Source organism: Coleofasciculus sp. E2-BRE-01, from assembly GCF_040221695.1.
GTDB lineage: Bacteria > Cyanobacteriota > Cyanobacteriia > Cyanobacteriales > Coleofasciculaceae > Coleofasciculus.
The window spans coordinates 57,672-158,182 of the sequence record NZ_JAVKEA010000190.1 but is presented as its reverse complement, the minus strand read 5'-3'; the positions used below and the strand labels follow the sequence as shown (position 1 = coordinate 158,182).

Annotated in this window: 75 protein-coding genes, 1 tRNA gene and 2 pseudogenes (1 of these 78 only partly in view); 31 read left to right on the top strand and 47 right to left on the bottom strand. The window is 46.0% G+C overall.

Translation table 11 applies throughout. The features are described from left to right. The 10 genes and pseudogenes from RIG66_RS24125 to RIG66_RS24080 all read right to left on the bottom strand — a co-directional run. A partial coding sequence (locus RIG66_RS24125) for a tetratricopeptide repeat protein (protein WP_446381237.1) occupies nucleotides 1–937 on the bottom strand: 937 nt, incomplete at its 3' end. A 20-nt stretch (nucleotides 938–957) separates the two neighbouring features. Continuing rightward, nucleotides 958–1,272 (bottom strand): annotated as a pseudogene (locus RIG66_RS24120) (four helix bundle protein). 232 nt (nucleotides 1,273–1,504) lie between these two features. Next, entirely contained in the window at nucleotides 1,505–2,398 is an 894-nt protein-coding gene (locus RIG66_RS24115; protein ID WP_446341206.1) for an AlbA family DNA-binding domain-containing protein, read from the bottom strand. 127 nt (nucleotides 2,399–2,525) lie between these two features. Beyond that, nucleotides 2,526–2,951, bottom strand: coding sequence for a type II toxin-antitoxin system VapC family toxin (locus RIG66_RS24110; RefSeq protein WP_446381236.1), 426 nt, complete (start codon nucleotides 2,949–2,951; stop codon nucleotides 2,526–2,528). Beyond that, nucleotides 2,948–3,196, bottom strand: a complete 249-nt coding sequence (locus tag RIG66_RS24105) for a hypothetical protein (protein ID WP_446381235.1) — start codon at nucleotides 3,194–3,196, stop codon at nucleotides 2,948–2,950. Before RIG66_RS24105 ends, RIG66_RS24110 begins: the two co-directional genes overlap by 4 nt. A 209-nt stretch (nucleotides 3,197–3,405) precedes the next feature. After that, nucleotides 3,406–3,921: a ribbon-helix-helix domain-containing protein gene (locus RIG66_RS24100; RefSeq protein WP_446381234.1), complete on the bottom strand. Its 516-nt coding sequence runs from the start codon at nucleotides 3,919–3,921 to the stop codon at nucleotides 3,406–3,408. Between the two features lie 158 nt (nucleotides 3,922–4,079). Next, nucleotides 4,080–4,655 carry a Uma2 family endonuclease gene (locus tag RIG66_RS24095; protein WP_446381233.1) on the bottom strand — a complete coding sequence of 192 codons (576 nt, stop codon included), beginning with the start codon at nucleotides 4,653–4,655 and terminating at the stop codon, nucleotides 4,080–4,082. Between the two features lie 319 nt (nucleotides 4,656–4,974). Further along, complete coding sequence (locus tag RIG66_RS24090; protein WP_446381232.1) at nucleotides 4,975–5,451, bottom strand: hypothetical protein; 477 nt, start codon at nucleotides 5,449–5,451, stop codon at nucleotides 4,975–4,977. A gap of 35 nt (nucleotides 5,452–5,486) precedes the next feature. After that, a complete protein-coding gene (locus tag RIG66_RS24085; RefSeq protein WP_446381231.1) occupies nucleotides 5,487–6,221 on the bottom strand; it encodes a nickel/cobalt transporter in 735 nt (244 codons plus the stop codon). A gap of 353 nt (nucleotides 6,222–6,574) precedes the next feature. Then, nucleotides 6,575–6,646 (bottom strand) — tRNA-Val (locus RIG66_RS24080). Nucleotides 6,647–6,692: 46 nt separating this feature from the next. On the opposite strand from RIG66_RS24080, the gene RIG66_RS24075 reads away from it, so the two are divergent. After that, complete coding sequence (locus RIG66_RS24075) at nucleotides 6,693–7,256, top strand: metal-binding protein (protein WP_446381230.1); 564 nt, start codon at nucleotides 6,693–6,695, stop codon at nucleotides 7,254–7,256. A gap of 144 nt (nucleotides 7,257–7,400) precedes the next feature. Beyond that, nucleotides 7,401–7,916: a DUF6653 family protein gene (locus RIG66_RS24070; protein ID WP_446381229.1), complete on the top strand. Its 516-nt coding sequence runs from the start codon at nucleotides 7,401–7,403 to the stop codon at nucleotides 7,914–7,916. A gap of 49 nt (nucleotides 7,917–7,965) precedes the next feature. Here RIG66_RS24070 and RIG66_RS24065 read toward each other — a convergent pair whose 3' ends face one another. Then, on the bottom strand, nucleotides 7,966–8,325 hold the full coding sequence (locus RIG66_RS24065) for a hypothetical protein (protein ID WP_446381228.1): 360 nt from the start codon (nucleotides 8,323–8,325) through the stop codon (nucleotides 7,966–7,968). A gap of 89 nt (nucleotides 8,326–8,414) precedes the next feature. Here RIG66_RS24065 and mazG point away from each other — a divergent pair, with 89 nt between their 5' ends. The 3 genes from mazG (at nucleotide 8,415) to RIG66_RS24050 (ending at nucleotide 12,339) form a co-directional block, all read left to right on the top strand. After that, on the top strand, nucleotides 8,415–9,275 hold the full coding sequence (gene mazG / locus RIG66_RS24060) for a nucleoside triphosphate pyrophosphohydrolase (protein WP_446381227.1): 861 nt from the start codon (nucleotides 8,415–8,417) through the stop codon (nucleotides 9,273–9,275). Nucleotides 9,276–9,413: 138 nt separating this feature from the next. Then, nucleotides 9,414–11,063 carry a bifunctional 3,4-dihydroxy-2-butanone-4-phosphate synthase/GTP cyclohydrolase II gene (gene ribBA / locus RIG66_RS24055; protein ID WP_446381226.1) on the top strand — a complete coding sequence of 550 codons (1,650 nt, stop codon included), beginning with the start codon at nucleotides 9,414–9,416 and terminating at the stop codon, nucleotides 11,061–11,063. Nucleotides 11,064–11,691: 628 nt separating this feature from the next. Beyond that, on the top strand, nucleotides 11,692–12,339 hold the full coding sequence (locus tag RIG66_RS24050; protein ID WP_446381225.1) for a Uma2 family endonuclease: 648 nt from the start codon (nucleotides 11,692–11,694) through the stop codon (nucleotides 12,337–12,339). A gap of 153 nt (nucleotides 12,340–12,492) precedes the next feature. On the opposite strand, the gene RIG66_RS24045 is transcribed toward RIG66_RS24050, so the two are convergent. After that, complete coding sequence (locus RIG66_RS24045) at nucleotides 12,493–13,218, bottom strand: hypothetical protein (RefSeq protein ID WP_446381224.1); 726 nt, start codon at nucleotides 13,216–13,218, stop codon at nucleotides 12,493–12,495. A 213-nt stretch (nucleotides 13,219–13,431) separates the two neighbouring features. On the opposite strand from RIG66_RS24045, the gene RIG66_RS24040 reads away from it, so the two are divergent. After that, a complete protein-coding gene (locus tag RIG66_RS24040) occupies nucleotides 13,432–15,051 on the top strand; it encodes a DUF2079 domain-containing protein (protein ID WP_446381238.1) in 1,620 nt (539 codons plus the stop codon). 360 nt (nucleotides 15,052–15,411) lie between these two features. On the opposite strand, the gene RIG66_RS24035 is transcribed toward RIG66_RS24040, so the two are convergent. Then, complete coding sequence (locus tag RIG66_RS24035; RefSeq protein WP_446381223.1) at nucleotides 15,412–15,537, bottom strand: hypothetical protein; 126 nt, start codon at nucleotides 15,535–15,537, stop codon at nucleotides 15,412–15,414. 687 nt (nucleotides 15,538–16,224) lie between these two features. Between RIG66_RS24035 and RIG66_RS24030 the strand changes: the two genes are divergently transcribed. Then, the gene (locus tag RIG66_RS24030; RefSeq protein ID WP_446381222.1) at nucleotides 16,225–16,809 is read left to right on the top strand and encodes a Uma2 family endonuclease; all 585 of its coding nucleotides are present in this window, start codon (nucleotides 16,225–16,227) and stop codon (nucleotides 16,807–16,809) included. A 155-nt stretch (nucleotides 16,810–16,964) separates the two neighbouring features. Here the strand turns inward: RIG66_RS24030 and mtnC are convergent, their stop codons facing one another. The 3 genes from mtnC to RIG66_RS24015 form a co-directional block, all read right to left on the bottom strand. Further along, complete coding sequence (gene mtnC, locus RIG66_RS24025; RefSeq protein WP_446381221.1) at nucleotides 16,965–17,699, bottom strand: acireductone synthase; 735 nt, start codon at nucleotides 17,697–17,699, stop codon at nucleotides 16,965–16,967. Continuing rightward, entirely contained in the window at nucleotides 17,669–18,331 is a 663-nt protein-coding gene (gene mtnB, locus RIG66_RS24020) for a methylthioribulose 1-phosphate dehydratase (RefSeq protein WP_446381220.1), read from the bottom strand. Before mtnB ends, mtnC begins: the two co-directional genes overlap by 31 nt. A gap of 105 nt (nucleotides 18,332–18,436) precedes the next feature. After that, entirely contained in the window at nucleotides 18,437–19,393 is a 957-nt protein-coding gene (locus RIG66_RS24015; protein ID WP_446381219.1) for an MDR/zinc-dependent alcohol dehydrogenase-like family protein, read from the bottom strand. 58 nt (nucleotides 19,394–19,451) lie between these two features. On the opposite strand from RIG66_RS24015, the gene RIG66_RS24010 reads away from it, so the two are divergent. Both RIG66_RS24010 and gatB read left to right on the top strand, forming a co-directional pair. After that, complete coding sequence (locus tag RIG66_RS24010; protein WP_446381218.1) at nucleotides 19,452–19,979, top strand: hypothetical protein; 528 nt, start codon at nucleotides 19,452–19,454, stop codon at nucleotides 19,977–19,979. 93 nt (nucleotides 19,980–20,072) lie between these two features. Beyond that, nucleotides 20,073–21,557, top strand: coding sequence for an Asp-tRNA(Asn)/Glu-tRNA(Gln) amidotransferase subunit GatB (gene gatB, locus RIG66_RS24005; protein WP_446381217.1), 1,485 nt, complete (start codon nucleotides 20,073–20,075; stop codon nucleotides 21,555–21,557). A gap of 548 nt (nucleotides 21,558–22,105) precedes the next feature. On the opposite strand, the gene RIG66_RS24000 is transcribed toward gatB, so the two are convergent. Beyond that, nucleotides 22,106–24,439, bottom strand: coding sequence for an ATP-dependent helicase (locus RIG66_RS24000; protein ID WP_446381216.1), 2,334 nt, complete (start codon nucleotides 24,437–24,439; stop codon nucleotides 22,106–22,108). 181 nt (nucleotides 24,440–24,620) lie between these two features. After that, nucleotides 24,621–25,244, bottom strand: a complete 624-nt coding sequence (locus RIG66_RS23995; protein WP_446381215.1) for a hypothetical protein — start codon at nucleotides 25,242–25,244, stop codon at nucleotides 24,621–24,623. A gap of 162 nt (nucleotides 25,245–25,406) precedes the next feature. Here RIG66_RS23995 and RIG66_RS23990 point away from each other — a divergent pair, with 162 nt between their 5' ends. The 3 genes from RIG66_RS23990 (at nucleotide 25,407) to RIG66_RS23980 (ending at nucleotide 30,269) form a co-directional block, all read left to right on the top strand. After that, nucleotides 25,407–27,833 carry an ankyrin repeat domain-containing protein gene (locus RIG66_RS23990; protein ID WP_446381214.1) on the top strand — a complete coding sequence of 809 codons (2,427 nt, stop codon included), beginning with the start codon at nucleotides 25,407–25,409 and terminating at the stop codon, nucleotides 27,831–27,833. Nucleotides 27,834–28,067: 234 nt separating this feature from the next. Continuing rightward, nucleotides 28,068–29,546 (top strand): serine/threonine protein kinase, encoded by a 1,479-nt coding sequence (locus RIG66_RS23985; RefSeq protein ID WP_446381213.1) that lies wholly within the window; start codon nucleotides 28,068–28,070, stop codon nucleotides 29,544–29,546. Nucleotides 29,547–30,047: 501 nt separating this feature from the next. Continuing rightward, on the top strand, nucleotides 30,048–30,269 hold the full coding sequence (locus tag RIG66_RS23980) for a hypothetical protein (RefSeq protein ID WP_446381212.1): 222 nt from the start codon (nucleotides 30,048–30,050) through the stop codon (nucleotides 30,267–30,269). 53 nt (nucleotides 30,270–30,322) lie between these two features. On the opposite strand, the gene RIG66_RS23975 is transcribed toward RIG66_RS23980, so the two are convergent. Together RIG66_RS23975 and RIG66_RS23970 are read right to left on the bottom strand one after the other, a co-directional pair. Next, the gene (locus RIG66_RS23975) at nucleotides 30,323–31,105 is read right to left on the bottom strand and encodes a hypothetical protein (protein ID WP_446381211.1); all 783 of its coding nucleotides are present in this window, start codon (nucleotides 31,103–31,105) and stop codon (nucleotides 30,323–30,325) included. A gap of 4 nt (nucleotides 31,106–31,109) precedes the next feature. Then, nucleotides 31,110–32,399: a DUF389 domain-containing protein gene (locus RIG66_RS23970; RefSeq protein ID WP_446381210.1), complete on the bottom strand. Its 1,290-nt coding sequence runs from the start codon at nucleotides 32,397–32,399 to the stop codon at nucleotides 31,110–31,112. 609 nt (nucleotides 32,400–33,008) lie between these two features. Here RIG66_RS23970 and RIG66_RS23965 point away from each other — a divergent pair. Both RIG66_RS23965 and RIG66_RS23960 read left to right on the top strand, forming a co-directional pair. Next, a complete protein-coding gene (locus tag RIG66_RS23965; RefSeq protein ID WP_446381209.1) occupies nucleotides 33,009–34,436 on the top strand; it encodes an adenylate/guanylate cyclase domain-containing protein in 1,428 nt (475 codons plus the stop codon). 5 nt (nucleotides 34,437–34,441) lie between these two features. Continuing rightward, complete coding sequence (locus RIG66_RS23960) at nucleotides 34,442–40,213, top strand: AAA family ATPase (protein ID WP_446381208.1); 5,772 nt, start codon at nucleotides 34,442–34,444, stop codon at nucleotides 40,211–40,213. A gap of 59 nt (nucleotides 40,214–40,272) precedes the next feature. Here RIG66_RS23960 and RIG66_RS23955 read toward each other — a convergent pair whose 3' ends face one another. From RIG66_RS23955 to cutA, 5 genes are all read right to left on the bottom strand, one after another. Next, entirely contained in the window at nucleotides 40,273–40,644 is a 372-nt protein-coding gene (locus RIG66_RS23955; RefSeq protein WP_446381207.1) for a hypothetical protein, read from the bottom strand. A gap of 74 nt (nucleotides 40,645–40,718) precedes the next feature. After that, nucleotides 40,719–41,123 (bottom strand): ribosomal maturation YjgA family protein, encoded by a 405-nt coding sequence (locus tag RIG66_RS23950; protein WP_446381206.1) that lies wholly within the window; start codon nucleotides 41,121–41,123, stop codon nucleotides 40,719–40,721. Nucleotides 41,124–41,145: 22 nt separating this feature from the next. Further along, nucleotides 41,146–41,667, bottom strand: a complete 522-nt coding sequence (locus tag RIG66_RS23945) for a TM2 domain-containing protein (RefSeq protein ID WP_446381205.1) — start codon at nucleotides 41,665–41,667, stop codon at nucleotides 41,146–41,148. Between the two features lie 280 nt (nucleotides 41,668–41,947). Next, a complete protein-coding gene (locus RIG66_RS23940; RefSeq protein WP_446381204.1) occupies nucleotides 41,948–42,676 on the bottom strand; it encodes a phosphatase PAP2 family protein in 729 nt (242 codons plus the stop codon). A gap of 253 nt (nucleotides 42,677–42,929) precedes the next feature. Next, nucleotides 42,930–43,271, bottom strand: coding sequence for a divalent-cation tolerance protein CutA (gene cutA, locus RIG66_RS23935; protein WP_446381203.1), 342 nt, complete (start codon nucleotides 43,269–43,271; stop codon nucleotides 42,930–42,932). 72 nt (nucleotides 43,272–43,343) lie between these two features. Between cutA and RIG66_RS23930 the strand changes: the two genes are divergently transcribed. From RIG66_RS23930 to RIG66_RS23905, 6 genes are all read left to right on the top strand, one after another. Continuing rightward, on the top strand, nucleotides 43,344–43,562 hold the full coding sequence (locus RIG66_RS23930) for a hypothetical protein (protein ID WP_446381202.1): 219 nt from the start codon (nucleotides 43,344–43,346) through the stop codon (nucleotides 43,560–43,562). Nucleotides 43,563–43,765: 203 nt separating this feature from the next. After that, entirely contained in the window at nucleotides 43,766–44,311 is a 546-nt protein-coding gene (locus tag RIG66_RS23925; protein ID WP_446381201.1) for an RNA 2'-phosphotransferase, read from the top strand. 37 nt (nucleotides 44,312–44,348) lie between these two features. After that, the gene (locus RIG66_RS23920; protein WP_446381200.1) at nucleotides 44,349–45,554 is read left to right on the top strand and encodes an AAA family ATPase; all 1,206 of its coding nucleotides are present in this window, start codon (nucleotides 44,349–44,351) and stop codon (nucleotides 45,552–45,554) included. Nucleotides 45,555–45,921: 367 nt separating this feature from the next. Further along, nucleotides 45,922–46,215 (top strand): hypothetical protein, encoded by a 294-nt coding sequence (locus RIG66_RS23915; protein ID WP_446381199.1) that lies wholly within the window; start codon nucleotides 45,922–45,924, stop codon nucleotides 46,213–46,215. A gap of 366 nt (nucleotides 46,216–46,581) precedes the next feature. Further along, nucleotides 46,582–47,523 (top strand): lysophospholipid acyltransferase family protein, encoded by a 942-nt coding sequence (locus tag RIG66_RS23910; RefSeq protein WP_446381198.1) that lies wholly within the window; start codon nucleotides 46,582–46,584, stop codon nucleotides 47,521–47,523. Nucleotides 47,524–47,657: 134 nt separating this feature from the next. After that, the gene (locus RIG66_RS23905) at nucleotides 47,658–49,064 is read left to right on the top strand and encodes an amidase (RefSeq protein ID WP_446381197.1); all 1,407 of its coding nucleotides are present in this window, start codon (nucleotides 47,658–47,660) and stop codon (nucleotides 49,062–49,064) included. A gap of 663 nt (nucleotides 49,065–49,727) precedes the next feature. On the opposite strand, the gene RIG66_RS23900 is transcribed toward RIG66_RS23905, so the two are convergent. The 3 genes from RIG66_RS23900 to gorA all read right to left on the bottom strand — a co-directional run bounded on the left by RIG66_RS23900 (nucleotide 49,728) and on the right by gorA (nucleotide 53,685). Next, nucleotides 49,728–49,955, bottom strand: a complete 228-nt coding sequence (locus RIG66_RS23900) for a LapA family protein (RefSeq protein ID WP_446381196.1) — start codon at nucleotides 49,953–49,955, stop codon at nucleotides 49,728–49,730. An 820-nt stretch (nucleotides 49,956–50,775) separates the two neighbouring features. After that, nucleotides 50,776–52,215, bottom strand: a complete 1,440-nt coding sequence (locus RIG66_RS23895) for a phosphoglucomutase/phosphomannomutase family protein (RefSeq protein WP_446381195.1) — start codon at nucleotides 52,213–52,215, stop codon at nucleotides 50,776–50,778. A gap of 123 nt (nucleotides 52,216–52,338) precedes the next feature. Then, nucleotides 52,339–53,685, bottom strand: a complete 1,347-nt coding sequence (gene gorA / locus RIG66_RS23890) for a glutathione-disulfide reductase (RefSeq protein WP_446381194.1) — start codon at nucleotides 53,683–53,685, stop codon at nucleotides 52,339–52,341. A 360-nt stretch (nucleotides 53,686–54,045) separates the two neighbouring features. On the opposite strand from gorA, the gene RIG66_RS23885 reads away from it, so the two are divergent. Next, complete coding sequence (locus RIG66_RS23885) at nucleotides 54,046–54,753, top strand: lysophospholipid acyltransferase family protein (RefSeq protein ID WP_446381193.1); 708 nt, start codon at nucleotides 54,046–54,048, stop codon at nucleotides 54,751–54,753. A gap of 507 nt (nucleotides 54,754–55,260) precedes the next feature. Here RIG66_RS23885 and RIG66_RS23880 read toward each other — a convergent pair. The 8 genes and pseudogenes from RIG66_RS23880 to RIG66_RS23845 all read right to left on the bottom strand — a co-directional run. Next, nucleotides 55,261–55,554 (bottom strand): annotated as a pseudogene (locus RIG66_RS23880) (Hsp20/alpha crystallin family protein); the annotation flags it as partial. 124 nt (nucleotides 55,555–55,678) lie between these two features. Beyond that, the gene (locus tag RIG66_RS23875; protein WP_446381192.1) at nucleotides 55,679–58,162 is read right to left on the bottom strand and encodes an ATP-dependent Clp protease ATP-binding subunit; all 2,484 of its coding nucleotides are present in this window, start codon (nucleotides 58,160–58,162) and stop codon (nucleotides 55,679–55,681) included. 301 nt (nucleotides 58,163–58,463) lie between these two features. After that, nucleotides 58,464–59,348, bottom strand: a complete 885-nt coding sequence (locus tag RIG66_RS23870) for an isocitrate lyase/PEP mutase family protein (RefSeq protein ID WP_446381191.1) — start codon at nucleotides 59,346–59,348, stop codon at nucleotides 58,464–58,466. Between the two features lie 133 nt (nucleotides 59,349–59,481). Continuing rightward, nucleotides 59,482–60,003, bottom strand: coding sequence for a hypothetical protein (locus tag RIG66_RS23865; protein ID WP_446381190.1), 522 nt, complete (start codon nucleotides 60,001–60,003; stop codon nucleotides 59,482–59,484). Between the two features lie 350 nt (nucleotides 60,004–60,353). Further along, on the bottom strand, nucleotides 60,354–61,631 hold the full coding sequence (gene cbiE, locus RIG66_RS23860) for a precorrin-6y C5,15-methyltransferase (decarboxylating) subunit CbiE (RefSeq protein WP_446381189.1): 1,278 nt from the start codon (nucleotides 61,629–61,631) through the stop codon (nucleotides 60,354–60,356). Between the two features lie 188 nt (nucleotides 61,632–61,819). Beyond that, nucleotides 61,820–62,431, bottom strand: coding sequence for a cobalt-precorrin-8X methylmutase (locus RIG66_RS23855; protein WP_446381188.1), 612 nt, complete (start codon nucleotides 62,429–62,431; stop codon nucleotides 61,820–61,822). Between the two features lie 129 nt (nucleotides 62,432–62,560). Continuing rightward, on the bottom strand, nucleotides 62,561–64,525 hold the full coding sequence (locus RIG66_RS23850; protein ID WP_446381187.1) for an AAA family ATPase: 1,965 nt from the start codon (nucleotides 64,523–64,525) through the stop codon (nucleotides 62,561–62,563). Nucleotides 64,526–64,730: 205 nt separating this feature from the next. Continuing rightward, nucleotides 64,731–65,516 carry a DUF1868 domain-containing protein gene (locus tag RIG66_RS23845; protein ID WP_446381186.1) on the bottom strand — a complete coding sequence of 262 codons (786 nt, stop codon included), beginning with the start codon at nucleotides 65,514–65,516 and terminating at the stop codon, nucleotides 64,731–64,733. 33 nt (nucleotides 65,517–65,549) lie between these two features. Between RIG66_RS23845 and holA the strand changes: the two genes are divergently transcribed. The 4 genes from holA to ureE all read left to right on the top strand — a co-directional run bounded on the left by holA (nucleotide 65,550) and on the right by ureE (nucleotide 68,426). Next, nucleotides 65,550–66,530, top strand: a complete 981-nt coding sequence (holA, locus tag RIG66_RS23840; RefSeq protein ID WP_446381185.1) for a DNA polymerase III subunit delta — start codon at nucleotides 65,550–65,552, stop codon at nucleotides 66,528–66,530. A gap of 358 nt (nucleotides 66,531–66,888) precedes the next feature. Beyond that, nucleotides 66,889–67,347 carry a DUF4168 domain-containing protein gene (locus tag RIG66_RS23835; RefSeq protein WP_446381184.1) on the top strand — a complete coding sequence of 153 codons (459 nt, stop codon included), beginning with the start codon at nucleotides 66,889–66,891 and terminating at the stop codon, nucleotides 67,345–67,347. Nucleotides 67,348–67,464: 117 nt separating this feature from the next. Further along, nucleotides 67,465–67,956, top strand: coding sequence for a DUF4168 domain-containing protein (locus RIG66_RS23830; protein ID WP_446381183.1), 492 nt, complete (start codon nucleotides 67,465–67,467; stop codon nucleotides 67,954–67,956). A 32-nt stretch (nucleotides 67,957–67,988) separates the two neighbouring features. Beyond that, nucleotides 67,989–68,426 (top strand): urease accessory protein UreE, encoded by a 438-nt coding sequence (ureE, locus tag RIG66_RS23825; protein ID WP_446381182.1) that lies wholly within the window; start codon nucleotides 67,989–67,991, stop codon nucleotides 68,424–68,426. 77 nt (nucleotides 68,427–68,503) lie between these two features. On the opposite strand, the gene RIG66_RS23820 is transcribed toward ureE, so the two are convergent. From RIG66_RS23820 to RIG66_RS23795, 6 genes are all read right to left on the bottom strand, one after another. Then, on the bottom strand, nucleotides 68,504–69,400 hold the full coding sequence (locus RIG66_RS23820; protein WP_446381181.1) for a methyltransferase domain-containing protein: 897 nt from the start codon (nucleotides 69,398–69,400) through the stop codon (nucleotides 68,504–68,506). A gap of 922 nt (nucleotides 69,401–70,322) precedes the next feature. After that, on the bottom strand, nucleotides 70,323–71,108 hold the full coding sequence (locus RIG66_RS23815; RefSeq protein WP_446381180.1) for an ABC transporter ATP-binding protein: 786 nt from the start codon (nucleotides 71,106–71,108) through the stop codon (nucleotides 70,323–70,325). A gap of 333 nt (nucleotides 71,109–71,441) precedes the next feature. Then, nucleotides 71,442–72,488, bottom strand: coding sequence for a FecCD family ABC transporter permease (locus RIG66_RS23810; RefSeq protein WP_446381179.1), 1,047 nt, complete (start codon nucleotides 72,486–72,488; stop codon nucleotides 71,442–71,444). Next, nucleotides 72,485–73,519 (bottom strand): FecCD family ABC transporter permease, encoded by a 1,035-nt coding sequence (locus tag RIG66_RS23805; protein WP_446381178.1) that lies wholly within the window; start codon nucleotides 73,517–73,519, stop codon nucleotides 72,485–72,487. Before RIG66_RS23805 ends, RIG66_RS23810 begins: the two co-directional genes overlap by 4 nt. Nucleotides 73,520–73,600: 81 nt before the next feature. Next, nucleotides 73,601–74,662 (bottom strand): MORN repeat-containing protein, encoded by a 1,062-nt coding sequence (locus RIG66_RS23800; RefSeq protein WP_446381177.1) that lies wholly within the window; start codon nucleotides 74,660–74,662, stop codon nucleotides 73,601–73,603. 90 nt (nucleotides 74,663–74,752) lie between these two features. After that, entirely contained in the window at nucleotides 74,753–76,513 is a 1,761-nt protein-coding gene (locus RIG66_RS23795) for a TonB family protein (RefSeq protein WP_446381176.1), read from the bottom strand. A 448-nt stretch (nucleotides 76,514–76,961) separates the two neighbouring features. On the opposite strand from RIG66_RS23795, the gene RIG66_RS23790 reads away from it, so the two are divergent. Next, complete coding sequence (locus RIG66_RS23790) at nucleotides 76,962–77,612, top strand: MotA/TolQ/ExbB proton channel family protein (RefSeq protein ID WP_446381175.1); 651 nt, start codon at nucleotides 76,962–76,964, stop codon at nucleotides 77,610–77,612. Continuing rightward, complete coding sequence (locus RIG66_RS23785) at nucleotides 77,596–77,997, top strand: ExbD/TolR family protein (protein WP_446381174.1); 402 nt, start codon at nucleotides 77,596–77,598, stop codon at nucleotides 77,995–77,997. Before RIG66_RS23790 ends, RIG66_RS23785 begins: the two co-directional genes overlap by 17 nt. 18 nt (nucleotides 77,998–78,015) lie before the next feature. Here the strand turns inward: RIG66_RS23785 and RIG66_RS23780 are convergent, their stop codons facing one another. The 5 genes from RIG66_RS23780 to RIG66_RS23760 all read right to left on the bottom strand — a co-directional run bounded on the left by RIG66_RS23780 (nucleotide 78,016) and on the right by RIG66_RS23760 (nucleotide 84,687). Further along, complete coding sequence (locus tag RIG66_RS23780) at nucleotides 78,016–78,294, bottom strand: thioesterase II family protein (RefSeq protein ID WP_446381173.1); 279 nt, start codon at nucleotides 78,292–78,294, stop codon at nucleotides 78,016–78,018. Then, on the bottom strand, nucleotides 78,227–78,418 hold the full coding sequence (locus RIG66_RS23775; RefSeq protein ID WP_446381172.1) for a thioesterase domain-containing protein: 192 nt from the start codon (nucleotides 78,416–78,418) through the stop codon (nucleotides 78,227–78,229). The genes RIG66_RS23780 and RIG66_RS23775 overlap by 68 nt, the downstream gene beginning before the upstream one ends. A 55-nt stretch (nucleotides 78,419–78,473) precedes the next feature. Beyond that, nucleotides 78,474–80,579, bottom strand: a complete 2,106-nt coding sequence (locus RIG66_RS23770) for an acylase (protein WP_446381171.1) — start codon at nucleotides 80,577–80,579, stop codon at nucleotides 78,474–78,476. A 20-nt stretch (nucleotides 80,580–80,599) separates the two neighbouring features. Beyond that, a complete protein-coding gene (locus RIG66_RS23765) occupies nucleotides 80,600–81,925 on the bottom strand; it encodes an MFS transporter (protein ID WP_446381170.1) in 1,326 nt (441 codons plus the stop codon). 203 nt (nucleotides 81,926–82,128) lie between these two features. After that, entirely contained in the window at nucleotides 82,129–84,687 is a 2,559-nt protein-coding gene (locus tag RIG66_RS23760; RefSeq protein ID WP_446381169.1) for a TonB-dependent siderophore receptor, read from the bottom strand. 637 nt (nucleotides 84,688–85,324) lie between these two features. On the opposite strand from RIG66_RS23760, the gene RIG66_RS23755 reads away from it, so the two are divergent. The 4 genes in view from RIG66_RS23755 to RIG66_RS23740 are tightly spaced (at most 59 nt apart) and all read left to right on the top strand, a layout consistent with a single transcriptional unit that may run on beyond the window. Beyond that, on the top strand, nucleotides 85,325–90,664 hold the full coding sequence (locus RIG66_RS23755) for an amino acid adenylation domain-containing protein (RefSeq protein ID WP_446381168.1): 5,340 nt from the start codon (nucleotides 85,325–85,327) through the stop codon (nucleotides 90,662–90,664). A gap of 39 nt (nucleotides 90,665–90,703) precedes the next feature. After that, the gene (locus tag RIG66_RS23750) at nucleotides 90,704–91,570 is read left to right on the top strand and encodes a TauD/TfdA family dioxygenase (protein WP_446381167.1); all 867 of its coding nucleotides are present in this window, start codon (nucleotides 90,704–90,706) and stop codon (nucleotides 91,568–91,570) included. A gap of 59 nt (nucleotides 91,571–91,629) precedes the next feature. Then, the gene (locus tag RIG66_RS23745) at nucleotides 91,630–97,659 is read left to right on the top strand and encodes an SDR family NAD(P)-dependent oxidoreductase (RefSeq protein WP_446381166.1); all 6,030 of its coding nucleotides are present in this window, start codon (nucleotides 91,630–91,632) and stop codon (nucleotides 97,657–97,659) included. Then, a protein-coding gene (locus tag RIG66_RS23740; protein ID WP_446381165.1) for an amino acid adenylation domain-containing protein crosses the window boundary here: on the top strand, nucleotides 97,656–100,511 show its beginning. Its footprint extends 2,862 nt past the window's final position; only the first 2,856 of its 5,718 coding nucleotides appear in the window; its start codon is at nucleotides 97,656–97,658; its stop codon lies off the right edge, out of view. Before RIG66_RS23745 ends, RIG66_RS23740 begins: the two co-directional genes overlap by 4 nt.

Below are 100,511 nucleotides of genomic sequence, written 5' to 3'. Positions count from 1 at the left end.
AATTGTTTTGTGTCCCTGCCCAATCTTGAGGTAATGCCTCGCGGGTTCTTACTTGTAAAGCTAATTCATAGGCAGTGATCGCCTGCTCTAAATTCTCGGCACGTTCTCCCCGAATGCGGTAAAGATAGGCACTTGCCAAATTGTTTTGCGTCATCGCCCAATCTTGAGGGAATGCCTTGCGGGTTCTTACTTGTAAAGCTAATTCATCGGCAGTGATCGCCTGCTCTAAATTCTCGGCACGTTCTCCCCGAATGCGGTAAAGATAGGCACTTGCCAAATTGTTTTGTGTCCCTGCCCAATCTTGAGGTAATGCCTCGCGGGTTCTTACTTGTAAAGCTAATTCATAGGCAGTGATCGCCTGCTCTAAATTCTCGGCACGTTCTCCCCGAATGCGGTAAAGATAGGCACTTGCTAAATTGTTTTGCGTCATCGCCCAATCTTGAGGGAATGCCTTGCGGGTATAAACCTGCAAAGCTAACTCGTAGGCGGTGATCGCCTGTTCCAGATTCTCCGCACGCTCTCCCCGGATGCGATTGCTGTAAGCATTGCCCAAGTTGTTTTGCGTCATCGCCCAATCTTGGGGGAATGCCTCACGGGTAAAAACTTTCAGGGCAAGTTGATAAGCCGAGATGCTCAACTCCAGGTTCAGCTTCTTATCACCCAAAGGAAACTGCTGAATCGAATTACCAAAATATCCAAACAATCGTGCAATGTTTTTCCGCTCGTCCGGCAACTGATCTGCCGTCAACCTTGCAAACACTAGCGGTAATGCTGCCAATAGTGATTCATCCAGCTTGGCTAGTTTAGACTTTAAAAAATCGTCAACCTGGGCTTTATCGCCCTGGGTTTCCGTCACACGCTTCCTGAATGCCAGCATAAACGTCTTGGCATCCCGCGTTGGCACAGTCGATGATTTACTAAATCCTTTATCAGTCATCAGTCATCAGTTATCAGTTATCAGTTGTCAGAGAGTCGGGTTATTTTGAGGATTGAGAAGAGGATTTTGCCTATCTCGTCAGCGTCGGCGTGTATGCTATTGAAGGTTTTTTCCGCAATGTATCCTGTATCTTTCAACAGAGATAGCCAATATTTGGTTTCTAGGCACTCTTTATAGGCTATTGATACTTTAGCAGAAAAATCTGCTGTAGATATAGCACCGTTTGCTTCAGCGAGGTTCGCACCAATCGGAGTTCCACTTCTAATTAACTGTTTTGATAAAATAAACTATTTCTTATTTTCAGTGAGATATTGGTAAGCTTTAACAACCCGAATAGCAAATGTTTACGAGTGAGCAAACACTTGAAGAAATTGCCAGTTAATCAATGGGTGTGTATGGAGTGCGATCGCTTCTCATACATACCGAGTTCCTCTATTATTGAGATGGCAGTGAAGGTTTAACTTAACTAAGAGTGTAAGCAGAATCTGCAACTCAGCGACAGACTAACTTGGCTCCGATGTCGCAAGGTTGTTATACCGCGTAAGTTACTGAAATTTATTATCCTCTCTATTTTTTGGACAACTTTTCAAGTTGCTTGTTGATTAATTTGAGTATATTCTCAATATTGGAATAATCATTATTTTTCAGAGAAATTGGAAGAGCAGAATTAGAACTTTGAATTGTTTGCTCATATACATAAGGCTTGCCAGCCAGATCATGATATTGCACCTCAATAATTATGTCTTCTTTCAAACGAGGTTGATCCTGAGACAAACCTTCAATATCAAGAAAAAATGGATTACTGCGATCAATTAAAGACAAATTAAGGGGAAAAAGCCCGGATTGCTGTCTGAGCAATTGAGGCAAGGGTTCAATGTTAATTGCCACATCAAGTGCTGGTGCGTCCGTCAGCGCCAAAATTCCAAGCTGTATAGCTTTTCCTTTATCCGGTTTTAAACGAAGTAAATGTGTGAGGCGTGGTTTTGAAAAGTGTCGTTTAGCCCAAATAGCATCAACAATAAAATGTTTAGCTTTAACTGTATGTGCACCTGCTCGGATGTAGTAGCAATTATCCGGAGCCATGTGGGGAGCCATGTAACTTTCATGAATAGCGACTAAGAAAACTGCTTTATCTGGCTCAATACTACCGCGCCCCATTGGGTCTTGTATTAGTTTAATTTCGTATTGGGGAGATGGTTCTACTTGATGAATAACTTGATCGATCCAGTCTCGTAAATCTTGTTTTCCAATTTTCAAGGGAAAACCACCATCTGCCTTTCCTTCATTGTTAACACCAGCAACAAAGCATCCCCCACCAGAATTGGCAAAGCCTGATACAGCACAGCTTAATTTCTTCTTTAGATCTGGGAGTTTAGTGCCACTCGATTTAAATTCAAAATGATCGTCTTCTTTAGTTATAAGTTGTGTTAATTCAAAGGTATCGAGATTGATTTTGGACATAATTCTGAAAGCTACATTGATAATTTTAAAGTGGCAAAACAAAAATACTCTCTGCCGAATATTCTCAATGTTTATAGGTGTATAAAATAAAACTTAAGCTACACAAAATCCCACCTCTTTATCTATCTTACTTTAGATCATCAGCAATAATCAAATCAATCATCTGATTCCGATTCTTCCGATAAACCCGGAAATCGCTATCCAGGGTTAACACACAACTCCCCTTGATCAACTCACTCATCCTCACTAAACACCCATCAGCTAATGACATTGGAACATTCTGATACTGATTCATCAACTCTTTAACTCTTCCTATTTCATCACTGAGGCGAAAAGGAATCTGAATCGTCCCCCCACTGACTAACCCCATTACCGCCTCCTCACCCCCATAGACATGGTGCAGCAAAAAACACGCCTCTGTTATCACAGCCTCACAAGTTAGCAACGGAGGATTAATCATTCTCCATTGATTTAAAGCCCACGGGTGAAAATTTTCCCGCTGGTTAACAAATGCTACTAGAACTCCCGTATCTAGTAGTACGTTTTGTTTCATTTGCCACCCATTCCTTCCAAATACTTTTTATTCGTTGCCAGATCACCGGGACCTCCATCGACACAACCTGCAAACTCTTTGGCTGCTTCATAAGCGGAAATAGGTTCTTGTTCCACCTCTCTCTCCCGCATTCGCGCCTTAAACTGCAAGAATTCAATAAAATCTAATACGTCCTGCTGTTGTTGGGGAGTTAAACGTTTGAGTCTGTCTAATATAACTTGTTTCTTATCAATAGCTTGAGTCATTGTTCTCTCCTCTTTATAATTAATCCAACAATCAGGCGGCGTTCAATGAGGGTTTCTCAGGCTCATTCGCACATATCATTAGGTAGGGTTAGACTTCTCTGGCTACGGTATCGCGATCGCTCCTCATATCCAGTCGCCCTGTCATTCTATTGTAAAGGTTCCATGTTGTCACTCCCAGACGCAATTCAATTTCGTATCTAACAGATAAATCACAAAAGTTCCCAAAGCCGCTGCTCATATTCTCCTTGTTCCCCTCGTGTCAATGGTTCTCCTTGCCACTTGCCTGCTGTCTTCTCAAAAAAACCCGGAGACCAGCCCAACTCTTCGGGTGTTTTAGGAATTGATTTTGTGTCAGTTTGGTTAAGTCTTTGGGATTGAATAGCTGCTTCTATAATGTGCGTTAACTCGGCTTGCAGTGAGCGCTGGTGTTTCTGAGCTAGCCCCTTCAGTTTCTTAATGACTAGGGGATCTAAAGCTTCACTCATAACTTGCTCCCGCAGTCTAGCAATCACAACGTCCCTATCCCTCTCTTGGTCAAGGGCAAGGTGTTTAAGACTAACTTCTACTTGGCGAGTAATTTCTTCTAACCACACTTTATAGTGTTGATCTCGCTGCTCTAATAATTGTAACCCTTCAAGAATTACTTCATCAGCCGTTTGATATTGACCGCTTTTAAGCTTTTCTTTAATTAATCGTTCCGCTTCTGGTGTTAGGGTTATATTCATCGCCTCAATATCTCCACGTTGATTCCATAAAAACTTAAAACCTTTATCGGTTACTACTGCCTTTATTTGATTTATTTTACTAACAACCCTGCTCTTTAATGATGATTTTTTTAACAGTCTCATGCTAGAAGAATTTGGCTGGTATATAAAAATAACTGTTAACCATCCAAAACCACCTGTAAATCCAGTACAAATCCAGGTAAAACATCTTCCCCTGATAAGCTATTCGGTGACTCTAAAACCTCAACCTCCCGATTCGGTCTATAAATCTCAACCCGTTTATTCTTCGCATCAATCAACCACCCCAAACGCAACCCATTGTCTAAATATTCCTGCATCTTTTTGCGTAAAGGTTCCATATTGTCACTCTTAGAACGCAATTCAATCGCAAAATCCGGACACAGTGGCGGAAATGCTTCCTGTTGTTTGGGTGTCAAAGCATCCCATCGTTCTTGACTCACCCACGATGCATCAGGAGAACGATCTGCTCCATTAGGAAGCCGAAATGCAGTAGAAGAGTTGAAAGCAACCCCTAGTTTTGTCTGGCGATTCCAAAACCACAGTTGTCCTTCTATATCAATATTCCGTTTTCCGGTAATTCCCCCAGTGGGTGGCATAATAATTAATTCTCCTATAGCTGTTCGTTCGAGTCGCACGTCGCGATTAGCCGCAGCGAGTTCCTCAAACTGTTCCTGAGTAACTTTTAGGGTTTGTGGGATAATAATTGGAATCATTGTTCGTTACAAGTCAAAAATGCGATCGCCTGTTTTTCTGCCTGTGGGCGCACGTCAGTCATCCGTGTCAACTTAAGAGTTTGTATGACTAGCGCTCAAAGTTTAGATCCCCCTAAATCCCCCTTAAAAAGGGGGACTTTGATTAATTTCTGGTTCCCCCCGTGCAACAAAAAGCGAAGCATCCGCTGGCTTCCCCCTGGAACAAAAAGCGAAGCAACATCTGGTCTCCCCCTTTTTAAGGGGGGTAGGGGGGATCTCTGATTAAGTAAGGGTTTCAGCATTAAGTTGATACTAATGACGTCAGTGCGCCCCTACGAGGCTAATTCTTGAATTTATAGCTGATAAATTGACTACCAATGCCACAACCAATGGCAAGCACCACGACAATAATTTGACTGGCAAGATAGTGATGATGGTGAGGATGATCCTCCTGAATCTGGCTGATCGCCTCGACATCAATTCCGCGATCGCTCACCGGAATCGTTAGCATATCCCAATGACTATCTTCACCAATCTCCACTTCCCACTCTCCACTGACGGAGTAGTCGGGTTCAAAGACAAACATCCCTTGTTCGTTTGTTCTTCCTTCAATCGGTGCATAGTCTGAACCCGCAGGAGGATGGACAATCACAGGCGCATCTTTAAACGCTTCCCCTGTGCTGAACAGCGATTGAAGTTCCAGGGACTTAATGTTTAAGTTATAGTTTGTTTCTACACCATGGGCGAAGGCTTGGCTGGGAAAGCCCAAAAGACTGACAAGTACCAGTAGGACAACAAAGAACTGTTTTACTTTCATTTGATATCTCTGAAAAGGTTGTGATTGATTTTGCCTCATAACGAGGTAGTGACTGAAACAACGGTAATACCAAAACCAATGACCATGATCACGATCGCACTCAAAATGGATAACTTCTGCAACACTTGATCCGTTTGTGGCAATCGCTCCAGCCACTGGCGAGCATAAATGGCGACGACACCCAAAATAACTAACACTGATGCTAACCCCAGACTAAACCCGCTCACCAGAAACAGCCCATAGCTGATCTGGTGCAGAGCCACAGCACTCAATAACATCACCAATGCAGAAGGACAAGGCATTAATCCCCCCGCAATCCCTAATTTAACCAGGGATGAAAGGCTAGTGGGTGAGTGTGCATGAGCGTGTGAATGGCAATGGGAATCGGAATGCAACCGCTTCCTCAGCAGGCTCAATCCGACGATACCAATGGTTAACCCGCTCACGAAACTCAGCACCGGATAGGATTGTTCAGGTAAGAAGTATTGAGATGCAAACAGCGCGATCGCACCCAAGAGAAAAATACTCAGCGTATGGGTAAAGGTTATCGTTAATCCGAGTAAAACCGCCTGCTGCGCGGTTCCTTGAGAGCCAATAAAATAGGCACTGACGAGGGTTTTACCATGTCCAGGGGACAGTGCATGAACCGCACCGAATCCAAACGCGATCGCAATCCCGATTAAAACCGTGCTTAACGTGGGTTCAGAGGTGATCAGGTTCGGCACAGAGGATGTGTGACTCAAGTGAGCTAAAATACACGCTTGTGACATGGGAAAACTGGGTGGGTAAGTTAGGCGATTATATCAAAACAGTACACCGGGTTCCCATCAAGTAGGGGCTTGGTAACCCATTGGTGTCAACTTAAGATGAAAAGTAGGAGGAGCAGGGGGAGCAGGGGAAGCAGGGGAAGCAGGGGGTGTAGGGGCGGGTTTGACGGATAACTTATGGCGCCCAACCGATAACTTAAATAAACCCGCCCTTTCGTTACCCAGTTCGATAAGGAAATGTCTCGGTTGAGGTTATGCTTGCCTTGAATAGCTGTAAATCAGAATTGGTAAGGGTTTTGGCTTAAGTTGACACGGATTCTTGGTAACCAAGCCCCTACAAGTGCTGTACAAAAAAATGGGCAGTACTGGATTCGAACCAGTGACATCCTGCTTGTAAGGCAGGCGCTCTACCGCTGAGCTAACCGCCCGTGTATGTAACATACTTACTTAGGTTAACACGAAATTACCCAAAAAATGCCCTCTGGTCAAATACACGATCGCATTACCTTATGGAGCCTCCCTCTTATAACCGCTGTAACCCGCATCATGACTAGGAATGGGGACTTAACCCTGATCGTATCTGGAGGCTTTTTTTTTAGTGGACTCATGTTCAGTCCCGACTTAGATCTCTACTCACGCCCCTTTAAACGCTGGGGGTGGCTGCGCTGGATTTGGCTACCCTACCAAAAGGTGATGCGCCACCGCTCTATTTTTTCCCACGGCTTTATCCTCGGGACTACGATTCGTATCCTTTATCTGGGGAGTTGGATCATCGCCTTGGCGGGATTAGGATTAGTGATTATGTACCTATTCCAAGCTGTACCCTGGACTGGGGAAGAGTTGAAACAACAAATCACGCGATCGCTCCTCGATTATCAAGCCCACTGGATTGCCTTATTTATCGGCTTAGAACTCGGCGCTATCATCCACTCCATCAGTGATTGGACGAGTTCCACCTACAAGCGCTACCAGCGTCAAAAGCAAAAGCCGCGCCGTAAATCAACTAAACGCAAACGAACCTCAAATCGACGAACTTGACGCTTCTGAGATAAGTAGTCGGACAACAGAAAACGGTACTGTACTAAGTGCAAGTAAATCGCCCTCAAACCCTTACTGTTCCCTGTTCCCTGTTCCCTAATCTCGACCGTTAACTTTAATTGTGTCCACCTACTTATAACAATCATGACTCTAGAAAACAAAATTTCTCAACTGTTTCAGATGGATGAAGCTACATGGACACGTCATGCTAATCCTTGGAGTGTCTGGACACGCAACACAGTTTTACCTTTGCTCATTCTAGGCATTTGGAGTCGAATTTGGCTAGGTTGGTGGTCTTTGCTTTTGGTTGCAGTGGCGTTACTTTGGAATTGGGTAAATCCACGCCTCTTTGCTGAACCGGAAACAACTGATAATTGGGCATCTAAAGCCGTGTTTGGCGAACGGGTTTGGATGAATCGAGATACAATCCCCGTCCCCGCCCGACATCAAACTATGCCCAATATCCTCACGACAGTAGCAGCAATTGGTACAGGTTTTGTGGCTTGGGGCGTCATTGAACTTGACATTTGGATCACGCTGTTTGGTGTCGCGCTAATCTATGCCGGAAAGCTGTGGTTTCTGGATCGCATGGTCTGGCTTTATGAAGATATGAAAGACACTAATCCTGAATATCAAAGCTGGCTTTATTCGCCAAAATAAATTTAAGTTTGGGGAACAGGGAAAAGAGAACAGGGAACAGAAGTTATCCTCAAATCGATGAGGCTTGGGCTTGCTGAATACGTTCTGCCCAAAAGTCATTTTGGTCTAACGTTAGGACAATTTTCTGGTAGGGTTCAGCTTGTAGTGCTAGTACGAGATAATTGCGATCGCTAGTCACATACCAAAATTCTTTTCCCCTAGAACTGTAGTAGGTTCCCGCCTTAATCACTCCCGGTAACGCTGTACCGGGGGCGCGAATTTCTGTCCAACTGCTTGGAGGTTCATCAGTAGAGACACTGATAATATGGTTGAGAGGGATTTCCCACACTTTATCTAAGGTGAACGCCCACAGTTGCTCGTACCATTCCAGTTCAATGCGGAGTTTCTGATCAAAAATAGTTAGATTCATAGTTACCCGATAGAACTGCTTGAGGGATTGTCCCTATAGCTTAACCAAAATGCCTGCATCCTCGACCTCTTACATAAGGCATAAGACAAATGACGAATGACCGTTCGACTGACGCTCACGACGTGAGCAAAGGACAAATGACCAATGCCCTACAACAGCTTATCGATGTGGTTGCCCAGTTGCGATCGCCTGATGGAGGCTGTCCTTGGGATCTTGCCCAAACTCCGGAGACGTTGACCCCTTATGTGATCGAAGAAGCCTATGAAGTTGTAGATGCCATTCGCAGCGGCAATCCCCAAGCCATTGCCGAAGAATTGGGCGATTTACTGCTTCAGGTCGTCTTACAAGCCCAAATAGCCGCCGAAGTCGGTGACTTTACCCTAAAAGAGGTGGCAGATGGCATTACCGAAAAACTCATCCGTCGTCATCCCCACGTCTTCGGTGATGTCAATGTGCAAGACGCCGAAGAAGTCCATTACAATTGGGAGCAAATCAAAGCTGCCGAAAAAGGAGAAACCCCAGCCGAGGCACAACGGTTGAGTCGTAAACTCCAGGGATACGCCCGGAAACTCCCTCCCTTAATGGCAGGGATGAAAATGTCTCAAAAAGCCGCCGCCGCCGGGTTTGAATGGAATGATGTGGATGGGGTTTGGGCAAAATTTGATGAAGAATTAGCGGAGTTCCATCAGGCAATTGATCAGGAAGGGAAAGAGGATCAGCAGGCAGAACTAGGGGACTTATTGTTTACACTAATTAATGTCGCCCGTTGGTATGATCTTGACCCAGCCACAGCGCTGCAAGACACCAATCAACGGTTTATCCAGCGCCTGTCGGGGATGGAAGCGATCGCAACTCGTTCCTTGTCTGAGTATACCCTGGATGAATTAGAGCAGCTTTGGCAACAAGCGAAAGCCGCATTGAAACAGTCACAGATGAGGGAGAGGGGGTAGTAGAGACGTTCCGGTGGAACGTCTGGAAGCTGGGGAAGCTTTGCCCAGATAAACGGGATACAATCAAAAAGTAACTCACGCTATAAATCTTAAGGATCTAGCACTCGCGCTTTTGACGTGGAATCGCCTGAAACTGTTTTGTTTGAATTCAACTCGATAGATGAAGCCCTAGCCGACCTCAAAGCCGGTCGCGCTTTGGTTGTGGTTGACGATGAAAACCGGGAGAACGAAGGGGACGTAATTTGCGCTGCCCAATTTGCCACACCGGATATGATTAATTTCATGGCGGTGGAAGCCAGGGGCTTGATTTGTCTGGCGCTGATGGGAGAACGCCTCGATGCCCTGGATTTGCCGTTAATGGTAACTAAAAATACCGATAGCAATCAAACGGCGTTCACGATTAGCATTGATGCAGCATCCCATTTGGGGGTGACAACGGGTATCTCGGCAGAAGACCGGGCGCGAACGATCCAAATTGCGATTAATCCCCACACTAAACCCTGTGATTTACGACGTCCAGGTCATATTTTCCCGATCCGCGCTAGAGAAGGAGGTGTCCTCAAACGGGCAGGTCATACGGAAGCGGCGGTGGATTTACCGCGATTGGCAGGTTTATACCCAGCCGGGGTGATCTGTGAAATCCAAAATCCCGATGGGTCTATGGCGCGTTTGCCGCAGTTGATTCAGTATGCCAAACAGCATAATCTTAAACTGATTAGCATTGCTGACTTAATTAGTTACCGCCTAGAACACGATCGCTTTGTCTACCGGGAAACGGTGGCTAAATTGCCGACAGAGTTCGGCACGTTTAAAATTTATGGCTATCGCAATACCTTAGACAAAACAGAACATGTGGCAATTGTCAAGGGAGATCCGGACACGTTCCAAGACCAACCCGTGATGGTACGGATGCACTCAGAATGTCTCACGGGAGATGCTTTGGGTTCCCTGCGCTGTGATTGTCGTCAGCAACTGGAAGCCGCATTAAAAATGATTGAGGCGGCGGGTCAAGGGGTACTGGTGTATTTGCGCCAAGAGGGACGCGGGATTGGTTTGGTGAATAAGCTGAAAGCCTATTCCCTCCAGGATATGGGATTGGATACGGTGGAAGCGAATGAACGCTTGGGATTTCCGGCGGATCTGCGTAACTATGGGATGGGGGCGCAGATGCTTAATGATATTGGCGTCAAAAAAATTCGCCTGATTACCAATAATCCGCGTAAGATTGCTGGATTAAGGGGATATGGGATTGAGGTGGTCGATCGCGTCCCCCTGTTGATTGAATCCAATGACTATAATTCGATCTATTTAGCAACCAAGGCACAGAAATTGGGACATCTGTTGCTACAAACCTATTTAGTCACTGTGGGAATTCAGTGGTTAGATGCGCCGCAACCGGTGACAGAACGGTATGAACGACTGGAAAAGCTGCGACATTTAACAGCAAGCCATAACCTATTGTTACAGGAAGAAGCGCGTCCTGTGGCGATCGCACTATTTGGGAAACCATCTTTAATCGTTCACTTGGGCTTTGATCAAGCTAATCTGGCAGAACCCGACTGGTACAAGGATAGCCATCATCCTTACTGCGTTGCGATCGCGAAAATCTTAGATACACTCAGCACTTGGTCGCAACTGGGACGCCTAGAGTTTCTAGTGTCTACTGGTGTCGATCCCCTGCTTAGTTTACAAGTTCAGCTTGATCGGCAAATGTTTTCACTGAGTCAGTGTCCCTCCCGTGTATTTGAGCATTTAACCACGCAAAAAATCTACAGTTTTGAGCGGTAAGGGTTATTTGTCATTTGTCTTATGTCATTTGTCTTATGTCATTTGTCATTTGTCTTATGTCATTTGTCATTTGTCTTATGTCATTTGTCATTTGTCATTTGTCATTCGTCATTTGTCATTCGTCATTCGTCATTCGTCATTCGTCATTTGTTATTTCTCCCCCTGCTTCCCCTGCTTCCCCTGCTTCCCCTGCTTCCCCTGCTCTCTAACTCCACCACAAGACTTATTCAGCCGACCCTATTTAGCATTGCTATAACCCGTTGTCAACCCGTATTTTTGATGATTTATGGAAACTAGAGACCGGAAATTCCTGAATTTTACGGATTTTTGATCGGTGTCCTTGAACCTAAAATAGAAATCAAACAGAAAATGCTGAGTCTCTCCCGGTAAGCTATTGGTAGCTACCGGGAGATTTTGTCTAAAACAATATAGCGGTTTGCGACTTGGTTGAATACTGTGCGGGTTTTATACCAAGTTGCCGTCTAATGTAGAACTTTTTTTTCCCCCATCTTCCCATCACCCCCTCACCCCATCTACTCTATCTGCTATCTTTGAACACAACTTGGTATTAGTACAGGTGAAGTGATTGCCCTAACATAGAAGCAGGTTAACCCCAAGGTAACTATAAATGGTAACATTACAACTCAAACAGTTAAGTGTTCCTCTAGGACAGCGAATTATTTTGACTGATGTAAACTGGTCAAAATTCGAGGATATTTTGCAAGAACTCGGTGAAAAACGAGCGACTAGAGTAGCTTACTATCACAGTCAATTAGAAATTAGGATGCCATTACCAGAACATGAGTTTGATAAAGAAATTATTGGTGACATGGTAAAAATTTTGCTAGAAGAATTGGAGGTTGACCGCGAATGTTACGGTTCAACGACGTTCAAGCGCCAGGATATGGCAGCAGGAATCGAGCCAGATAATTGTTTTTATATTCAAAATCATCGTTTAATGATTGGCAAAAGACGATTAGATTTAACCGTAGATCCACCCCCTGATTTAGCCATTGAGGTTGATGTTACTTCCAAAACGCAACTGAGTGCTTATGCCGCTTTGGGAGTGCCGGAGTTATGGCAGTTTTCTCAGGGAACTTTAAAAATTAATGTACTGCAAGTGGGTGATTATGTTGAATCTTCTTTGAGTCCTACTTTTCCGAATTTCCCGATAATTGAGGGGGTTTCACAATTTGTCCAAATGAGTTTGATGCAAGGTTCAAGTGTGGCTTTAAGGGCTTTTCGGAAGTGGATTCGGGAGAGAATTGAACGATGATATAGCGCTAGGGAATAGGCAATAGGCAATAGTAGTGCTATACCTAATGCGGGCGGGTTTAGTCACATCTTGTGTGCAACCAGAAAGATAGTCGTTAAACCCGCCCCTACATATACGCCAGGTGGGTATATATCTACGTTGTCGGTTGGGGATTTAAAACTGATGGTTGGCTAAACCAGCAGGATAAGATTGCGCCGAACGTTGGACAATACGGCTATCAAGCTTTTGGGCAACATCGCCAACTTGAATTAATGGCATTTGTCCATTTACATACATCACCCCAGTGAACGCAATCATCCCACCTCGGCGAAAGGTTGCCATGTCTAATTGTAGGGGGGTTCCTTCCATATCGATGCCTAAAGTAAAGCCTGTTGATGTATCTGCAAAGTTATTCAATTGTGGGAGGGGTTTGTATTCCAAAACGTTAATTTCTCCCATCCCTTGCAATCGTTGCTTCAGTTGGCTAACCAGTAACTGTTGAATTTCGGGTTGTTGTAACTGCTGTACATTGGTATCAAAGTTTACCCAATCTTGTTCGTTAAGGGGACTGGTAAATCCCAGCACAATTTGAAAGCTTTCGGGATTGACAAAGGCAAATAAATTTTCTGGGTTCAGGTTGGCTTCCTTGAATTGCTGGGTTAACAGTCTAAATTGAGAGGCAAGTGAGGTGGTTAATTCGGGGGGAAGTTCCTGGAACCCCTCAGGTAAGTCTTCGAGTAACAGCTTGATATTGCTAGAGGTGGAGGCTTGGGAAATGGTTTGGGGAACTGTTGAGGATGCAGGGGAGACTGGAGTTAGGGGTATATCAGCATTAACTGGATTGCCTGTGAATAGGATGCCACTCAACAAGCCTAAGCTTAAGGAAATTCTCTTGATCATCTTACAATCAGCAAGGGGACTCCCGCTATGGTAGCAAAATTAAGTAGTCCTTCGTCCTTTGTCCTTTGTCCTTTGTCCTTTGTCCTTTGTCCTTTGTCCTTTGTCCTTTGTCCTTTGTCCTTTGTCCTTTGTCCTTTGTCCTTCGTTAGGGTAATGTTCTCTGGAAAATAACTACGGGTATGATAGACGAATTATACAGCCAGACATACTATGATGCGATTTAAATTCTCTCAGGTATCTCTATCAAAGTTAGCGATTACGGCGGCACTCGCTTTTTTTTGTATTGCTTTAACTTTAGGCTTACATCGACACTATACGTTTTATTCCTCCTACGACCAAGGTATTTTTAATCAAGTCTTCTGGAATAACCTGCACGGACGTTTTTTTGAGAGTTCCTTATCCTCCCAACTTTCGACGAATGTCGTTCATCAGGGGGAGGTTCCCAGGGTGGATTATCATCGTTTGGGACAACATTTTACGCCAGCGTTGTTACTTTGGTTACCCCTGTATGCTTTATTTCCTACACCCGCCACGTTAACCGTATTGCAGGTAACATTGGTCACGGCGGCGGGTTTGGTGTTATATTTTCTCGCACGAGAGTATCTGGAACCAACCTTAGCTGGGATGATTACAGTTAGCTTTTACTGTGCGAATGCAGTTATTGGTCCAACGTTATCGAACTTTCACGATATTTCCCAGATTCCCCTATTTGTTTTCGGACTGTTGCTAGCGATGGAAAAACGTTGCTGGTGGCTGTTTTGGATATTAGCTGTGTTACTTTTAACTGTGCGCGAAGATGCAGGAATCGGCTTGTTTGGTGTGGGAGTGTACCTAATTCTGAGTCGGCGCTATCCCCGGATTGGGTTAGCGGTTTGTAGCCTAAGTTTTGGCTATATGATTGTGCTGACAAATCTAGTTATGCCGTTATTTTCCGAGGATATTTCGCAGCGGTTTATGATGGAACGATTCGGTCAATATGCTTCAGGGGATGAGGCGTCTACGTTAGAGATTATCTGGGGAATGGTGAGTAATCCGGGGCGAGTGTTGGTGGAATTGGTGACACCTGTTGGTCGCACGTTGAATTATTTATTGGGCCAATGGTTACCGTTGGCATTTGTGCCAGCGATTTCACCCGCCTCTTGGATGATAGCTGGATTTCCCTTACTTAAGTTATTTTTAGGTCAGGGAGAATCGGTACTGGCGATTAATATTCGCTATGCGCTTACGGTGGTGCCAGGGTTGTTTTATGGGGCGATTCTTTGGTGGTCAAAGCATCAAGATTTATATAAGCGATCGCTGTTTCGATATTTTTGGATTTTTTGTATTACTTTAACGCTTATTTTTTCCTATACCTCCAGTGCTTCAGCGTTAAATCGGGCGTTTTATTTTATGCTACCGGATTCCTTTGATCCGTGGGTACATATCTCATTACCCCAACAGTGGCGACATGTGCAACAAATGCGTCCTTTAGTGACTCAAATTCCACCGGATGCCAGTGTTTCGGCGACAACGTATATTATTCCTCATCTCTCTAGTCGCCGTGAAATTATCCGCTTACCGGATTTAAAGTTACGCAATGATCAGCAAGAGGTTATTAATGTAGACTATATGATTGCTGACCTTTGGCGATTGCAGCAATATCAGGTGGCTTTTGATCAGGAACGAGGACTCTTGAAGTCGCTAGTATCGCTCATTGATCAGGTAACGGCAAAGCAGGAGTATGGCATTATTGGGTTTGAAGATGGGGTAATTTTATTACAGGAAGGGGTAGACTCTAATTCTGATGCTATGGAAAAATGGTTGGTATTTCAAAAACAGTTGGTTAACCGTTGATCGAGAGAAAACGTCTGATGCAGGACATCGTTGACATTCTCACCGACCGAAAAGGATCGGTGATGCCCTACCAGTCAAACAGGGATAACTGAATGTACTTTTGTCAAATTCTTTCTTGTAGGGGCGACCCGCTTGGTTTAATTAACAACACCACTCTATTCAATGCGATCGGGTCGCCCTGTCCTCAATTTAAAGCGAAGACCGCGCAACTGTATAAAGAGAATGATTTGGGTTGAGTCGCGGTGCGATCGCGCCCTATTTCTTCTGTTCTACAACACCTGGACAAAATATCCAACAATGTCCAAAAGTGTCCAGCTTTTTAGTTACAGTTACTTCCCCTCCCATCCAGTCACTGGTTCCTCAATTTGTTGGCTTAAGCAGAGATTCGGTGATCTGTGTCTTATGCGATCGCACTTCCTCTAACTCCTGCTGAGTTGCATTCCTATTCCCCCCAGTTGTTCCTTTTTGATTAAACCTCAGATGCATAAAAAGGTTCCTTTGTCAAATTTACCTAGATCTGAGTTGAGGAAATTGGGTAATGTAAGATGCTTGTCGTGTTTCACGTTTGCCGCAGCGTTACGGGATAAAATAACGTATTTATAAGGGTTTGAAGCGTTTAAAGTTGAAAAATTGCTATAAAATTAGCACAATACAGGATTAAGTTAACATTGTACTACAACCTCAAACCCTGATCAAATCAGGATTGACCCGTGACGTTTTCTGCCCTGTTAAGTTTGATGAAGTTTAAATGATTAAAACGTAAGCGTAAAGTCTAAAAGTTTTCCTTATCTCAATCAGGTGGTAGAAATAAACAGGGGCTGACTTGGGAGTGATGCTTCCCCGTCTTCCTAGGAGTGGGAAGAAGTTAGGGGATAAGGAGGAAACGTGCGATCGCGTTGCTTGGATCAGGATAGATACGATTGGGCGATCGGATACTAGAACCAAAACCCCGATCATCTTCCTGTAGGGGCGACCCGCTTGGTTTAATCAACAACACCATTCCATTCAATTAGGTCGGGTCGCCCTGTCTTGGCGATCGCAGACCTTCATTATTAACCGATTCAACCTAAAAGAATAGTTCGGGTTGTCCGTGCGATCGCGAGTCTAACTCCTATTTGCTAATATGAGAGGATATGCAAGGTTTAACGGGTCAGTATTCTATGGGTTTATGGCATGGCAACGATTACTTCAACTCCAGTAATTCTAAACTTAGACAACGTTGGTTTAAGCGATGAACAATTTTATCAACTCTGCCAAGCCAATCACAATTGGCAACTCGAACGAACGGCTAAAGGAAAATTAATTATTATGCCTCCTGTCGGTGGCATGAGTGGAAATCGAGAAGCTGATTTAAACGGTCAAGTGTGGTTTTGGAATCGCCAAACTCAACGGGGACGAGTCTTTAGTTCATCTACCATATTTCGCTTACCCAATGGCGGAGATCGTTCTCCCGATGTCGCTTGGGTTACCAATGAACGCTGGGAATCGTTAAGCCTAGAAGCCCAAGAAAAATTTCCGCCCATTTGTCCTGATTTTGTCATCGAATTGCGTTTTCGCACCGATTCCCTGGAAGACTTACAAACCAAAATGCAGGAATACCTGAACAGTGGTTTGCGTTTAGGGTGGTTGATTAATCCGCAAGCCCAACAGGTGGAAATTTATCGTCCAAATCAGACTGTTGAAATTGTGCAGTTACCTGCAAGTTTATCAGGAGAAGCTGTTTTACCCGGATTTGTTTTAGATTTACCTGTTTTCTAATGTGTGAATTGATTTGATCAGATCGAACAACAATGCCATACAGTCAATTCACAAATCTTGCTAAAGCCAAAGAAGCCTTCAAAGTGTTTAATGGAGTAAGCTTTAGCTTACTTAAGCTTTCAGCCGGAAATTTATTTCCTGGCATCTAACTTCGCTTATGTGTTCAACGATACGTCTTGAAACGATTCTACTTCTGGTACGTCAGACCAAGATGCGGTTCCCTCGCGCTTGACATGAACCACTCGTAACCCTTTCTCTCGCGCCGCGACTAATTCAGCGGGAACGTCGGAAAAGAAGACGATTTTATTGGGGGCTAGTCCTAAACTATCGATAATCTTCTCGTAACTCATCGCTTCTTTTTTACTCCCCGTGGTTAAATCGAAATGGTTAGCAATGAGTGGGGTTAAATCTCCTTCTACTGTGTGGCTGAAGAACATTTTTTGAGTGTCAATTGACCCAGAGGAATAAATCCCTAATTTTAACCCCGATCGCGCCCATTCTTCTAACTTTGGCTTGACATCTGGGTAAAGATGTGATTTAAATGCCTCCATCTCGAATCCCTCTTTCCAAATCAGTCCTTGAATCGATTTCAGGGCGGGATGTTTGCGATCACAATCAATCCATTCGAGTAAAGTGGCGATCGCGCCCTCTAAATCAATATCTTGTCCTTGTTCAGCTTTAACCGTCTGCTGCGTCAGGTTAATCGCCTCAACCACCTCATCTAAATTCTGATGGCTTAAAACAAACTGTTCTAACCGTTCTCTAGAGTAAGGAAACATCACCTTATGCACAAATTGAATATCAGAGGTTGTGCCTTCAATATCCAACAAAATATACTTGACATCGGTTAGGGTAACACTCATCCCATCCTTAACTCCAATAAACGACACTCGAACAGAAATTCCCAGGCTTCAACATGACGTTTCGCCGCCTGAATCGTGTTTCCCCAAGTATATAACCCATGACCCGCGATCGCGAAGCCAAATAACTCATCACTCCCGGCTAAATATCGATCCAAATTCGCAGTAAATTCTACCATGTTTTGGGAATTGGGAAAAATGGGCAGCGTTACGGTTGCGTCGTGGGTGTCAATTCCATCAAAGGCTTTTTTAATTTCGTAGCCAGTAAAGGTTATTTCACCAGGATGGGCAAAATCCGTTCCTAATCCAGCATATTTCATCGATAACACGGTAGACGCCGGGGAGTGGGTATGCAGCACACATTCAATGGGTTGCCAGTTATAAAGACTTAGGTGAATTAAGGTTTCGGCTGAGGGTTTTGCCTCTTTCGGTTCAATCGCTTGACCTTGTTCGTCGATTAGCATTAAATGATTGGGTTTAAACTGGCTTTTATCCTGTCCAGAACGAGAAATAACAAAGGCTTTTTGTTCCTGATCCTTAACGAAGGAAAAATTTGAACTGGTGGCGGGTGTCCAACCGCGATTGGCAAAAAAACGAATAACATTGGTCAGTTCGATCGCCTTTGCCTTTGTCTGTTTATCTTCTAACCATCCGATTTGCACCCGACTTGACCCTCCCTGTTTTTATCCTGAACACTCATCTGGTTGGCTTCTTTTCGGCAAGCGAGTATAACCAATGACCAATGACCAATGACCAATGACAAACTACTAATCACTCATATCCAACAAAACCTTCAACACGCCCTTACTTTTTGCCTGTTCAACAGCTTTAAGTCCCTCTCGTAACGGATAATGACCCTGAATCAGTGGTTTCACATCCACCCGTCCTGACGCCAGTAACTCAAGGGCGGGGGCAAACGGACCACAACGCGACCCAATTAGGGTAATTTCGTCTACAACCAGAGATGATGCATCAAAGGTTAATTGACCCGCGTAGGTACTTTTCAGGACTAAAATACCCCGTGGACGTAAAGCGCGGCGGGCGAGTTCAAATCCAGCCGGATTCCCGGTACACTCAACCGCAATATCAAACGATCGGTGTGCGATCGCATCGGCGAATCCCACATTAATCCCCCGTGCCGATAAATTTGCCAACTTATGCCGATGACGCCCCACCACAAACAAGTCACATCCGGTTAGGGCAAGGGTTTGGGCGACTAATTGTCCCAGTTTCCCATCGCCCACCACCACCACTCGTTCCGTCGAACTCACCGTGACTTGCTGCTGAATTTCCAAGGCGGCGGCGACGGGTTCGGTAAAGGTAGCTAAATCTGTGGGTAAAGTATCGGGGACTCGATGCAAATTCGCGATCGGTAAACTAAGATAGTCGGCAAACGCCCCATGGCGGTTGGCAATTCCCAATACCGTGCGGTTTTCGCAGTGGGTTGATTGTCCACGTTGACAATAGTGACATTGCCCACAGACGGCGTTAATCTCGCCAACAACTCGTTGTCCCTGTAACTCAATCGGTCCTTGTTCGACAACACCGACGAATTCATGACCTAAAATACCCTTATAAGGATAATAGCCTCGAATTAATTCCAAATCCGTGTTGCAGATACCCGCCCGAACAACTCGTACCAAGGCTTCCCCCGGTGGTGGCTGCGGAATGGAGATATCGTGGCGGAGTTGCAGTTGATTGTTTTCCAGCCAAAGTGCTTGCATTAGGATGAATTTTGGATCAAGATAACTTGACTAGCATTTTATTACGAGATGGAATCAGGTGGATATTCCAGACGATGTGACCTTTGACGACGCGATCGCACTCACTCAGTCGCTGATGACCCAACTGTCATCCGGTGAACTCTCCCAAGTAGACGCGGCGAGTGCGATCGCCCAATTGGTGAAAACCACAAATGGTGCTAGAGGGTTCTTTGTCACGTACCTCACCGCTGACGACAGTTTAGCGGATACTCCCTCGCCAGAGGTAATTCAAGCCCTGCAATCCTCACCGGATACCGTCGCTGAACTGTTGGTGAAAAACTTAGCCATGTCCGCTGCGATGGCGATTACCCACCGTCGGAATCAGAATGAAGCCATGGCGCAAGGATCAGATCGAGTACGAAGACGAACGATCCATTTAATTGAACAAATTAATCTCCCTCAAGTGCAGGAAAAAGTAGTGGCGTTACGGGAAAGTGCCATCACCGGAGAGGGAAGTTATAAGGCGTTTCTGGAACGTTGGCAATATGATGCCCAACAACGGGAGATTATTCGCCACACTCTCGATCGAGTGATTGGGGAGAGTTGATCATACGACAAATGACAAATGACAAATGACAAATGACAAATGACGATCCCAACCCCCACGCTAAAATAGACCAAAACTCTGACAAAGAAACAGATGACCACCGCAGCACCCGCCAAAACCAAGTACGAAGCCATAATCGGTCTAGAAACCCACTGCCAACTCAACACCGCCACCAAAATATTCTCCTACTCCTCCACAGAATTCGGCACTCGCCCCAACACCAACATTGACCCGATATGCATGGGACTCCCCGGCGTGCTACCGGTTCTCAACCAAAAAGTCCTGGAATCCGCCGTCAAAGCCGGATTAGCCCTCAATTGCCAAATCGCCCCCTATAGTAAATTTGACCGCAAACAATACTTTTATCCCGACTTACCCAAAAATTATCAAATCTCTCAATATGACCTTCCCATCGCCGAACATGGCTGGTTAGAAATCGAACTCATTGATGACGACGGAAACCCCCTCGACAAAAAAATCGGCATCACCCGTCTGCACATGGAAGAAGACGCCGGAAAACTCGTCCATGCCGGAAGTGACCGACTCTCTGGTTCCACCTACTCCCTCGTCGATTTCAACCGTGCAGGTATCCCCCTCCTAGAAATTGTCTCAGAACCCGACTTGCGTTCTGGCAAAGAAGCCGCCGAATATGCCCAAGAATTACGCCGGATTATGCGTTACTTGGGTATCAGCGATGGCAATATGCAGGAAGGTTCCCTACGCTGTGACGTGAATATCTCCGTGCGTCCCGTCGGTCAAAAAGAATTTGGCGTGAAAGTTGAGATCAAAAACATGAACTCCTTTAGCGCCATTCAAAAAGCCATTGACTACGAAATCGAACGGCAAATCGAGGCAATTGAAACCGGGGAACCGATAGTCCAAGAAACCCGCCTCTGGGAAGAAGGAAGTCAACGCACGATTAGTATGCGGATTAAAGAAGGGTCTAGCGATTACCGCTACTTCCCCGAACCCGACTTACCCCCGATTGAAGTTTCTAAAGAACAACTCGAACAATGGCGTAGTGAACTCCCCGAACTTCCCGCCGAGAAACGGCATCATTATGAAGAGAAATTCGGGCTTTCGGCGTATGATGCCCGCGTCTTAACTGAAGATAAACTGGTTGCCGAATATTTTGAAGCCGCTGTAACCGCTAATGCCAATCCCAAACAAGTGGCAAACTGGGTGATGGGAGATATTGCTGCTTATCTGAATACGGAGAAACTGGCGATTACCGAAATTGCGCTCAAACCGTTAGTGTTGGCAGAACTGATTCAGTTGATTGAAGAGGATACGATTAGCGGCAAAATTGCCAAAGAAATTCTCCCAGAACTCCTAGCAACAGGCGGTTCAGCTAAGGAAATAGCTGAAAGTCGGGGACTGATTCAAATCTCTGATGTCAGCCAACTGGAAGCCATCATTGATCAAGTAATTGCCGCGAATCCCAAGAAATTGGAACAGTATCGGAATGGTAAAACCAAGCTGCAAGGGTTTTTTGTGGGACAGGTGATGAAGGAAACCAATGGACGGGCAAATCCCAAATTAACCAACCAGCTTTTAGGTAAAAAGTTGAAAGGATAAATCGTAAATCGTAGGGTGCGTTAGCGGAGCGTAACGCACCATTGCTCAAGAAAAATGTATCCTTGCTCCCCCAGCTCCCAGACGTGCCATGGCACGTCTCTACATTGGCTTCCCCAGCTTCAAGAGCTCCCCCTCACCACAACACTTATTCAGCAGCCCCTAGCTATAGTGGGCAAGCATTCGTTTAAAGAGTAAGGTACGATTCAGGTTAAAGGTAAAGATGAAATGGTAATTTTTAGCGGTTGTATTAGATGAATGAGTGGGGGGATAACGGTGAAACGAGAGGATGTGTTAGCGATTGTTAAAGCTCATCAATTGAAATAACTTGCCGCTGTTGATAGAACCCCTGCAACGGTTATTGGCAAGTGAAGCGGGGAATGGGTTATAGTCGTCAGTGAGATGGTTAAATCGGATAGGGTTGGTTGTGCGATCGCATTCAGGGCTAAGGTGGTTTTATTTCTCTGATTTAATAGGTAGTCGCTTATTTTAGGGTTTATGGTGGTGCAGCGGGACGATGAACTGGCGCTAAAGCGCAACTACAAGCGCAACTACGAACATACTGAATCGGGGAAGCGACGGGTTAAGACAGGTAATACGGGACAGGGCTTTTTTATCTGTAAGTTGTCTGAGGCTTGTCCACTGAATGTATTCCAGCGAAAGGGTCCTTTTTGTGCCGCTGATATCCATAAGAGTCGCTTGGCGCGGGTCATGGCAACGTATAATAAACGATATTCTTCGGCGGTTTTTAGTTGTCCGGCTTTCTCCCAGGCTTCTAAGGCGGTGGGTAGGGGGTGTTCGTGTAAGCTGGCGCGAATTTGCGCCCGGGCGACTTCAGCGAGGGTGAAATCGCCTAAGAATTGGGCGGCGGTGGGTACCCAAGGATTACCGGGAATGGTGTCTTCGTGGAGAAAGGGGAGAAATACGTAGTCCCAATCTAATCCCTTGGCTTTGTGCATGGTGATGATGGTGAGTTGATGGCGACGTAGATAGCGAGAGTCGGCGTCTTCGGTTTCGACAGGTTCAAATCGTTCCGAGGAGACAATTTCACTCAAGGCGGCTAAGGTAGCAGGCATGGCGCTGCTACTATAGGTTTGTTTAACCACTCGTTCGGCTAGTTTATCGGCTGTGGCGAGTTCCGATTGGTCGTACTGTAAGGTGAGGGCTAAGAAGGAAATAAGCTGGTAATGGGGTAATTCTAGACGCGCCCGTAATAGACTACGACAGTATCTGGCGGCTTGACTGACTGCGGGCGTGGGATGGGGGTCAAGGGGTCCGGGATAGAGGAATTGTTCGGGATAGGTGGCGAGGGCGTTTAAGTCTTGGGTGGGAATCAGTTGGCGTTTAACCAGAACGTCTAATGCGGCTTTTAGGTAATCGGGAGAATGGGGACGGTCAATAAATTGCAATAATGCCAGAATTTCAACGGGAATGTGTGAATGGCGATCGCTCCCCTGTACATCATACACGTCAATCCCATGCTGGCGTTTGAGATAGTCGAGTTTCTGGGCGATAAAGTTTCCTTGGCGATTTTCTCGGACTAATACCGCCGCGTTATGGTCTGGGTTGCGGGTAAATAGGTCTATTACCCGTTGTCCCAACAATTCTACCGTTTGATAAATATCACTGGGTTGATAGATTTCTAACCCTCTCCCCTCTGGCTGGGGATTGGCGTCGGTTTGCGGGTCATTCGGGGGTACGGGATGGATGGTTTGGGGGCGGAAAGGACGAGTGGATTCATCCTGGTTTTGCGTATAGGTTTGATTCACCCAATTTAGGATAAAGTTAGCCGCATTAATAATAATCGGTGTACTACGACCCGCTTGATCCATGGTAGCAAGGCGCTGTTGTTCCTGGCATTCGGTACAAAAGCGATTAAAATAAATTGGGTCAGCGGGGGTAAAGGTGGAGTTAATCGCTTGATTTGGGTCACCCACCCGGATTAAATTGAGGGGACTGTAAGGATTACTTGGATCAGTGGCTAGGGTTTGTAATAAGCGATATTGTAAGGGACTGGAATCCTGTGCTTCGTCTTCAAATACAGCAAAGAATTGCCTCTGCCAGAGTTGACGCACGGTGTTATCTTCTAGCACTCGCAACGCTGCCAGAATCATATCATCATAATCAATAAAGTCTCGCGATCGCGTCACTCGTTGATATTGTTCGTATAATCCCGCCGCGATCGCTAATATGTCATAAGGGTCATTGGTTTGTTGACTGATTACCCATAAGTCTTCGGGCAATAGTCCCGAACTTTTGGCTTCGTGAATCACTGTATACGCCAAAGACGGTAACACTTCGGTTCGCAATACCGATTGTCGCCGCAATCGTTCCGTTTCTTCCCCATCAAAACTGACGCCTTCCAGCAAACTAGAATAACGGCGCGGATTCGAGGCTATCCACTGTTCTACACAAGCGCGAATTAAGCGGTGACTTTGATTCGGGGTGACAACCGTCAGCGCATCTAAATTAATCCCGGATAAATCCGGATGGCGGTTGGCAATATTGAGGGCTAACCCATGCAGCGTATACACCACAAAACTATTTTGGGGTAAGCGCAGGGGCTTGAGATAATCGCGAATTTTCGCCTTAATTGAAGCCGCTGCCGATCGCGTAAACGTGACCACCACTAATTGTCGTTTACCATGAAGTTGATAGCGTGCGATCGCAATAGCCGCCGCGACAGCCATTCCCGTAGACTTTCCCGCACCCGGTACCGCCGACACCGCCAGAGAACCCCCCTGCCAATCTGCCATCGGTTGTTGTCCCTGACGTAAACTATTCCGCAGGCGCTGCAATTCCTGTTCCCGTAAAGCAGTTAGGGACAATTGTAAGGTGTTTTGAGTCACGTTGGAGATCGTCCTTTTTCCTTCGTCATTCGTCATTTGTAAGGGTTTGAGGGTTATTTCCAGAACTTAATACAGGTAGGTTTATTGCCACTGACCTACTTATTCGTATCGAAAAAACTCGCATCACTATAGCACAGAGTCTTGGCGTACCCAGGCGACTGCATCGGTAATATCCTCCTCCGTAATCTCTAAAGCCTCTCACTTATCCCCTATTCGATTAGCTGTCACCATTTTTGGCAAAGGTGGTATGGACAATCTGAGTAAGAATGCCCAGAATAAGTTCTATATTACCAATAAAATGTTCTCCGGATTCAATGGATACGGTATTATCTACTAATTTCATAAACTTCCAGTTACTTCCTGTCGTCACGCCGCCATAGATACAGGAAATTTGCTGATTTCTCTGCTGGTTAAAGAGTTGAGCGGCTATCATTTCAGCAATACATTGAGCTATGCCTGATTTGATGTTATCGTTTTTGGCTTCAACTAGGGTGGCGACAGGAGCATTGATATATAATTGTTCGGGTGACTGGCTAATCAGAAAATCGCATTTACCGTTGAGTCCTTTCTGTTTGTCAACGGTAAACTCTGTACCCGAAAAGATACTAATTTTTCGATTGAAGGATTTTCGCAATTCAACCAGGATAGGGGCAATAATTAATTCTGAACGAGCTTTTTCGGTATCGATTTCTAAGGCGAGAGGAATATTTTCGGCGAGAATTTCTTGCAAAATGGGGCTGGGGATGACTGATTCTATCGGGTTAAATAATTCTACTCGTTCCTGAATAATTAGGTTAAATTGGCTTTTGATTTCATAGAGGGTAAAGTCACTGTACGACATGGCTAATAAAGTTCGGTTTAACGATAAGAATAGTAATTCACTTCACTTAAAATCCTCTGAGGGTGACAGAATTGGCAACAAATTTGGGCATACTCTAGATAGAGTGAGTCATATAGCAACATAGGCGACAACTCCATCAATCAGGTTACAGGTTACGCGGCTATGGAAAAACTACAAGCACCAGAGGAGACGATCGCTCAACGTTATCGTATTTTAACACCCTTGACAAAGGGGGGAAGCGGTATCACCTATCTTGGCGAAGATTTAGACACAGGGGAACGAGTTGTCCTGAAAGCCTTGTCACTGCGCCAGATTCATGACTGGAAAGCACTTGAACGGTTTGAACGAGAAGCGCAGGTGTTGGCTCAACTGAATCATCCGGGGATTCCTCGGTATCTGGATTATTTCTATCAAGATACACCGCGCGATCGCACGTTCTATATTATCCAACAATTTGCCCCCGGACACTCACTAGCGGAATTAATCCGAAACGGTTGGCGGGGGAATGAAACAGAAATTCGCCAGATTGCCATTCAAGTCTTAGACATCCTGGTTTATTTGCATCAGCAAACACCGCCTGTAATTCACCGGGATATTAAACCAGAAAATATCATCCGAGGCGATGATGGGCAGATAATGCTTGTGGATTTTGGTGCGGTGCAAACTACCTATTACAGTACCTTAGCCAGAAGTCATACTGTGGTGGGAACGTTTGGCTATATGGCACCTGAACAATTTCTGGGACAAGCGGTTCCAGCTACCGATTTGTATGGGTTAGGCGCAACGTTGTTATTTTTACTCACCCATCGTTCTCCCGCCGATTTACCTGTCAATCATCTGACAACGGATTCCCGGTGTTTTCGGATGCAGATATCGGAAGCTTTTGCTGATTGGTTGGAGACAATGCTGGAACCGGATTTAAAGCACCGCTTCGCTTGTGCTGAAACCGCCCTGGCTGAGTTACAAAATCAGCGAGTTTCCGTTAAACTTAACCCCGTTTCCTCTAAGTCAGCCTTCTGGAAACCCCTTGTATCCGTGGGACTTTTAGCCAGTATTATTGTAGGAATTAATACGTTTAAATATCCCATCCTCAGCACCCTCAGACTGACACCGCCCCAGGTTTATGAAGCCGCCGAACAGGGAGATAGTACCACAATTCAACAGTATCTCAAAAACGGGTTAGGTGTGAATGCCAGAAATGGAGACTATACAACCCCTTTGCACTGGGTAGGTTCAGCGGAAGTGGCACAGTTACTGATTAATGCTGGTGCTGATGTAAATGCCACAGATCAGTATGGTTGGACTCCTCTCCATTATGCGCGATCGCGTGACATTGCGGCGGTACTTATTGCCAACGGTGCTGATATTCATGCCCAAAGTCAACCCAACTGGGAGCAATTACATGGATATCACTGGAATTGGGGTAAATTGCTACCCGGAATCACCCCTTTACACGTTGCCCGTTCTGCTGAAATTGCCAAATTGCTTATTGATAAAGGGGCGGATGTTAATATAAAAGACGCCAAAACAAATCGCACGCCATTACATCTAGCACATTCTCCTGAAATTGCCGCTGTTTTAATTGAAAACGGTGCCAAAATTGAGGCAGATGAGATTAATACAGACTACCATCCCCATGGTACTCTTCTGCATCAGGCAAGCAAAATAGAGTCTAAGAAGATGATAGAGTTCCTGCTGCAAAGCGGGGCAAATATTGTAGCTAAAGATTACCACGATAATACGCCTTTGCATTTTGCCCCTTCTCCTGAAATCGCGGCACTGCTTATTGCTGATGTTAATGCCAGAAATAGTTATGGGGAGACGCCACTCCATAAAGCGGTAGAGAATGACAAAACCGAGGTAGTTGAGTTTCTGCTGGCTAAAGGTGCGAATAGTAATGCCCAGGATAACCAAGGAGAAACGCCATTACATAAAGCGGACAATACTACAATTATAGAGCTATTACTCGATCAAAATGCGAATAGTAATGCCCAAGATAATTGGGGGAATACACCCCTTCATAACGCCGCTTCTCTGCTCAAGCCAGATCGAGTGGCGTTACTAATCGCTAATGGCGCAAATGTTAATGTCAGAAATAATCAAGGAAACACCCCGCTACATGTCGCGATCGCAAATCAAACTCGTGACGACTTTAAAGAAAATAATGATCTGGATCTGATCAAACTATTAATTGCTAACGGTGCTTATGTGAATATGCCAAACAATCAATTCTATAGTCCCCTTCATATAGCCGCTTGGAATAACTTAGACGCTGTTAAACTTCTGATTGAAAAAGGAGCAGAAATTAATCTTCCTAATAGAGAGGGCAAAACACCATTGCATTGTACAGGATTACAGGATATTGCCTTATTTTTAGTTAATTCAGGTGCTGATATCAATGCTATAGATCTTAATGGTGACACTCCGCTGCATAAAGCTGTCAGAAATAACTGGTCGAAATTAGTCGTGCAGTTGCTTGCTAGAGGCGCAGAGGTTAATGTGATAAATTTTTCCGGTGAAACTCCTCTACAACTGACTAAAAAAAAGTATATCAAACAATTGCTCGAAGATTACGGTGCGATGCCCTAGAGTGTGGCTTTGTGTAATCACAGTTAGGGATAAAAAGTAATAAGTAAATTGTAGGGTCGGGTTTAGCCACTAAAACTATTTGTCACCAATAAATAAACAACAAAACCCGCCCTCTCCACCGATAATTGATAAAGAAAATCCGCCCTTGTTCATATTTTATATATTATTAAAATATATTTAATTTTAGCAACCTTTCCTGAGAAAATAAATTGACTTTCTAGCCTATTAATTAAAATGCCACAACTCTATTCTCGTCAAAACATCATGGCTCAACGATATCGCATCCTCAATGTTTTAGGACAAGGCGGTATGGGAACAACCTATAAGGCTAAAGACTTACAAACAGGTCAACTCGTGGCAATAAAATCCCTATCCCTACGCCAGATGAGCGACTGGAAAACCTTAGACTTGTTTAAACGCGAAGCCGGGATTTTAGCACAACTCAATCATCCCGCAATTCCCAAGTATTTAGCCTATTTTCAGGTAGATACACCGGAAACCCGTGATTTTTATCTAGTTCAGCAACTCGCTCCGGGAAAGTCGTTAGCTGAATTAGTGGAACTGGGGTGGAAACCCAAGGAAGCTACCGTTAAACGTTTAGCTATTGAATTATTAACTATACTGGTTTACTTACAACAATTTACACCAGCGATTATCCATCGCGATATTAAGCCACAAAATATTATTCTCAGTAAAAATGGAGAAGTATTTCTTGTGGATTTTGGCGCAGTTTCCGATACCTATCGTCACACCGTAACCGGAGGTAGTACGATAGTGGGAACATTCGGCTATATGGCTCCCGAACAATATCGAGGTCAAGCAGTATTATCCACGGATTTGTATGGATTAGGTGCAACATTGCTATTTTTATTAACCGGAAAATCTCCGGCTGATTTCCCTCAGCATCAGCTCAAAATTAAGTTTCGTCCCCACGTCCAAATTTCACCGGATTTTGCCGATTGGTTAGAGCGAATCCTAGACCCTGCGATCGCCCATCGTTTTGCTAATGCGAAAGATGCCTTATCTGTCTTGCAGGGGCAACAGAAACTGAGGCAAAATATAGGACAACTTTTTTACCAATCGCCCCAAAAGCGGATAGCATTACTCAAGACGCCGCACAAATTAATTCTAGAAATTAAACCGATAGGGCGACAGCGCGATCGCTTCCGTTTATTAAGGGGACTGACTCGTATAATCAAACCCATTTTACCGTTACTGTTGTGGGATCTGATCGGTTTGCTTCTGATTCAAGTTATCGCTATGCCATCATTTTCTGGTAACATTGCTGAAACGATTCGATTAAATCATCATCCAGATATTATATTTGCAACAACCATCTACAACTGGGTATTAAATGGATGTATTGGGTTCCTCGTTATTGGTCTTTTATTTCTGAGTATTTATGTTGTGACAGGACTGTTTAGTATCGGGAGTTTCCTAATTCGTGCCACGTCTCGCACTTGGATCGAAATTAGTCCAAAGGGCTTCCAGATAAAACTGTGGGTTTTGGGTTTATGTTACTGGAATGTTCGGGGGCAATTGGCGGATAGAAATCCGATAAACCTGGACAAAATAAAGTTACCGTTACTTAGAAAAACGATAACCGTGTGTTTGCTGCTGTCGCATCGGCGTAAGCATTGGTTAGGTATAGCTTTAAGCCGAGCAGATCAAAAGTGGCTGGTGAGAGAAATAACTGATTTCCTGGGGATTTAATCTTAATTAAGCCGAGAACTAAAGTTCTGGCTAAAAGCTAAAACCCGTTAAAACGGGTTCAAAGTCTTAGCCAATCAGAAGGTAAGGTAGTTGGTGGGAGCATTCTCCTATTTGAAGACGCGATCGCACTCTTCTCTTATCCATACCTTAACCTTGATTGAATGGGTCAGTATGGGGATGTTCTTCAGGTCACTTAAAGGATAAGGATTGCTGAGTTTCGTTTTCCTTGACATTAAACTTAATATTAAATATCAGAACATGCTTTATGATAAGGAGGAGTCGTAATGAACCATTTATTAGATATGCAGTAGTAAATACCTAGACATCAATTATGTCCGCTGTACTAGAAAATGTTAACAAGCGTCAAATTATTACTGTTCTCTGTGACACACCGAGCGTGTTACCGAGCGAAGTCGAGGTAAGTCGAGGTGTTTCTTTGCCCTCACACTCAAGTTTAATTGTGTCCGACTACTGAGAATGAGATTTTAGATGAACAAAAAAATGAGCAACAAAACCAAAATTGTCAAAGAAAGCTTTGGTAATCCTGACCAAGAGGGTTACTACAGTGGGGCTTATGTCTTCAGTGACGGCACAGCCGAGTTTGTCTGTGGATACCAAGCTCCGATTGGCAAGAGCAACGGTAGCGAAGAATACTATAACGTAATGCCAGCAACCCCTCAACAGGTCTACGCTAAATATGGAAAATCCGAAGACAGTGCTTGATTCGCCATCGATACGTTAAGATGGGGCTCTCTTGTCCTGAATCGCCCAAAAATCTAACCCAAAACGAGTAAACCAGCGTAGACAGTTGCACCCAAAGCAAATGCCCAAAATCGACTTTGCCGTTCTTCGGGTAGTTCTTCTTTAATCACATTCAGGATAATTCCTCCACCCAGAAAGGCAAACAGCATGGCTAAGGCGGCTTCAGATATTTCCGTAGCTTGTCCAATCGCCCAACCACATAAAATTGCACCCGCTAAAACCCAGCGCCCTACCCGATGATAGGCGTCTTTGTGATGATCCCGCAATCCATAGTCATTGACAAAAAAGTGCAACGCCATGGCGATAAAAAAGAATAAGAGACTCTCTACTCCCGGTTCCTCGCGATGAATCAGTAGATAACCAATTAACAGGTTATAAAGGGAAAACGAGCCAATATGTAACCAAAAGAGTCCTTGAGAGAGGATACCGCTAAGTTTATGCTGATTTTGTCGGTATACTTTAACCAGATGTTCTAAGCCATAGAATACCGTTAAACCCAGAAGTGCGACTAAATAAACGTGGTTTTCCAAAAACGCGATCGCCAATCCTTCTGTCTGTTCAATGGTTCGTTGTCCCTGATTGAGTTCTGGCAATAAATGCACAAAAACATACGCCACCGACGCGCCCCCGGCGAATGATAACCACTGACTGCGAGGAATCACATCGAGAAAGCGCATTTGTCCACCAAATAGATGGACAATCGCCAGGAGTATGGCGCAGATTAATGCTAGCAGCGTGGTTAATGATACGTTCAACACTGAAGATGTTGCGATCGCGAATAATTGTTGTACACCCATTCTCCTATTTTTCTGAAACATCTGGCAATTCCAACACAGTCACCTGCACTAAGGGGGTAACATTGAAATCCTGTTCTAATAAATGGCTTTGAATCGCTTGGGTTAACTGCGTCTGAATGGTTTCCGGAGAAGCCGTTACGTCCGGGTTACGCTGCACATAAACTATCGTTAGTAGTGTATTTTGCCCCTCGATTTTAGTCGGCGTAAACTGCACATTCGACTGCACCAGTTTTGCCAAATCACTCTCCTGCACTACCTGCTGAATCTCCGTTGAGGTACGCTGTTCGAGTGAGGTTCGCTGTAAAGTGGGTTCCTGCAAAAGTTGCGCGGTTAACAACCCTGCCATGATCACCGCCCCAATCCCTAATACGACTGGAAACAACCACCGCTTTCCCCGGTTATAGCGAGCGCCCCTAGCGGAAAGCCCCACCAGACGGAAAACAATCGCGCCAGAAAAATTAATCCCGGCTAACTGAAGCACGAGGAGGAACAGACTATTCACCACCATATCCCATCGTGCGATCGCGGCTGCCATGCCGATTAATCCGGCGGCTGGGGCTAAGGAGGCGGCGACTAACACACCTACGGCGGCTCCGGAAACCAGACTACTGCGTTCAGATTGGATCAGATTCAAAGCGCCTGCTGTTCCGGCAATGAGGGGGAGGAGAATCGTAACTGATGATACCTTAAAACTCGCCATCATCAGACTGGTGGGGGCTTGCTGTTGCATAATCACACTCAAAACCCCTGCCACAACCACCGTCACGCCAATCCCTGCACCATAGCGGATGACACTACGCTTAAGTAAGTATAAATCGCCTCGTGCCGTTGCGATCGCGGTATTCATAGCCGGTCCAGCAAAGGGCGCAATTAACATCGCGGCGGTGAGTAGATAAATGGTATTGGTAAATAGCCCAATCCAAACCACCACACCAGCACAAGCCGCATACCCCAGAAATCCCTTCCAAGAACCAACACTCTGCAACCCCGCTAAAAATATCTCCAAGGGGCTGCGTAACTGCACCTCTTTCACTTGTTGCGGGGCTTCTGACGGGGGCGGTTTAAGGGGCATCATCCCCCGAGGCACTAATGTCAGATGTAAATCAGGAAGTGTATCTAAAGCTTCTAAAAAGCTCTCAACCTGACGATTGGGAACATAAGTAATCACAAAATCTAGCTCTCCTTCGGTATCAGACGCCTCAAACCGCGCCAGATTCGTTCCCTGATGAGCTTTCGCCATATCGAGAACCTTATCCCCTTGTCCTCGCGGCACTTGAATTAAAAGTTGGCGCACCTCATCCTCCCATAGTTACCTGTCATTTAAGAGGAATGGCACGCTTAAGAGGAATATTGCTGACTTGTATAGCCAAAGACATGAATTTTCCTGTCGAAGCTCAAGTGAGCTAAAGCCTACTGGGTAAGTATTTAACTGACTTGTATAGCCAAGACATGAATTTCCCTGTCGAAGCTCAAGTGAGCTAAAGCCTACTGGGTAAGTATTTAACCCGTTTTAACGGGTTTGAGCTTTTAGCCCGAACTTTAGTTCAGGGCTGAATTTTAAGTCAGTGCCATTCCATTTAAGCGTGATACGCCGGATGCATTTTGACTTCCCTCATCGGAAAGATGTTAGGGCAGAGGAGCAGAGGGAGCAGAGGGAGCTGGGGGAGCTGGGGAAGCAGGGGGAGCAGAGGAAGCAGGGGAAGCAGAGGGAGCAGGGGAAGCAGAGGAAGCAGGGGAAGCAGAGGGAGTTAACTCAAAGTTCTACCTTACCGATTCTCTGACAAATGACAAATGACAAATGACGAATGACAAATGACAAATGACGAATGACATTTTTTCCGAAATAAGGCTGAACAGATTGATATGAAAACTATAGCTCGTCCGGAAAAAGCCGATCGCACCTATGCAACCTAACCACCCCTCCCTAAAGCAGCTCATTTTGGAGAATGCCTGTCTGCGTCAGGAAATCGCCGCCTTGAAGCAGGAAAATGCGGATTTAGAAATTCTGCTGGAGACGACAACGGAACATTCGGATACCGTTACCGCCCAGTTGCATAATCAGGCAATTCAAGCCGTACTCGATAGTGAAAAACGACTGTTGCAATTTCTGGAAGCGATGCCCGTGGGTGTAGCGGTATTGGATCATCAAGGATGTCTGTACTATATTAATCGTAAGGGAAAACAGTTAACCCGACATCGCATCCCTCTGGGAGTCAATGCGGAAAAATTAGCTAAAGCTTATCACATTTATCGCAGCGGAACCAACCAACTTTATCCCTTTGAGCAGTTACCGATTGTGCGAGCGCTTCAGGGTGAAACTTCCACGGCTGATGACCTAGAAATTCGCCACGGGGATCAGGTGATTCCCCTAGAGGTTTGGGGAACACCGATATTTGATCAAGACGGGACTATTATTTTTGCGATCGCGGCGTTTCAAGACATCACCGAACGCAAAAAAGCCGAAGCCGAACGCCTTCAGTTTACCACGGATCTGTTTGCCCTCAATCAAGCCCTATCCCGCTTTGTCCCCCGCCAATTCCTTCAATTGTTGGAGAAAGATAGTATTGTCGATGTGCAACTGGGTGATCAAGTCCAGAAAGAAATGTCAGTGCTATTTTCTGATATTCGCGACTTTACCAGCCTTTCAGAAAAAATGAATCCGGACGATAATTTCAAATTTATTAATTCCTATCTGAGTCGCATGGAATCAGCAATCATTGATAACCAAGGGTTTATTGATAAATATATTGGCGATGCGATTATGGCACTCTTTAGCGGTAGTGCCGATGATGCACTTAAGGCGGGAATTACCATGTTGCATCGGCTGGCTGAGTATAATAGTCATCGTACCAAAACTGGCTATGTGCCGATTCACATTGGCATTGGGATTAATACAGGCTCGTTGATGTTGGGTACAGTAGGCGGTGCATCGCGTATGGATAGTACGGTGATTAGTGATGCTGTTAATTTAGCGTATCGGATGGAAGGATTAACTAAAGCTTATGGTGTACCGTTGTTGATTTCTCACCACACGTTTTGCCAGCTCAATAATGCCAATGACTACAGTTTTCGTGTGATTGATAAAGTTAAGGTTAAGGGAAAATCTGAGGCGGTGAGTGTTTATGAAGTCTTTGATGCAGATGAATCGGAAATGCAACAGGCTAAGTTAGTCACAAAAACAACCTTTGAACAAGCCCTGTTATTTTACAATCTGGGTAAGCTTGACGTAGCCGCCAGTCTGTTTGAACAGTGTTTGCGCCAAAACCCTGAAGATAGCGTGGCTCGAATTTATCAGTTACGCTGTTTTTCCGGAACCTACACCCCTCCCTAAAATCTATGTTTAACATTCCCGGTTATCAGATTTTATGCCAAATTTATGAAAGCACTCAATCGATTGTCTATCGAGGAATTCGCCAAGCGGATCAGCAAGCGGTTATCCTTAAACGCCTGAAGACTAATTATCCTACACCGGAAGAGATTCGCAAATATAAGCAGGAATATCAACTCACTCGCCGTCTCAATTTGGCAGGCGTCGTCGAAGCCTATCGCTTAGAACAGTATCAAAACAACGTAGTCATTATATTCGAGGATTTCGGCGGCGATTCTTTACAGCTATTGCTTAATCACCATCCACTGACTCTGGCTGAGTTTCTAGATATCGCGATTAAAATAACCGATAGTCTAAATCAAATCCACGCCGCTACTATTATCCATAAAGATATTAACCCCAGTAATATTGTTTACAATCCCCAAACCGGACAAATTAAACTGATTGATTTTGGCATTGCCAGTGTTTTGAGTCGGGAAAATCCGACTCTACAAAACCCCAATGTTATCGAAGGAACTTTAGCCTATATCTCCCCGGAACAAACGGGCAGAATGAACCGATATGTGGATTATCGCACAGATTTTTACTCGCTGGGTGTCACCTTTTATGAATTGTTGACCGGAAACCTCCCCTTTGAGGCTCAAGATTCGATGGAGTTAGTGCATTGCCATCTGGCAAAATATCCCACACCTCCCCATCTTTTAGACGGGAGTAAAGGTAAGGGAGTGGGGGAGATACCCCAGGCGGTTTCAGATATTGTGCTTAAACTCCTCGCGAAAACAGCAGACGAACGCTATAAAAGTGCCTTGGGACTTCAAGCGGATTTAGTGATTTGTCTGATGCAATTAGAGGCAAATGGTTTTATCGAACCCTTTCCCGTTGGCGAAAATGATGTCAGTGAAAAATTCCAAGTTCCTCAAAGAAATTATGGTAGAGATGCTGAATTAGTCACCTTACTCGCCGCCTTTAACCGTGTGGCTAATGGCAGCAAAGAATTAATGCTCGTATCTGGTTCCGCTGGGATTGGTAAATCGGCATTAATCCATGAACTTCATCAACCAATTGTGCAAGAACGGGGCTATTTTATAGTTGGTAAATTTGACCAATTTAAACAGAATCGCCCCTTCGCGTCTTTAGTGCAAGCCTTCTCTGACTTAATCGGACAAATTTTAACCGAAAGTGAAGCAAAAATTGCTGATTGGCGTTCTCAACTGTTAGAGGCGTTTGGTATTAATGGTCAAGTTATTATTGACGTTATTCCTAAACTTGAACTGATTATCAGTCAACAGCCTCCTGTACCCGAACTTCCGGCGACAGAAGCGCAAAATCGCTTTAATCGATTGTTTGCTCAGTTTATTCAGGTGTTTGCTCAAGCAGAACATCCTCTGGTTATTTTTCTAGATGATTTGCAATGGGCAGATTCTGCGTCTCTGGATTTGCTGGAACGGTTACTGACTGATATCGATAGTCGTTATCTTTTAATTATTGCCGCGTATCGGGATAACGAAATTAATCCGGTTCATCCTTTAAATAGGTTGCTGGAGAAGAGTCCTAATCTGGGTGTAGCAGTTAATCAAATTAATCTTAGTCCTTTAGAGTTAATCCACCTCAATCAGCTAATTGCCGATGCGCTGGATTGTTCTTTAGAGGAGGTAAAATCCCTAGCAGAACTGGTTTGGGACAAAACTCAAGGAAATCCTTTTTTTGCTAACCAGTTCTTAACCTCTATTTATAACCAAGGGTTACTTCAATTTGATTTTGATTCAGGTTCATGGCAGTGGGATATTCAAGAGATTGCAGCGCAAACGGTATCCGATAACGTTGTTGAATTTATCGCCCAAAAACTGCAAACGTTATCGGAAAATACTCAGTCGGCTTTACAGCTTGCGGCTGGGATTGGTAATGTCTTTGATTTAACCACGTTAGCCACTATTTATGATAAATCACGATTAGAAACTGCCATTGACTTATGGGAGGGGGTTCAAGCAGGACTAATTATTCCTCTCGGTGAAGATTACAAATTTATTCAATCTGCTGTACTCACCACGTCTAGTTATTTCACTGACAATGATCAGAATGAAAATTCCTCTTCTTTAACGTCACCAATCAGTGTCACGGTTAATCCTTCATATCGATTTATTCATGACCGAATTCAACAAGCTGCCTATTCGTTAATTCCTGAAACGGAGCAACCTGCCATTCACCTGCGAATTGGTCAGTTTATGCTGAAAACAACTCCACCAGAAAAGCAGGACGAGAAACTCTTTGATATTGTCAATCAGTTAAATGTGGGTATCTCGTTAATCACGCATCAGTCTGAGAGAAATGAACTGGCTGAATTGAATCTCTTAGCTGGACAAAAAGCCAAAGCTGCCACGGCTTATGAATCGGCGGCTAATTATTTAAATACAGGACTGAATTTGTTAGCCACGGATAGCTGGCAGCTTCAGTATGATTTAACAGTAAAACTCTATTATGAAGCTGCCGAAGCCGCCTATTTACGAGGAAATTTTGCCGCCGCAAAACAGTTAGGAACGGTTATTTTAGACCAAGCTAATGCATTGAGCGATCGCGTCAAAGTCTATGAACTGATGATGCAGATTAGTATCGCCCAAAACCAGCTACTTCAGGCGATTGATATTGGTTTAGAAACCCTGGAAATGCTGGATGTTTTTTTAGTCGAGTCTAACGGAGGAAATAGACAAGTTGAGTTACCCTCGCTCACCGATTTAGACGACTTTCCCCAAATGACTGATCCGCAGAAAAAAGCGGCAATGAGACTACTGGTTACCGTGGCATCAGCTACCTATTTAGCCAAGCCGGAACTCTTGTTTCAGGTAATCTTAACCATGGTCAATCTTTGTCAAACCTATGGACTTCTGCCAGAGTCTACTTACGCCTATTCAGTGTATGGATTGCTTCTCTGTGGAATGTTGGGAAAAATAGAGGAAGGCTATTACGCCGGGGAATTAGCGCTGAGACTTTTAGATCAATTAGAAGCAAAGGCGCTTAAGTGTAAAGTGCTGCACCTGTTTAACGTCTATATCCACCACTGGAAAGCCCATGCTAAGGATACCTTAATTCCCTTGCGATCGGCAATTCAATCGGGATTGGAAACCGGGGATTTAGAATATGCGGGGTATTGCATGACCAATGATTGTACCTATTCATTTTTTATTGGTACTCCCCTGGATGTTGTCGAGAAAAAGCATAAACACTATATTAAATCCCTCTCTAAAATAAACCATACATTTTCCCTTTATTTAACCCAACTCTGGCGACAAGTCTGCTTGAACTTAATTGGAGAAGTCGAGTCAGTAGTGCAATTGCGGGGGGATAGCTTTGATGAACAGAAAACTCTGCCCTACTTACACCAAACCAATAATCATACCTTACTCTTTTTTGCCTATTTAGCCAAAGAAATCCTCAGTTATTTATTTAAAGAGTTTAATTTAGCGATTTCCGTAACCCATCAGACTGAGGCATTTGCCGGATCAGCACAGGGATTAATTGTTTATGCGATTCATCTGTTCTACAATTCACTCATCCTCTTGGCGCAGTATCCAACTGTAGAACCCTCTGAACAAGAACAGTATTTAAAGCAAGTCATTGCTAATCAAGAAAAAATGCAACATTGGGCGAATTATGCCCCGATGAACTATCAGCATAAGTATGATTTAGTGGCAGCAGAGAAAGCGCGAATTTTAGGAGACTTCCTCAAGGCAATGGACGATTACGACCACGCGATTCAGGGGGCAAGAGAACATGGGTATATCCAAGAAGAAGCCTTAGCCTATGAACGCGCCGCCGAATTTTATCTCAGTCTCAATCGAGTAGAAATTGCTCAAACGTATATGACTAAAGCGCATTATTGCTATAGTCGCTGGGGAGCAAATGCTAAAGTTAGGGACTTAGAGGAACGCCATTCTCAGTTAATTGAACGGCGGGCAAATTTCCGTTCAGCCGACAGGAACACCTCCGATGTCAATCCCTTTATTCAAACCTCTGATAGCAGTGATTCGTCTCGCTTAGATTTAACCAGTGTTCTGAAAGCCTCCCAAGCCTTGTCAGGAGAAATACTTTTGGATCAATTGCTGGCAAAGTTCATGCAAATTCTGATTGAAAATGCAGGTGCAACTCAAGGCTATTTGATTCTGTCTACTCAAGGAGAACTGCTGATTGAAGCGGAGGCGGCGGTGAATCAGGAGACGGTTAAGGTGTTACAGTCGATTCCAGTAGAAAGTAGTACCGCTGTGGCAACAAGTATTATTAATTATGTAGCACGTACCCACGAAACAGTGGTTTTACATGATGCCATGAATCAGGGTAAATTTACCCAAGATATCTATGTGATCCAAAATCAGTCTAAGTCGATTTTGTGTAGTCCATTGCTGAATCAAGGCAAACTATCCGGATTGATTTATTTAGAAAATAATTTAACGACGGGTGCTTTTACCTCAGACCGACTAGAACTACTGAAACTCTTATCCTCTCAAGCCACAATCTCGATTGATAATGCTAAACTCTACGCCGAACTTCGCAGCAATGAAAGTCGATTAAGTCAACTTTTAGAAGCCGTCCCTGTGGGAGTCGCGGTTATCGATAAGCGGGGCAAAAGTCACTACTTGAATCAACGGGCGCAGGAGTTACTCGGCAAAGGAATTTTACCCGATCTAAACTATGATAAAATTGCTGAAATTTATCAAAACTATATCGCTGGAACCAATCAGCTTTATCCTAATGATAAATTACCCATGGTAAAAGCCTTACGCGGTGAATATGCGACGGCGGATGATATTGAAATCCATCATGGCGATAGAATTATTCCCATCGAAGCGTGGGGAACACCTATTTTTGATGAACAGGGGAATGTTATTTATGCGATTGTCGCCTTTCAAGATATTACAGAACGTCGCTACGCTGAGGCTGAACACGAACGATTTACGCAAAAACTCTCTCAACTGAATCTGGCATTTTCCCGGTTTGTGCCGCGTCAATTTCTCCAGTTTTTGGATAAGGACAGTATTGTGGAGGTACAAGTCGGGGATCAGGTGCAGAAGGAAATGTCGGTGTTATTTTCTGATATTCGGGATTTTACCCAACTCTCGGAAACAATCACACCGGATGATACTTTCAAATTGATTAATTCTTATTTACAATGTATGGAACCGACGATTGTGGATAATCAAGGGTTTATCGATAAGTATATTGGCGATGGGATTATGGCACTCTTTGGCGGTGAGGTTAATGATGCGGTGAACGCCGGAATTGCCATGTTGCATCGACTGAGAGAGTATAATCAAGAACGCCGGAATCAAGGTGATAATCCCCTGAGAATTGGCATAGGAATTAATACGGGTTCTTTGATGTTGGGGACAGTGGGGGGATGCAATCGCATGGATACGACGGTAATCAGTGATGCGGTGAATTTGGCGTCTCGTGTGGAAGGATTGACGAAAGAGTATGGTGTGTCGTTGTTAATTTCCCATCATACGTTCTTAGGGTTACAGCAACCGACTGACTATGCGATTCGTTTAATTGGTCAAGTACAGGTTAAGGGAAAAGCGGAATTAGTCACAGTTTATGAAGTCTTTGATGCGGATTCTCCGGAGATAAAAGCTGGGAAGTTGGCGACATTGCAACTGTTTACTGAGGCGTTATCGTTCTATCATCTCCAGGCTGTTGAGCAAGCCGCACAAGGGTTTGAAGAGGTTTTACGGTTGAGTCCTAGGGATAGAGTGGCTCAACTGTATCTTAAACGCATCAAGGGGAATGGGTGAGGCGGAATGGGGGGTTGGGGTTTCAACAATCAAGACGCGCCATGGCGCGTCTCTACATTCTATTCCCAGGCATCGAGGTCTATGGCTTTTGAGCCGCCTCGTTCTAGCTGTCCTAAAAGTTTACCCAACTGATACCACACTAACCAACCAATGAATAGAGTTAGGGGTAGGGAAATGGTGTAAGCCAGGAATGTGGGAAAGCTAAAAATTTCTAGCCCAGCCGCCAAAAATACGCAAATTCCGGCGGAAATTCCTAGGAATGGGATGAATAATGGCAATCCTTGCATTTGAGCCAGACTGCGAGAGGAACGGTTTTTTGACCATTCCTGTACCTTTTGTTTCAGTGTGGCTTCAAACGCCGCACCACAGGTAATCCCAGCCAATAAACCCATCACTAACAATAAATAAGGCGGTTCATGAAAATAATACACAAAGCACTCCCAGCGTATAAGTCCGATACAGCCAGATTGTACACTGTCCAGCCTTTAAGCGGTGACGTATTGAGTTATGATTTACTTTGGCGATGTGACTGGCGCGAGTAGACCAAAGCCGATCGCATCCAGACCCAACCCAGAAAACTCCCGATAAAATAAGCGGGGAAATCTGACCAAGTAAAGGTATTCCCCAAGATAACCCGACCCAGTAACGTGGCTCGGATTGCTTGCAAAAATGGAGGTTGCCATAGTTGCAGAAACTCCAGGAGACAAGTAACTATACAGACGCCTACCGCCGTCCACAGGGGTGACGCTTGGGGAAAGAAAAGTCCAACCAAGAGAATCCAGAAAATCTCATAAGCAAAGCTACCCAGTCGGTCATTCAGCCATTCCGGTGCAGGTGCGTAAAACCGTACTGCATACCCCAAAGGAGCAATCAGGATAATGCTGATGAGCAGAATAATGCGATATTTCAAAATAGGATAGTGGTCAACCTCCCTACACCCATCGCTTTAACTCAGGATTAGCACTCAACTCTAATTCTGGAAACGCATAAACGACAACGCCTGTATCGGGGTCATTGTCAATATTCACATACCCGGACTTGACCAAATCGTTCAACGTCGCTTCTACTTCCGCAAACCCTCGTCCCGTATTGACAACCCCCTGAGTCACGGACAATTTACCGCCTCTCGCTTCAGCCGCTTTTACTAATTGGACAACAAAGGAGTCATGGTTTAAAGTAGCAGGAGCATGATAAGGCTGGACTAATGTGGGTGAACCAGAAACCGTTGCTTCTCCAGTGATGCGATCGCGCTTCCCATATTTGAGATAATGTTCTTCTACCATGCCGGGAATCAGAAACAAGTCAACGAATTGACCAACCCCAAATAATCCCCCCGTACAAAACCACAACAAACCTGTGGCAATTTTACCATTATAGAGGCGGTGCAATCCTCCAAATCCAAACAGAAAGCCGCACCACAACAAATAACTCCCTTCACGTCTATTTATATCCATTGCCAATCCTCCTCTTGGTTTGGTTTAGCCAAAGCGCTCTCTTCCAGTCACAGGCTGCATCGGCTTAAACTCCAGCGTGATTAACTGAAAGCCAGCCACTGTAAGTTGTCCTGTGGTTCTTTACACGCTTTCTTTCATTATCGCCAAACTTTGAGCGAAACGTTTTAAGAATTGAGAAATGTAGGGACGGGTTTCACTATATCGGGGTTGCTGTAGTAGAGACGTTCCGGTGGAACGTCTTGTGGTGAGGATAGGGAACACTTATTCAGCAGCCCCTATGTTAGGACGTTTCTGTAGCCGCTTTCTCTTCTTTCTCCAGTCGTCGCTGACTTCTGTGGGGTCTAATCACCAAACAGACGCCAACTGTCCAAGCAATGGATGCCATCCAACCTGCAATAATATCACTGGGGTAATGAACCCCTAAATACATCCGCGTCCAGCTAATCGCGATCGCAAACACGATACCTCCAATCACCGTCACCCAACGCCAACGGGTATTCCAGGTCAAAATAATTAATACAATCGCAAACGTTACGCTTCCCATCGCGTGTCCACTGGGAAACGCATAATCCGATTCTGGCGCAGGGGATTCCCACAAACTCGGACGTACTCGCTGGAGAGTTGACTTAGCGGTACGAACAATAATAACACTGCCTAAATAGGTTATCAGCGCATAGGTAAGGAATCGCCACTGGCGTCGGAATGCCAAGAGCAGTACTATCGCCACAGCTAAGGGAAACACCCCCCAATATGCACCCAACTTTGTCAGGTTTATCGCAAACGCATCGAGTTGAGGGGAAGTTGTTGAGTGAATCGCTAATAAAATTGGCACATCCCAGGGAAAACCCCCTTCGTTTTTCCAAATCTCCTCGGCTAATTCTCCGAAGATTTGCACGGGGATATAGATACCCAGAAATAATATGACCAGAGAACGCCAATTGCTGGTTAATAATTTGACGAGAAATTTCCAGAAGGATTGGATACGCTTTGAGAGTTCATAAGTAGACATTAAACAGAACGAAATGTGACGGTGTACAACTTTAGAAAAAGGGCGACTTCCTCAAAAGTCTGATTATCCCACAGTCGAGGACAAAGGGCATCAAGAAACTAATTATTCCTCATCCCTATCTAGGTCAGGGCGGGTTTTGATTCAATGTTATCATCAATGGCGAAACAAAAGCCCCTAAACCCGCCCCTACAACTGGACTGGTTTTGATTCAACCTTATCATCAATGGCGAAACGAAAGTCCCTAAACCCGCCCCTACAATTTTTTCACAGATACATTCTCGGAAATCCACTGTAAATAAGCCTCAGATCCAGCAATAATCGGCAAACCAATAATTTCAGGAACGTCGTAACTATGCAACTCCTGAATTTTGGCAGCTAACTGGTCAAACTGAGATAAATCGGTTTTAATCACCAATTGCCACTCTTGGTCATGATTCACCTTTCCGTCCCAAGAATAAATCGATCGCACGGGCGTAATACTGACACAAGCTGCCATTCGCGCTTCCACTAAGGATGAAGCGATCGCGTCTGCTTCTTCTTTTGACGTTGCCGTTACCAAGACTACACCATAGCTAGAGGTTGATGTCTTTTCCATAGAACCATTCCTCTGTTCCTACGCCTGGTTCATTGTATCAACTCACCCGAAAAAAACATATAGTTACACGAGATGATCGTGCGATCGCGGAGTATCTATATCAGAAGTAGGAATAGTACCTCCTGGAGAACTCATCCTTTAGCAGGTGGCGTTAACTCCACGTTTTCTGCTAATGAAACAGGCATTCTTCATTTCCTCTTCTCTCTGACTGAGGGAATTCTCAAAAGCATTGTGCTGTTGGCAAAAGCCTGTAACCTCAGAAAAGCCCAACCTGTTACCGCTACGGTTTAAGCGGCGCGAGAATGGATTCAATGGCTACAGAAGAGTTAACAGGTAGACAATTTTTAGTAATTGTAGTATTGTATAATACAAGCTGGCATAGTCCTCACCCCTGAGTGTGAACCCATTGATCTGACTCAGACTCAAGGCAACGTTATCCAACCATTGTTTAGGGTTAGCGAAACCATTTTTAAAAGCTATTGATTCAATCAACCATGAACTCTACTCGCCTGGTTAAAATTAGTAAATATCTGAGTAAACATCTACGGCATCAACCCGAACGGATTGGGTTAACCTTAGAACCAGGGGGCTGGGTCAACGTTGATCAACTGCTATCTGCTTGTAAACAATATTCCTTTCCCCTTACTCTCCATGAACTTAAAGAAGTCGTCGCCAAAAATGATAAACAACGCTTTTCCTTTGATGCGACAGAAACACGGATTCGCGCCAATCAAGGGCATAGTGTCGCGGTTGATTTACAGTTAGAACCAACCCTTCCACCAGAGGTACTTTACCACGGTACAGGTCACAAAACTGTTGAATCGATTCGGCGTCAAGGCTTATGCAAAATGTCACGGCATCACGTCCACTTATCCCAGGATATCGCCACCGCCAAAAAAGTAGGACAGCGTCATGGTTCTCCAGTGGTTTTGGCTGTCGATGCTAAAGCCATGTCCGAAAAGGGTCATACATTCTACTGTTCCGATAATGGCGTGTGGTTAGTGGATTTTGTTCCCCCTAAATATCTACAGCAACTCTAATCCGCCAGGAGTCTCCAACTCAGCAGGAAAAATAGTGATGAATTCAGAACAGCTTTGGTCTCAAGAAAAATCTCATCAGAATAATCGGCAATCGAAAGGGTTATTGGGGTTAGGCTGGCGTCCTTTATCCCGGCAGTTTGATTTGGATTTTATTTTACATTTGCTGCAAAATGACACATCAGAGTTATTGCAAAAGAGCCTAGATTTTACCAGTGATGTGGCTGATGCATTAGGGCGAAATCACTATAATATTTTTGCCAATGTTTTGAGCTTATTTTCCGAAAATATGTGTTATGAGTGGGATGAGTTCTGGGAGTACATTACCCCTGATCCGCCAACTCCTAATCATTGTCAGCGGGAGACAATATTTGTCAATACGCCCGTCACCCAAACGGTTACCCGCGAGAGTATTCCGATTGAGTATGTCCTGAATCGACTACAAGAAGTCACTTTATTTAAAGTTTTGGATATTCTGGGCAGTCCTGATTTAATTACTCAAGATTACATGGATCGCCGCTTTTATTATCCTCTGGAAAAGTTTGTCAATTGGCAACGCTTAGAAGTGTTTGGCACAGTCTATGCCTACTGGTCTAATCCAGAGATTTGGTTACAAATTAATAACCAGGGTCAAGGACGGCGCTGCTACAATTTAATGGCGGATGAAATTCGCCCGTTAGTGAATAAAGCGACCTATAATGTAGCGGTGATGTTGAGTGGTTATCAAAGTCGGGTGGGGAAGGTTCACAGTCAGTTTCAGATTAGAGACTTTCCCAGCGATATTCAACGGTTTACGGATACCGTTCAGCAGGCAATTCTGGATCAAAACCAGTTAGCGATTGTCGTGCATGGTGAACCGGGAACCGGGAAAACGGTATGGACACAAGCGCTGGCAAAAGAAGTTCTTGTACCGTTGGGGTATACGATTTTTATTCTGGATCATGATGCGGTAGAAAATTTTGTACCGCCGAGTTATTTGGAACGAGTTGCCCTAATTATTAACGAGGCGGATAACTTAGCCAAAAATCGAGCCAGTGAAGTGGCACAATGGAATAATAAAACCGAGCATATTCTCAGTTTATTGGATGGAACGTTGTATCAGAGTGTGATTGATGATACCGGGATTAAAGCGCAGCAAAAATTAGTGGTATTAATGACCTGTAATACCACAGAACGATTCGACCCGGCGATGTTACGTAAAGGACGAGTGGATTTGACCTACGAGTTTATGCATCGATTTGTGTAAGGCTGAGTAGATTTGACGATTAAATTGGGCGCACGTCGGTTATTGGTGTCAACTTAAAACTTTGTATGACTAGCGCTCAAAGTTTAGATCCCCCTAAATCCCCCTTAAAAAGGGGGACTTTGATTAATTTCTGGTTCCCCCCGTGCAACAAAAAGCGAAGCAACATCTAGTTGACACGGATGCAAGCCTTGCGCCCCTAAGAGGCTGATGTAACAATTGAGACATGGTACGCTACTTCAAATAATTTCATCCTAAAGGCATAAGCTAAAATTGACCTTATTTCCTAAAATGAGAGAGTCTCCGTTGTAAGAGTTATTACATTATGTAAATACCCTAGTAACGAGATAATGAATTCTATAAAAAAGTTATGTCTTTTCTAAAACGACCCCTTCTATTACTTCCTCTGGCTTTACTGCTTGTTGTTTCAACAGGTTGTCGCGTGGAAAAAGAGCAAGCCGGGGAAGAACCGGATGTAGATGTAAACGTAGATCCTGGGAATTTGCCAGAATATGAAGTTGAAGGACCAGAAGTTGATGTAGGAACTGAGGAAAAAGAGATTACCGTTCCTGATGTGGAGGTAACCCAAGAAGAAAAGACGATTACCGCGCCTGATGTTGATATTCAACCTCCAACTGACAATGATTCCCAAGGAAATCAATAATAGTAACCGTTAGGGAGCTTCTTTTGGCAACTGAGAAGCTCCCTGAATAATTTAGCCTTGTTGTGTCCCAGGATAACCATTAGCACCATAAGCGGCTAACTCAAATTTAGTATTTAAACTTCTTATAACGACCTGGAAAACTGGTATATAATAGTATGCCAGTTTTTGAACTGTCTATACTACCGTTGTAACTTGAACCGTTGCGACTCCAAGCTATTCAGGATGGTGTAATCAAAGCAACGAAGTGGAGATGGTGACAAAGGAAAAACTGGGCTATTGCATTTCCTATCGAGGAAAGACGTTATCAAAGATAAATGATGAAGTCTATTCCGGCTACCTCGGTGTTCCCTGTTTCCCTAATTGCCTATGAGTTCCTCCGTAGAGAATCAGCAAACCCAACAAACCCAATCGTCACCCCTAACCCCTGCAATGATTCAACGGGTGAAAGAAGGATTGAGTGCAGCCCGCGATCGCAGAGTGCGTGATGCTGTCGAAAATGCTAGGAATAATCTGAATGCGATCGCGAATGGGGATTGTGATCAGCGAGTCAGGGGAAGGGTAAGGCGTTTCATCCTGCGATCGTTTATTCATCTGCTGTTCCCGGTGCGAATCGAAAACCCGGAACATATCCCCACTCAACCCGCATTACTCGCCGCCAACCATCTCAATCACATTGATCCATTACTGATTCTCGCCGAAGTCCCCGAACATCCCTACTACTACACCCCGGCTGACGCCCGTACTCTCTATAACCATTGGTGGAAACGCCGGATTTTGGGTTGGGCGGGGGGTGTCATTCCCCTAGAACGGCGCTGGAAAGAAGAAAAAGCGGTTATTGAAGCCGCCCAAGCAGGGCGCGAGGATTTAGCCGACTTAGCCGCCGCCATTGAAGAGGATGTACCCAGCAACGCCGGATTAGGTACTATGCGACAGATAGAACGGGTGGTGCAGGCAATTTTTGCCCGTGGGGATGGCGTTTTAATCTTTCCAGAGGGGAGACTGGGTGAGGTTGAAGGTGAATTACAATTACCCTTAGCGCGAGGTGGGATTATGTATGCGTTGCGGGCGGGCGTCCCCATTGTACCCGTAGCCTTGATTGGCACTCATGACCTTTATTTTCGCAAGCTATTAACCCTGCGATTTGGCGAACCCTTGCACTTTCCTCAATCCAAACGCCCCAAACCAAAGGAAGTCCAAAAGGCGATGGAAACGTTAGAAGAGGCGCTGATTAAACTATTACCCAATAATTATCAAGAACCCAACCAACCTAAACCTCTGCGTCATTGGCTCAATTGCCTATTGTTATAGGGTTTCACTACTATCGTTTGAAATGGTGCGTTACGCTTTGCTCTCCTCACCCTACACCCGCTAAACCTACCTCGACAGACAGCAAGCCGTCTTCAACAAAAGACAAATAACAAATGACTAAGGACAAATGACAAATGACTAACACTGATTTAGCCTTCACACCCGCTTTAGAACAAGCGCAATTAATTCGCCAAGGTCAAGTATCTCCCTTAGAATTAGTCGAACTGTATTTAGCCCGCATTCAACAGTTTAATCCTCAATTAGGCAGTTATTTTAGTGTCGCCACTGATATGGCGCTAGCGGATGCCAAAGCCAAGACTGAACAGTTGACGCAGATAAGAGATAGTGCTGAACTGCCCCCTTTTTTTGGCGTACCCATTGCTATAAAAGACCTCACCGCTGTCCAGGGATTACCCTGTACCTACGGCACGCCGATTCTCAAAGATAAAATAGCGCCCTACGATGATGGCGTCGTCGCCCGGATTAAACAAGCCGGATTCATTATTTTAGGCAAAACCGCCACCTCAGAAGTGGGTTCGCTTCCTTATACCGAACCTCCAGGATTTCCCCCAGCCCGTAATCCCTGGAATTTAGAGTACACCCCAGGCGGATCAAGTGGGGGGTCTGCTGCGGCTGTTGCTGCTGGATTATGCCCGATCGCCCAGGGGTCTGATGGGGGCGGTTCAGTGCGTGGACCTGCCTCCTGCTGTGGCGTGGTGGGGATTAAACCTGCACGGGGACGAGTCTCTTTTGCCCCTGTGGGCGATCGCCAAAATGGAATTGCCGCTAATGGTTCTTTAGCCCGCACGGTTGCGGATGCGGCGGCGTTGCTGGATGTGATGTCTGGCTATATTCCTGGTGATCCCTATTGGTTACCTGATCCGGAGGTATCGTTTCTGGAAGCCACTCGTCAACCGCTGGGTCAATTGCGAATTGCCTTTTCTACAGCGATACCCCCCCTAGGGGATGCCGCAGAGGTTTGTCAGCAGGCGGTGCATGAAACGGCGCGGCGCTTGGAAGAGATGGGACATCAGGTGGAACCGGGTTGTCCTGATTTTAGTGCTTTAATTGAACCCTTTCAAAAGGTGTGGCAAGCCGGGGTAACGGCGACAGGGATTCCCGTGGCGGCGTTAAGTCCGATGAATCAATGGATTGCCGCCCAATCCGGTTCGGCGGGGGAGTATTTGCAAGCTGTTGCCCAGATGCAGATTATATCGCGACAGATTGTCGGCTTTTTTGAGAATTTTCAGGTGCTGGTGCTTCCGGTGTATATGCACCCAACGATTCGGGTGGGGGAATGGGCGTCTTTAAGTCCAGAGGAAACGTTGCAAAATATTATTCGTTGGATTGCACCTTGTCCTCCATTTAATGCCAGTGGATTACCCGCGATCGCAATTCCCACGGGATTTGACTCAAAGGGTTTACCTGTAGGGGTTCAGCTAGTGGGACGCCCTGCGGCTGAAGCCACGCTGATTGCGTTGGCTACTCGGTTAGAAGCGATAAATCCGGGGATTCACCAGCGTCCAGCGTTAGTGGTGTAATGAATTATAAACCTTGAAATGCGTATAGTATTGTTGGTTATTCCAAGTTCCCCTGTAGGGGCGGGTTTAGGGACAAAATGAATGAAGCAACCAATCACCTTTCGACAAAACCCGCCCTGCCCCACCCTATCACGCCGACATTTTGATATGCGATCGCGGTTGAAAATCTGCTGATTTTTGTTGTTCGGTTTGGGATTAATTGATTGTCTGACGGTGGAGGAATGGGCGGGTGCAAGTTGTTGATTTATCGGTGAGGAGGACGGGTGCAAGTTGTTGATTTATCGGTGAGGAGGGCGGGTGCAAGTTGTTGATTTATCGGTGGGGAGGGCGGGTTTTGTTGTTCCATTATCGGTGAGGAGGGCGGGTTTTGTTGTTCCATTATCGGTGACTAGCTGAATTTAGTCCCTAAACCCGCCCCTACAATTGTCCCTAAACCCGCCCCTACAATTGTCCCTAAACCCGCCCCTACAATTGTCCCTAAACCCGCCCCTACAATTGTCCCTAAACCCGCCCCTACAGATTACCTAAAAAGAAAACAGCATACCCACTAAGTTTTGTAAACAAACCTCAAACCCTTACAAATGACAAATGACAAATAACAAATGAAAAATGACAAATGACGAATGACTATCTTCACCCTTCACGTTAATTATGTCCACCTACTTATAATCGCTTTCTGCCTTCTATCTGCCATACCCAGGGAATAATTGCCCCAGCAATCAAGCCTATTCCCACACTAAACGCTAAAACAACTCCCACAGGGAGTTTAATGGATTCAACATTGAGAAATCTAAGAGATACAAGTGTGGCATTTTGTACCGATAGGATGGCAATTGCCGCAATCCAAGCGGCGACAATCACAGATGTGAGTAGATTAGTTAAGGCTTTCATCTCACGCTCAAGTCTTCAGGGCAGTGGATGCAGTATAGTTTATATGAGTACAGTTTGACTGCCTCTGGGGTATTGTCAATGCAAGGTTAAGCGCATCGGCGGCGAATCTCTTCGGGATGATTCGATTTTCTTTGCCTAATGCGACAACCAGTAGGTGTTTTTTTTGAGGAGTCAAAATTTGAGGCTGTAATCCTTATTGGATCAGGGATACAGGCTTTTTCCCAGTTTAGGAGGTTGTCGCAATGTCTGAAAAACTTATCCAGCAAGGATTTGAGAGTTTTTGTTGGAGAGGGCTTGTCAAAGGCGAGGGCTGAAATGCTATAGTTAGAAGAGGTTGTCGCAATCGAACCTTGAAAACCAAATACAGCAAGCGTTTCAGAGGTTGTTGGTCGAAATCCTCTATAATCCCTATCAGGGATTGAAACCTGAAGTGCCAAGACCTTTGTCCAAAGTGACCTCGTCGAAATCCTCTATAATCCCTATCAGGGATTGAAACAGCGCCTTTTTGCTGTACTTTCCGTTGATCAGAGGTCGAAATCCTCTATAATCCCTATCAGGGATTGAAACTTCTGAGTCCTCCCCATTTGCCGAGTCTACAGAGGTCGAAATCCTCTATAATCCCTATCAGGGATTGAAACTATTTTGCGATTCATTTTGGTGGGGGGATGGAAGTCGAAATCCTCTATAATCGCAGTCCGCGTAGGCGGACTACCCTTCGGGAAGGCTTCGCCTATGTTTGTGTAGCAGCGATTTCAATCGCCTCCTCTTGCTGTGTAGAGACGTTGCATGCAACGTCTCTACAACCCTAATTCAGCTTTAGTTATACCGTTGCTGGTTCCATCTGCTGAATCATCTGCTTCATCGCCTCAGCAATTTGATTTTGCTTTTCAGGAGAATCCGCTTCCATATACACCCGCATCAGAGGTTCGGTACCGGAGGGACGCAATAACACCCAACTTCCTTCTGATAAATAGAGTTTAATCCCGTCTTTGCGTCCGACTTCTTTAACCTTAATTCCAGCCACTTCTTGGGGGGGATTTTTGGTGCAAGTGTCTAAAACGGCGGCTTTGTGATCCTCATTCAAATGCAAGTCCAAGCGCTGGTTGTAAACCGGACCATCAGCTTCTTTAATCGCTTCTTCGACTAACTGACTTAGGGGTTTACCTTCGTAGGCAATGGCTTCAGCCACCAGCATATTGGCTAAAATACCATCTTTTTCAGGAATATGCCCAATAATGCTCAATCCCCCAGATTCTTCACCGCCAATCAGCACCTCGGTTTCCCGCATTTTCTGACCGATGTATTTAAACCCGACAGCTGTCTCGTAAGTTTCTAGACCATGTTTTACGGCAAAGTTATCCAATAGGTGAGTTGTGGCAACGGTACGGACGATCGCACCTTTTTTACCTTTGTTTTTAATCAGGTGGCGTGCCAGTAACAATAGCACAGTATTGGGGGTTAGTACATTACCCTGTTCATCTACGATACCAAAGCGATCGCTATCTCCATCAGTGGCTAGACCTAAATCCGCCTGATCTCGCGTCACGGCTTCTCTCAACCCCACCAGATACTCGCCTTTGGGTTCGGGCATTCCGCCACCAAATAAGACATCACGGGTGGTGTTAAAGCTTTCCGTCTGACAGCCACAGTATTCCAGGACATCATCCAGATAACCGCGAGAGGTGGAATAAAGGGCATCGTATTTTACTTTGAGTTGCGCCCGCCGAATCCGTTCTACATCTAGTAGTGTGTAAATAAAGTCCAAGTAATCCGGTTTCGGATCAAAGGTAGAAATTTTATCACCCGACTTACCACTCGGTAGTGCATCATCTGCCCCAGCAATATTGGAAACAATCGTATCCGTAATTTCCGGGGTAGCAGGACCTGCATAATCCGGAATATATTTAATCCCGCAATAGGCAGCGGGATTGTGGGAAGCTGTAAACATCAGCGCTCCGGCTGAGTTGAGTTGACGCGCTTGATAGGCAATCACTGGCGTCGGACAATCCCGGTTGACAATTTTCACCGTCCAGCCCAAGTCTGCCAAAACCTCAGCAGCGGTGCGGGCAAACTCATCAGCCAGAAAGCGGGTATCGTAGGCTACCAAGACGGGGCGGTCTTTGCCGTAGGCTGTATCCAGATAATTCGCGATCGCACGAGTTACCTTACAGACATTGGCGAAGGTAAAATCATCAGCGATGATTCCCCGCCAGCCATCGGTACCGAATTTTATTTTTTTAGCGCTATTTGTTGCACTCATTTGGGCTACTTTGCTCTTGATTTTACTCAATTATAGGGGGACGAGTATTATCATTTGTAATTTGTCTGAGTGTACCAATGTGTGCCTGAATACAATTTGCCGAAAATAGAATTGGCTTCCCCATTACTCCAGCGTAAGAACCTCTTCTCCGATGGTGGGATGGATACAAATCGTCGCATCTAGCTCTTGCTTGTTGACACCCTGACGAATCGCCACGGCAAGAGTTTGCATAATATCCGCCGCATGTTCACCCACCATCTGAGCGCCCACGATGCGTTGGTTTTCTCCCTCAGCGATTAATTTGATCATCGCTTTTTCGTCTTGTTCACTCAGGCTGTAAAGCATGGGTTTAAATTCAGTGCGGTAGCAGCGCACAGAGTCACCAAATTTTTTCTGCGCCTTGCTTTGTGTCATTCCCACAGTCGCCGCTTCTGGGCGGGTAAACACCGCAGAGGGAACATCGTCGTAATTAACCGACTGGGGCTGGTTGCCAATTGCCGTATCTACAACAGCTTGACCTTCAGCGATGGCGACGGGGGTTAAGGGGATACGATTGGTGCAATCGCCAATGGCAAAAATAGTATCCTGTGTCGTGCGGCTGTACTCATCCACCTCAATGACACCTTTTTCACTGACGTTCACCTCCGTGTTTTCCAAACCCATATCTTTCGTATTGGGGGCGCGACTGGTGGCAATTAAGACAGTATCGGCGTTCAGGGTTTCCTGATAGTCCCCAGATAAGCTGAGTTGGATTCCATCGCTTCCTTGGCTAATTTCTTTGGCTGTCGTTTGAGTCAGAATCCGAATTCCCCGTTGACTTAAAGCCCTTTGGACAGACATGCGGATATCGTGATCAAACCCAGGTAAGATTGACTCCTCGACATCCATCAGCGTGACCTCAGATCCCAAAGCATCCATCATACTGGCAAATTCTACACCAATATAGCCGCCGCCAATAATTGCCAGTCGTTTGGGCAATTCTTGCAGGTGAAACATTTCGCGGGAGGTAATCCCATGCTCTTTGCCAGGGATATTGGGTACGATGGGATGCCCACCCACAGCAATAATAATTTTATTGGCAGTAATTTGGCGATCGCTTACAGTTATCGTATGAGCATCCACAAATTTGGCTTGACCGCGAATCAGGTCGATTCCCGCCTCCTCCAGTGTTTGCAGATAGGATTGATTCAGTTTATCGATATGGTGGTGGATTTTGCTGAGAAATTGTGACCAATTGATTTGCCGTTGACATTCACTCCAGCCATAGCTGGTGGCGAGTTGATCTTGTAATGCAAAATCAGCCGCATAAACCATTAATTTTTTGGGAATGCAGCCGCGATTGACACAAGTGCCACCTAGAGATTCTTTTTCCACCACAGCAACGTTGATATCATAAGCAGCGGCTCGTTTCGCTGCTGCTAGTCCGCCAGACCCTGCACCAATGATGAGGAGTTCGTAATGATAAGACATATTGTTGTTTGAGTATCTGTACCTAATTTGAAGGTTGCATAGGTGAAGGAAGTCTTGCACCATTCAACAGGCAGATTTTTGTGCAATTACATTCGATTGTAGGGGCGGGTTTAGAAACTAATGTAGGGGCGGGTTTAGGAACTAACGTCAGCTATTGCTGAAATAACGGAACAACAAAACCCGCCCTAGTCCAGTCTCGTTCTCTGGCGCTGCCTCCCTTGATAAGGGCTAAAGCCCTTACTACGAACTACGAACTACGAACTAACGTCATCAACCTTTAGGCAGAGGATAGTCTAGGTCATAACACTTAAGGTAAAGCTGTAATGAAAATTTTTGGCTTGCACATCACCAATTGCCACAATGAGCCAGACTAAATCCCCTGACAAAACTCAAGACCATTCCACCAATACCAAGGAAGAGGCAACTACCTCTCATATTTCCCCTTGGTTAGTGCGCCTAGTCTATCCCCTAGGGCGTCACCTAGTTTTGCCCTTTTACTTTGACAAGATTCAGGTCAAGGGACGGGAGAATTTACCCAAAGATAATCCAGTTATCTTTGCACCCACCCATCGGTCTCGCTGGGATGCGCTGATGTTAGCTTATGCCGCTGGTCGAGATATTACCGGACGAGATTTACAGTTTATGGTGTCGATTGATGAAATGAAAGGCGTGCAAGGGTGGTTTATTCGTCGTTTAGGCGGATTCCCCGTTGATCCTAAACATCCGGGAATTTCCAGTCTGCGTCACGGAATTGAGTTATTGGAGAAGGGAAAAGTTCTGGTTATTTTCCCTGAAGGCGATATTTTTCGGACAGAAGAAATCCAACCCTTAGAACCAGGATTGGCTCGGATTGCGCTCCATGCAGAAACGGATCAACCGGGTTTAGGGATTAAAATTGTGCCAATTCGGATTCATTACAGTCAACCTGTACCGCACAAGGGATGCGATGTTGATATTCGTATTGGTTCACCTTTATCGGTGGCAGATTACTGTCATAAACCTGTCAAAGGATGTGCTGAAAAGATTAGGGATGATGTGCGACAGGCGCTTCAGGAGATTGGGAATTAATAATGATTAGCATCAATTGTAGGGGCGAGAAACTAATGTAAGGGCGGGTTTAGGAACTGTAGGGGCGGGTTTAGGAATTAACGTTAGCTATTTGAAATAACGGAACAACAAAACCCGCCCTCCTCACCAACAAATGTACAACAAAACCAGTCCGACCTCACCGATAACGGCTCACCAAAACTCGCCCTAATTAGGGGCTGCTGAATAAGTGTTGTGGTGAGGGGAAGCTGGGGAAGCTGGGGGAGCTGGGGGAGCAAGGGTACATTTTTCCTGAGCAAGGTGATGCCATACATTTAAAGAATACTACCCGATTTCCTTGAATCAAACCCTCTGTCAATAAAGCTCAAAGTATTGATGGGTAAGGGTTTCGGTTTTGTTCATCAGCCCCTAATTAATCTTTGTCTCTATTACTATCAGTTGATGGCTCCCCTCTCCCAAGCTTGGGAGAGGGGTTGGGGGTGAGGGCTGTCTACAAGCCTAGTTAATCTGAATTCTCACCGATTCTGATTAGCCAAGGTTCACTTTAAATACTTTATTCTTTTCTGCTTCCGCCTTGGGAATATTGAGATTTAGAATGCCGTCTTTATAGTCAGCTTGGACTTGCGTATTCTCAACTTGTCCGGGTAAGGGAATCACACGGCGGAACTTACCATAACGGAATTCACTGCGCGTCATTCCTCCTTCTTCAGTCTTGGCTTCAGATTTGCGTTCGCCGCTAATCATCACCGCATCTTTGGTGACTTGCACATCTAAATCCTTGGGTTCCATTCCCGGAACTTCTAGCTTGAGGTGGATGTTATCGTCTTTATTGCGGCTTTGGTGACGTGGCTAATTCGGTGGTTTTGGTGGTAAAAAAGTTGTAAAAAAAAAGACGTAGCATGTTACGTCTAGAACAAGTTACATGCTACGTCTAGGTTGCTAAATTTTAACCAACAGGTTGCAGCAATCGCGCTGGCGATTCACCAGGTAAAACCTTCACCTCACCATTCTCATCTACATCAACCACAGCGGTTTCTCCCTCAAGGATCTCACTCGCTAACATGGCTTCCGCTAAACTATCTTCCAATAGCCGCATAATCGTCCGACGTAAAGGTCGCGCCCCATAACTGGGATCATACCCTTCTTCAACTAAACGCTCTTTGAACCGTTCCGTCACTTCCAGGGTAATTCCTTGTTCAACTAAGCGAGTGGAAACTTCCACCAGGAGGAGATCAGCAATTTGCTTAATCTCATCGCGGTTTAACTGACGGAAGACGATAATATCGTCAAGGCGATTGAGGAATTCTGGACGGAAATAGTCCTTGAGTTCATCATTCACACGGCTACGAATCCGGTTGTATTGAGATTCAGCCAGGTTGTCTGAATCTTCAAATCCGAAACCACCGCCACCTTTTTCAATCACCCGCGAACCGATGTTCGAGGTCATGATAATCAGGGTGTTCTTGAAGTCTACGGTACGACCCTTGGCATCTGTCAACCGACCATCATCCAACAGTTGTAAGAGGCTATTGAAGACATCGGGGTGTGCTTTCTCGATTTCGTCAAACAGGAGTACCGTGTAGGGTTGACGCCGGACGGCTTCTGTAAGTTGACCGCCTTCGTCATAGCCGACAAATCCGGGAGGCGAACCGATTAGCTTAGAGACAGTGTGCGGGTCCATGTACTCGGACATATCCAAGCGAATCATCGCCTCTTCTGACCCGAAGAAGTAAGCCGCCAATGCTTTCGCCAATTCCGTCTTACCCACTCCTGTCGGTCCAGAGAAGATAAAGCTAGCGATGGGTCGATTCGGGTCTTTTAACCCCACCCGTGCCCGCCGAATCGCTTTGGAGACGGCGGTAACGGCTTCTTCTTGACCAATTAAGCGTTGGTGCAAGGTATCTTCCATGTGCAGCAGCAGGGCTGATTCGGATCGGGTCAGCTTGTTGACGGGTACACCTGTCCAGGAGGAGACAATGTGGGCAATATCTTCTTCATTTACCAGAGGTGTCTGCACAGGGGTATCTTCGTCGGTTTCCTCTTGCAGAATCGCCTGAAGCTGAGTTTCCAGTTCCTGTTCGCGATCGCGCAATTGGGCGGCTTTCTCAAAGTCCTGGAGACGAACGGCTTCTTCTTTTTCTTTGGTTACCTGACGCATTTGACGTTTGATGTCTCGCGTGGCTGGAGACGGCTGACAATGAATCAAATGCACACGGCTTCCAGCTTCATCAATCAAGTCAATGGCTTTGTCCGGTAAGAAGCGATCGCTAATATAACGATCGGACAGTTTCGCCGCTGCATCTAACGCATGATCAGAGATTTCTACTCGGTGATGCTGCTCATAAGCATCCCGTAATCCCTGCAAAATTTCAATGGTTTCCTCAACCGAGGGTTCACCCACCATAATCGGTTGGAAACGGCGTTCTAAGGCGGCGTCTCGCTCAATATGTTTGCGGTATTCATCCAATGTCGTCGCCCCAACACACTGGAGTTCGCCTCGTGCTAATGCGGGTTTGAGGATATTTGCTGCATCTAATCCGCCTTCTAACGCCCCAGCACCGACTAAGGTATGGATTTCGTCAATCACCAGGATAATATTTCCGGCTTCACGCACTTCCGCCATTATATTCTTGATGCGTTCCTCGAAATCACCCCGGAAACGAGTCCCGGAAATCAGTGATCCGATATCCAGGCTGATCACCTGCTTATTTTCCAACAGTTCTGGCACATGATTATCGGAAATCCGTTGCGCCAACCCTTCTGCGATCGCGGTTTTACCAACGCCCGGTTCTCCCAATAATACGGGATTATTCTTGGTGCGGCGTCCTAAAATCTGGATAATCCGTTCAATTTCCTTGACACGACCCACCACAGGGTCTAACTTACCTTCTGAGGCTAACTGGGTGAGATTCCTGCCAAACTCTTCCAGGGTGGCGGACTTTGAGGTGCGACCCATCATTGAAGTACCGGGTCCTCTAGCGGTTGCAGCCGCTGCTACTTCGCCAATGGCTTGAATCAGCTTAGTGCGGGCGGTGGAGGGATTAACGCCTAAACTTTGCAACACTTTACCCGCAACGCTGTCGCTGTCTTGCAGAATAGCGAGTAACAAATGCTCTGGACCGATATAATTATGTCCCAGTTGTCGAGCTTCTTTGAAGGATTGCTCAAACAGGCGTTTGGCTTTGGGAGTGAAGGGAATTTCTGCTGGAACAAAGCCTGATCCGCGACCAATGATTTTTTCGACCACCTTCCGGGTTGATTCTAGGGTGACATCCATCTCTTTCAGGACAATCGCCGCGACACTGGTTCCTTCTCGCAACAATCCCAGGAGGATTTGCTCCGTTCCCACGAGGTTATGTCCCAGGCGACGGGCTTCCTCTTGGGCGAGCATAATCGATTTGATAGCTCTGTCTGTAAAATGTTCAAACATGGTTGGTTTCCTTTGCCGAGCGGTATATGATTGGCTGAAGGGGTAAACGATTTACCCTTATTTGTAAATTTTTATGTACTTTCTACTAACACTTTACCTCTGTATGATGGACTCTATCAGTGGGCAGAACCGTAATGGTTGGGTGTAGTTGCCGTCTACAGGGGATTTCAGGGTATTCCGGTTAAGTTTTGAAGATGGCGTCTCTTTCTACCCATGTATACCGACATTCTTCTATTGGTCAACCGGATCAGCATGTAGAGACGTAGCATGCTACGTCTCTACACTATCTCCCCCATCATCCTCACGCTTCCCCCTGCGGTGGTTCTTCTGATACAGTGAACTGCTGTTCGAGTTGGCGATAGTGCGGTACGTCAATAAGCTGCTCAAATTCTGGGAAGGAGACGAGATTGGAAAAGCCTGCGGTAGTCCCTTGTTGGCGCAAATGAGTCAAACAGTCCATCATGGCTTTAGTCGCTGCAAATAAGCCAGAGAGGGGATAGACGACGATTTTGAAGCCTAACGCTTGCAATTGTTGACCCGACAGCACCGGAGTTTTGCCCCCTTCTATCATATTGGCAAACAGAGGCACATTAGGAAGTGCTGATGCGATCGCCTGTAAATCTTCAATAGATTGGGGGGCTTCTATAAAGATAATATCCGCTCCAGCTTCATAATAGGCACGTCCGCGATTAATCGCTTCGTCGAGTCCCAAGGGCGCACGGGCATCAGTACGGGCAATGATCACTAATTCACTTTTACCACGAGCGTGAACGGCGGCGCGGATTTTCTGAATATGATCTGCGGCGGGGATCACCCGTTTTCCGGCAAAATGACCACATTTCTTAGGCAACTCTTGGTCTTCGAGGATAATTCCGGCTATACCAAGTCTAACGATATCGGTTACGGTACGGATGACATTGAGGGGGTTTCCGTACCCGGTATCAATATCGGCGATAAGGGGAATGGTGACGGATTCAGCAATTCGTCCAACACTATTCAGCATTTCGGTAGCGGTGAGAAAACCGTAATCGGGTTTACCGAGGGTGGAACCGGAAATGCCAAACCCACTGGTAAAGATAGCTTCAAAGCCGATTTTTTCGGCGAGTTTGGCGCTGATGCAATCGTATACGCCCGGAAGGATGAGGGTTTCGGGTTGTTGGAGGAGTTGGCGAAATGTTTTGGTCATTTGTCATTCGTCATTTGTCATTCGTCATTTGGTCGGGGCGGGTTTTGCAGCTAAGCTAGGGATAGCCATCAATATTATTCCCTAAACCCGCCCCTACACACAGACGTGCCATAGCATATCTCCCTCATCTCCCTCAATCCGACTGTTTAACCACTTGCTTTAATCCTTTCTTCCAATCGGCGGCTCTCTGGGCGTTGGGATAGGTGCCAATTAGCTCTCTTAATTCGGTTTGGTGTTTCTGTTTCAGTTCGGATTTAGTGCGATTTCCCAAAAGGCAGATGGCACGTTGTAGACTGTCTTTATCGCCGGGAACTTTTGGCGGTAAGTCTACCGAAAAAGTGGGATGGGGTTTTTGGGACGATGATTTAATGCTGGTTATGGCGGGAAGATTGGCGGGGAGAGGGGAGAGATCAACGGGATTGATGTAACCATAACCCCCTTTTTTGTCGGTGAAACAAAGTCGGGGAATTCCTTTTCGTTGAGTGCCATCCAGTCTGCCAATTCTACCTCTGTATTTGTGTTTTTTGGAATTGGCGGGATCAACAATACACATATCACCGGGATACAAGATATGGTTCTCGATGGTGGTTCTGCCGTTATCGGAGCTTCCGGTACAGTGTTTTCCATGGTTGAGATAAACTGTAACTTGCTTCATGTCACTGATGACAGACGTAGCATGGCACGTCTCTTAATCTACGACGTATGAATCAGGGTGGGTTTGGTGGTTTAAACAGCCCTCACCCCCAGCCCCTCTCCCAAGCTTGGGAGAGGGGAGCAAGAGGGATTATTGTTATGCTTCTCCAGCTTCCAGACGCGCCATGGCACGTCTCTACATGGCTCCCCCAGCTCCCTCTGCTCCCCTGCTCTCTAATACCAAATCCGGGGAACGCTACCCCCGTTATAACCTAGTCCGCGCAGGCGGACTTTGTTTGTGTAGCAGCGATTTCAATCGCCGTGGAAAAAGGGGGTGATAAAGGCGGATTTGGTATAACCCCACCCCAATACCTATTCAGCACCCTCTATTTTATCCGATCGCATAGCTCGAATAATCGTCACCGGATTCAGGGGGGTAAAACGGGTGAGTTGGGCGACGGGAATGGAACGGGAAAGCTGAACTTGTAACAATCGATACGTCCAACCGTGATCGCTAAACCAGTTGACTGCCTGATTCAGGTGTTCTAAGGTGGCTAAGGCTAACACGATTATGCCATTATCTCCTAATTGTGCCTGGGTTCGTTCTAAAATCGCTAACAAATTCCCGCCACTTCCGCCAATAAACACCCGCTGGGGGGTGGGCAGTTGAGATAATATATCCGGTGCTGTACCATAGATAGAGGTAACATTCGTAACCTGTAAACGGCGGCAATTTTGTTCAATTAAAGCCGTTCCCATCGCCGTTTTTTCGATCGCATAGACGTGAGACGTCGGCGATAATCGGGCAATTTCAACCGAGACGGAACCTGTTCCTGCACCAATATCCCAGATAATTTGTTCCGGTTGTAGGGATAGTTCCGCTAAAATCAGAGTACGGATTTCTCGCTTAGTCATTAAACCCGGGCGATCGCGAAAACTGGCAAAACTTTGATCGGATAGCCCTAATATAGGTAAAGTGGCGACATCTATAGGTGTATCACTAGATTCAGACTGACGCAGGAGAATCACCACATTCAGCGGCGCGATCGCTTCTAAGTGTACCGCATCCACAGGCAAACACCGCACCCGTTCATCGGTTCCACCAAGATTTTCACACAGCCAAAACTGGTACTCACACGGTAAATCCAGATCAAGTAATAGATTTGCGATCGCACTCGGCGTATTTATTTTATCCGTCAGTACGGCAATTTTATCGGTTCCCTGTTGTAGCGCTTGGGTTAACCGTTCTAAAGAACGCCCGTGACTACTAATTGTCACCGCATCTTGCCAAGGGACTTTCACCCGACTAAATGCTAATTGTACCGCACTGACATGGGGATGAAACGTGAGATGTTCAGGTGGCAATTCAGCTAATAATAAACGTCCCAAGCCAAAAAACAAGGGATCGCCACTGGTTAACACAATGATACAGCAATTTGGCTCATTCTTAGCCAACTGGCGACGAATCTCGCGGATCACCTGCGTCAAATCGCCCAAAACCAGGCGGCGTGAGGGATGATCAGGGAAGTAACTCAGGACGCGATCGCTCCCCACTAACAGCGTCGCCCGTTCTACTAATTGTCTCACGGATTCTGTGAGTCCCGCCACGCCATCTAAACCGATTCCGACTACATGAATATCATTTGTCATTTGTTATTCGTTATTTGTTATTAATATTTCATGTAGGGTGGGCAAGAGTTAGAATCCTTAAATTTTTTATCATATCGTTTATTGCTCTTGCCCACCACAAGGTAACTGGGTTCGTAGTAGGCACTTCAGTGCCAGAAGCGCTAAAGCACTTACTACAAGCGCTTACTACAAACGCTTATAAGTTAAGTTCACGAATTTTCCCACGCTAAGACAATTAAAGCATTAAGAATCGCCGCCGCAACAGGGGAACCCCCTTTGCGCCCATTAATCCGAATTTGCGGAACTGGGGTTTTTACTAAAGTCTCTTTTGCTTCCACAACCGAAATAAATCCTACAGGTGCGCCAATAACCAAAGCTGGTTTTACTGAAGCTTGTTGTAACTCAGCACATAATGCTAAGAGTGCAGTCGGTGCATTACCAAACACATAAATGGCTTCAGGAAACTGACAATAACAACTTAATAAACCCGTTTCCGTGCGAGTTTTCCCAGGAAGCGCCACCGATGCTTGTTCAACCGCCGCCATTACCGGATTTTCAAACGTCTTACTTACCATTCCCATAATTCCCTGTTTAACCATACCCACATCAGTAATAATCGGGACTTTATTCTGGATGGCGGTAATTCCTAATGTAATTGCCTCTGGACTAAAATAAATCAGTTTAGCCAATTCAAAATCAGCGGTACTGTGAATCACCCGCCGAACAATTGCATATTCATCAGGTGTGAATTTATGTTCGCCAATTTCTTGGTCAATGATAGCAAAACTTTGCTCTAGAATTGGATGATTTAGCGGGTTCATAGAAATTATCTATCGTTATTTTCCCTAAATGAGTCGCGAACTAAATATTCTAATTAAAAGCCTTAATCTGTAGGGTGTGTTAGCGTAGCGTAACGCACCATTACATTGATCTACAAACTCAACCGAAATTTAATCTTGAACACTATTCCCTTCAATTACCCCCTGTAAAAACTCAGCAAGTTCAGTCATTTTTTCAGGTTCATGTTCTAGTAACCACTCAGTAAGCTTGAAAGAATGCCAAGTTTTCCGAAATTCTATTCGTTTTTCAGATAACTCCGAAAACAAATCCTTGAGCAGCTTTGCTGCATGAATATTCTGGTTAACCCAGTCTAAATCCTTTAGCTTGTCTTCCTGAAACTCTTTCGAGTCAAAGTAACGCTTCTGACGTTTCTTATCAGCAATTTTTTGCTCAACATCCGCCTCAGAGACTTTGACTGTATCAACTTCTTCCGGTGGAAGATATTCTTTATACTCATCATTGATAATAGTAGTGATTGCTTGTGGATGCAGCAGATAATTTTCATACATACAGCGAGGGAGAAAGAACAAATTAGGACGTTCCCTTTCTAGCTTGTCAATTTCCGCATTTGACTTATTCTCTCGATCAAATACAAACCGCATCTGATCCGGAAATAAACTGATCCGACTACTCAGGCGATCATAGATGTAAAATATATTTTCAGCCGCTTTAGTGGATTTCTGCTGAAAATCTCCAACTTTTCTAACTCTGAGAATTTGCAGTCCTCTTACAGAAGATGTTTTCGCTAATTTCTCTAGAATCAGAGGAAAACAGTCTTCCTCCGTTTCTCCTTCCACCCAGAGAATATTATCCATCCCGAAAATATCGGATAATCTAACGCCTAAGTCAGTTAATAGAGAACGCTGTTCCTTAATATCGTTCAGATTCATCACCTCGGCTTTGCTTTCCCCATCCTCATATCGCAGCTTCACAATAGCAGAAGGATTCGCCGCCGCTATAATCCTGGGTGAGTGAGTGGCGATAAAATATTGATGCTGCGGAAACTCTTTGAGAATTTCGATTAGTTTCTTTGCTGCACCCGGATGTAGGAAGGATTGGGGTTCATCAATAATAATAGTTCGCGGTTCTTGGGAAGTAAGAACAACGTAGAGAATTGCCAATACCTGACCAATTCCAGTACCACAAGCTGAAAGTGGAATCGCTAAATCCTCTCTATCATTTTCAGCAGCATCTTTCGACCACACTAAAATCTCTATTGAAGAAGAGAACAGCGAGGGTTTTGCTTTGGACTTTATATTACGAACAGAAAATTCTTGTATTTCTGGAAAAATCCTTGATGCATACTCATTAAACTTATCAAATATTTTTCGATTTCCTCGCTCCTCTAGTTTATTGATAACTTCAGGAAGATTAGATGCATCAGATTTTAGATGACGGCTACTTCCAGAAGCACATATTGACCGAGCGGTACGTTCAGCCTGAAAACGATATATACGGTATTTAAATTTATTAAATATCGTAATCCAAATATATTTTCTATCTCCCTCAACAGTTATTTCATTGCCAACCTTTAATTTATTATCCCCTAGCACCTCAAAATAAATTATTCTTGTTTGATGATTTGTTATCAATAGGCTCTTCCGATTGTTCTTTGTGACATGGTAAAGCTTCATAGTAGTCTTGAGATCATTGACTTGTATCTCATTATCTTCAATATATGAATTTCCGGCTTGAGAAGCTTGAATGTTAATGTCCTTAGGACTGTATAACCATTCTTGTAAAAGGTCAACAAATTCTTTTAATTTTTGATGATTGTGCGGCAATATCCCAAAGGAATGCTCAGGTAATTTGTTTATGAAATCAATAAATTCTGCCTTGGATAAACTTACTATAATTGCCGCCCTCGATTCATCATCTAATCGTGAATCTGAATTGGGTAAGGTTCTCAAACTCCGATGCGGCACATTCTCAAAATTCAGCGTCAGCGCCTCCAACAGCGCCGTCTTACCTGAATTATTCTGTCCCACAATAATATTGATACCGGGCGAAAACTCCAACCAACCCGAATCCCGAAACGATTTATAGTTATACAATCGAAACTTAGCCAAATACATCCTACCATCTCCTACTCACAACTAACGCCAAACCCTCTGCGTCCCTCTGCGCTTACCTCTGCGAACCTCTGCGTTAAAAACGATTCAATCTTGAGACAAAACCATTCACACCGCAAATACACAAATCCCATCTTTAACAACCTAAAAGAGGGCGGGTTTTAAACTTATCAACGTAAACATTGCCCCCACCCCACACTAACTCAGATCAAAACTCAACAACCGGAAAATCCGATTTGCGATAGAAATGAGTCATATTATCAAACTTCCGCAACTCAGCCCGCTTCACCCAGAATAAATTATCCTCCTTCGCTAACCATTGCTGATTCAAATCCGATAACATACTACTAATGCGATCGCGCTCAAGCTGTGCTGGAATTTTTCCAAAGTATCCTAACGTAATATGCGCCGTAAAATGGTACTGCTGCTCAACCCCCAAACCAATTAATCCCGGATTTTGATAAAGACAACGCCGGAACTCAACCACTCGTTGATAAGACTCCTCATCTTTTGGCACCAAACAAACCCCAATCGCACGGGGCATAACAATCACGCCAAAAAACTGCCAATATATAGGATAAGAACTCCTATACAACTCCTGATATTGCCCAAAACTCTCTCGAATGCGTCCCTGAAGTTGTGGATCAAACTCTGGATTATTCTGCACCGCATCCCGATAATTATTTTCCCAAATTAAATCCGCCAGCGTGAAATGAAAACTCTCAGGCGGAAGCGATATCATGAAACTGGGCAATTCCTGCTCTAATATCCCTTGTAACTCCTGTAAACTCCCATAAAACGCCCCATTCTCCGACTCATCCTCCCAGGGTGGAGTCATCACCGTGTATCCTGGAAAATTAACCGCCTTAGTTGTGCCATCAGCCAGATGCTCAAACTTCGGTGACTCCTGGATATTGGGTAACTGGGAGTGATAACTATCGGGTACAGTCATCCTCGCCACCCGATTGACATAGGTTGGATAAGTATCATCCACGTTGAATTTCCTCCGAATACGCTAAACGTCCTTATGCCAATTTATCTTTATTGGGGAGACAATGACTTCGCCCTTACCCAAGCCGTCAAAGAATTGCGCCAGTCCGTCCTCGACCCCAACTGGCTGAGTTTTAACTATGATAGAATTCCCCCAGACCAACCCGATGCCGTAATTCAGGGACTCAATCAAGCGATGACTCCCCCATTTGGGATGGGAGGACGATTAGTCTGGCTAGTCGATACCACCGTTTGCCAAAACTGTTCCGAAAATGTTCTCGCTGAACTTGGACGCACTCTCCCCGCCATTCCACCAGAATCTATATTACTGCTCACCAGTCATAATCGCCCCGATGGACGGCTCAAATCCACCAAACTGCTGCAAAAACACGCCAAAATCCGAGAATTTCCGCTAATTCCCCCCTGGAAAACCGAGGAATTAGTCCAACAGGTTAAATCCTACGCCCAAACCACTGGTGTTAAACTCACTCCCCTAGCGGCTGAACTCCTGGCTGATACAGTGGGTAACAATACCCGTCAACTTACCAACGAACTCGACAAATTACGCCTTTACGCTGGCGATGAGACGACTAGCTTAGATGAACGCGCTGTTTCTACGTTAGTCACCACCACAACTCACAATAGCCTACAATTAGCCGGGAGTATCCTCAAAGGCGATACAACTAAAGCATTAGGATTGATTGCTGACTTAATCAACAACAACGAACACCCATTACGAATTATCGCCACCCTTGTGGGACAATTTCGCACATGGTTATGGGTGAAGCTAATGATGAGTGAGGGAGAAAAGGATATAAAAGTTATTGCTAACGCCGCCGAAGTTGGTAACCCTAAGCGTATTTACTTTCTGAAGAAAGATGTGCAACACCTCAGCCTGGATCAATTAATGGCAACGCTACGAGTTTTATTAGAGTTAGAGGTTAGCCTAAAACGAGGTGCTGAGGGACTCTCCACTCTGCAAACTCAAGTGATAAAATTGTGTCAAATTTGTCATTAATTCGTCATTTGTCATTTGTCATTTGTCATTTGTCATTTGTCATTTGTCATTGGTCATTGGTCATTGGTCATTTGTCATTGGTCATTTGTCAGGGAATAGGGAATAGTTAAGGTAGAGTTTTAAGTTAACTTCCCCAGCTTCCCCAGCTTCCCCAACTTCCCCACACCCGACACCCCATACCCCACACCCTCACACCCTCACACCCGACACCACACCCAACACCCAACACCCGACACCCGACAGCGGAACTTCTATCCCCTAAAATAGTTCAGGAAAAACAAGCCCACTCTGGGTTTTGTTGTGTACTGTTTAATTATTTGCGATCGTCATGATCACGTCCTACTGTAATCACCCTCATGTGCCTCGTTTCTCTCGTCCACTTATTGTAGCTGCACTAACCAGCTTAGGTTTACTGTCTGGGTTCATTCCCGAACTTTCGCGACAGTCTCTAAGTTTGGACTTCAGCCGTGCTGTCTATGCTCAACAAGCGGTTACCGAGGCGGAAGTTACCAACTATGCTAGAGCAGTTTTAGCCATGGAACCCTTGCGCCAAGTTGCCTATAACGAAATTAAAAAAATCGTAAATGGCAACATTCCTGATATCCAGTGTCATCGCTCAGAAACCATCAATCAACTGCCGTCTCAGGAGGCGCGAAAAATTGCCAATACTTATTGTAACCAAGCTTTAGCGCTGGTGAATAATTATTTAACCCCCTCCCGATTCAATCAAATTACACGTCTGGCGGAAAAAGATGGTAATTTACGACAGCGGATTCAAGATGCATTACAAAGACAGCAAGAATCCAGCCAACGATAAGCCCCTATTGTGGTATCATAACGCTCGGTAAGGAACTCTAGATATAAGCAAGAACCCTGAGTTTTACTAAGTTCCTGAGATCCAAACGGTCAAAACCTGTCAAAATAGAGCTACACTTTGCCGTTGCTACTTGAATCGGATTCCATGCCCATACAGGCGCGATCGCGAACCTATAGGATTTCCTGGACGAGTTGTGTAACCGCACTCGCCCTCATTCTCTCTGGATGTTCCTCTAACTCCACTCCAGAGGCAAGTCCGTCTATCTCCCCATTATCAGCCGAAACTATCACCGAAGAGGAAATCAGGAATTACGCCAAGGCACTTCTGGCGATCGAAAATAGCCGTCAAACTGCCTTCAGCGAAATTCAGCAACAGATAAACCAAGATCAGATTCCTAATATTACCTGTACCCAACCCGATTCTCTCAAAGAACTCCCCTCTGATGTCCAAGGAATTGCCGTCAACTACTGCAATAAAGCCAAAGAAATTGGCGAAAGCCAGGGGTTCAACATGGCTCAATTTAACGCTATTACGAATACAGCTCAATTCGACCCCGATTTACAACGGCAAATTCAGAATCAACTGATTCGCCTGAAACGGTCACTTTAGCTTGCACTTTAGCTTGACAGATTGGGCAATTTATGCTGACGTTGACGCAACGCTTGAACTCAGCGACAAAACTCTCCGCTAATTTTACACTTTCCCTCACCGCCGAGGAACGCACCCGGACACGCTACCGCTTTGAAACCCCAGAGGGTCAGGGTTTGTATCTGCGTTTACCGAGAGGGACGATTCTCAATGATGGGGATTTACTCCAATCTGAGACAGGTGAGATAGTGGTGCAGATTGCGGCGAAACCCGAACCTGTTTTAACCGTTACGTCTCCCCATCCCCTGAGTTTACTGCGAGCCGCCTATCACCTTGGTAATCGCCACGTCCCCTTGGAAGTCACTCCCCACTATTTACGCTTGTCACCTGACTCCGTTTTACAGGCGATGTTGAATCAGTTAGGCGTGGATGTGAAGCCAGAAATCGCTCCCTTTCAACCCGAAATTGGGGCGTATCACCATCACAGTTAGTTTCTCTAATATTTTCCCCACACCCCATACCCCACACCCCATACCCTACCTACCTTTTACGCGAGTTTGTCACCCCTTCAGGGGATTGACCCTTCGACTTCGCTCAGGGTCAAGCGATTTAAAGATGGTTTCTGAGCAGAGAGTACACCAAACCGAATCAAACCCCGCCGATACCCCCGACTCATTAATCCCAACGATAGCGCCGCTTGCACTGTACCCCAACCACTTTTGAGTAAACCGATTAATGCTTGGGGTTCAAAGGCTGAATCAATGACAATATCCCAAAACGGTGCGACTGCATCTGACCAATCATCAGTGCGAATATCCGCAAAAGATAACTCACGGGCAATTGCGGCGTACTCTGGCAATGAAATCACATAAGGTAAACAGTAAACCTGGTAAATTTGCTCTAAATGCTGCTTTTCATCTGCCGTTAACTCTCCCGTGGCTGGCGTAATCGGACGATGACACCACGTCGCCATCAGAAATGTCCCACCTGGTTTCAGAACCCGGTAGCATTCTGCCAGAAATTTATGCTTATCGGGTAAATGTTCCCCACTTTCTAACGACCAGATAAAATCAAAACAGTTATCCGCAAACGACATATCCAAGGCATCAGCCACCTGAAACTCCACCTCAGCCTCTAACCCCGCCTCTTTTGCCCGTTCGGTTGCTCTGGCGGCTTGGACGGGACTCAGCGTAATCCCTTGTACCTTTGCCCCAAACCGTTGGGCTAAGTCCAGAGAACTTCCGCCAATCCCACACCCTACATCTAAGATGTTCTCGGCGTGCTGCACATCACCCCAATTCAGCAGTTCCTCAATTAAATCAATCTGCGCCTGACGCCGACCTTTTTTCTCACGACCCAGCGGACCATAATAACCATGGTGCATGTGTTCGCCCCAAACCTGTTCCCACAGTCCGGAGGAGGCGTCGTAAAACTGCTGAATTTGACGCTGAAGTGTTGAACTCATTAATTATCCTTGGTCATTGCGTTTTCCCTGTAAAGAGTGTAAATCAAGATATGAAGCTGATGATCGGCGCACCGACCAACATTGACAAAAAAAAATAGACAAAAAAAGACCCCCGCCATTTTAGCAGGGGGTGGGTAATCACTTCCACATCAGGGTAACAACTATGATTAAACCTATCGAACAATTGTGAAAAAAAGGTGAAAAGTCAAAAAAAACCCTCAGATATTGCCTGAGGGGGTTATGTAGGAAGGAGCATAACCCTTTATATCTCTGACGTTTTGGAACCTATGCAGTTATAGCGCTACGCGAAGCGGGAATAGGCAATAGGCAACACCTCGACTTCGCTCGGTGTGTCATAGGCAATAGTGAAGACAAAAGCTTAGCTGACAAGGGATTGACCCTTCGACCCTTCGGCACACTCAGGGCGTCGCTTCGCGGCAATTGAGCGTTCGACTGAGACGTTCGGCGAGCGCTCAGTCGAGTCGCGCTCACGCCGAAGTCCTGTCGAAATTCAGGGTCAAGCGATTTAAATTTTTCTTTTTTTGTCCTAACCTTAGAGCGTAGTGCTATATTAGCAGCGAGCAAGATGCTCGCACTACAAGGATTTTGCCATTCTTGACATTAAGGTTTAAATGCCGAACAGCTTATGACGAATGACGAATGACGAATGACAAATGACGATCTCCACCGTTAGCTTTGATTGTGTCCACCTACTTAGGGTTTGCGGCGCAAGTCCAAAACCCTTAGCTATCAAGGCTTTGAGTAGCATGGACATTAGCTTATCTTCAAGGACATAAGGTAAAACCCCTTTCATACCCTTGCACCGCTATCAGGGAAAATGTATCACTGCTTCCCTTGCTCCCCCAGCTTCCCCAGCTTCCCCAGCTCCCCATCTCCCCAATACTTATTCAGCAGCCCCTACTTACACCCAACGACCCATTGGTACACACATTGGCGTCCCCGCTACCGGGTCAGGCACAATCCGACACTCCAAACCAAACACTTCACGCACCATCGCCTCCGTCACAACTTGCATTGGCTCTCCTTTTGTATAAACTTGACCCTGGCGCACGGCAACCAGATGATTGGCGTAGCGACACGCCTGATTCAGGTCGTGCAGTACCATAACAATCGTCCGCCCTTCGCTCTGGTTCAACTCATACAACAAATCCAATACCTCGACTTGATGCGCCAAGTCTAAAAACGTTGTCGGTTCATCCAATAGCAGAATCTCTGTATCCTGAGCTAGTGCCATAGCAATCCAAGCTCGTTGTCGTTGTCCACCCGAAAGCGTGTCCAATACTCGGTCTGCCAGTTGGGTTATCCCTGTAATGAAAAGCGCCTTCTCCACCAGGATTTCATCATCTTTTGACCATTGCTGCAACCAGTTATGGTAAGGGTAACGACCCTGAGCGACCAAATCTCGAACCGTCAACCCCTCCGGAGCTACTGGACTTTGGGGGAGAATTCCCAATCGCTTCGCCACAGCTTTGGTTGAGCGCTTGAAAATATCAGTCCCGTCTAAGTAAACTGTACCTGCACAAGGCTTGAGCAACCTCGCCAGTCCCCGCAACAGGGTTGATTTGCCACAGCCGTTGGGTCCAACCAAAGCCGTAATCTTCCCGACAGGAATTGCCAGGTCGAGGTTCGTGATCACAGGTGTTCCATCATACGCCAGAGAAAGTCGGCGAGTTGACAATAAGCTCATTTGGTTATCCGTCTAAAGCAGGACATTTTGGTTAGGAAAGGGAACAGGGAATAGGCAATAGGCAATAGGCAATGGGCAATAGGCAATGGGCAATGGGTAATGGGTAATGGGCAATAGGCAATGGGCAACACCTCGGCTTCGCTCGGTGTTTCATGGGCAATAGGTAAGGTAGAGTTTTGAGTTCACCTCCCCCAGCTTCCCCAGCTTCCCCAGCTTCCCCAGCTTCCCCAGCTTCCCCAGCTTCCCCAGCTCCCCCAGCTCCCCCAGCTTCCCCAGCTTCCCCCGCTCCCCCTCACCACAACACTTATTCAGCAACCCCTAAATTAGATAGGGTCATCGCTTGCGGTTGCGAACCAGCAGATAGAGAAAATAAGGGGCACCGACAGCGGCGGTAATCGCACCACAGGGCAACTCGATGGGTGCAAAGAGTACCCGTGCCAACCAATCAGCCAGCACAATAATTAGTCCACCCATCAGCGCTGCTGTTGGCATTAACCCTTCGTGATTGGGTCCAACCAACTGACGCCCCAAGTGCGGTGCCATCAATCCCACAAAGCCAACCGTACCCGCCACAGCCACAGCCGCACCCGCCATTGCCGCACTCATGAGCAATAACAAACCCCGCTGCCACTCCACTCTCGCCCCCAGTCCTCTGGCAAGGTCATCTCCCAGTGAGAGGGCATTCAGTGGCATCGAAAGCGCCAACGACAGGGGTACAAACACCGCCAGCCAAGGGAATAATGCCCCGACATGCTGCCAACCCCGTCCGTAGACACTTCCCGCCAGCCAAACCAATGCCTGACTGACACTATTAATTTCCCCCAATGTGACCATTAAATTCGTCAAAGCCCCTAGGATAGCGGCTATCCCGACACCGACGAGAATTAACCGGATGGGAGAACTGCCCTGATCCCAAGCCAGAAGGTAGATAAAGATGGCAACAACCAACGCTCCAGCAAAGGCAGACAAAGGTAGGGCAAACAGCGGCACATCTGGAAATAAAATGATTAAACTGACAGCCGCTAAACTCGCACCCGCATTCACGCCAATGATGCCGGGATCGGCTAAGGGATTGCGTGTCAGTCCTTGCAGAATCGTCCCAGAGATGGCTAATCCTACTCCTACCCCAAAGGCGACTAACGTTCTGGGCAACCGCAGCACATTCACAATAAAGGCATAGTCGGGGTTAGCCGTCGGCAACCCCACAATCGTTTTTAAAACAGCCAATGGTGGAATGGGATATTCCCCTTGCCCCACATTGATCACGATCGCCGCGAGAGTCACCAAAACCAATACGAGTAGTACGGTTGGTACGCGCCGTTCTATACGGAACGATATAGGCAACAGTCGAGGACGAATAACTAGCCAGTTTTTTCTCACCGTTTCACCTTGAACCGCGCCAGATAAATGAAGAACGGAGCGCCCACTAGAGCAGTCATGACTCCCACGGGCAGTTCTTGAGGACTAATCAACACCCTGGCAGTGATATCAGCGACCAGGAGTAGGATGGCACCAAAAATGGCAGAATAAGGCAGAATCCAGCGATAATCAACGCCCACTAAAAAGCGGACAATGTGGGGAACAACCAGACCAATAAATCCAATCGGACCAGCTGCCGCGACAGCGCTCCCTGCCAGCAAAACCACACTCACGGCGGCGGTTAGTTTCACCCATAGGGTTTGTTGACCCAAGCTTTTAGCCACATCGTCACCAAGAGTTAGGGTGGTCATTTGTTTCCCTAAGGCAAACGCGATCGCTAATCCAATGCCGATGTAAGGCAGCACTTGTAAGAACAACGTGAAATCCCGACCCGCCACCGATCCAGCTAACCAGAAGCGGATTTCATCCAGGGTTTGTTGGCTAAGGATGAGGATGGCAGTGGTGAGTGAGGACAGTAAGGCAGTCAATGCCGCACCCGCAATCGTCAGGTTGAGTGGAGTCAGTCCCCCTCGACCCAGAGATCCGAGCAAATAGACGGTGATTGCCGTAACACCTGCCCCCCCAAAGGCACACCAAGCATAGACACTCAGGGAAGATGAGCCGAAGAGGAAAACAGCGATGACGACTGCCATTGCCGCACCCGCATTAACTCCCAGGATTCCCGGCGAAGCTAAAGGGTTGCGAGTTAATCCCTGCATCAGGGCACCTGCCACCCCAAGGGCAGCACCCACTAGCATGGCAATCAGCGATCGCGGCAATCTGACTGTGCGGATAATCAGGTGATCGGTAGAGCCATCAAAGTTGGTTAAAGCGGCATAGACAGTATCGAAGGAAATATCGGCGGCACCATAGGTAATGCTTGCCACCAAGCTGACGAGCAGAATCAACAGACTCAGAGACAAACCCACGGGGAGTAAAAGGCGCGATCGCCCCCTACTCGTTTCTCTTGCCGTAGCACTCTTGCTTACCAATCGCTTCTGCCCTCAATCAACTATTCCAATCGCCACTAGAAAGGTTGTAGCACTGCCAATGTCCAAAGCCCCATTCCCCAACTAATTTTGAATCTCCCCATTTTCCCAATTTCCCTCCACACGGGTTCCGTCAGCGAAAATATAGACACCTTCTCCCTGCCTTTGTCCATTGAGGAATTCTCCTTCAAAGCTATCCCCACTGGCATAGTTACAGACAGCTTTGCCGTTTAACTGACCCTCACTGAACTGTCCTTCGCAGCGATCGCCATTAGCAAACGTATAAATTCCAGTGCCGTTGAACTTACCGTTACTAAACTGTCCTTCGTAACGATTACCATTGGCGTCGGTGAAAACACCTTCGCCGTTAAATTTACCGTTACTGAATTGACCTTCGTAGCGGTTTCCATTAGCGAAGACGTACACGCCTTGACCCTCGGGTTTGCCATTACTAAATTCCCCTTCGTAGCGATTGCCATTGGGATAGTCCCGAACCCCTTTGCCACTGAACTGACCATTGCTAAACGTTCCTTCGTAGCGCCCCCCCTCAGAGAAGGTGTAGACTCCTTGACCGTTCGCCTTACCATCACTCAGTTCACCTTCATAGCGATCGCCATTAGCATAGTCGCACACCCCCATACCATTGAGGTTAGCGTCTTGAATTTCGCCTTCACAGCGATCGCCATTGGCTAAAATAAAGGCTCCTGTACCGCTGGGATTGCCATCCGTAAACTGTCCCTCATAGCGACCGCCATCGGCGCTAATGTAGGTTCCCGTACCGTTAGGCTGACCGTCCTTAAACTCCCCTTCGTAGCGATCGCCATTTTCGTACACCCGAACACCTTTGCCATTGGGTTGGTCGTTGCTAAACTCACCTTCATAACGACCGCCATCAGCAAAGGTGTAGGTGCCTTGACCTTTCTTGTTACCATCGACAAAGTTTCCTTCATAGCGATCGCCATTCGCGTATTCACAGACGACTTCACCGTTGAGGTTACCGTTGCTCATTGCCCCTTCACAGCGACCCCCATCGGGTAAGGTTACAACACCTGCTACTGCGATCGAGGGATTGATAACATGGCTGGCAATATCTACGCTTGAGGCAATAAGTAACGTTATTCCGAATCGTCCGATTGTACGAAGCATTAGACAAATACCTCCTTTATTGAAATTGAAATAGATGGGGCTAATTGTTGAGTTATTTTTAGAGATTGCATCTGGCATTGGGTTACAGTCTTACTCTGTAGGTTCGGGAGGGGGTACTTCTTCCACCTGTTCTTGGCGTTCGCGTTCGAGTTGTTCTTGACGTTCTTGTTCTTGGCGTTCGCGTTCAAGTTGTTCTTGACGTTCTTGTTCTTGGCGTTCGCGTTCAAGTTGTTCTTGACGTTCTTGTTCTTGGCGTTCGCGTTCAAGTTGTTCTTGACGTTCTTGTTCTTGACGTTCGCGTTCGAGCTGTTCTTGACGTTCGCGTTCGAGTTGCTCTTGGCGTTCTTGTTCTTTGCGTTCCTGTTCAAGCTGCGCCTGACGTTCCCGTTCTTGGCGTTCCTGTTCGAGCTGCGCCTGACGCTCCTGTTCTCTCTGCTGGCGTTCGCGCTCATTCTGTTCTCGACGTTCGCGAGCTTGGCGATCAAACTCAGAGCCTGGTTGTGTAAAGTTAATATTTACTGTGACGGTAACACGGTCTCTACCTTCAGGTTTTGTAAACTTCATCCTCCTGGTGGCTGCCTCCGCTTCTTGCACAAATTGTCTACTGCGAGTACCTCCACTCGCTCGCGCATTCACTACATTACCGTTTCTATCCAGCTCAACATTGACAGGGACTCTCCCTTCCTCACCTTCCAAAGAGGATGGATAATCGGGATTGCACCCCCTAATACAACGCAATCCCCCGCCTCCATCTTCAGTTCGATCCCCCCCTGCGTTACCCCCTGGTTTTGGTCGCGTAGGAGCTGAGGTATTGGTCGCCACTGCTCCTGGCAAGCCAGGATTAGCTATTGAGTCGCCCTCACTTGATGAAGCTCGTTCGCCAGAACTGCCACCGCCCAAGCTTTCTCTGAATGGTTGGGAACCCGAAGAAGAACCTGAAAGCGGTTGGGAAGTACCGCTGGGTCGTGTAGGGGCTGAGGGATTGGTCGCCACTGCTCCTGGCAAGCCAGGGTCAGCCATTGAGTCTTCGGCACTTGGAGAACCTGTCGATTCTGAAAAGCTACCGCCTAAGCGATCTCTGATGTTTTCGGTAATCTTTGACGCATCAGAAAGTATTCCAGAAACTCCTCTGGGTCGTGGGGGTGCAGAGGGATTGGTTGCCACTGCACCTGGGGATGTGGGGTTGGCTTCAGAGGCGTCATCATTGGGTGGTGCTGTTGATTGTGTCGTCGTTGGTTCGCTTAAGCGTTCTCTAAGTTTTCCTACGTCTGAGTCAGTCTGAAGTGGTTGGGAATTGTTTTCTGGGCGTGGCGGTGCTGAATTATTAATGGCTACGGGTTCAGGTGGTGATAGAGCAGGTTCTGAGGGTTCACGAACGGGTTCTGAGGGAGGTGTAACAACGGGGCTGCGTTCCCTTGTCGGTTCAGTGGGTGGCTCTACTGAGGTGGGTGCAGGTGGCGTTACGGGTTTTTGAGGTGTTGCTGGTAGAGCAGGTACGGGTTGCTGGACGGGTTTTTGAGGTAAAGCGTCAGCCCGTTGCTGCGGTTTAATTGGCTCTGGTATCTGCGTTTTGGTCGGTTGCGGTGGAGTTAGGGTTTCAACTGTCTTTGCTTTTGGCTTTGGAGTCTCTTTTAGAGGTTGTTCTTCTGGTTTAGGTACTTCAGGTTCCTCCACAAGTATGATTTCAATGGGGTCTTCGGCAAGTTCTGGTCTTGTTTCCCAAGCCCAGCTTATGCCAAGGGCTAGCACTATATGCAGCACCGCACTCCCAGCAAAGCTGTAGATGAGAAACTTTTTGAGAGCCTCTTGTTCTTTTTTGTGCTGCTCTATACAGAAGCTCGATATGCTCATACGCTACGCACCTTTCCTGATTACTCAAGCGCCTATCGTCTCAACCACTCCAGATTATTGCATATAAGTTGCATTAACGGTGAAACAATAAATGAACTTGGCAAGTATAACATGACAAACCTAGTCACGAATATCCACAAAATTGTTTTGATAGTTATTTTCAACAAATTGGCTTAACTACACCAATTCACTATTCCTGTCAAGTAGGAAGAGTTCCGAACTTAGTCCCCCCAAGAGTCGCTAAACGCCCGATTATCCGTGGTTTTGGCTGGATAAGCGATCGCTAAACGTCCTAGCAGACTCTTGAGTAACGAAAAATATTTCGCTCAACACCTTGACAAGGAAACCGATTTAGGAATACATCTATTGAAAATAATTATCAGCTTGTACTCTCACGGTACGCCGGAAAGCTGGCTGAGCTTGTTGAATCACAATTGCAAGAGAGGCTATGCCCATTATTCCATTTTTCCAGTCAGGCGGAATCGTCGCTTGGCCCCTACTCCTATTTTCCCTGGCGGCAGTCACCCTGATTGTAGAGCGATTGTTTTTTTGGTTTCGGGTCACTCGTCGGCAACGCCGAGTTGTGAGAGACGTTCTGAAGCTTTACCGAGAAAAGCCAGACGTGGCGATCAACTATCTACAGCAGAATGCTGATTTGCCGATTGCCAAGATTTTTCTCGAAGCGTTAGAGCTTGACAACCCCAACCCGGAGGAATTCCGTCTGGCTTTAGAGAGTGCAGCTCAGGCAGAATTGCCAACGTTGAAGCGATTTAATACCGTGTTTGATACGATTGTTGGTATTTCTCCTCTCCTCGGTCTTTTGGGAACGATTTTGGGCTTGATAACAGCGTTTTCTTCCCTGAATATTGGTGATGTTGGCGGAACCCGCACGACGGGAGTCACGGGGGGAATTTCCGAAGCTTTGGTTTCAACCGTCATGGGGTTGGTTGTGGCAATTTTCACCCTCTTTTTCTCCAATATTTTCCGGAGCTTTTATCAGCGACAACTGGCGTTGATTCAGGAATATGGCGGTCAGTTAGAACTGCTTTATCGTCGTCAATATGAGCAAAGGAGAGAGGTTTATGCGGCTTCCCGATGAGTCAGAGAAGCCAGGAGAAATTAACATCGTGCCGATGATCGATGTGATTTTCTCGATTTTGGCATTTTTCATTATTTCGACGCTATACTTGACCCGTTCAGAAGGGTTGTCGGTGAATTTACCGAATGCTACAACTGCCCAAAATCAGCCGAGTACTGAAATTACGGTTACGATTCAGCCCGATGGAAAAATTGCCCTGAATCGCCAGCCGATTGAATTAGAGGCGCTTGAAGAAGCCGTTCGCGCTTTAGTTGTGCCGAATAGTGAATCCCTTGTCATTGTCAATGCTGATGAAAAAGTTGATCATGGTCGGGTGGTGAGTGTGATGGATCGGTTGCGTCAAATTGAGGGAACCAAATTAGCGATCGCTGCTCAGAGACAGTAAAGGCGATCGCACGCTTTGTCAATGACAATTCTCGGCAAGAATTGGCAACAGCAACCTCTCGGCTGAATGCAAAAAGAAGTGATCTCCAGGCAACATACGCAATGAGAATGCAGCCCTAGCCTGAATCCGCCATCCTTCCAAATCATCCCAAGTCGCTTCTGGATCATCCGAACCCCCAAACGCGGAAATCGGACAATTCAGGGGTGACTTAGGGGTGTAAACATAGGTTTCAAGTACCGCAAAATCCGATCGCAGGATAGGCAGAATAAACTGCATCAGTTCGGCATTCTCTAGCACAGCTATCACTCCACGTCCGAAATATCCGAGCAGCACCTCCGGCGTAGGGAAAACAAAACAAACGTAAGTTTGCCTGGGGATTAAGTTTAGGATAGGTAACCCCAGGGTCAACGAGGTAATCCATCTTCTAGAAAATATCTATTTAATTTTGCAACAAACATTGAACTTCAGATGTAGTTTTATTCCACATCAGTCAAGACCTCGCGAGTAGCCAAGTGAGCTTCTATTTCCTGGCGCGATCGCCAAATCGGTCGCAACTGTTTCTTGGCAAACAGCTCTAGCTGATCGCCAACATGGGGTGAGTTGGGTTGAGTGGCATTCCCATAACTGGTAAGTGCCATCGCCCGGACTGGATTAGAAAACTCGATCGCGGCAACATAGGAATCCCCACCAATGGCTTCAAAACGCCCGTCTTCTAAAGGACTAAACCAGAGGTTGCGGAAAATGCCAACCTCACCTCCATTGGCTGGTAAGTCTAAATTACCAGAGCATAGCCGAAAAACGTCTCCCCAAGGTACGTCCAGTGTTCTATAGGTTGCCATAACCCTTTGAGCAGCGGCTTCCAAGGCTGTCACGGCATTAACCGGATCGGCAAGACCATTGGGTGTAGTTAATGGCTCTTGCTCATTCCAGGGACTAGCAAACAAGTTAGAGAAATCGACTTCTTCACTCCAGAATGCAAACAGCACGGCGCCACGACTATCGGATTCTGTTTTACGATCCCAGTTTTCCAATACATCCGCCGCGTTTTTTGCTACCTCTCCACTTTGCTGCCGTGCCGCCGTAATTAGATCGTCTAACAGACGTTCCGCTAGTTCTACGTGGGTCGAGTGTTTGTACTCAACCATTTTCTCAAAGGAAATCCATTCATCTGACTTGAGCATTTTCGCCGAGTGTTGCGCCCGAAACTCCACCGGACCTCGCGGCGCTATATAGGAGGGATAATCATCGGGTTTAAGGGGTGCTGGAAACGTTGTTGTCCAAGGGGGGTCATTTGCATTCTGTAACCAACCACTTTGGGGATCGAGAACGCGAGGCAGATCACCGTAGGGGTGAAATTGAGTCCACAAGGTAGTCGAGGTGTCACCAGGAATAATGCCTGACCAGTAGGCATAATCGCCCTGTGAACGCACTGGCACTTGACCGTTAAATAGGTGCATGATATGCCCCTCTCGATCCGCATAGATCACCGTGAACATGGGAATCTGCAAGGGCTTGATTGCCGCTTCAAATTCAGTTAGGTTTTTGGCAAGCCCCATCCTCCACCATTGCTCCAATGCCCCTGGCTGGTCAAGACCAACCACCCGTAAGGCAAGGGCTTTACCCTCCTTCTGGGCGATAACTGGACCATGGACGCAACATTGTACAGTCAAGGGTTTTTGCTGTAGAGTCCCATCAGGCTGCCTAACGTTTAGCGTTTGTGTTTCGGTTTGAAAGGCGTGAATTTTACCGTCAAAGCGGTAGCCCCCGTCAGCTAAGGTTAGCTCGTAGGCATCCCACCCATTATATTTGTTGACCGTGTGAGTCCAGCCCAAATTATCATTGAAACCAATCGTTAAGACTGGGATACCAACCAAAGTTGCGCCGTAGGTATCGATACCTGGGGCATTGAACTGAGCTTCATACCAGAGAAATAAATTTGACCAAGGGAGGTGGGGATTGGCTAGCAGCATAGCATTGCCACTGGCAGAACGAGAAGGTGCGATCGCCCAACCGTTAGATCCTAAGGGTTTCTGGGGTGTGATGTTTTGCGTGTTGAATTCTTTTGAAGTATCCTGAGGACTTTCCCACTCTTCCCTTAAACTGGCAACAGTCTGGGGTTCAACAATAAAGGTGAAATTAAGCAAGCGATGGAGATGAGCTAGCACATCTACGCCTGTGACAGGCAGCACCCCCTTAACCTCATTGTCAATTAACTCAGCATGGTTTTGAGTATAGGTGTTAATCCCAGCAGCAAAGGCATCAATGTAGTTGCGAAACGTCGGATTTTGTGCATCGTACCATTGCTGGGCGCGACTAGGAACACCCATTGTTCGCACCCACTGGTCAGATTCTACATAGTTTTCTCCCCAGTATTCAGCTGCTCGTCCACGGGCTTGACCGTAGAAGCGCAAGAGCAAGTTACCATGGCTGTGCATTTGCGCCCAACCAAAAGCGTGGAAAAGACTCTGGACATCTTTACCATAAATATGGGGAACACCATAGGTATCCCAAAGGATTTCGGTCTTTTGTTGCCCAGCCACAGGTCGAAATGTTCCCCTATCTGATCGTGATTGTACAGACATAATTTCCTATTGCTTATTCTTCACTTCGCCTCGACATCATGGTCGGGCAAAATATCATCTATATCCCGCAATGCTGGGAAGGCAGAATAACTACCCAGACAGATGAGGACGACAATAAACGAGAAGAGGGTCAGTTGAAGTGCCATCCCACTACCTGCACCTGTACCAAACACATTCCCCAAGATGGGAGCGAGACTGCCTCCCGGCATCATCGCTGGCTCAAAAATATAGTCGGCTAAGGGACCAGCAATCAATAGCCCTAGTGGTGAGATGATTCCTTCGAGAAAAGAACTGGCAGCAAACACTCGTCCCTGCACGTTCGGTTCCACTTTAGACAGCCAAAGGGCACTTTCACAGCTATTCGCTAGGGGTTTAAATAAACCCGCACCAAAGTTGGCTCCCATCCAAATAGAGGGCAAACGCCCTAAACCCAAGAACATTTCACCGCTAAAGACTAACGCTCTACCGATTAACAGACCCTGGATGCGACGCTTGGGTCCTCCCCAAAGACTTAGCAGAATTGCTCCCACTAAACCGCCAAGACCAACAGCTCCTTGGACGCTACCGAGTACCGCCGTATTATTGCCACTGCGAGCTAAAATCATCGGTGCAACAACCTCAGATGCTCTATCAACGAAGATATAACTCAGGGCAAAGAGTTGGAGAGCAATGAGACTAGGACGGTTAAACAGGTAACGGAAACCCAACGTCAATTGCTGCCAACGTTTGCCAGTGCTGGCTTGGTTCACTTCACTTGGTTTGGGTTGAGGAATTTTTACGAGGGTTAGCGTGCCGATGGCAATCAGGAAGGTAATGAAGTCAATGATCAAAATGCCGGAAAGACCAATGATGTAGTAGAGTACGCCTGCCAGCGCTGGGGCGAGGACACCAGAGCCAAAGGTCTTCATTGAACCCATAGCACCAACTCTGACGTAATGCTGTTTAGGAACAATTAGGGCTTGGGATGCCGAGAACGCCAGTTCCTGGAGGTAGCCAAACAACCCATTGACAGCACCCGTTAGATAGAGATGCCAAATTGCCAGATTGCCAGTTAGGAATAGCACAAGAATAATAACTGTGGACAGTCCTGCCATGACATCTCCGACAATCATCATCAGCTTGCGATTCCAGTGGTCAATAATGACTCCAGCGAAGGCAGCAGCAATGAGGATTGGGATTTGGGTAAAAAAGGCGAGTAAGGATAAGGGTGTTGCCTCGCCAGTGATTTGCCACGCCCAAATGATCACGGCAAAGTTCGTCATTCGGGAACCCAGGATTGAGGCGACTTGCCCAATCCAAATGATAGTAAATGTGTGTAGGCTGTTCGGTCGATGCTGTGAGTTCATGGCTATTCTCTGTTCCTGAATAAACGCAAGACATCTAATCAGCCTTAGCCATTGTTTGTCTAATTAGCTCAACCCGCTCTTGTGTTTTAAGCAGAGGACAACTTTCACCGGCATGGATTTTTAGAGCCATTCGTTTGAACGCACCCCATCTAAATCAAAGATTCTAGATGGGGACTGCGCTCAACTATTTCGTTCAAAGATACTTAAAACTCCACCGCAATCGTTCCCAAAATCGTGAAAGGAGCTTGGGGAGTGAGAAAGAATCCTTGGGTTTCGTAATATTCGGTGTTGAAAAGATTCTTGAAGTTAACGGCAGCTTGCCAATTGTCTCGTCGATAAGAAAGACGAGCATCTGCTCTGACATAGGATGGAATTTCCAAGCCTGTATTAGGCAGTCGGGCTTCCCTGTCACCGACGAAGAAGACGCCGACACCAAACCCTAAACCCTGCAAACCACCCTGTTGAATTTCATAAGTTGTCCAGAGGCTCGCACTATTGAGCGGGATACCAACCAAGCGATCGCCTTCTGGAATCGTGTTATCCTCACTGACAAAGGCATCAGTGTGAGCGTAGGTGGCGATAATATTCCATCCCGGTAAGATTTCACCTACGATTTCCAATTCAATCCCCCGACTTGTTTGTTCTCCCGCCTGAATGCTGAAGATAGGATCAATTGGATCAGGCGTTAGAACATTTTGCTTGGTGATTTCGTAAAGTGCCAAGTTAGCTGCCAGTCTGCCATCCAAAAACTCTTGCTTCACCCCAATTTCAAATTGTTCGCCCCGTTCGGGTTCAAACGCCTCGTCTGTCCGACTCCTACTGAAAAACTGGGGATTAAATGACTTCGCCCAACTGAAATAAAGGGAGGTGGAGTCAGTTGGCTGATACACTATGCCAGCTCGCGGTGAGAAGGCAAACTCTGATAGATCATTGATGGATTCATCGGTAAAACGGTTTCTGTAGAAGATATCACTCCAGTCCAAGCGACCCCCTACTAGAATTTTTAACTGAGGCAACACCTCAATCAAATCTTGCATGTAAAAGGCAATGGTGTTAGAGCCGTATTCTTCAGCAAAGCTTGGCTCAAAGTCCCCAGGTTCTGCTCCATACTCCGGATCGAAGATATCAATGGAAGCTAGAGGCGCTCCGAAAAAGTCGTAGGTGAATTCATAGCGGCTCAGGTCTAGTCCGAACAGAATTTGATGACCGATAGAGCCTGTCTGCAATTCAGCGATAAATTCGTTTTGTAGCGTATAGTTTTCCTGAGATTCATCGGACATGGAAGCGCGACGGGGCAGGGTGCGTCGATCATCCTCTAAGGGGCGAAGGTTGACTTCCCGGATATCATTGTTGACGATAATAGCGCTGAACCCTTGGCGGAATTTCCAGTTGTCACTAAACTCATGTTGAAAGCTATAGCTACCAAAGAAGGAGTCAACTTCAGCATCGTTAAAATCGGGTTCTCCTAAAAATCGGCTCCGAGGGAGTTCCAGAAATTCCGGTTCTGGTCGAAAGCCACGATCGAAAACGTAGTTATAGTTTTGATACTCAACTTCTGTGGTCAGAGTGGTACGCGGTCCAATGTTCCAAGTTAGCACGGGAGCAATAAAGATACTTTCGTTCTCATTGAAGTCCCGGTAACTGTCTGCATTTTCGTAGGCGACGTTGAGGCGATAAAGCAGCTCTCTATTTTCTGTAAGTGGTCCTGTCAGGTCAATGGTTGGGCGGTAAAAATCATAATTGCCAACCGTCATGCTCACTTCGTAGAAGGGATAGGGTAGGGGCTGTTCGGTTACGGTATTGACAATTCCACCTGGCTCAAGGTTGCCATAAAGAACCGATGCTGGACCTCTGAGAAACTCAACTCGCTCAATGTTACTAACATCACGAGGAGACAAAAAACCGAAATCCCGAAAACCATCGCGGAGGTTTACTCCGGAGCGAAAACCGCGAATAAAGGTTTGATTGGAAGGAAGTCCACCATAACCGACAGACGGTTGTACACCACTGACGTTATCAGCTAATTCGCTAAGACGGGTGACTTGACGGTCTTCAATCACTTCTTGGGGGATAACTTGAATAGATTGGGGAACGTCGCGGATTGGGGTGTCTGTTCTTGTCCCCGTTGTCGCCCTAGGGACGCGATATCCGGTTTCTGGCTCAGCCGTTACCACAATTTCAATTTCTTCTGGGGCATCAGGCGGCATTTCAGCGGTATCCGGGGCAGTTGTCAGGCTGAAGACTAATCCGGATGCACTTGACATTACTTCGGCTGTCGGTATTGTTTCTGTACCCGTCACCGTCACCCGAATACTGTTGACATCCTGCTGTGTTACTATCACTGAGGCAATGCCTTCAACGGGATTGTCTTGGCGAAACGCCTCACCCTCTGGAAGTAGCAGCACGGCATTAGGGATATCAGCAATTAAGGTATTGTCTTCACTCCTGGTTTCGGCTTGCAGCGCGACTCCTTCTGAGGTTTCTAATATGATGTCCAACCCCATCTCTGTTGGGTTAAGCTGTACACCCGTTATTTGGACAAGGTTCCCATCGACTTGGGCAACGACTGCTGATTTCCCTGACTCAGGTTGCTGAACTCGTCCTTTAACGGGGGTCAGGGGAAACTCTATCTCACTAAGATGAGAACGTTCTATTATTGGAGATTGACTGATTGGTGTAACCTCAGCTAAGGCTGACGTTGCCACTAAGACACCAACTGAGTTGCTCAGCAATAAGTACGGCAGTAATTTCGTTCGCTTCATTTCTCTCCTTACACACCCAATTGCGCGATCGCGCCATCTAATTTATTGATAACTATTTGCATCAGCAAGAGCTAAACCTAAACTGGCGCTGTTACCCCTGTCAAGAGAAATATTATGAAGATTTGATAAAGACGGTGATCGGACAGGATCACAATTCTGCCGAAACCCTCTCTAGATAAGGCTCTTGGTCTTTCCGGTCCTCTGGGCAAGATTGGGACAGACTAAGGGAGGCATAAATAAATGAAAAAGATTTTCGATTAAGGCTTGACGAGATTGAGAAACCTGCTGTACTTTAACAGAGGTTAATTAAAAATTGATATCAATAAGCGCGTGGGAAAACGCCATAGCCGTACAGTGCGGCATAACATCTTGTGCTGGCACGGCTATCCGTTGATATCATGTCCGGTCAAACACCCCTAATAAAAACGCCTGAAACCCCTGTTATTGCAGCATTGCAATTATGGGCAATCGTAGGGACATGATATGAGACGATCAAACCAGAGCCTTTGGATAAACTCTTGTCTTGATCACCACAGCGAGCAATCTGTATTAGAAGTACCGAATCGATGGTATCCAGTTTGACGGGATTTGATATCGCTGAAATCGTCAGATGCAAAAGTTCAGGGTTGCACCAAGTATGCAAAGTAAACGCATCCAATCTTCAAGCCTGTGTTCAGAAATCCTCCTGAATAGTTCAACCTGGGTGGATCTGCTGCGTCAACGAACGCTACACCAACCGAACCAAGTGGCTTTCACCTTTTTGCCCGATGGCGAAACCGAAGGCGATCGCTTGACATATCGAGAGTTAGATCGGCAGGCAAGAGCGATCGCCTCTCAACTTCAAGCAATGGGTTTAAGTGGTGAGTGCGCCCTATTGCTGTATCCACCAGGGTTAGAGTATCTGGCAGCATTTTTTGGGTGTCTGTACGCTGGGGTGGTTGCAGTTCCGGCTTACCCACCTCGCAACCAACGGAATATGCCCAGGATACAGGCAGTTGTGGCAAACGCTCAAGCCGCGATCGCTCTGACGACAACAGCAACCTTGTCTAAGGTGCAATCTCTACTTGCTGAAAAAACTGCCCTTGGGGATTTACAGTGGCTGACGACTGATAGTCTGGGCAATGGACTAGAAGAAAGTTGGCAAAAGCCTTCAATAACCACAGATACATTAGCCTTTCTGCAATATACATCAGGGTCTACCGGGACACCCAAGGGAGTCATGCTCAGTCATGGTAACCTGCTACATAATGCCGCCATGACGTACCGTCTCATGGAACATTCGCCTCAGAGTAAATTTGTGTCGTGGTTGCCGACGTACCATGACATGGGGTTAATTGGGGGCATCCTGCAACCCTTGTATGGCGGATTTCCTTGCATCTTAATGCCTCCAGCGGCATTTCTCCAACGTCCTTACCGTTGGTTGCAAGCCATTTCCCGTTACCAAGGTACAACCAGTGGTGGACCCAATTTTGCCTATGAATTATGTCTGCAAAGAATTACGCCAGAGCAACTAGAAACCCTAGATTTAAGTCGCTGGGATGTCGCGTTTAATGGTGCTGAACCTATCCAACCGGAAACCTTGCAGAAATTCTGTACCAAATTTGCCCCCTGCGGCTTTCGTCCGGAAGCCTTCTATCCCTGTTATGGGATGGCAGAAGCAAGTTTGATGGTATCTGGGGGTCGAAAAACGGCTCCACCCGTGTACAAAACGATTCAAGGAGATGCGCTAGAACGCAATCAAGCGATTGAAGCCAGCACCGAGCATCAAAATAAAACAATTTACGCTTTAGTCGGTTGCGGTCAAACCCTACCGGATCAGACAATTCATATTGTTCATCCTGAAACCTTAACCCAATGTCTACCCAATGAGATTGGCGAAATCTGGGTATCCAGTGCCAGTATCGGTTATGGTTATTGGCATCAACAGGAAGAGACAAAAAAAACATTCCGCGCCTATTTATCCGATACAGGTCAAGGACCATTTTTGCGGACAGGAGACTTAGGTTTTTTACAGAATGGGGAACTCTTTATTACGGGTCGATTGAAGGATTTAATTATTATTCGCGGTCGTAATCTTTACCCCCAAGATATTGAACGGACAGTAGAACGTAGTCATCCGTCCCTGAGAACAAGAAGTGGTGCAGCGTTTACGGTAGAGGTTGACAATGAAGAACGATTGGTTGTGGTTCAAGAACTGGAGTTTCGCGCCAAACCTAATATTGAGGAAGTAACCGCCACCATTCGTCAGGCTGTGACTGAAGACCATGAAGTGCAAGTTTATGGAGTGGTTTTAATTAAGCCTGGGAGTATACCCAAGACGTCTAGTGGTAAGATTCAACGTCGTGCTTGTAAAGCTAAGTTCTTGGCAGGCAATCTGATTATCATAGAACGTAGTATCCTGAACGTTGCTGGTTTTGTAGAAACAATTCCTAGTCTTAATCGCGATGCTCTCCTATCTCTTCCACCGGGTGAGGGTCAGTTACTTCTAGAGTCTTATCTTCAGAAGTTGGTGGCTCAGGTGATGCAAATAATACCGTCTAAAATCAACCTCCAGCACTCCTTAAGCAGTTTGGGATTGGATTCTTTAAGAGTGTTTGAGTTGAAAAACCGGATTGAAGTTGATCTGAAAGTAACCGTATCGATAGGGGACTTTTTTGAAGGATTAAGCATTGCCCAATGGGCGATTAAGATACTGGAACAACTGAAATCGGCAGATTGTATACCATCACTCACCCTTAAAAAAGTCCCGACAAACACGAATATTCACCCCCTCTCTTTTGCCCAGCAGCGGCTGTGGTTTATTGACCAATTAGAGCCAGGTAATCCTGCTTACAACATTTCATTTGCTATTCGCTTAGAAGGTTCGCTAAAGGTGACGTTGTTAGAACGCAGTCTTAATGAAATTGTGCGTCGTCACGAAATTTTACGAACCACCTTTTCTATCGTCAATGGTCAACCCGTTCAAATTATCGCTCCTTCTTTAAAGCTAATTCTGTCGGTCGTTGATTACCAAGAACTTCCGGAATTAGAGCGTGAGTCTGAGGCACAGCGCGTCGCAACTCAAGAGAGTCAGCAGCCTTTTGACCTAACCCATGGACCGCTATTGCGTGCCAAACTCGTGCGTTTAGGTCAACAAAAACACAGGCTTCTGCTAACCATGCATCACATTATTTTGGATGGATTGTCGGCAGAGGTGTTCATTCAGGAGATGGTAACGCTTTACAAAGCATTTTTGACCGAAAGTTCTTTGCCTTTACCTGAACTGTCCATTCAGTATAAAGACTTTGTTTACTGGCAGCGGCACTGGCTTCAGGGAGAGCAGCTAGAAACCCAGCTTAACTATTGGAAACAACGACTAGAAGGTGTCCCCGCTGTTTTGCAACTGCCTACAGACCATCCACGACCGGCAGTTCAGACTTTTCGAGGTGCAAGCCAATCTCTAGCGCTACCCCAAACCCTAACCGATAAGCTTAAGGCGCTCTCGCGTCAAGAAGGTGTCACCTTATTTATGGTGCTGTTAGCGGCATTTCAGACTTTTCTCTACCGCTACACAGGGCAAAATGACATTCCTGTAGGCTCACCCATTGCTAACCGCAATCACAGCGAACTCAAAGAGCTGATTGGTTTTTTTGTCAACACCTTAGTATTGCGTACTAACTTAGGAGGAAACCCCAGTTTTCGAGAACTGCTGGGTAGGGTACGTCAGGTGGCACTGGGAGCTTATACTCATCATGATTTACCATTCGAGCAGTTGGTGGAGACACTTCGACCCCAGCGGGATGTTAGTTATAATCCCCTATTCCAAGTATCCTTTACTCTCCAGAATGCTCCACAACTGGAGGAAATTCCGGGGTTAACCCTAAACCAGTTAAAGGTAGATAGCCTAACTTCGCAGTTTGATTTAAGCCTGTTTATTGAAGTCAAACCAGGAGAATTGACTGCCTCCTTTGAGTACAACACTGATTTATTTGAGAATGCTACAATTACCCGAATGTTGGGACATTTTAGTAACTTATTAGAGGGTATTGTCGCCAATCCCGACCAACGCCTTTCGGACTTACCCCTCTTGTCAGAAGCAGAGCAGCATCAACAGCTTGTGGTTTGGAATGATACACAGACAGAATATCCCAAAGATTTGTGTATCCATCAGCTTTTTGAAGCTCAAGTAGAGCGAACACCAGATGCAACTGCTGTAGTTTTTGAGAACCAGCAACTGACTTACCGAGAGTTAAACAACAGCGCAAATCAGTTGGCGCACTATCTGCAAAAGCTGGGCGTGGCACCAGAGGTACTGGTGGGGATCTGCGTGGAGCGATCGCTGGAAATGGTGATCGGACTCTTAGGTATTCTCAAAGCTGGAGGAGCTTATGTACCATTAGACCCCACCTATCCTCAAGAGCGTCTAGCGTTCATGCTGAAAGATGCTTGCGTATCCGTACTCCTAACTCAAGCCAAGTTCGCGAACGCACTTCCTCAACACAACGCTAAGGTGGTGTGCCTAGATGCCGACGGGCAAGTGCTAGCTGATCAGAGTCAAGAAAATCCGATCAGTGGTATAACCCTTGAAAACCTAGCATATCTTATTTATACCTCTGGCTCCACGGGTCAACCGAAAGGGGCGATGAATACCCACCAAGGCTTATGTAACCGCTTGCTGTGGATGCAGGATACCTATCCATTAACAGCCGCAGACAGGGTTTTACAGAAGACACCGTTCAGCTTTGATGTGTCGGTTTGGGAATTCTTCTGGCCGCTGATTGTAGGTGCTCATCTAGTGTTAGCGAAGCCCGAAGGTCATCGAGATAGTACTTATCTTGTCGAACTCATTGCCAAAGAGCAAATCACTACCCTGCACTTTGTTCCCTCAATGTTGCAACTCTTTCTAGAGGAACCCTCTCTAAATGCCTGTCGTAGCATCAAGCGGGTTATTTGTAGTGGTGAGGCACTCTCGGTTGACCTGCAAGAACGATTCTTTGCTCGTCTGAATGCAGAACTGCACAATCTTTACGGACCAACGGAAGCCGCAATTGATGTTACCTTCTGGGTTTGCCAGCCGGGTAGCAAAGAGCGAGTTGTGCCGATTGGTCGTCCCATTGCCAACATCCAAATTTATTTACTGGATCAGCACTTACAGCCTGTTCCCGTTGGAGTTCCCGGTGAGTTGCACATTGGCGGTATTGGTTTGGCGCGAGGTTATCTCAACCGTCCGGAGTTGACAGCCGAGACGTTTATTCCAAACCCCTTTGAACATTCAAAATTCAATCGTCTGTACAAAACGGGTGATTTAGCTCGCTACTTACCCGATGGAACTATCGAATTTCTCGGACGAATTGACAACCAAGTGAAGATTCGCGGCTTCCGTATCGAACTCGGAGAAGTTGAGGCGGTATTGGTCAAACATCCAAGGGTGCGAGAAGTCGTGGTTCTCGCACAGGAGGGCGGTGGTGAAATGCAACTGGTAGCCTATGTCGTTTCCCATAGTGCTGACACTCCTACAACGGACGAACTGCGAAGCTATCTCAAGGAATGGCTGCCTGATTATATGGTGCCTTCTATGTTCGTCTTGCTGGAGGCTCTACCGCTCTTGCCCAACGGCAAAGTCGATCGCCATGCCTTGCCTGCATCTGAAGGTTTACGCCCAATGTTGACAGCGACTTATGAGGCGCCTCGTTCGGAAGTGGAACGTGCGATCGCGACTATTTGGCGAGACGTATTACACCTGGAAAAAGTGGGCATTAATGACAATTTCTTTGACCTTGGCGGTCATTCTTTGTTAATCATTCAGGTTCACAGCCAACTCCGGGAACGTTTTAACTGGAATTTGTCAATTATAGAAATGTTCCAAAACCCAACGATTAAAACGTTGGTGCAATACTTAAGCCAAAAGCAAAAGCAACAGCCTGTTTTTGGGGCAATGCGCGACCGAGTTCAGAAGCAACTAGAAGTCAGCCAGCGACGTAAACCCTTTCACAGATGAAATCTGAAGCCTCAACCCTGATACTAGAGAAAATTTGCCATGATTCAATCTTCATTCTTAAATACCCAAGAGACTAAAATTATCAAAAATGAGCATAATCTGGGGCTTTTGGGACTCTCAACCGCACAAATCATAGAAAAGTTTAAGTCCTGTGGATTCCTTCTGTTTCGAGGATTTGAGGTTGACTCTCAAAAAATGAAAGCCTTTGCCGAACAATTTAGTTCTAGATTTGTTCGAGATGAAACTAGAAGACGTGTTGATTCTAAGGATGGGTTTATTGGTTTGGTAGATGGAGGAACCCATTACATTAGTCCGCACTGTGAACACGCTAATTCTCCCTTTCGACCTGATGTTATTTGGTTTTGCTGTGTCGTACCCGTAGCACAAGGGGGTGAAACATTAGTTTGGGATGGCGTGCGGGTGTGGCAGGACATGAGTGAAGAGTTAATGGCGTTGTTTATTGACAAGAAAATAAGGTTTTTTCAAAAATTTCCTGCTGCCGCTTGGAGACATTTTCTAGGGACAGGCTCTACGCTTGTTGATGTAAAGAGGACTCTTGATGGTCTTGAGGGAGTAAGTTATCAGATTAACCCCGATCAATCCGTTTCTCTGGACTATGTTTGCTCGGCTGTGGTAAAAAATAAATATGGGAATCATGAGGCATTTGCGAATAGCCTAATTTCAGAGTATAAAAATCCCAGGGGAGTCGTAACATTTGAAGATGGTTCACCGATTCCTGAGACAGTTATCAATGAAATTAAGGAAATCATGAATAGGTTAACGGAAGTGATACCGTGGCAATCCGGTGACCTAGCTATGATTGATAATTCAAGATTTTTGCATGGTCGTAGAGCCTTTAAAGATACGAGAAGACGAATTTTGACTACTTTAAGTTACCTTAAGTAAAACATTAATTCCAGAAAAATCATTGATTGGCTCAACCCGATAAATAAGAAAAAGAGAGTATGGAAGCTTACGGAACAGTGGAAGAAATAGCCATTATCGGTATGGCAGGTCGTTTTCCTGGAGCGAAAAACCTTGAAGAGTTTTGGAAAAACCTGCAAACCGGATTAGAATCGATTTCAGTTTTTACGGATGCTGAATTGATAGCATCGGGAATAGATCAGGCAGTTTTAAACAACTTAAATTATGTAAAAACTGGTGCAATAGTAGAAGATATTGAATTATTTGATGCTTCATTCTTTGACTTTAACCCTAAAGAAGCTGAAACAACCGATCCGCAACACCGCCTGTTCTTAGAGTGTGCGTGGGAAGCTCTTGAAAAGGCGGGCTATGATTCCCAAAGGTGTAAGAGTCGGATTGGAGTTTATGCAGGTGCAAGTCTCAATAATTATCTGTCTTTTGATGTAAACCATGACAAAGTAGGCTCAGCGAAATGCTACCAGACCTTGATTGGTAATGATAAAGATTTCCTCACGACTCGTGTTTCTTACAAATTAAATCTAACGGGACCAAGTATTACTGTTCAAACCGCCTGTTCTACATCATTAGTGGCGACAACACTGGCTTGCCAAAGTTTGCTCAATTACCAATGTGATATGGCGTTGGTTGGTGGGGTGTCAATCCGGGTACCCCAAAAAACTGGCTATCTCTATGAAGAAGGAGGAACGTTATCTCCCGATGGTCACTGCCGTGCTTTTGATGCCAAAGCACAGGGAATCATCATTGGTAATGGTGTGGGAGTTGTTGTTTTAAAGCGACTGGCAGATGCGATCGCTGATGGTGATTGTATTCAGGCTGTGATTAAAGGTGCAGCCATTAACAACGACGGTTCTTTGAAAGTTGGCTACACAGCACCTAGCGTGAAGGGTCAAGCCGAGGCGATCGCAGAAGCAATGATGCTGGCAAGAGTAGAGCCTGAAACCATCAACTATATTGAAGCCCACGGCACAGGAACAGCCCTGGGCGATCCCATTGAAATTGCCGCACTGACTAATGTTTTTCGTGCCAGCACTGAGAAAAAGGGCTTCTGTGCCATTGGTTCAGTTAAAACCAATATCGGTCATTTAGATGCAGCCGCAGGCATAGCAGGACTTATCAAAACCGTTCTAGCTCTCCAACACCAGTCAATACCACCCAGCCTGAATTTCAACGAACCCAATCCCCAGATTGATTTTGCCAATAGTCCTTTTTACGTCAATACTACGCTAACCGAATGGAAAGCCGGATTAACCCCTCGCCGTGCTGGCGTTAGTTCTTTGGGTATAGGTGGAACAAACGCCCATCTGGTTCTCGAAGAAGCCCCAGTGTTACCAGCGTCTAGTCCGTCTCGCCCTTGGCAGTTGTTACTCCTCTGTGCCAAAACGGAGTCGGCACTGGAAACTGCCACAGAGAATCTCGCCCAACACCTCAGACAAAATCCTCACCTCAACTTAGGGGATGTGGCTTATACCCTGCAAGTGGGACGCCGGGAATTCAACCATCGTCGCATGTTGGTTGGTCAGACGATTGACGATACAGTCAAGTTGCTCGAATCCCTAGAACCCCAGCAAGTTTTGACCCATTACCAAGAACCAGGCGATCGCCCTGTTGTGTTCATGTTTCCTGGACAGGGTACTCAGTATGTGGACATGGGTAAAGAACTATACCAACGTGAGCCAAAATTTCAGCAACAGGTTGACTACTGCTGTGAAGTACTCAAACCTCACTTGGGGCTGGATTTGCGATCGCAAATCTATCCGAACAAATCAGAAGCACTAGCAGCAGCCAAGACACTGAAGCAGACTGACATTACTCAACCAGCCTTGTTTGTCATTGAGTATGCCCTAGCTCAGTTGTGGATGTCATGGGGTATTTCCCCCCAAGCCATGATTGGTCACAGTATTGGGGAATATGTTGCGGCTTGCCTTGCTGGTGTAATGTCTCTCGAAGAGGCTTTAGCACTAGTGGCTACCCGTGGGCGATTGATGCAGCAGCTACCCACGGGTGCAATGCTTTCCATTCCACTATCAGAGACAGAGGTTAATACATTACTTAGTGAAGGGTTATCCTTAGCTGCTACCAACGAACCCGCCTCCTGTGTCGTTTCGGGTTCCCATGAATTAATAGATGCATTTCAAGAAAAACTCGCGGCTAAAGGCGTAGACTGTGGTCGTCTTCATACCTCCCATGCCTTTCACTCCTCAATGATGGACTCTATTCTGGAGTCTTATAAGGAACAAGTCCAAAAAGTCAAGCTCAATCCTCCCAATATTCCCTTTATTTCCAACGTCACAGGACGCTGGATTACAGCCACAGAAGCCACTGATCCCCATTACTGGGCTAGACATCTACGACAAACTGTGAAGTTTTCGGCTGGCATTACCCAGTTACTCTGTGAACCCAATCACATCTTCCTAGAAGTGGGTGCTGGACGTACCCTGTCTACTTTGGTTAAAAAGCATTTCAATCGGGCAGATGAACCGATGATACTCTCTTCACTACGTCATCCTCAGGAGGAATACTCCGATGTAAAATTCTTGCTGAGTACACTGGGTAAGCTCTGGTTAATGGGAGTTCCAGTAGACTGGTCTAGCTTTTACGCTTCCGAACACCGCCACCGACTCCCTTTACCCACCTATCCATTCGAGCGTCAACGTTACTGGATTGAACCCCAGAAAAAACCAAGGGATTCTGCTTCAGCAGACTATAAAAAGCCAGATATTGCAGACTGGTTCTATGTCCCCGTCTGGAAACAAGCGATTACACCGATTAGAGAACAGATAGAGCCAAAAAAATACTGGCTAGTCTTCGTAGATACGGGTCAAATCGGCTCACAAATTGCCAAACATCTAGAACTGAGCAATCAAGATGTCATCACTGTAGTTCCAGGAGAGCGGTTTAGCAAACTTGGCGAAGGCAAATATACTATCAATCCCCAGCAGCCGAATGACTACGACGCCTTGCTCGAAGATTTGCAACTATTAGACCAAGTTCCTGACGAAATTATCCATTTATGGAGTCTCACACCGAATGAGCAGAGACACTCGGGAATCGAGTTTTTTGAAAATTGTCAAAATCTTGGTTTTTACAGTTTGCTATTCCTGGCACAAGCGATTGGGAAACAAAATATTACTTCTTCCATCAATATCCTGGTCGTCACTAACGATATTCATGACCTTACAGGTGTTGAACGATTAACTCCAGAAAAAGCCACTGGGTTAGGAATGGGCAAAGTTATTCCCCAAGAGTTTCCTAACATCACCTGTCGAAGTATTGATGTTGTTCTTCCCGCTTCAGGAACTTCCCAGGAGAATCAACTGATAGACCAACTAATAGCAGAATTGACGGCTAAAGCATCTGAGTCAGTGGTTGCCCACCGTGGACATCATCGCTGGGTACAAACCTTTGAGCCAGTTCATTTGGATGAGAAGGTGGACGGATCAAAAACTCAGTTGAGGGAAGGAGGAGTCTACCTAATTACTGGTGGATTAGGAGGTATTGGTCTTGAGTTTGCCCAATATTTAGCTCAGACAGTGCGAGCCAAATTAATACTCCTAGGGCGTTCGGCTTTTCCGAACACAGATGAATGGGAGACATGGCTAAAGACTCATGATGAACAAGACCCAGTGAGTCGGAAAATACAAAAACTTCAGGCACTTAAAGACGTAGGGGCAGAAGTTCTGGTTCTCAGCGCTGATGTTGCTAGTGAGTCACAAATGCAAGCAGCGATCGCGCAATCTCTCGAACGCTTTGGTCAAATTGATGGAGTCATCCACGCCGCTGGACTTAAATTATTGAGTACGATTAGGGAACTCAATAAAATTGAGTCTGATCAGCAACTGAGAGCCAATGGACATGGACTGTTTGTCTTAGAAAAGGTTTTGCAGGGAATCGAGCTAGATTTCTGCTTGCTTATTTCTTCCATATCCTCTGTTGTAGGAGTGTTAGGTATGGCAGCTTATCCGGCAGCACACCTATTCACCGATGCGTTTGTTTACAAGCATAATCAGGAAAACTCTGTTCGCTGGATTAGTGTTAATTGGGATAATTGGTTAACAAGGGAATTAGCCGAGCGATTAACGACTAGACCAGAGATATCAACTGAATTGTTCATGACACCGGAAGAAGGATTGGAGGTATTTAAACGTGTATTATCCTTAGATACAGTGACTCAAGTTGTAACCTCTACTGTCGATCTAAACGCGAGAATCGAGCAGTGGACTAAGGGGAAATCTGTAGAAGATAATCAAATCAATTCTCCTTCACTTTACTCAAGACCCAGTTTACCGAGTACATACATTGCTCCCAGAAATGAAGTTGAGCAAACTCTTGCCAACATTTGGCAAGAAATCCTGGGTATTGAGCAAATCGGCATCTACGACAACTTTTTGGAGTTGGGAGGGGATTCTCTGCTCAGCATTCAGATTACTGCCAGAGCCAATAAAATGAATCTGCGTCTGACTAATCAGCAGATATTTGAATATCCCACGATCGCTGAGTTGGCAGAGGTAGCCAGCAAAACCGAGACGATTTTAGCCGAACAGGGCATAATCCAAGGACTCGTCCCTCTAACACCGACCCAGCACTGGTTTTTTGAACAGAATCGACTTGACGTCCACCATTGGAACCAGGCAATTTTGCTGGAGGTGCAACAACCTCTGAATCTAGAGCGATTGGAGCAGGTGGTGCAGCATTTGCTCATACACCATGATGCGCTCCGTCTACGTTTTTTACCAGAGGAATCAAGCTGGAAGCAGGTTAATGCCAGTCCTAACGGCGTTGTCCCTTTCTCCAAAATAGATTTGTCAGCCCTATCACCGGGGTTGCAAGAACAGGCTTTTGAGGCAGCCGCTAGCGAGTTACAAGGGAGTTTTAACCTTGGATCAGAACCATTAGTAAGAGTTGCCTTTTTTGACCTAGGAGAAGACAAACCAAATCGGCTGCTGTTCATAATCCACCATCTGCTTGTGGATGTTGGCTCTTGGCGAATTTTGCTGGAGGATCTGGAAACAGCCTACCAACAGCTCAGCCAGGGTCAAGCGATTCAGCTTGCGCCTAAGACGACTTCATTCAAACAGTGGGCTGAACGGCTCACGGAGTACGCCCAGTCAACGGAATTGCAACGGGAGCAAGTCTATTGGTTGGCAGCCTCTCGTGAATGGGTATCACCACTGCCAGTGGATGATCCAGGAGGTGATAACATTGTAGCATCAGTTCAGACTGTGTCAGTAACCCTGAGTGTGGAAGAGACACAGACGTTACTAGAGACAGTCTCAGCCGCCTATCGAGTGCAGATTGAGGACGTGCTGCTTGCCGCCTTAGCACAGGCTTTTGCCAAGTGGACTGGAGTGCGATCTGCGCTTCTCCCAAGGGGAGACGCCAAGGGCGAACGCAGCAGCGCTTCGCTATCGCTGTTGGTTGACTTAGAAGGAAATGGTCGGGACGTCATCTTTGATCGTGTGGATGTGTCACGGACAGTAGGCTGGTTTACCACTATTGCCCCCGTGCTTTTGAACATTGGCGAAGAGGCTCCCCCCCAAGAAGCCTTGAAGCAGGTGAAAGAGCAACTCCGTAACTTTCCTAATCAAGGCATTGGCTACGGTGCGCTGCGCTACCTGAATGAGGATGAGATCATTACCGAACAATTGCGATCGCTCCCAGAAGCAGAGATTCTGTTCCTCTATCTCGGTCAACTCGATCAAACTTTACCTGAGTCTTCGTTATTCGAGATGTCTCAACAATTTAGCGGCTCAACTTGCAGTCCCCGTGGCAAGCGAAGCCATCTGTTCGAGATTAATGGGTCGATTGCCCAGAGTCAGCTAAGAGTGGATTGGAGTTATAGCGAGAATGTGTATCGAAGGGAAACAGTTGAGGGATTATCTCAAGAGTTTGTCGGAGTGTTGCGATCGCTGATTACCTCCTGTCAATCATCTTCAGTAGAAAACTATACGCCTTCTGACTTTGCACAGTTCAAGTCCAGCCAATGGAACCAAGCTGACCTCGACAACATTCTGGCAGCTATTAATAAATCTGAAAGTTTTGAAAAACAATGAAAAACGTCGAAGATATCTACCCACTTTCACCCATGCAGCAGGGGATACTGTTTCACACCCTCTATGCGCCAAAATCGGGAATGTATTGTGAACAGTTCCACTTCACCATTCATGGAGATTTGAATATCTCAGCATTCCAACAGGCTTGGCAGCAGTTGATAGAGCGTCACCAGGTTTTACGAACCTTCTTCATTTGGGAAGAAGTTAAAGAGCCTGTTCAGGTAGTACAGAAACAAACGAGATTGCCTTGGGAACAGTACGATTGGCGACAGTTGGCGACAGTTGAAAAACAAAAGCGCTTAGAGGATTTTCTCAAGGAAGATCGAGAGGGGGACTTTAAACTTTCTCAGGCACCACTGATTAGGTTAGCTTTAATCCAGTTAGCTGAAGATGAATATCAATTCATCTGGAACCGCCACCACCTGTTAATGGATGGATGGTCTACACCTCTAATTTTCGAGGAACTCTTTGCTTTTTATAAAGCCTTTAGCCAAGGTCAAACTTTGCACCTAGAGCAACCCCGTCCTTACCGGGACTATGTAGCCTGGGTACAGCAGCAGGATTTATCTCAGGCTGAAAAGTTCTGGCGGCAACGGCTCAAGGGCTTTACTACAGCAACTTCTCTTAGGGTCGATCGCAAGCCGAGCAGCTCGGTTAGCCAAGGCAACAATTATGACAATCAAAACATTCAACTATCGACGGCAGAAACAGCAGCATTGCGCTCTTTTGCTCAGCAGCAACAGCTAACGCTGAACACGTTGATGCAAGGAGTCTGGGCGTTACTTCTGAGCCGTTACAGTGGCGAGAGTGATGTTGTCTTTGGGGCAGTTATGTCCGGGCGTCCGCCCACTCTAGCAGGAGCTAAGTCGATGGTGGGGGTGTTTATCAATACCCTACCAGTGCGGGCGTACATACATTCAGAGGAATTGCTCTTACCTTGGCTAAAGCAGCTTCAAAAACAGCAAATTGAGGCGCGTCAGTACGAGTACAGCCCACTCATAGAAATTATGAGATGGAGTGATATAGCTCCTGGGTTGCCTCTGTTTGAGAGCATATTGAACGTTCAGACGTACCCCAGTGATTTTTCCTCGCAACAGCTAAGCGGTAATCTTAAAATTTCTGAAATTCGTACTTTTGGGCAAAGCCATTATCCGCTAACGGTGTCGGTGGAAGTGAATTCAGAGTTATCGCTAGAGATTTTCTACGATCGCGATCGCTTCGACAGCGACACAATATCTCGGATGCTGGGGCATTTTCAGACTTTGCTAGAAGGTATTGTTGCTAATCCTGAGCAGCGTCTGGCAGACTTGCCTATCTTAACAGAAGTAGAACGGCAACAACTCCTGGTGGAGTGGAATGCTACACAGGCAGATTATCCCCAAGATTTGTGCATTCATCAGCTATTTGAAACTCAGGTGGAACGGACGCCTGATGCCATTGCCGTAGTATTTGAAGACCAACAGTTAACCTACCGAGAACTCAACACCAAAGCTAATCAGCTAGCGCACTATCTACAAAAGCTGGGCGTAAGGTCAGAGGTACTGGTGGGTATCTGTGTAGAGCGATCCTTGGAAATGGTCGTCGGACTGCTGGGTATCCTCAAAGCCGGGGGAGCCTACGTGCCGCTCGACCCAACCTATCCATCGGAGCGGCTAGCCTTCATGTTATCGGATTCCCAAGCACCGTTACTGCTGACCCAAAAGCAGTTACTTCAACGACTGCCTGAACATCAGGGGCATATCATCTGTTTAGATGAAAAAGGGGAAGCTTGGGAAATGATTAGCCAAGAAAATCCTGTGAGCAACGTCACACCGGAAAACTTGGCTTACGTCATTTACACATCAGGTTCTACCGGGAAACCCAAAGGGGTGCAAATTCCTCACACTGCCGTCGTCAACTTCTTAAAGTCGATGGAGTGTAAGCCAGGATTAACAGAGTCTGACACGCTCTTAGCGGTTACTTCTATATCATTTGATATAGCTGCCCTAGAACTGTACCTGACCCTAATGGTTGGTGCACGGCTTGTATTGGTTAGCCGCGAAGTAGCCACGGATGGTAAAAAGCTTAGTGCAAGGCTGACTGCTACTGGTGCTACTGTTATGCAAGCTACTCCAGCTACTTGGCGAATGCTTCTGGCTGCTGAGTGGCAAGGTAGTTCTCAGTTGAAAATCCTTAGTGGTGGAGAAGCTTTACCCAGTGATCTGGCGAAGCAGTTACTAAAAAAAGGTGCTTCCGTTTGGAATCTTTATGGTCCGACGGAGACTACTATTTGGTCAACGGTCTATAAGGTAGAAACGACAGAACGATCTGGTGCCTTAGCGAGCATCGGACGACCGATTGCCAACACCCAGATTTATTTGCTCGACTCCCAAGGACAACCTGTACCTATTGGTATTCCTGGTGAGTTACACATCAGCGGTGCTGGACTAGCACGAGGCTACCTCAACCGCCCAAATCTGACCGCTGATAAATTTATTCCCAACTCCTTTGCGTATCTTGATGACCAACCTGGCTTTTCACGCCATCTAGAAAAATCTACATCAGACCTAACCCCCCAGCCTCCTGCGAGGGGGGAGAATTCAAAGCCTTCTCAAGAGCAGGAGAGAGGTTTGGAGAGAGGTTTGTCCGATCCCGTGAAAAGTAAGGATGACCAACCTACGAGAGTTTACAAGACTGGCGACTTAGCTCGTTATCTCCCAGATGGAACAATTGAGTACCTTGGTCGCATCGACCATCAGGTAAAAATTCGCGGCTGCCGCATTGAGCTAGGAGAGATTGAAGCCGTACTGAGCCAACACCAAGCCGTGCAACAAGCTGTGGTTATAGCGAGGGAAGATGAACCTGGCAACCAG

Bases quoted from the DNA above. Each gene is read 5' to 3' on its own strand.
- RIG66_RS24115 (WP_446341206.1), bottom strand. From the start codon at position 2,398: ATGTCCAAAATCAATCTCGATACCTTTGAATTAACACAACTTATAACT.
- RIG66_RS24110 (WP_446381236.1), bottom strand. From the start codon at position 2,951: ATGAAACAAAACGTACTACTAGATACGGGAGTTCTAGTAGCATTTGTT.
- RIG66_RS24105 (WP_446381235.1), bottom strand. From the start codon at position 3,196: ATGACTCAAGCTATTGATAAGAAACAAGTTATATTAGACAGACTCAAA.
- RIG66_RS24100 (WP_446381234.1), bottom strand. From the start codon at position 3,921: ATGAATATAACCCTAACACCAGAAGCGGAACGATTAATTAAAGAAAAG.
- RIG66_RS24095 (WP_446381233.1), bottom strand. From the start codon at position 4,655: ATGATTCCAATTATTATCCCACAAACCCTAAAAGTTACTCAGGAACAG.
- RIG66_RS24090 (WP_446381232.1), bottom strand. From the start codon at position 5,451: ATGAAAGTAAAACAGTTCTTTGTTGTCCTACTGGTACTTGTCAGTCTT.
- RIG66_RS24085 (WP_446381231.1), bottom strand. From the start codon at position 6,221: ATGTCACAAGCGTGTATTTTAGCTCACTTGAGTCACACATCCTCTGTG.
- RIG66_RS24075 (WP_446381230.1), top strand. From the start codon at position 6,693: ATGCCCTCTGGTCAAATACACGATCGCATTACCTTATGGAGCCTCCCT.
- RIG66_RS24070 (WP_446381229.1), top strand. From the start codon at position 7,401: ATGACTCTAGAAAACAAAATTTCTCAACTGTTTCAGATGGATGAAGCT.
- RIG66_RS24065 (WP_446381228.1), bottom strand. From the start codon at position 8,325: ATGAATCTAACTATTTTTGATCAGAAACTCCGCATTGAACTGGAATGG.
- mazG (WP_446381227.1), top strand. From the start codon at position 8,415: ATGACGAATGACCGTTCGACTGACGCTCACGACGTGAGCAAAGGACAA.
- RIG66_RS24050 (WP_446381225.1), top strand. From the start codon at position 11,692: ATGGTAACATTACAACTCAAACAGTTAAGTGTTCCTCTAGGACAGCGA.
- RIG66_RS24045 (WP_446381224.1), bottom strand. From the start codon at position 13,218: ATGATCAAGAGAATTTCCTTAAGCTTAGGCTTGTTGAGTGGCATCCTA.
- RIG66_RS24040 (WP_446381238.1), top strand. From the start codon at position 13,432: ATGCGATTTAAATTCTCTCAGGTATCTCTATCAAAGTTAGCGATTACG.
- RIG66_RS24035 (WP_446381223.1), bottom strand. From the start codon at position 15,537: ATGCATCTGAGGTTTAATCAAAAAGGAACAACTGGGGGGAATAGGAAT.
- RIG66_RS24030 (WP_446381222.1), top strand. From the start codon at position 16,225: ATGGCAACGATTACTTCAACTCCAGTAATTCTAAACTTAGACAACGTT.
- RIG66_RS24015 (WP_446381219.1), bottom strand. From the start codon at position 19,393: ATGCAAGCACTTTGGCTGGAAAACAATCAACTGCAACTCCGCCACGAT.
- gatB (WP_446381217.1), top strand. From the start codon at position 20,073: ATGACCACCGCAGCACCCGCCAAAACCAAGTACGAAGCCATAATCGGT.
- RIG66_RS24000 (WP_446381216.1), bottom strand. From the start codon at position 24,439: ATGACGAATGACGAAGGAAAAAGGACGATCTCCAACGTGACTCAAAAC.
- RIG66_RS23995 (WP_446381215.1), bottom strand. From the start codon at position 25,244: ATGTCGTACAGTGACTTTACCCTCTATGAAATCAAAAGCCAATTTAAC.
- RIG66_RS23990 (WP_446381214.1), top strand. From the start codon at position 25,407: ATGGAAAAACTACAAGCACCAGAGGAGACGATCGCTCAACGTTATCGT.
- RIG66_RS23985 (WP_446381213.1), top strand. From the start codon at position 28,068: ATGCCACAACTCTATTCTCGTCAAAACATCATGGCTCAACGATATCGC.
- RIG66_RS23980 (WP_446381212.1), top strand. From the start codon at position 30,048: ATGAGCAACAAAACCAAAATTGTCAAAGAAAGCTTTGGTAATCCTGAC.
- RIG66_RS23975 (WP_446381211.1), bottom strand. From the start codon at position 31,105: ATGGGTGTACAACAATTATTCGCGATCGCAACATCTTCAGTGTTGAAC.
- RIG66_RS23965 (WP_446381209.1), top strand. From the start codon at position 33,009: ATGCAACCTAACCACCCCTCCCTAAAGCAGCTCATTTTGGAGAATGCC.
- RIG66_RS23960 (WP_446381208.1), top strand. From the start codon at position 34,442: ATGTTTAACATTCCCGGTTATCAGATTTTATGCCAAATTTATGAAAGC.
- RIG66_RS23945 (WP_446381205.1), bottom strand. From the start codon at position 41,667: ATGGATATAAATAGACGTGAAGGGAGTTATTTGTTGTGGTGCGGCTTT.
- RIG66_RS23940 (WP_446381204.1), bottom strand. From the start codon at position 42,676: ATGTCTACTTATGAACTCTCAAAGCGTATCCAATCCTTCTGGAAATTT.
- cutA (WP_446381203.1), bottom strand. From the start codon at position 43,271: ATGGAAAAGACATCAACCTCTAGCTATGGTGTAGTCTTGGTAACGGCA.
- RIG66_RS23930 (WP_446381202.1), top strand. From the start codon at position 43,344: ATGATCGTGCGATCGCGGAGTATCTATATCAGAAGTAGGAATAGTACC.
- RIG66_RS23925 (WP_446381201.1), top strand. From the start codon at position 43,766: ATGAACTCTACTCGCCTGGTTAAAATTAGTAAATATCTGAGTAAACAT.
- RIG66_RS23920 (WP_446381200.1), top strand. From the start codon at position 44,349: ATGAATTCAGAACAGCTTTGGTCTCAAGAAAAATCTCATCAGAATAAT.
- RIG66_RS23915 (WP_446381199.1), top strand. From the start codon at position 45,922: ATGTCTTTTCTAAAACGACCCCTTCTATTACTTCCTCTGGCTTTACTG.
- RIG66_RS23910 (WP_446381198.1), top strand. From the start codon at position 46,582: ATGAGTTCCTCCGTAGAGAATCAGCAAACCCAACAAACCCAATCGTCA.
- RIG66_RS23905 (WP_446381197.1), top strand. From the start codon at position 47,658: ATGACTAACACTGATTTAGCCTTCACACCCGCTTTAGAACAAGCGCAA.
- RIG66_RS23900 (WP_446381196.1), bottom strand. From the start codon at position 49,955: ATGAAAGCCTTAACTAATCTACTCACATCTGTGATTGTCGCCGCTTGG.
- RIG66_RS23895 (WP_446381195.1), bottom strand. From the start codon at position 52,215: ATGAGTGCAACAAATAGCGCTAAAAAAATAAAATTCGGTACCGATGGC.
- gorA (WP_446381194.1), bottom strand. From the start codon at position 53,685: ATGTCTTATCATTACGAACTCCTCATCATTGGTGCAGGGTCTGGCGGA.
- RIG66_RS23885 (WP_446381193.1), top strand. From the start codon at position 54,046: ATGAGCCAGACTAAATCCCCTGACAAAACTCAAGACCATTCCACCAAT.
- RIG66_RS23875 (WP_446381192.1), bottom strand. From the start codon at position 58,162: ATGTTTGAACATTTTACAGACAGAGCTATCAAATCGATTATGCTCGCC.
- RIG66_RS23870 (WP_446381191.1), bottom strand. From the start codon at position 59,348: ATGACCAAAACATTTCGCCAACTCCTCCAACAACCCGAAACCCTCATC.
- RIG66_RS23865 (WP_446381190.1), bottom strand. From the start codon at position 60,003: ATGAAGCAAGTTACAGTTTATCTCAACCATGGAAAACACTGTACCGGA.
- cbiE (WP_446381189.1), bottom strand. From the start codon at position 61,631: ATGACAAATGATATTCATGTAGTCGGAATCGGTTTAGATGGCGTGGCG.
- RIG66_RS23855 (WP_446381188.1), bottom strand. From the start codon at position 62,431: ATGAACCCGCTAAATCATCCAATTCTAGAGCAAAGTTTTGCTATCATT.
- RIG66_RS23850 (WP_446381187.1), bottom strand. From the start codon at position 64,525: ATGTATTTGGCTAAGTTTCGATTGTATAACTATAAATCGTTTCGGGAT.
- holA (WP_446381185.1), top strand. From the start codon at position 65,550: ATGCCAATTTATCTTTATTGGGGAGACAATGACTTCGCCCTTACCCAA.
- ureE (WP_446381182.1), top strand. From the start codon at position 67,989: ATGCTGACGTTGACGCAACGCTTGAACTCAGCGACAAAACTCTCCGCT.
- RIG66_RS23820 (WP_446381181.1), bottom strand. From the start codon at position 69,400: ATGAGTTCAACACTTCAGCGTCAAATTCAGCAGTTTTACGACGCCTCC.
- RIG66_RS23815 (WP_446381180.1), bottom strand. From the start codon at position 71,108: ATGAGCTTATTGTCAACTCGCCGACTTTCTCTGGCGTATGATGGAACA.
- RIG66_RS23800 (WP_446381177.1), bottom strand. From the start codon at position 74,662: ATGCTTCGTACAATCGGACGATTCGGAATAACGTTACTTATTGCCTCA.
- RIG66_RS23795 (WP_446381176.1), bottom strand. From the start codon at position 76,513: ATGAGCATATCGAGCTTCTGTATAGAGCAGCACAAAAAAGAACAAGAG.
- RIG66_RS23790 (WP_446381175.1), top strand. From the start codon at position 76,962: ATGCCCATTATTCCATTTTTCCAGTCAGGCGGAATCGTCGCTTGGCCC.
- RIG66_RS23785 (WP_446381174.1), top strand. From the start codon at position 77,596: ATGCGGCTTCCCGATGAGTCAGAGAAGCCAGGAGAAATTAACATCGTG.
- RIG66_RS23775 (WP_446381172.1), bottom strand. From the start codon at position 78,418: ATGGATTACCTCGTTGACCCTGGGGTTACCTATCCTAAACTTAATCCC.
- RIG66_RS23770 (WP_446381171.1), bottom strand. From the start codon at position 80,579: ATGTCTGTACAATCACGATCAGATAGGGGAACATTTCGACCTGTGGCT.
- RIG66_RS23765 (WP_446381170.1), bottom strand. From the start codon at position 81,925: ATGAACTCACAGCATCGACCGAACAGCCTACACACATTTACTATCATT.
- RIG66_RS23760 (WP_446381169.1), bottom strand. From the start codon at position 84,687: ATGAAGCGAACGAAATTACTGCCGTACTTATTGCTGAGCAACTCAGTT.
- RIG66_RS23755 (WP_446381168.1), top strand. From the start codon at position 85,325: ATGCAAAGTAAACGCATCCAATCTTCAAGCCTGTGTTCAGAAATCCTC.
- RIG66_RS23750 (WP_446381167.1), top strand. From the start codon at position 90,704: ATGATTCAATCTTCATTCTTAAATACCCAAGAGACTAAAATTATCAAA.
- RIG66_RS23745 (WP_446381166.1), top strand. From the start codon at position 91,630: ATGGAAGCTTACGGAACAGTGGAAGAAATAGCCATTATCGGTATGGCA.